The 106,905-nt window shown below is 46.1% G+C and carries 89 protein-coding genes and 6 tRNA genes (1 of these 95 cut by a window edge); 23 read left to right on the top strand and 72 right to left on the bottom strand.

Features of this window, described 5'->3' with window-relative positions:
• Nucleotides 1-67 precede the first annotated feature (67 nt).
• The 3 genes from clpB to rluD form a co-directional block, all read right to left on the bottom strand.
• Nucleotides 68-2,653, bottom strand: coding sequence for an ATP-dependent chaperone ClpB (clpB, locus tag EMM73_RS08680; RefSeq protein ID WP_127686039.1), 2,586 nt, complete (start codon nucleotides 2,651-2,653; stop codon nucleotides 68-70).
• A gap of 97 nt (nucleotides 2,654-2,750) precedes the next feature.
• Nucleotides 2,751-3,485 (bottom strand): peptidoglycan editing factor PgeF, encoded by a 735-nt coding sequence (pgeF, locus tag EMM73_RS08675; protein ID WP_127686038.1) that lies wholly within the window; start codon nucleotides 3,483-3,485, stop codon nucleotides 2,751-2,753.
• Entirely contained in the window at nucleotides 3,485-4,459 is a 975-nt protein-coding gene (gene rluD, locus EMM73_RS08670) for a 23S rRNA pseudouridine(1911/1915/1917) synthase RluD (RefSeq protein WP_127686037.1), read from the bottom strand. Before rluD ends, pgeF begins: the two co-directional genes overlap by 1 nt.
• 126 nt (nucleotides 4,460-4,585) lie before the next feature.
• On the opposite strand from rluD, the gene EMM73_RS08665 reads away from it, so the two are divergent.
• A complete protein-coding gene (locus EMM73_RS08665) occupies nucleotides 4,586-5,338 on the top strand; it encodes an outer membrane protein assembly factor BamD (protein ID WP_127686036.1) in 753 nt (250 codons plus the stop codon).
• A 154-nt stretch (nucleotides 5,339-5,492) separates the two neighbouring features.
• On the opposite strand, the gene radA is transcribed toward EMM73_RS08665, so the two are convergent.
• Entirely contained in the window at nucleotides 5,493-6,851 is a 1,359-nt protein-coding gene (gene radA / locus EMM73_RS08660; RefSeq protein ID WP_127686035.1) for a DNA repair protein RadA, read from the bottom strand.
• 115 nt (nucleotides 6,852-6,966) lie between these two features.
• Between radA and EMM73_RS08655 the strand changes: the two genes are divergently transcribed.
• Nucleotides 6,967-9,516: a PilZ domain-containing protein gene (locus EMM73_RS08655; protein WP_127686034.1), complete on the top strand. Its 2,550-nt coding sequence runs from the start codon at nucleotides 6,967-6,969 to the stop codon at nucleotides 9,514-9,516.
• Nucleotides 9,517-9,529: 13 nt separating this feature from the next.
• Here EMM73_RS08655 and EMM73_RS08650 read toward each other — a convergent pair whose 3' ends face one another.
• Nucleotides 9,530-10,426, bottom strand: a complete 897-nt coding sequence (locus EMM73_RS08650) for an alpha/beta fold hydrolase (protein WP_127686033.1) — start codon at nucleotides 10,424-10,426, stop codon at nucleotides 9,530-9,532.
• Nucleotides 10,426-11,487 (bottom strand): phosphoserine phosphatase SerB, encoded by a 1,062-nt coding sequence (gene serB, locus EMM73_RS08645; protein WP_127686032.1) that lies wholly within the window; start codon nucleotides 11,485-11,487, stop codon nucleotides 10,426-10,428. Before serB ends, EMM73_RS08650 begins: the two co-directional genes overlap by 1 nt.
• Nucleotides 11,488-11,570: 83 nt before the next feature.
• Between serB and EMM73_RS08640 the strand changes: the two genes are divergently transcribed.
• Nucleotides 11,571-12,185 carry a hypothetical protein gene (locus EMM73_RS08640; protein WP_127686031.1) on the top strand — a complete coding sequence of 205 codons (615 nt, stop codon included), beginning with the start codon at nucleotides 11,571-11,573 and terminating at the stop codon, nucleotides 12,183-12,185.
• 24 nt (nucleotides 12,186-12,209) lie between these two features.
• Complete coding sequence (locus EMM73_RS08635; protein WP_127686030.1) at nucleotides 12,210-13,067, top strand: DUF2971 domain-containing protein; 858 nt, start codon at nucleotides 12,210-12,212, stop codon at nucleotides 13,065-13,067.
• Here EMM73_RS08635 and EMM73_RS08630 read toward each other — a convergent pair.
• The 7 genes from EMM73_RS08630 to EMM73_RS08600 form a co-directional block, all read right to left on the bottom strand.
• Nucleotides 13,062-13,868 (bottom strand): TatD family hydrolase, encoded by an 807-nt coding sequence (locus EMM73_RS08630; RefSeq protein ID WP_127686029.1) that lies wholly within the window; start codon nucleotides 13,866-13,868, stop codon nucleotides 13,062-13,064. The genes EMM73_RS08635 and EMM73_RS08630 overlap by 6 nt on opposite strands.
• Nucleotides 13,859-14,497, bottom strand: coding sequence for a pyridoxamine 5'-phosphate oxidase (gene pdxH, locus EMM73_RS08625; RefSeq protein ID WP_127686028.1), 639 nt, complete (start codon nucleotides 14,495-14,497; stop codon nucleotides 13,859-13,861). The genes EMM73_RS08630 and pdxH overlap by 10 nt, the downstream gene beginning before the upstream one ends.
• Nucleotides 14,498-14,550: 53 nt before the next feature.
• On the bottom strand, nucleotides 14,551-16,290 hold the full coding sequence (gene argS / locus EMM73_RS08620; protein WP_127686027.1) for an arginine--tRNA ligase: 1,740 nt from the start codon (nucleotides 16,288-16,290) through the stop codon (nucleotides 14,551-14,553).
• Nucleotides 16,291-16,311: 21 nt separating this feature from the next.
• On the bottom strand, nucleotides 16,312-17,898 hold the full coding sequence (prfC, locus tag EMM73_RS08615; RefSeq protein ID WP_127686026.1) for a peptide chain release factor 3: 1,587 nt from the start codon (nucleotides 17,896-17,898) through the stop codon (nucleotides 16,312-16,314).
• A gap of 164 nt (nucleotides 17,899-18,062) precedes the next feature.
• Nucleotides 18,063-18,509 (bottom strand): ribosomal protein S18-alanine N-acetyltransferase, encoded by a 447-nt coding sequence (rimI, locus tag EMM73_RS08610; protein ID WP_127686025.1) that lies wholly within the window; start codon nucleotides 18,507-18,509, stop codon nucleotides 18,063-18,065.
• A 3-nt stretch (nucleotides 18,510-18,512) separates the two neighbouring features.
• Nucleotides 18,513-18,920 carry a hypothetical protein gene (locus tag EMM73_RS08605; protein ID WP_127686024.1) on the bottom strand — a complete coding sequence of 136 codons (408 nt, stop codon included), beginning with the start codon at nucleotides 18,918-18,920 and terminating at the stop codon, nucleotides 18,513-18,515.
• 12 nt (nucleotides 18,921-18,932) lie between these two features.
• Nucleotides 18,933-19,009, bottom strand: a tRNA-Trp gene (locus EMM73_RS08600).
• 227 nt (nucleotides 19,010-19,236) lie between these two features.
• Here EMM73_RS08600 and EMM73_RS08595 point away from each other — a divergent pair.
• Together EMM73_RS08595 and EMM73_RS20040 are read left to right on the top strand one after the other, a co-directional pair.
• Nucleotides 19,237-19,653: a CBS domain-containing protein gene (locus EMM73_RS08595; RefSeq protein ID WP_127686023.1), complete on the top strand. Its 417-nt coding sequence runs from the start codon at nucleotides 19,237-19,239 to the stop codon at nucleotides 19,651-19,653.
• Nucleotides 19,631-19,906, top strand: coding sequence for a hypothetical protein (locus tag EMM73_RS20040; RefSeq protein WP_186435168.1), 276 nt, complete (start codon nucleotides 19,631-19,633; stop codon nucleotides 19,904-19,906). Before EMM73_RS08595 ends, EMM73_RS20040 begins: the two co-directional genes overlap by 23 nt.
• A gap of 119 nt (nucleotides 19,907-20,025) precedes the next feature.
• On the opposite strand, the gene EMM73_RS08585 is transcribed toward EMM73_RS20040, so the two are convergent.
• The 10 genes from EMM73_RS08585 to EMM73_RS08545 form a co-directional block, all read right to left on the bottom strand.
• Nucleotides 20,026-20,102, bottom strand: a tRNA-Arg gene (locus EMM73_RS08585).
• A gap of 39 nt (nucleotides 20,103-20,141) precedes the next feature.
• Nucleotides 20,142-20,276 (bottom strand) — tRNA-Arg (locus EMM73_RS20035).
• 63 nt (nucleotides 20,277-20,339) lie between these two features.
• Nucleotides 20,340-20,416, bottom strand: a tRNA-Arg gene (locus EMM73_RS08580).
• A gap of 39 nt (nucleotides 20,417-20,455) precedes the next feature.
• Nucleotides 20,456-20,532, bottom strand: a tRNA-Arg gene (locus EMM73_RS08575).
• Between the two features lie 17 nt (nucleotides 20,533-20,549).
• Nucleotides 20,550-20,639, bottom strand: a tRNA-Ser gene (locus EMM73_RS08570).
• Between the two features lie 158 nt (nucleotides 20,640-20,797).
• Nucleotides 20,798-21,001 carry a carbon storage regulator CsrA gene (gene csrA / locus EMM73_RS08565; RefSeq protein WP_127686022.1) on the bottom strand — a complete coding sequence of 68 codons (204 nt, stop codon included), beginning with the start codon at nucleotides 20,999-21,001 and terminating at the stop codon, nucleotides 20,798-20,800.
• Nucleotides 21,002-21,116: 115 nt separating this feature from the next.
• A complete protein-coding gene (locus EMM73_RS08560) occupies nucleotides 21,117-22,325 on the bottom strand; it encodes an aspartate kinase (RefSeq protein ID WP_127686021.1) in 1,209 nt (402 codons plus the stop codon).
• 6 nt (nucleotides 22,326-22,331) lie between these two features.
• Entirely contained in the window at nucleotides 22,332-24,950 is a 2,619-nt protein-coding gene (gene alaS / locus EMM73_RS08555) for an alanine--tRNA ligase (RefSeq protein ID WP_409994303.1), read from the bottom strand.
• A gap of 9 nt (nucleotides 24,951-24,959) precedes the next feature.
• Nucleotides 24,960-25,445 (bottom strand): regulatory protein RecX, encoded by a 486-nt coding sequence (locus tag EMM73_RS08550; RefSeq protein ID WP_127686019.1) that lies wholly within the window; start codon nucleotides 25,443-25,445, stop codon nucleotides 24,960-24,962.
• Nucleotides 25,446-25,447: 2 nt separating this feature from the next.
• Complete coding sequence (locus EMM73_RS08545) at nucleotides 25,448-26,170, bottom strand: hypothetical protein (protein ID WP_127686018.1); 723 nt, start codon at nucleotides 26,168-26,170, stop codon at nucleotides 25,448-25,450.
• A 255-nt stretch (nucleotides 26,171-26,425) separates the two neighbouring features.
• Between EMM73_RS08545 and EMM73_RS08540 the strand changes: the two genes are divergently transcribed.
• A complete protein-coding gene (locus tag EMM73_RS08540; protein ID WP_127686017.1) occupies nucleotides 26,426-27,436 on the top strand; it encodes a DUF5924 family protein in 1,011 nt (336 codons plus the stop codon).
• A 151-nt stretch (nucleotides 27,437-27,587) separates the two neighbouring features.
• Here EMM73_RS08540 and EMM73_RS08535 read toward each other — a convergent pair whose 3' ends face one another.
• On the bottom strand, nucleotides 27,588-29,747 hold the full coding sequence (locus EMM73_RS08535) for a S46 family peptidase (RefSeq protein WP_127686016.1): 2,160 nt from the start codon (nucleotides 29,745-29,747) through the stop codon (nucleotides 27,588-27,590).
• A gap of 178 nt (nucleotides 29,748-29,925) precedes the next feature.
• Here EMM73_RS08535 and EMM73_RS08530 point away from each other — a divergent pair, with 178 nt between their 5' ends.
• Together EMM73_RS08530 and EMM73_RS08525 are read left to right on the top strand one after the other, a co-directional pair.
• Entirely contained in the window at nucleotides 29,926-30,435 is a 510-nt protein-coding gene (locus tag EMM73_RS08530) for a TIGR00645 family protein (protein ID WP_127686015.1), read from the top strand.
• 160 nt (nucleotides 30,436-30,595) lie between these two features.
• A complete protein-coding gene (locus EMM73_RS08525) occupies nucleotides 30,596-31,066 on the top strand; it encodes a helix-turn-helix domain-containing protein (protein WP_261373363.1) in 471 nt (156 codons plus the stop codon).
• 60 nt (nucleotides 31,067-31,126) lie between these two features.
• On the opposite strand, the gene pelA is transcribed toward EMM73_RS08525, so the two are convergent.
• The 17 genes from pelA to EMM73_RS08440 form a co-directional block, all read right to left on the bottom strand.
• Nucleotides 31,127-32,335: a pectate lyase gene (gene pelA / locus EMM73_RS08520; RefSeq protein ID WP_127686014.1), complete on the bottom strand. Its 1,209-nt coding sequence runs from the start codon at nucleotides 32,333-32,335 to the stop codon at nucleotides 31,127-31,129.
• A 65-nt stretch (nucleotides 32,336-32,400) separates the two neighbouring features.
• Complete coding sequence (locus EMM73_RS08515; RefSeq protein WP_222422634.1) at nucleotides 32,401-35,481, bottom strand: TonB-dependent receptor; 3,081 nt, start codon at nucleotides 35,479-35,481, stop codon at nucleotides 32,401-32,403.
• Between the two features lie 312 nt (nucleotides 35,482-35,793).
• The gene (locus EMM73_RS08510) at nucleotides 35,794-37,416 is read right to left on the bottom strand and encodes an NADP-dependent glyceraldehyde-3-phosphate dehydrogenase (protein ID WP_127686013.1); all 1,623 of its coding nucleotides are present in this window, start codon (nucleotides 37,414-37,416) and stop codon (nucleotides 35,794-35,796) included.
• A gap of 13 nt (nucleotides 37,417-37,429) precedes the next feature.
• The gene (locus EMM73_RS08505) at nucleotides 37,430-38,380 is read right to left on the bottom strand and encodes a sugar kinase (RefSeq protein WP_127686012.1); all 951 of its coding nucleotides are present in this window, start codon (nucleotides 38,378-38,380) and stop codon (nucleotides 37,430-37,432) included.
• Nucleotides 38,381-38,390: 10 nt separating this feature from the next.
• On the bottom strand, nucleotides 38,391-39,047 hold the full coding sequence (gene eda, locus EMM73_RS08500) for a bifunctional 4-hydroxy-2-oxoglutarate aldolase/2-dehydro-3-deoxy-phosphogluconate aldolase (protein WP_127686011.1): 657 nt from the start codon (nucleotides 39,045-39,047) through the stop codon (nucleotides 38,391-38,393).
• Nucleotides 39,047-40,540 (bottom strand): mannitol dehydrogenase family protein, encoded by a 1,494-nt coding sequence (locus EMM73_RS08495; protein WP_127686010.1) that lies wholly within the window; start codon nucleotides 40,538-40,540, stop codon nucleotides 39,047-39,049. The genes eda and EMM73_RS08495 overlap by 1 nt, the downstream gene beginning before the upstream one ends.
• 10 nt (nucleotides 40,541-40,550) lie before the next feature.
• On the bottom strand, nucleotides 40,551-41,975 hold the full coding sequence (gene uxaC, locus EMM73_RS08490; protein WP_127686009.1) for a glucuronate isomerase: 1,425 nt from the start codon (nucleotides 41,973-41,975) through the stop codon (nucleotides 40,551-40,553).
• Between the two features lie 9 nt (nucleotides 41,976-41,984).
• On the bottom strand, nucleotides 41,985-43,532 hold the full coding sequence (locus EMM73_RS08485; protein ID WP_127686008.1) for a UxaA family hydrolase: 1,548 nt from the start codon (nucleotides 43,530-43,532) through the stop codon (nucleotides 41,985-41,987).
• A 54-nt stretch (nucleotides 43,533-43,586) separates the two neighbouring features.
• A complete protein-coding gene (locus EMM73_RS08480; protein ID WP_186435167.1) occupies nucleotides 43,587-45,026 on the bottom strand; it encodes a glycoside hydrolase family 28 protein in 1,440 nt (479 codons plus the stop codon).
• A 191-nt stretch (nucleotides 45,027-45,217) separates the two neighbouring features.
• A complete protein-coding gene (locus tag EMM73_RS08475; RefSeq protein ID WP_186435166.1) occupies nucleotides 45,218-48,181 on the bottom strand; it encodes a ligand-binding sensor domain-containing diguanylate cyclase in 2,964 nt (987 codons plus the stop codon).
• A 102-nt stretch (nucleotides 48,182-48,283) separates the two neighbouring features.
• Nucleotides 48,284-49,324 (bottom strand): LacI family DNA-binding transcriptional regulator, encoded by a 1,041-nt coding sequence (locus EMM73_RS08470; RefSeq protein ID WP_127686006.1) that lies wholly within the window; start codon nucleotides 49,322-49,324, stop codon nucleotides 48,284-48,286.
• A 12-nt stretch (nucleotides 49,325-49,336) separates the two neighbouring features.
• On the bottom strand, nucleotides 49,337-50,113 hold the full coding sequence (locus EMM73_RS08465) for an IclR family transcriptional regulator (RefSeq protein WP_127686005.1): 777 nt from the start codon (nucleotides 50,111-50,113) through the stop codon (nucleotides 49,337-49,339).
• An 8-nt stretch (nucleotides 50,114-50,121) separates the two neighbouring features.
• Nucleotides 50,122-51,417, bottom strand: coding sequence for a TRAP transporter large permease (locus tag EMM73_RS08460; RefSeq protein WP_127686004.1), 1,296 nt, complete (start codon nucleotides 51,415-51,417; stop codon nucleotides 50,122-50,124).
• On the bottom strand, nucleotides 51,417-51,917 hold the full coding sequence (locus EMM73_RS08455) for a TRAP transporter small permease (RefSeq protein WP_127686003.1): 501 nt from the start codon (nucleotides 51,915-51,917) through the stop codon (nucleotides 51,417-51,419). Before EMM73_RS08455 ends, EMM73_RS08460 begins: the two co-directional genes overlap by 1 nt.
• The gene (locus EMM73_RS08450; protein ID WP_127686002.1) at nucleotides 51,910-52,926 is read right to left on the bottom strand and encodes a TRAP transporter substrate-binding protein; all 1,017 of its coding nucleotides are present in this window, start codon (nucleotides 52,924-52,926) and stop codon (nucleotides 51,910-51,912) included. The genes EMM73_RS08455 and EMM73_RS08450 overlap by 8 nt, the downstream gene beginning before the upstream one ends.
• A 273-nt stretch (nucleotides 52,927-53,199) precedes the next feature.
• Nucleotides 53,200-54,042 carry a 5-dehydro-4-deoxy-D-glucuronate isomerase gene (gene kduI, locus EMM73_RS08445; RefSeq protein ID WP_127686001.1) on the bottom strand — a complete coding sequence of 281 codons (843 nt, stop codon included), beginning with the start codon at nucleotides 54,040-54,042 and terminating at the stop codon, nucleotides 53,200-53,202.
• 34 nt (nucleotides 54,043-54,076) lie between these two features.
• The gene (locus EMM73_RS08440; RefSeq protein WP_127686000.1) at nucleotides 54,077-54,835 is read right to left on the bottom strand and encodes an SDR family oxidoreductase; all 759 of its coding nucleotides are present in this window, start codon (nucleotides 54,833-54,835) and stop codon (nucleotides 54,077-54,079) included.
• A gap of 423 nt (nucleotides 54,836-55,258) precedes the next feature.
• Here EMM73_RS08440 and EMM73_RS08435 point away from each other — a divergent pair, with 423 nt between their 5' ends.
• The 3 genes from EMM73_RS08435 to EMM73_RS20190 all read left to right on the top strand — a co-directional run bounded on the left by EMM73_RS08435 (nucleotide 55,259) and on the right by EMM73_RS20190 (nucleotide 62,296).
• A complete protein-coding gene (locus tag EMM73_RS08435; RefSeq protein WP_127685999.1) occupies nucleotides 55,259-58,030 on the top strand; it encodes a TonB-dependent receptor in 2,772 nt (923 codons plus the stop codon).
• A 98-nt stretch (nucleotides 58,031-58,128) separates the two neighbouring features.
• Entirely contained in the window at nucleotides 58,129-60,597 is a 2,469-nt protein-coding gene (locus tag EMM73_RS08430) for a glycoside hydrolase family 88 protein (protein WP_127685998.1), read from the top strand.
• 4 nt (nucleotides 60,598-60,601) lie between these two features.
• Entirely contained in the window at nucleotides 60,602-62,296 is a 1,695-nt protein-coding gene (locus EMM73_RS20190) for a pectinesterase family protein (RefSeq protein ID WP_222422633.1), read from the top strand.
• On the opposite strand, the gene EMM73_RS08415 is transcribed toward EMM73_RS20190, so the two are convergent.
• Entirely contained in the window at nucleotides 62,293-63,480 is a 1,188-nt protein-coding gene (locus EMM73_RS08415) for a winged helix-turn-helix domain-containing protein (RefSeq protein WP_127685997.1), read from the bottom strand. The two genes, EMM73_RS20190 and EMM73_RS08415, sit on opposite strands and share 4 nt — an antisense overlap.
• 3 nt (nucleotides 63,481-63,483) lie before the next feature.
• Nucleotides 63,484-64,212 (bottom strand): tRNA1(Val) (adenine(37)-N6)-methyltransferase, encoded by a 729-nt coding sequence (locus tag EMM73_RS08410; protein ID WP_261373362.1) that lies wholly within the window; start codon nucleotides 64,210-64,212, stop codon nucleotides 63,484-63,486.
• A 112-nt stretch (nucleotides 64,213-64,324) separates the two neighbouring features.
• Here EMM73_RS08410 and srmB point away from each other — a divergent pair, with 112 nt between their 5' ends.
• On the top strand, nucleotides 64,325-65,584 hold the full coding sequence (srmB, locus tag EMM73_RS08405) for an ATP-dependent RNA helicase SrmB (protein WP_261373361.1): 1,260 nt from the start codon (nucleotides 64,325-64,327) through the stop codon (nucleotides 65,582-65,584).
• A gap of 91 nt (nucleotides 65,585-65,675) precedes the next feature.
• Here the strand turns inward: srmB and EMM73_RS08400 are convergent, their stop codons facing one another.
• From EMM73_RS08400 to yaaA, 3 genes are all read right to left on the bottom strand, one after another.
• Complete coding sequence (locus tag EMM73_RS08400) at nucleotides 65,676-67,928, bottom strand: carbohydrate binding family 9 domain-containing protein (protein WP_127685995.1); 2,253 nt, start codon at nucleotides 67,926-67,928, stop codon at nucleotides 65,676-65,678.
• Between the two features lie 109 nt (nucleotides 67,929-68,037).
• Nucleotides 68,038-69,336 carry an inosine/guanosine kinase gene (locus tag EMM73_RS08395; protein WP_127685994.1) on the bottom strand — a complete coding sequence of 433 codons (1,299 nt, stop codon included), beginning with the start codon at nucleotides 69,334-69,336 and terminating at the stop codon, nucleotides 68,038-68,040.
• A 120-nt stretch (nucleotides 69,337-69,456) separates the two neighbouring features.
• Nucleotides 69,457-70,236 carry a peroxide stress protein YaaA gene (gene yaaA, locus EMM73_RS08390; protein WP_127685993.1) on the bottom strand — a complete coding sequence of 260 codons (780 nt, stop codon included), beginning with the start codon at nucleotides 70,234-70,236 and terminating at the stop codon, nucleotides 69,457-69,459.
• 295 nt (nucleotides 70,237-70,531) lie between these two features.
• Between yaaA and tal the strand changes: the two genes are divergently transcribed.
• The 3 genes from tal to EMM73_RS08375 all read left to right on the top strand — a co-directional run bounded on the left by tal (nucleotide 70,532) and on the right by EMM73_RS08375 (nucleotide 73,496).
• On the top strand, nucleotides 70,532-71,488 hold the full coding sequence (tal, locus tag EMM73_RS08385; RefSeq protein ID WP_127685992.1) for a transaldolase: 957 nt from the start codon (nucleotides 70,532-70,534) through the stop codon (nucleotides 71,486-71,488).
• A gap of 82 nt (nucleotides 71,489-71,570) precedes the next feature.
• A complete protein-coding gene (pgi, locus tag EMM73_RS08380; protein WP_222422632.1) occupies nucleotides 71,571-73,199 on the top strand; it encodes a glucose-6-phosphate isomerase in 1,629 nt (542 codons plus the stop codon).
• A gap of 120 nt (nucleotides 73,200-73,319) precedes the next feature.
• Complete coding sequence (locus tag EMM73_RS08375) at nucleotides 73,320-73,496, top strand: DUF3545 family protein (RefSeq protein WP_008897291.1); 177 nt, start codon at nucleotides 73,320-73,322, stop codon at nucleotides 73,494-73,496.
• A gap of 101 nt (nucleotides 73,497-73,597) precedes the next feature.
• Here EMM73_RS08375 and ung read toward each other — a convergent pair whose 3' ends face one another.
• The 7 genes from ung to EMM73_RS08340 form a co-directional block, all read right to left on the bottom strand.
• Entirely contained in the window at nucleotides 73,598-74,260 is a 663-nt protein-coding gene (ung, locus tag EMM73_RS08370) for a uracil-DNA glycosylase (protein ID WP_127685991.1), read from the bottom strand.
• 3 nt (nucleotides 74,261-74,263) lie between these two features.
• Nucleotides 74,264-75,553, bottom strand: a complete 1,290-nt coding sequence (gene thrC, locus EMM73_RS08365; RefSeq protein ID WP_127685990.1) for a threonine synthase — start codon at nucleotides 75,551-75,553, stop codon at nucleotides 74,264-74,266.
• A 9-nt stretch (nucleotides 75,554-75,562) separates the two neighbouring features.
• Entirely contained in the window at nucleotides 75,563-76,495 is a 933-nt protein-coding gene (gene thrB / locus EMM73_RS08360; protein WP_127685989.1) for a homoserine kinase, read from the bottom strand.
• 1 nt (nucleotide 76,496) lies between these two features.
• Nucleotides 76,497-78,956, bottom strand: a complete 2,460-nt coding sequence (gene thrA / locus EMM73_RS08355) for a bifunctional aspartate kinase/homoserine dehydrogenase I (RefSeq protein WP_127685988.1) — start codon at nucleotides 78,954-78,956, stop codon at nucleotides 76,497-76,499.
• A gap of 208 nt (nucleotides 78,957-79,164) precedes the next feature.
• Nucleotides 79,165-80,139 carry a sensor domain-containing diguanylate cyclase gene (locus tag EMM73_RS08350; protein ID WP_127685987.1) on the bottom strand — a complete coding sequence of 325 codons (975 nt, stop codon included), beginning with the start codon at nucleotides 80,137-80,139 and terminating at the stop codon, nucleotides 79,165-79,167.
• Nucleotides 80,139-80,750 (bottom strand): chemotaxis protein, encoded by a 612-nt coding sequence (locus EMM73_RS08345; RefSeq protein WP_127685986.1) that lies wholly within the window; start codon nucleotides 80,748-80,750, stop codon nucleotides 80,139-80,141. The genes EMM73_RS08350 and EMM73_RS08345 overlap by 1 nt, the downstream gene beginning before the upstream one ends.
• Nucleotides 80,747-81,112 carry a response regulator gene (locus EMM73_RS08340; protein WP_127685985.1) on the bottom strand — a complete coding sequence of 122 codons (366 nt, stop codon included), beginning with the start codon at nucleotides 81,110-81,112 and terminating at the stop codon, nucleotides 80,747-80,749. The genes EMM73_RS08345 and EMM73_RS08340 overlap by 4 nt, the downstream gene beginning before the upstream one ends.
• A gap of 279 nt (nucleotides 81,113-81,391) precedes the next feature.
• Here EMM73_RS08340 and EMM73_RS08335 point away from each other — a divergent pair, with 279 nt between their 5' ends.
• On the top strand, nucleotides 81,392-83,140 hold the full coding sequence (locus tag EMM73_RS08335; RefSeq protein WP_127685984.1) for a sensor histidine kinase: 1,749 nt from the start codon (nucleotides 81,392-81,394) through the stop codon (nucleotides 83,138-83,140).
• 128 nt (nucleotides 83,141-83,268) lie between these two features.
• On the top strand, nucleotides 83,269-84,165 hold the full coding sequence (rdgC, locus tag EMM73_RS08330; RefSeq protein WP_127685983.1) for a recombination-associated protein RdgC: 897 nt from the start codon (nucleotides 83,269-83,271) through the stop codon (nucleotides 84,163-84,165).
• 124 nt (nucleotides 84,166-84,289) lie between these two features.
• On the opposite strand, the gene EMM73_RS08325 is transcribed toward rdgC, so the two are convergent.
• The 16 genes from EMM73_RS08325 to EMM73_RS08250 all read right to left on the bottom strand — a co-directional run bounded on the left by EMM73_RS08325 (nucleotide 84,290) and on the right by EMM73_RS08250 (nucleotide 101,315).
• On the bottom strand, nucleotides 84,290-85,129 hold the full coding sequence (locus tag EMM73_RS08325) for an HDOD domain-containing protein (protein WP_127685982.1): 840 nt from the start codon (nucleotides 85,127-85,129) through the stop codon (nucleotides 84,290-84,292).
• 102 nt (nucleotides 85,130-85,231) lie between these two features.
• Nucleotides 85,232-85,672, bottom strand: a complete 441-nt coding sequence (locus EMM73_RS08320; RefSeq protein WP_127685981.1) for an HIT domain-containing protein — start codon at nucleotides 85,670-85,672, stop codon at nucleotides 85,232-85,234.
• Nucleotides 85,659-88,304, bottom strand: a complete 2,646-nt coding sequence (locus EMM73_RS08315) for an ATP-binding protein (RefSeq protein WP_127685980.1) — start codon at nucleotides 88,302-88,304, stop codon at nucleotides 85,659-85,661. The genes EMM73_RS08320 and EMM73_RS08315 overlap by 14 nt, the downstream gene beginning before the upstream one ends.
• A gap of 75 nt (nucleotides 88,305-88,379) precedes the next feature.
• Nucleotides 88,380-89,216: an MBL fold metallo-hydrolase gene (locus tag EMM73_RS08310; RefSeq protein WP_127685979.1), complete on the bottom strand. Its 837-nt coding sequence runs from the start codon at nucleotides 89,214-89,216 to the stop codon at nucleotides 88,380-88,382.
• Nucleotides 89,217-89,224: 8 nt separating this feature from the next.
• Entirely contained in the window at nucleotides 89,225-90,520 is a 1,296-nt protein-coding gene (locus EMM73_RS08305; RefSeq protein WP_127685978.1) for an NCS2 family permease, read from the bottom strand.
• A gap of 84 nt (nucleotides 90,521-90,604) precedes the next feature.
• Nucleotides 90,605-92,143, bottom strand: coding sequence for a M17 family metallopeptidase (locus EMM73_RS08300; RefSeq protein WP_127685977.1), 1,539 nt, complete (start codon nucleotides 92,141-92,143; stop codon nucleotides 90,605-90,607).
• Nucleotides 92,144-92,299: 156 nt separating this feature from the next.
• Nucleotides 92,300-92,512 carry a (Na+)-NQR maturation NqrM gene (nqrM, locus tag EMM73_RS08295; protein WP_127685976.1) on the bottom strand — a complete coding sequence of 71 codons (213 nt, stop codon included), beginning with the start codon at nucleotides 92,510-92,512 and terminating at the stop codon, nucleotides 92,300-92,302.
• 160 nt (nucleotides 92,513-92,672) lie between these two features.
• Nucleotides 92,673-93,899, bottom strand: coding sequence for an NADH:ubiquinone reductase (Na(+)-transporting) subunit F (gene nqrF / locus EMM73_RS08290; RefSeq protein ID WP_008897274.1), 1,227 nt, complete (start codon nucleotides 93,897-93,899; stop codon nucleotides 92,673-92,675).
• 25 nt (nucleotides 93,900-93,924) lie between these two features.
• Nucleotides 93,925-94,533, bottom strand: coding sequence for an NADH:ubiquinone reductase (Na(+)-transporting) subunit E (nqrE, locus tag EMM73_RS08285; protein ID WP_008897273.1), 609 nt, complete (start codon nucleotides 94,531-94,533; stop codon nucleotides 93,925-93,927).
• A gap of 10 nt (nucleotides 94,534-94,543) precedes the next feature.
• A complete protein-coding gene (locus EMM73_RS08280; RefSeq protein ID WP_127685975.1) occupies nucleotides 94,544-95,173 on the bottom strand; it encodes an NADH:ubiquinone reductase (Na(+)-transporting) subunit D in 630 nt (209 codons plus the stop codon).
• Nucleotides 95,166-95,954, bottom strand: coding sequence for a Na(+)-translocating NADH-quinone reductase subunit C (locus tag EMM73_RS08275; protein WP_127685974.1), 789 nt, complete (start codon nucleotides 95,952-95,954; stop codon nucleotides 95,166-95,168). The genes EMM73_RS08280 and EMM73_RS08275 overlap by 8 nt, the downstream gene beginning before the upstream one ends.
• On the bottom strand, nucleotides 95,947-97,152 hold the full coding sequence (locus EMM73_RS08270) for an NADH:ubiquinone reductase (Na(+)-transporting) subunit B (RefSeq protein WP_127685973.1): 1,206 nt from the start codon (nucleotides 97,150-97,152) through the stop codon (nucleotides 95,947-95,949). Before EMM73_RS08270 ends, EMM73_RS08275 begins: the two co-directional genes overlap by 8 nt.
• 2 nt (nucleotides 97,153-97,154) lie before the next feature.
• Complete coding sequence (locus tag EMM73_RS08265; RefSeq protein ID WP_127685972.1) at nucleotides 97,155-98,489, bottom strand: Na(+)-translocating NADH-quinone reductase subunit A; 1,335 nt, start codon at nucleotides 98,487-98,489, stop codon at nucleotides 97,155-97,157.
• A 325-nt stretch (nucleotides 98,490-98,814) separates the two neighbouring features.
• On the bottom strand, nucleotides 98,815-100,005 hold the full coding sequence (fabV, locus tag EMM73_RS08260) for an enoyl-ACP reductase FabV (protein WP_127685971.1): 1,191 nt from the start codon (nucleotides 100,003-100,005) through the stop codon (nucleotides 98,815-98,817).
• Between the two features lie 221 nt (nucleotides 100,006-100,226).
• Nucleotides 100,227-100,568, bottom strand: a complete 342-nt coding sequence (locus EMM73_RS08255) for a BolA family protein (RefSeq protein WP_127685970.1) — start codon at nucleotides 100,566-100,568, stop codon at nucleotides 100,227-100,229.
• Nucleotides 100,569-100,691: 123 nt separating this feature from the next.
• Entirely contained in the window at nucleotides 100,692-101,315 is a 624-nt protein-coding gene (locus tag EMM73_RS08250; RefSeq protein ID WP_127685969.1) for an alpha-ketoglutarate-dependent dioxygenase AlkB family protein, read from the bottom strand.
• Nucleotides 101,316-101,347: 32 nt separating this feature from the next.
• On the opposite strand from EMM73_RS08250, the gene EMM73_RS08245 reads away from it, so the two are divergent.
• The 5 genes from EMM73_RS08245 (at nucleotide 101,348) to EMM73_RS08225 (ending at nucleotide 105,431) form a co-directional block, all read left to right on the top strand.
• Nucleotides 101,348-102,487 carry a methyltransferase gene (locus EMM73_RS08245; protein ID WP_127685968.1) on the top strand — a complete coding sequence of 380 codons (1,140 nt, stop codon included), beginning with the start codon at nucleotides 101,348-101,350 and terminating at the stop codon, nucleotides 102,485-102,487.
• 2 nt (nucleotides 102,488-102,489) lie between these two features.
• On the top strand, nucleotides 102,490-103,056 hold the full coding sequence (locus EMM73_RS08240; protein ID WP_261373358.1) for a YajG family lipoprotein: 567 nt from the start codon (nucleotides 102,490-102,492) through the stop codon (nucleotides 103,054-103,056).
• 60 nt (nucleotides 103,057-103,116) lie between these two features.
• The gene (locus EMM73_RS08235; protein WP_261373357.1) at nucleotides 103,117-103,665 is read left to right on the top strand and encodes a peptidylprolyl isomerase; all 549 of its coding nucleotides are present in this window, start codon (nucleotides 103,117-103,119) and stop codon (nucleotides 103,663-103,665) included.
• Nucleotides 103,666-103,732: 67 nt separating this feature from the next.
• On the top strand, nucleotides 103,733-104,053 hold the full coding sequence (locus EMM73_RS08230) for a hypothetical protein (RefSeq protein ID WP_127685967.1): 321 nt from the start codon (nucleotides 103,733-103,735) through the stop codon (nucleotides 104,051-104,053).
• Nucleotides 104,054-104,108: 55 nt separating this feature from the next.
• Nucleotides 104,109-105,431, top strand: coding sequence for an AmpG family muropeptide MFS transporter (locus EMM73_RS08225; RefSeq protein ID WP_127685966.1), 1,323 nt, complete (start codon nucleotides 104,109-104,111; stop codon nucleotides 105,429-105,431).
• Between the two features lie 29 nt (nucleotides 105,432-105,460).
• Here the strand turns inward: EMM73_RS08225 and EMM73_RS08220 are convergent, their stop codons facing one another.
• From EMM73_RS08220 to EMM73_RS08210, 3 genes are all read right to left on the bottom strand, one after another.
• The gene (locus tag EMM73_RS08220) at nucleotides 105,461-105,706 is read right to left on the bottom strand and encodes a helix-turn-helix domain-containing protein (protein ID WP_127685965.1); all 246 of its coding nucleotides are present in this window, start codon (nucleotides 105,704-105,706) and stop codon (nucleotides 105,461-105,463) included.
• Between the two features lie 366 nt (nucleotides 105,707-106,072).
• Complete coding sequence (erpA, locus tag EMM73_RS08215) at nucleotides 106,073-106,414, bottom strand: iron-sulfur cluster insertion protein ErpA (RefSeq protein ID WP_127685964.1); 342 nt, start codon at nucleotides 106,412-106,414, stop codon at nucleotides 106,073-106,075.
• Between the two features lie 47 nt (nucleotides 106,415-106,461).
• Nucleotides 106,462-106,905, bottom strand: partial view of a DUF6776 family protein gene (locus EMM73_RS08210; protein ID WP_127685963.1) — the 3' portion only. It continues 303 nt past the right edge of the window; only the last 444 of its 747 coding nucleotides appear in the window; its start codon lies off the right edge, out of view; it ends in the stop codon at nucleotides 106,462-106,464.

Genomic DNA, 106,905 nt, shown 5'->3' with positions numbered 1-106,905 from the left:
GAAGTAGGTGGTTTAGGGCCGAAAATAAAAAAGCCCGCTTCCGCGGGCTTTTTAGTGACTGGAGGTTTTACTGAACAGATCCGGATTCAATGACAAATTGCCCTGCTTTGGCATCGACTGACACTATTGCATTCGGTTTAATCTGGCCTTTCAGTAAGGTTTGAGCCAATGGGTTTTCAATATAGTGCTGAATAGCCCTTTTTAATGGCCGCGCCCCAAAGACAGCATCAAAACCAGCAGCGGCCAACAGATCCAAAGCAGCGTCTGTGACAGACAATCCAAAGCCTTTGTCCTGCAAACGCAAACGCAAGCGCTGCAACTGAATAGAGGCAATATGACGGATATGGGCATTGTCCAGCGGGTGGAACACCACAGTTTCATCCAGTCGGTTTAAAAACTCTGGTCTGAACTGTTTAGTCAGCACTACCATCAGCATATCTTTCATTTGCTGATAATCCTGATGTTGGTAATGCTCCTGAATAAGGTCTGAGCCTAAGTTCGAAGTCATAATAATCACTGTGTTTTTAAAATCGACAGTGCGGCCCTGTCCGTCAGTTAAACGACCATCATCCAACACCTGCAGCAGAATATTAAACACATCAGGATGGGCTTTTTCTACTTCATCCAGCAGCACCACTGAATATGGTTTGCGTCTTACCGCCTCAGTTAAATAACCGCCCTCTTCATAGCCGACATAGCCAGGAGGAGCGCCGACTAAACGCGATACTGTGTGTTTTTCCATAAACTCCGACATATCTATGCGAATTAACGCATCTTCAGTGTCGAACAGAAACTGAGCCAAAGCTTTGGTCAGTTCTGTTTTACCTACCCCTGTTGGACCTAAAAACAAGAAAGAACCTATAGGTTTATTAGGGTCAGCCAAACCAGCACGGGAACGACGAATAGAGTTAGACACAGCCTCCAAAGCTTCAGCCTGGCCGACTACCCGTTTTTGCAGCTCTTGCTCCATTCGCAGTAATTTATCGCGCTCACCTTCCAGCATTTTGCTGACAGGAATACCGGTAGCTTTGGATAGCACATCGGCAATCTCCTGCTCAGTGACTTTGTTTCTAAGCAGCGTCATTTCCTGCATTTCAGCTTGTGACGCTAAATCCAACCGCTTTTCCAAAGCAGGGATACGCTCGTATTTCAGCTGCGACATCCGGTTTAAATCGCCGGCACGACGTGCAACCTCCATATCCAGCCGGGCTTGCTCTAAGTCCGCTTTTATATTTTGTGTGCCCTGCAAAGCGGCTTTTTCTGAGGTCCAGACTTCGTCCAGCTCGTTGTATTTCAACTCAAGTTCGCGAATTTGTTCCAGGATCATGTCACGACGTTTTTTGGTGGCTTCATCTGTCTCTTTCGCCAGTGCATTGTCTTCCAACTTCAGCTGAATAATACGCCGCTCTAATCTGTCCAGCTCTTCAGGCTTCGAATCCATCTGCATCCTGATACTTGACGCAGCTTCGTCAATTAAATCTATAGCTTTATCCGGCAGTTGCCGGTCGCTGACATAACGGTGTGACAAAGTAGCAGCCGCTACTATGGCTGGATCGGTAATCTCTACCGCGTGGTGCAGCTCATAGCGCTCTTTTAAGCCACGCAAAATGGCGATAGTGTCTTCCACTGAAGGCTCATCCACTATGACTTTTTGGAAACGACGCTCTAATGCTGCATCTTTTTCAATGTATTTGCGGTATTCATCTAAGGTAGTAGCCCCTAAACAATGCAACTCACCCCGTGCTAACGCAGGCTTGAGCATATTGCCTGCGTCCATAGCACCGTCAGCTTTACCTGCACCTACCATGGTATGAATTTCGTCAATAAAGAGAATGACCCGGCCTTCTTCTTTTGATAGCTCGTTCAGTACTGCTTTTAAACGCTCTTCAAATTCACCACGATACTTAGCGCCAGCCAATAAAGACCCCATATCCAAAGACAGGACACGTTTGTCTTTCAAGCCTTCAGGTACTTCTTTGTTAATAATACGCAGCGCTAAACCTTCGACTATGGCAGTTTTACCTACACCAGGTTCACCAATCAGTACAGGATTGTTTTTAGTGCGGCGCTGTAGCACCTGAATACAACGACGGATTTCTTCATCGCGGCCTATCACAGGATCTAACTTACCAGCTTCCGCCCGCGCCGTTAAATCGACTGTGTATTTGTTCAGTGCCTGACGGCTGTCTTCCGCATTAGGATCATCCACATTCTGGCCGCCACGAATTTGTTCTATGGCTTTTTCAACTACAGCTTTATCCACACCCAGAAGACGCAATAAATGCCCTAATTCAGATTTGTCTTCACAGGCGGCCAACACAAATAATTCGCTGGAAATATATTGGTCTTTACGTTTTTGCGCGTATTTATCACACAAATTCAGCAGGCTAATAGTGGCAGCTGATAGCTGCACATTGGCGTCTACGCCATCGACTTTCGGCAGTCGCTCTAAGGCTTGGGAAAGCTTGGAGCGCAATTCGTTAGTATTCACACCAATTTTGCTGAACATATCTTTGGTGGATCCACCTTCTTGATTCAGCAAAGCGTGCATTAAATGAATGGGTTCAATAAACTGATGGTCACGGCCTAAAGCCATAGACTGAGCTTCGGCTATTGCCAATTGGAATTTACTGGTAAATCTGTCGAGTCTCATACTATTTATCTCCACGCACATCAAACTGCTGTTGGCATTAAGATGGGGGAGAGCCGACTAATTATCAAGCAATAAAACGTCAAAAATTTGACTTAGATCAGTCAATCCAGATACAAGACGCCATACGGCCTGTTTCGCCATCACGACGATAGGAATAAAAATCATCTGAGTCGGTGTAAGTGCAAAAACCGCCACCGTAAATCTGTGAAACTCCGGCCGCATTCAAACGCAAACGCGCCAGTTGATATAAATCAGCCAGCCATTTACCTGGTTTATTCGGAACAGCCGTAAAAGCTGCGTCAGCTTTAGCTTCTTTTTCGATAAAAGCCAGCCGTACTTCATCACCGACTTCAAACGCAGTGGGGCCAATAGCAGGACCTAGCCAAGCCATCACCTGGCTTGGATCAGTAAACTGTGTCAGGGTTTGTTCCAGCACGCCATCGACTAAACCACGCCAACCCGCATGAGCTGCCGCAACCTGAGTACCAGCTAGATCACAAAACAACACCGGCAGGCAATCCGCGGTCAGTACCACCGACACCAGACCTTTAGTTTTGGTGGTACTGGCATCGGCGGTAAAAGGACCCGTTGAAAAATCAGTCTGCTCAAGCAGCACGCAGTCTGTGCCATGCACCTGATTTAGCCACAAAGGTTCAGCAGGCATATTTATCTGTTGTCTGAAAAGCTGACGATTCTGCGCCACAGCTTCAGGCCTGTCATTGACATGACTGCCTAAATTCAACCCATCGTAAGGAGGCAAAGAGACACCTCCCTCGCGTGTACTGATCGCTGTTTTGACATTAAATGGCGCAGGCCAGTCAGCTTTGAACATCAGGCAAAGTCCAGACCATGAATATCCGTATCGACACGTAAGGCTAATGTCAGCTCAACCATGTCGTCAGGAATTGGCGCATGCCATTCCATAATCTCACTGGTAATAGGATGAGCTAAACGCAACATAGCCGCATGCAGCGCCTGACGTTTAAAGCCACGTAATACCGTTAACAGCGCTTCATCCGCTTTACGCGGAGGGCGTGGACGGCCTGCGTAAACAGGATCACCGACCAGCGGATAGTTAATATAGGTCATATGCACACGGATTTGGTGAGTACGGCCAGACTCCAGACGTAAACGCAAACGGGTGTGAGCACGGAACTTTTCCATCACTCGATAGTGGGTCACCGCAGGACGACCTGAGCTGGTCACTGCCATATGCGTGCGTTTAGTAGGGTGACGGCCTATTGGCTCATCCACTGTACCGCCCGCTGTCATAGTTCCGTGGCAAATCGCTTCATATTCACGGGTAATTTCCCGCTCCTGCATAGCTTCAACTAAATGGGTCTGAGCCGGAATAGTTTTGGCAATCACCATTAAACCTGTAGTGTCTTTATCCAGACGATGCACTATGCCAGCCCGTGGCACTTCGGCAATAGAAGGACAGTGGTGTAACAAAGCGTTTAACAAAGTACCATCGGCATTGCCTGCACCAGGATGCACCACTAAACCTGCAGGTTTATTGATCACCATAATGTGCTCGTCTTCATAAACGATATTTAGGTCTATAGGCTCAGCTTCAAAGCGCTCATCATCTGGTAACTCGGCCTGGATCAATACAGACTCCCCACCCAGCAATTTCTCTCTGGGGGTGTTACAGAGCTGACCATTGATTTGAACCCAATCGGCTAAAATCCATTCTTTTATTCTGGAACGCGAATAGTCCGGGAACATTTCGGCCAAGACCTGATCTAAGCGCTTACCAAATAGGTGATCAGGTACAATTTCTGCAAGTTTTATCTGTTTTGTCATGTCGGAACCAGTTATCCTGTGTGCATACCCGAACAGTCTGGGTTAGAATCGGGCCATAAAAGGCTATTTTAACGGTTTTACTCCAGACTAAATAGCCAATAGGTTTAAGTAGTAGCGGATTTTTAAATGAAAGTGAATTTTTTAGCCATAATCGCCCTAGCTTTAACACTAACCGCCTGCGCGGGGAACAAAAAAGCCGAAGAAGAACTGGTCAATACCAACCAGTCTGCTCAGCAAATGTATGAAGAAGCCAAAGATGTTCTGGATTCAGGGCTCTACAACAGAGCTATTGAACTGTTAAGAGCTATGGAAAGTCGTTACCCATTTGGACCTTTGTCCCGTCAGGTGCAATTGGATCTGATATACGCTTATTACCAAAGCGGTAATACAACTCAGTCTTTAGCCAGCATAGATCGTTTTATTCGTCTGAACCCAAACCACCCGGATTTAGACTATGCCTATTATATGCGCGGCTTGAGCAATCTGAAAGTTGACGAAAATGCGTTTCAGGAGTTTGTAGGCATTGACCGTGCTGACCGTGATATGTCCAGCACCAAACAAGGTTTCGACGACTTTAAAATTTTAGTCAGCACTTATCCAAACAGTAAGTATGCTGACGACGCCAAAAAACGCATGTTTGCTATTAAAGAAAAACTTGTGCGTTACGAACTGCTGGTTGCCGACTACTACACCCGCCGTGGCGCTCACTTAGCCGCAGCAAACCGCTGTAAGTACATTGTTGAGTATTACCGTGATTCACCTGCGGTAGAGCAAGCCTTGGTTATTATGGTCGAAAGCTATGACAAATTAGGTTTAGTGAAATTACGTGATGACGCCAAAGCTGTGTTGTTGCTGAACTTCCCTAACGCTCTGAATTAAGACTTAGGGTCAGGCCTTGAATATTGAATCTAGATTCAACATTCAAGGCCTGACCCCTTTGCTCCCTTGCCCAACATCAATTAGGTCGGATATAAAAACGGCAAAAACGGCTCTTCGGCCGTTTTTTTATGTCTGACCGTACCTAAATTTAGGTTTACAACGCATCCAAAGCTTCGGATAACTTACTGACTGCTACTACTGTCATACCAGGAATTGGTTCTTTAGGTGCATTGGCAACTGGCACTATAGCGCGTTTAAAGCCATGTTTAGCTGCTTCTTTTAAGCGCTCCTGACCACTGGGTACAGGGCGGATTTCTCCAGACAATCCCACTTCACCAAAGACAACCAGCTCGTTAGACAAGGCTTTATTCTTAAAACTCGATACTAATGCCAGTAAGGTGGCTAAGTCAGCACTGGTTTCATTCACTTTAACGCCACCAACCACGTTAACGAATACATCCTGATCAGCCATTTGAATACCAGCATGACGATGCAATACAGCAAGCAACATCGAAATACGGTTCTGTTCCATGCCCAAAGTAACCCGGCGTGGATTATTTAATGGCGAATAATCGACTAAGCCCTGAATTTCAACCAGCAAAGGTCGGGTCCCTTCCCACAGCACCATGACAATAGAGCCTGGGGTATCTTCTTTGCCGCGGCTTAAAAATATAGCTGATGGGTTTTTCACCTCCCGCATGCCCTGCCCTGTCATCGCAAAGACGCCCAGTTCATTGACAGCACCAAAGCGGTTTTTGTTGCCGCGCAAAGTACGGAATCTGTTGTCTGTATCGCCGTCCAGCAAAATAGAGCAGTCGATACAATGCTCCAGAACTTTAGGCCCAGCCAAAGAGCCGTCTTTGGTGACATGCCCCACCATAATGACAGCTACATTGTGCTGCTTAGCAAAACGGGTTAAATAGGCAGCACTTTCACGGACTTGGGATACACTACCAGGCGCAGACTGAATATCGGTCATTTGCATCACCTGAATAGAGTCAATGACCATTATGCGCGGCTTTTCTTGTTGAGCCAGCTGGCAGATGGTCTCGACATTGGTCTCAGCCAGCATCATCAGATTCTGAGTAGGTAAGCCTAGTCTGTGGGCTCGCAGCGCGACTTGTTGCAGAGATTCTTCACCCGTGACATACAAAGCTTTATCTGTTGTGGCTAAACCACACATAATCTGCAGCAACAAGGTACTTTTGCCAGCACCAGGGCTACCACCGATCAAAATAGCTGAACCCGGCACTATACCGCCGCCTAAGACCCGGTCAAACTCGGCAAAACCAGAGCTAAAACGTGGCACATCCTGCAAGTCAACCTGATCTAAACGAATCACTTTCGCTGCAGTAGCGCCGGCATAACCGTCAAAACGTTGTTGTTTTGTCACGCTGGGTAAACGCACTTCGCTGATACTATTCCAGGTACCACACTCAGTACATTGACCCTGCCAGCGGACAAAGTCGGCGCCACAGTCGTTACAGACGTATGCGCTCTTAGTTTTAGCCATGTTTTATCTCATTTTATTAAAAGGCACGATTATTGCTTTTACGTCCTACTGGTTTTACTCTAACCCAAATTAATCATTCAGGGATAACCTCTGCCCTGTTAGTGTTTAAGCGAGCATGACAACAAACGACTTACAAGCTTACAGCGGCGTCCTGCAGCGCCTCAAACCCCTTATCAACACCCCGCTGTTTGATGAGGAGTTTCGGCTATTGACCGGAGACTTAGCCAAATCGCAACAGTTTCTGATCAAAATGGAATTAAAACGTCTGGGGCAGCCATGCACCTATTATATCGATTTACGTGGCAGGGTCGACGGAGAAGTTCGCGCTTTTGTGCACAAAGGCCAAACTCACTATCTTGATGAGGTAGCCATTCGAACTTTTGAAAAAGGCATTCAGCAGTATGGCCACTATACCATTGGCATCTTCGAAGAAGTGACCAATACCGATAACAACTTCAGAGTCAGGCATAAGCAAGAAACGAATAAGAGGCTGCAGGTTGTTTTATCCGGCGAAACCTCTGACGTTTTAACTGGCTCAGTAGTGCCTACTTCAGACATAGATGCCACGGCTAACGACTATAAAGCGGCTCAGTTACTCCGTTTTGCTGGCTATAATATTCGCAGTGAAGAGCGAATGAATTTTTCAATTGATATTGAAGTCGTATTGCAAGACGAAGATCGTTTTCCAGCCAGCACTAGTGATCTCTCCGTATCAGGTTGTAAAATCAAGATCCCACTGGCAATAGAAATGACTGCAGGGCAAAAAATTGCCATTTTTTTCCGCGGTTTAGAGCAGGAATTTGCCTTTGGTATGAACAATGGCATCCCTTATCAGGTGATTGACGTTGAATCCGCCGACAAAAGTTATTATGTTCGACTGAAACGTTTACCTTTGGCTGACGAAAAAGGCTTTTCTGAATTCCTGCAGCACTTTATACATGGCAATAAAAGACGTTACAAAGTAAACCTGGATAATACTTACGAAGCTGTCTTTATTAAGGGCTATGAACAATTTTATTTACCTCGGATCAGCTCGTTGCCAGTGTTTTTAGCGGTAAAAGAAGGAAAGGCCTTACCCAGCTGTGTCTTGACGACAGAAAACAGCAGACATCTGATGCACTACTTCCAGGATGAGCGTCAACAAAATGTGTTACCTCAACTTCTGCATGTACGGCGGATAAAACAATGCCTTGCAAAAGAGGCCAATGAAAACAGTACCGTACTTTACACTTTTACCCACGCAGCTAAAGGCAGATTGTTTTTTTATTCGGCCACCACAGAAGAATTACAACAATATGCCGAACTAAAAGCCGTTTTTTTTGGTTTTGGTGCAGCAAAAGCCAGCTTCCGTGCATTTCGCATGTCAGTTTTACGCACTGTCCCTGCTCACGCTCATATTTTGCTGTCATTACCTAATACAGTAGACCAAGAAGTACAAAAGCTGAATCAACCTCCAAACCCATTAATTGCAAATTTTATCCGGGACTTACGCTATATAGTCTCTCTGACAGATATCAGCACAACCCAAAGCAACAATTTGTACAAGGCAATGACTTACGATGCTGCTTTAGTTAACCAGTTGAAAGTATTTGGGCATGCCAAACTTGAGCAGGTTCCACCTATTGAAAGTGCTTCGGTACAGTATGTAAATTTGCGTTCTGAAAGTCGATTTTTGTACAAAACCACAGTGCTTTTGGAACGCGACAAAAGTGGCGACATTACAGCTTTTAGTCGTGACTTCTCGAGTAAAGGTCTCCAACTGGAGTGTTCTGAGCCTATTGAATTTGTTAAAGGCGACAAAGTACGCATCAGTTTGCCTGAATTACAAAAGATCACTACTAAACATCAACTTTCAGCTTTGCCCTACGAGGTGATGGCTGTCAGTAAAAATAAGTTGATTATAAATATGAGGGTTATAGATCCAACCAACGATCATCCGGGAAAAATATTTTTCCAGCAGTTGATCAATAACAACAGAAGTAAATTGACCATGGCGGAAGAGACACCGAAGTTTCCCGGCCTTGGCCCTGCATTACGCAATATGTATGTAAAAGCCTTGGATACCTTTGCCTTTTATGTGCATCGTCAGGGGGTTCGCTACAACCTTGATGTAGTGGCTATGGGTGCCAAACCCAGCGCTTTACACAAGTTACTGGCTCATTTCAGTGAGGACTCTGCTTCGATCACCATGTTACCTTTGCTGAAAAACAATGCGACCAATTTGCAATTTGCTAATCAGCTAAAAAAAATGAAACGTCAAGAAGTGCCTTTCAGTTATGAGGTCTTTCTGCGCTTCACGCCTGATCAGCAAAGTATCGAACAAAGTTTTGAAACCCGGTTTGATTTTGATTTCCAGCAGCAAAATGCAAAGAAAGAATTTGTTGATGATGTAGTTAGCAGTGGATTGTTGTTTGCGTTTAAGATCTTTTTATCTCGTACCGGCCGTCCTGATACTGAGCATATTGCCAAAGAGCTTGGCTATGTCAGTACTTATGCTATCCACAAGGCCAAAGTGCTGGAAGAGGAACTTTGGAGTGTAGTCGGTGTGGGGGATGTAATTGATATCACTGACGAGGTTTTATTGCGTTTTAACCTGAGTCATGAGCAGATCGTTACACAACAACAAAAACGACTTGCACTCTTAGCTACACTAAAATCGCCATAGTACCAGCTACTGGCTAAAGCAGTTTCAGCCACTGCTCAAGTCTGGCAAAGTGATCAGTTAAAGCCCTTGCATCCGTCAGCATAGAAATGTGGTCATAATCTTGCTGATGACCAGGCTCTTTACCAAGAAGGCTGTAAACTCCAGAATTCAAACCTGTTTCTACCAAAAACGCTTGTACATCAATAGGATTCCCTAATAGCTTGTCTCCAGTAGCTGCAAAGTGCCAACTGCGCGGCCAACAGATAGCAGCGCAAGCGGCAGCATAATCAAAGCCATCTGTAGGATCAATAAAGGCTCCGCCACAGATCCAGTCAATAGTATCCAGCACATACTGAGCGGGTTCATTGTCAGCACCAAAACGCCATTGCTTAGCCGGTAAATAACCATACAAAAGACACAGCAGCGGCGACAGCCTGTTCCAGACTAAATCAATATGCAGACGTTTTTTAAAGCCTCCCACGCTAATCACTCGTTTTGTGCCGAAGGTAACGATTGCTTTCACCTTAGGTAGCAGCTCTGGAAAACGCGCTAAACTTGCCGCCAACACCACGCCAGCCCAGGAATGCGCCATCACTACGACAGGCTGCTGATGCTGTTGGTACAGATGAGTGATTAATGCTGGAATATCCTGACAAATCAGTTGCTGCTGACTGTGATTAAAACGCCTGCTGGCTTTAGGGCTGGATAAACCACGGCCGGCAAAATCAGCACAAGTGACAACAAAACCACGGTCTGCCAAAAAACAGCCTAAACCCCGGCCTTTTTCATTATAAAAAATCCGGCTGTTTTCAATAGCGCCATGCAGCATCAGCACTGGGTAGGCAGATCCTGCTTTATCAGGCGTCAACTGCCGCAAATGCAGCTGATAATCAGCGACATGAAGCCAGGCTGAGCTTTGCAGGTGTTGCATCAGCTTTCCAGTAAATACAGCAGTTGCAATAACGAGCCTTGCCGTATCGCCGCTTTGGCCTGAGCCTGCACCTTAGGTTTGGCATGAAAAGCCACACCAAGGGCTGCGACAGCCAGCATAGGTAAATCGTTCGCCCCATCACCAATAGCCACAGTCTGACTGGCGGGGATCTGGTATTGACTGGCAATCTGCTGTACTACATCTGCTTTAGTCTGAGCATCAACCACTGCACCCAGCACCTGCCCTGTTAGTTTGCCATCGATGATTTCGAGCTGATTGGCAAAAGTCGCGGTCAGTTGTAAACGTTGTTTTAACGCTTCAGTAAAGTAAGTAAAGCCACCGGATGCAATCACCACTTGCCATTGATGCTGCTGTAAAAACGCCACTAAGGCTTCTAAACCAGGCATTAGTGGTACTACATCCAGCACTTGTTTCAATATGCTCTCTGGTGCGTCTTTCAATGTAGCAACCCGTTGGCGTAAGCTTTGAGCAAAATCCAATTCGCCATTCATAGCCCGGGCAGTCACTGCAGCCACTTGCTCTCCAACACCTGCTAGCTTGGCTATCTCATCAATGCACTCAATCTGGATGGCAGTGGAATCCATATCCATCACCAGTACACCAGGTTGCTTTAACAGCACCGGAGCTGGCAGATAGACCAATTCAGCTGCCCAGGGCTCACTCAACTGGCGCAAAGCCTGGATATGCTCTGTGCTTAAGGCAAAAGGTAAATCGATACGCACAGCTAAAGCTAAATCAGCGTGAGGACGATACAAACTTAAATGATAAGCCGCATCAGCAGGCAATAACTGCAGCACAGCAAAGAGTTGCTGTAACGTGACGCTGCCGGAAAAAATCCGCAGGCTGGCAGCGCTCTGGGCTGTGACTAATCCAGACCAAAATTCTGGAGCTGAAACAGCGTCTGCCGCTTCACGTTCGCTTTGATAGAAACCGGAAGCATGCATCTGCACTGCGTCTTGTGTTGCGCCATGCGCTGTTAACCATTGAATTAAACTGTTGTCAGCAAAGGAGTTTGGGTCAATCTTATAATAAAAGCTCAAAGGGCCACCTGTACTTCATTCTGTTGCCGTGGCATTCTACCGACATTTTTAAGCCATTGTCAGTGTAAAAATCAGGCAAATTGATGCAATCAAGCGGATATCAGCACAACAAAAACTCAAAATACTTCCGAGTGGTCCAGCTATTATTGGCTTTACTGGGAATTTGGGTGCTATCGCAATGGTGGTGGAACAGTAACCAGCAAGGTGAACTGTTGTTTCAGCAACAGAGCACAGAATTGATGCGTTCGACTCTAATAGCTTTATCTCATACTGCAGCTTATTTGATAGACAACGACCAGTTAGAAAGTTTAAACCAACTGACTACACATATTGCCGCTACACCTTATTTGCAGGATGTGGTGGTCTATGATGCCAACGGCGTGAAGTTGTCTGCTTCAGAAGGCACAGCAGCGGCTCAGCTGTTGTACGCGCCTCAGCATGAACAAGCTCTGCTGGCTATGGTGCAGGAAATCACTCAGCAAGGCCGGGTCATAGGCTATATCAAAATCAGTATGAAAATGGATGCTAGCTTATTGCCTGTGACTCAAGCCTGGCAGCAGTTAATGCGGCAGGTGTTCTGGATGTTATTACTTGCAGGAGTTGTGGCTTTTATGTTGCGCGGCACCTGGAGCAAAATCACTCATCAGTGGCAAAAATGGCGTCGCAGCAAACAGGCAGATGCTGCGAATTTGCTTTAGGCAAGATAAGGAGTATTGCTATTTATGAGACTGTTTAAATTCAGGCAGGGAAATAGCGATGATTTAAAAGCTCTTGAAAACAGCCAGCTATGGTTTGCCAGAATAGACACTCTAAATGACGAAGAAGAATTTAGCTGGATGCTCGATAAGAACGTGTCAAATGCTGAATGGGTAAACCTGCTTTGTGAATTTTATCAACGACGTCTCGCCAGATCCAATACGCCAGTGCAGCTTGACGATATGATCAAGACTGTTATTCGTATGCAACAGCCAAGAGCAGAAATAAAAGACATACCTCAAATTTTCCTAAAAGGTATCGACTCGTTTTTGAATGATATAAAAAACTCCATAGGGATCTGTTCTATGGCAATGGCTTGCGAAGATCATATGTATCCCTACCCTTTAACAAACCCAAATTTTTGGAAAGAATACGCGAAGCATACTGAAGGCACCGCGAGTTCTAAATGTTATTGTCTAGAATATGACAGCACAGTTTTGGAGAGTTTTTTTGATTCTGGGGAAGATGGCAAATTTACCCACGGTAGGGTTCAATACTCAGATAACAATACAGTCGTCATCACCGTATCAGATTATGCGGCATACTTGAAAAATGAGCTTAGTTCGGATTTATTGCGCAAAACCAGTACAGCCGCATTTACAAAAAAATCTAAATGGATGGATGAAATAGAATACCGTTTTATTTCAGGGCGTATAGGACTGCAATCAATCCCTGTTGAGGCTCTAAAGGCTATTTATGTGCCTAACACGCTTGAAGAAAAAATAAGAGACAAACTATTCGGCATAGTAGACCGCCAGTACCCTAGTACGGAAAAAATCGAGTTCAATTTGGAAACTCCTTCCGTTGGATTTAGAAAGTTATAAACGGTATTGGAACAGCTGAACAGTGTTGTTATAAAGCACTTGTGCAATATGCTGAGGATCTTCACCTCTTAATTCTGCCAACTCTTTCAGTACCAAAGGTAACATAGCTGGTGTATTGATTTGGCCCTGAAAACCATTTAGTGGCATCGAAGGAGAATCAGTTTCCAGTACTAAAGCATCGAGTGGAAATTGCTTGACGGCCTTGCGGGTTTTCTCAGCGCGATCGTAAGTAATAGTACCGCCAATGCCGAGCTTAAAACCCCTGTCAATAAAGGCTTTGCCTTGTGCAAAGCTGCCCGAAAACGCATGCAAAATGCCGCCTTGATTAAACTGCTGCTGTTTAAGGACCTGCAGTAATTCATTCTGTGATTTGCGGTGGTGTAAAATCACTGGCTTTTTCAGCTTAGCTGCCAGCTGCAGCTGCAGCTCAAAACACTGCCGTTGCAAAACAAAACTTTGTTCATCCAGGGCAAAATCCAGCCCTATTTCACCTATAGCACACACTTCTGGCAGAGCTGCTAAAGCCTCAAGTTCGGTTAAAGCCGCAACTTCAGTCTGACTGGCCCACCAGGGATGTACGCCCAGTGCAATATAAAAACCATAACATCGCTTTAATTCCAGCAAAGGCAACCAGGCCGAGGATTGCACTGCAGGCACTAAAAAGCTTTCAACACCCACAGCTTTGGCGTTCGCAAGATGCAACTCAAGTTGTGGCAATAACTCGGGTAAATCCAGATGACAGTGACTATCAAATAATACAGGCCGCGTATCGGCGGCCTGTGAAGAAAGGGTTATGGGCATAAACGCTCTATGGCCCAACTTTGATCGGCTTGCTGCTTGTACATAAAGCGGTCATGCAGCCTGTGCTCTCCACCTTGCCAGAATTCAATCTGATGAGGTTTGACTAAAAAGCCGCCCCAGAACGAAGGTACTGGCACTTCGCCATGCTCAAATTTATGTTTAATTTCAGCAAACTTTTGCATCAACACCTGACGGGTCGACACAGGACGACTTTGCTCCGAAGCCCAGGCCGCCAGTTGACTCTCTTTTGGTCTGGACAAGAAATAACTCATCACCTGACTGGTCGGAACCCGCTCTGCGGTGCCATAAACAATCACCTGACGCTCCAGTGGATGCCATGGAAAATGCAGACTCACCTTTGGGTTGTGCTCCAGCTCAGAGGCCTTACGGCTGCCTAAGTTGGTATAAAACACAAAACCTTTACTGCTGAAATCTTTAAGCAACACCAGACGTTGTGATGGCTGGCCTGATGCATCTACTGTAGCGACACACATAGCTGTAGGATCTGGTAACTCAGCCGCTACCGCATCTTTCAGCCAGGCTTCAAACTGCAGGAAAGGATCGGCATCAAGCTTATCCATATCCAGTTTATCCATAGTGTAGCTGCGGCGAATATCAGCAATTTTCATCAGTTTGTCCTTGAACAACGAATAGCCAGAGGGGATATCTGGTGTGAAGCGGATTACATCCGCTCCATGACCTCAATACCTAATAAGTCTAAGCCCTGTTTTAAGGTTCGGGCCACCAGAATACTCAGCATTAAACGGCTGTTTTTCAGTTCTGGTTCAATGCCTTCTTTTAAAATAGGGCAAGCTTCGTAGAAACTCATAAACTGGCTGGATAACTCGTATAAGTAGTTACACAACAGGTTAGGCACCGCATCTTTCATCACAGCCTGTAAGGTTTCTTCTAAGCGTAACAGTTTGACGGCTAACTGCTTTTCCTGATCTTCTAAAAGTTGCAACGGAGCTAGAAAGCTCTCGTCGATACCAGCACGGCGCAAAATACCGCTGACACGGGTATAAGCATATTGCAGATAAGGGGCTGTCGCACCTTCAAAACTTAACATGGCGTCCCAGCTAAAGACGTAATCACTGGTACGGTTTTTCGATAAGTCGGCAAACTTCACTGCACCTATACCTACTTTACGTGCCACTTCAGCCATTTCTTCGGCGCTTAAATCAGAGGATTTTTGCTCTACCACAGCCTGAGCACGCACTACGGCTTCTTCTAACAACTCAGCCAGTTTCACAGTGCCACCGGTACGGGTTTTAAACGGCTTACCGTCTTCACCCATCATGGTGCCAAAGGGGCAATGATCATAAGCCACGTGATCTTTTAACAAGCCGGCTTTGCGGGCCACTAACTCTACCTGTTTAAAGTGCAGCGCCTGACGGGCATCGGTAAAAATCACGATGCGATCGGCAGCTAAATCAAAACTACGGTACTGACAGGCAGCTAAATCTGTAGTGGCGTACAGGAAGCCACCACCGGTTTTTTGCACTATAAATGGCGAAGGGTTGCCCTCTTTATCTGCCAGTTCTTGCAAAAACACCACTAAAGCGCCTTCACTTTCTACTGCTAAACCCTGCTGCTTTAAGCCATCGACTATAGGCTGCAGCATAGCGTTATAGGCGCTTTCTGGCTTGATATGCTCATGGCCTAAAGTCACTTTTAAAGTTCTATAGACATCATCGCTGTGCTTTATTGAAGTATCGATAAACAGCTGCCATAACTTCTGGCAGTGCGCGTCGCCGCTTTGTAATTTCACTACATAGTCACGAGATTTATCGGCAAAACCTGCTTCATCGTCAAAACGTTTTTTCGCTTCGCGGTAGAAGTCTTCCAAATCAGCGAGAGCCACTTGCTCTAAGTCGATGCCAGCCGCCAGCTTGTCTTCCAGATGCGCAATCAACATACCAAACTGCGTACCCCAGTCGCCCATATGGTTCTGGCGAATGACTTTATCACCCCAGAACTCCAGACAGCGCACCACGGCATCGCCAATAATGGTGGAGCGCAAATGACCAACATGCATCTCTTTGGCGAGGTTTGGCGCTGAGTAATCTACGACTACAGTTTGCGGTGCCTGATTTGCGCTTAAGGTTAAACGTGGGTTTTGTGAAGCACCAACCAACTGAGCAGCTAACCAGTCTTTACGTAAGGTGACGTTAATAAAACCAGGGCCTGCAATTTCAACCTTTTCAGCCATATCGGCTAAATCCAGTTGTTGCACCAGCTGCTGCGCCAAAGCACGGGGATTGGTTTTTAATAACTTGGCAGCCGCCATAGCACCGTTAATTTGGTAATCACCAAATTCAACTTTAGTACTGATGGTGACAGCCGTATTGGTGTCAGCAGGCAAACCCAGAGCTATCATAGCGGCCTGAGTTTTTGCAGATAATAATTCTTTGATATTCATAAAAAACCTTTAGTGCCTGAATTAATGTTCACGGGTCTTATGGAATTTGATCTTCGGATAACGCTCCATCGACAAATTCAGGTTAACCATAGTAGGTGCCAGATAGGTCAGGTTATCACCACCGTCCAGCGCCAGGTTCATACTGGCTTTGCTCTTTAATTCAGTCATAGCTTTATGATCGTCGCTATAAACCCAACGCGCAGTCGTGACGTTGACGCTTTCATAAATGGCATCGACGCTGTATTCAGATTTTAAGCGATGCACTACCACGTCAAACTGCAGCACACCCACGGCGCCAACAATTAAATCGTTGTTATCCAGCGGACGGAATACCTGCACAGCACCCTCTTCCGACAGTTGCACTAAACCTTTGAGTAACTGCTTTTGCTTTAACGGGTCGCGCAGACGAATACGGCGGAATAATTCAGGCGCAAAGTTTGGAATACCTGTGAAGTTAAACTTTTCACCAGAGGAAAAGGTATCACCAATCTGAATAGTACCGTGGTTATGCAAGCCGATGATATCGCCAGGGAAAGCTTCTTCCACGTGTTCACGATCGCCCGCTAAAAAGGTTAAAGCCTGTGGCACCAGCATATCTTTGCCAATGCGCACATGGTGCATTTTCATGCCCTTCTCATATTTACCTGAACAGATGCGCAAAAAGGCCACGCGGTCACGGTGTTTCGGGTCCATATTGGCCTGAATTTTAAAGACAAAACCGGTAAAGGCTGGTTCTGACGGCTCAATCACACGAGTGGTGGTAGCACGGTGCTGAGGCGCAGGAGCCCATTCAGTTAGACCGTCCAGCATATGATCGACACCAAAGTTACCTAAAGCAGTACCAAAAAATACTGGGGTTAATTCACCTTTACGGAACATCTCTAAATCAAACTCATGGCTTGCACCTTTGACCAGTTCCATTTCTTCACGTAACTGATCGGCGTAATAACCCACACGTTTGTCCAGTTCAGGATTGTTGATGCCTTTAATCACATCCAGTTCCTGAATGGTATGGCCCATACCTGATTTGTATAAAATAATTTCGTCACGATAAATGTGATAGACACCTTTAAACTCCTTACCAGAGGCGATTGGCCAGGTGATAGGAGCACAGGCGATTTTTAATACACTTTCCACTTCATCTAATAAATCAACAGGATCACGAATATCGCGGTCCATTTTGTTCATAAAAGTAATGATGGGGGTGTCACGTAAACGGGTGACTTCCATCAGTTTAATGGTCCGGTCTTCAACACCTTTGGCGCCATCGATCACCATTAAACAAGAGTCTACTGCCGTTAAAGTACGGTAGGTATCTTCCGAGAAGTCTTCGTGACCCGGCGTATCCAGCAGATTGACCAAACAGTCAGCGTAAGGGAACTGCATCACCGAAGTCGTGACCGAGATGCCCCGCTCTTTTTCCATTTCCATCCAGTCAGACGTCGCATACTGGCCCGACTTTTTACCTTTGACCGTACCAGCCTTTTGAATAAGCTGTCCAAACAACAACACTTTTTCAGTGATAGTAGTTTTACCAGCATCCGGGTGAGAGATGATCGCAAAAGTGCGGCGTTTGTTAATTTCTTCTAAAAACAGTTCGGTAGTCATGCCATCCAACTTGATCAATAAACGAAGCCCACAACATAGCCAAGAAGCAGAGTGGGCTTGTGTTCGATAGGAAATTTCGCGCGATTATAACAGCAAGCAGAGCGCAGGCACAGAATTTAGCCACTTTGGTCGGGAAATTATCGTTCTGGAGAGACGATTTAACCTTAGCCTAGGGGCAAAGCCATTAAAATCGCATCTTCCCGGCCTGTCGCTGTTGGGTAATAACTGGGGCGTAAACCGGTTTGAATAAAACCACATTTCTCATACAGCTTAATGGCATTGGCATTGGATTGACGCACTTCCAGCCAGCAGTCCAGTGCTTCTAAATCCTGAGCCTGTGCAATAAAGTGCTGCATCAGTTGCTGGCCATAACCTTGGCCCTGAGCTTTTGGCGCCACACCAATATTAAATAAACTGGCTTCTACTGCGACTTTTTCACCTATGTAAAAACCCAGGATGGCGTCGTTATCACTCACTAGCACGGCATTAAAATAACGCTCACCAAAGCAGGTGCTAAAGGTGCCTACCGACCAGGGATGGCTATTGGCGCTTTGTTCTATCTGCAACATCGCAGGGATGTCGGCAGGGGTGGCACTACGTATTAACGGCATACATCAGCTCTCTTGCTGGAGGCACAACCAGAGCAGCTTTTTCTGCTGGGCTGACTGTAATAATTCAATCGAAGGTGTTACTAAGAGTCCGTTTTGCAACATAGGTTCAGTACTGGCCGGGTTTAACCGCCACTGCAGATCTGGTTGATACTCGTTGAGCGCCACGAAGACGTCTTTGCAGAAGGTCAGTTCCGGGTCTGGTTCATGGTCCTGTTCAGTGTATGCTTCAGAGTAAACAGGCACTGCTGGTTCGACAGCTTCAACTACAGCTTTGATATCAGCAACAGCTTCTGCCAGCACATCAATTTCAGCTTCAGGCGTTTTGGCCATAGCAGAAAACTCTTGATGTAATTCAAGTGGTTGTATCTGGAGTAAGTGCAGCAGTTGCTGCTTAGACGATAAAGAATTCATATCAGAATGAAGTGGCAGGGGCAGAGGGATTCGAACCCCCAACCATCGGTTTTGGAGACCGCTGTTCTACCAATTGGAACTATGCCCCTAGCGTTGGAGGCGCCATTATACAAAACAGAGTTCAAAGGTAAAGCAAAAATCTGTTTGCACTGATTTAACTGCACATAAAACATACGTTTCATTCCTTTTGGCCAACTTCTTTGTTTGCCTCCCAGCATTTTAATCACAAATTACGATACTAGTAAGCGTATTAATTCGTTTTCATCGAGGTATTTACCAAGTTTATGCTGTGTTCATTCACTCAAGGAGACTGACGATGAACATGGTACAAGATATATTTCAGCGAGAATTTCCGCGCCTGCAACAAGACGATACGATAGTTCAGGCTGTACAGCAACTGCGGCAGTTTAACCTGACTGGTGCGCCTGTTTTTAATAAAGATAATAATTTGGTCGGTTATTTATCTGAGCAGGACTGTTTGGCCGCTATGTTACATGCCAGCTACTTCTGCAGCCTGCACAATACGATAGCCCAGGTGATGAGTAAAAAGGTGGTCACAGTGCTTGCATCCGACAGTGTGGTTGATACTGCCGTGATCTTTAGCAGCCTGCATTTGCATCAGCTGCCTGTGCTTGAGAATGGCGTGGTGGTTGGGGTGCTAAACAGAGGTCAGGTGGTTAGAGCGCTGGAGGCTACGCTTGGGGAATGCTATGGCGGGGAACGGGCGGCTTAGTTGGTTTGGTGGTTTGGTGGTTTGGTGGTTTGGTGGTTTGGTGGTTTGGTGGTTTGGTGGTTTGAGTTTAACTCTGCAGGAACTCGAAAGAGCAAAAGAGAAACTGTTGAAGCGAATAGTTCGCGGCAGGAGGATTGCAAGTGGCGTCCTGCCACTTGCCCTGCGGGCCGAGCTTCGCTCGTCCACAAAACGACAGGATGTCGTTTTGCACAGCTTCGCTGCCGAAGGCGAGTATCAGGGATGGTACGAGTGAAAATCGCTCCCGGCGATTTTGTCGAACCTGACGGAGGATCTCACCTCCTCACGTCCACTCTGAGCTTTATTTTGTTGAATTCTAAAAACAAAAAAACCTGCACTTAGCAGGTTTAGTTGTGGTGGACGCAGGAGGATTCGAACCTCCGACCGCTCGGTTCGTAGCCGAGTACTCTATCCAGCTGAGCTATGCATCCATCTGGTACTTTCTTTTTCACATCGTCGTTGCAGTTAAGTGGTGGACGCAGGAGGATTCGAACCTCCGACCGCTCGGTTCGTAGCCNCGAAGGCGAGTATCAGGGATGGTACGAGTGAAAATCGCTCCCGGCGATTTTGTCGAACCTGACGGAGGATCTCACCTCCTCACGTCCACTCTGAGCTTTATTTTGTTGAATTCTAAAAACAAAAAAACCTGCACTTAGCAGGTTTAGTTGTGGTGGACGCAGGAGGATTCGAACCTCCGACCGCTCGGTTCGTAGCCGAGTACTCTATCCAGCTGAGCTATGCATCCATCTGGTACTTTCTTTTTCACATCGTCGTTGCAGTTAAGTGGTGGACGCAGGAGGATTCGAACCTCCGACCGCTCGGTTCGTAGCCGAGTACTCTATCCAGCTGAGCTATGCATCCAATCTTAACAGTACAACTGGCGGAGAAGGAGGGATTCGAACCCTCGATAGAGTTTCCCCTATACACCCTTAGCAGGGGTGCGCCTTCAGCCACTCGGCCACTTCTCCGCGCTACGTTGCGGCGTGTATATTAATGTCTCAGGAAAATAAGTCAAACAATTTTTGGAGCTGGAAAGCGCGTTTGCTGACCTTTTAAACAATTCGACTAATTATTCGCTACAAAGGCTTAAAAATATACAACTTCTACTAAAGGTAAAACGTAAGACTTATTGATCATCATCACTGCTGAAGTCACCCGGGGTGCCTTTTTCAGCTTGTATCCGCATGTAAATCTCTTCTCTGTGTACTGAAACTTCTTTTGGCGCATTGACACCGATACGAACCTGATTTCCTTTCACACCCAAAACTGTGACCGTGACTTCATCACCGATCATCAGTGTCTCACCAACACGACGCGTTAAAATAAGCATTCTTTGCTCCTTTTGTATGATCCCAGCTTCCAATGGTAACGCTTGTTTTAATTACATCGCGTGTACCTGTCGGCTTTATGATAACTCAGCTGACAAATTTATGAAAACCTTGAAATTAATTAACTTGTTCCAATAAAACTGAGTGTAAAGCGACCGCTACTTTATTCAGTTGTGCTTCTGGTACTATGATAGATAATTTAATTTCGGCACAACTGACAGCAACAACCTGTACGGCTAATAACTGCAATTGTTCAAATACTGTCGCTAAAATGGCAGGATTTGATTTCAGCCCTATTCCTACTATAGATAACTTGCCCAAAGACTTCCTGCTTTGTACTGTAAAATTTTGCTTCTTTTTCAGTTCATTACATATATCTTCTACAGCTGTTAGATCATTTTGGTTCAAACTGAACTGCATCTGTACTAAACCAAACTCTGTATAGCCCACCTTTAACATATCGGTCTCAATCGCTAAACGGGCAAACTCCTTTAGCAGGGCTATATGCAACTCACTACTGAGATCGTCTAGCTGAAGCCAGACCTCTCCGGTCTGGCATGCCAGTCCTGTAACTGCTGGCACACTCATATTCTGATCCTCATAACAGACTAAAGTTCCCTGGTCGGGCCTGAAGCTGGATAACACTCGCACAGGCACCCTATGCATTGCGGCGTATTCAACAGAGCGGGAATGCAATACTTTGGCCCCTAGGCTGGCTAGCTCGAGCATACTGGACGCATCGACATAAGGCAGCCGGAATGCATCTGCACATACTCGCGGGTCCATACTGTAAATACCGTCGACATCAGTAAATATCTGACACTCGTCGGCTTTTAAAGCCGCCGCCAGAGCAACAGCAGTGGTATCAGAACCGCCACGGCCTAAAGTCGTGATATTGTCTTCGATATCCCTGCCCTGAAAACCTGCGGCAATCACAATATGGCCCTGCTCCAGCTCCTGCCATAAACGTTCTGTGCCTACAGATAAAATACGGGCACGACTGAATTTATTGTCAGTCAGAATACCAATCTGGTCAGCCAGTAGTGATACAGCAGGATGACCCCGTTTAATCAGCGCCATCGCCAGCAAAGCTATACTGACCTGTTCACCGCTGGCGGCGAGCATATCCAGTTCCCGAGTAGCAGGACGGCTGTCAATCTGATGCGCCAGCCCAAGCAGCCTATTGGTTTCTCCTGCCATAGCAGACACTACCACTACTACTTTATGACCGGCATGCACAGTTTGAATCACCTGTTCTGCCACAGCTTCGATACGTTCGGGGGTACCCACGCAAGTACCCCCGAATTTTTGTACATATAAAGCCACTGAGCTTTACAGCTTAGCCGCAATATAGTCGGCAGCAGCTTTCAGTACGCCAGGTAAAGCGGCCACATCAGTGCCACCTGCCTGAGCTAAATCAGGCTTACCACCGCCTTTGCCCCCTACTTGCTCTGCAGCCCAGCCAATCAGCTGACCCGCTTGTACTTTAGCTGTTAAATCAGAGGTGACGCCTGCAATTAAACTAACTTTGCCATCAGCTGCTGTGGCCAGTAACAAAATGCCTGAACCTAATTTATTCTTCAGCTCATCGACCATAGTACGGAAAGCTTTTGGATCAGCGCCCTTCAGCTCTGCAATCAGCACTTTCACGCCATTGATCAGCTGCACCTGCTCCAGTAAGGAAGCACCGGCAGCGCTGGCCAGCTTAGCTTTTAATTGCTCCAGCTCTTTCTCTAAGGCTTTGCGGCTGTCCATCGCTTGCTGCACTTTTTCAGCAATAGAAAATACATCGCCTTTGAGCATTGAAGCCACAGTTTGAGCTTGTTGTTCCAGCTTATGCACAAAAGCTAAAGCGCCTTCGCCAGTCACAGCCTCAATACGGCGAATACCTGCAGCTATGCCGCTTTCGACCACAATTTTAAATAAACCTATATCGCCAGTGCGGGACACGTGAGTACCACCACAGAGTTCAATTGAGAAGTCGCCCATGCTCAGCACACGCACTTCGTCATCGTATTTTTCGCCAAACAGCGCCATAGCGCCCGCTGCTTTAGCATCATCAACATTCATCAGACGGGTCAGCACTTCGTGGTTTTGCTGTACTTGCTCGTTAACCAGTTGTTCGATACGGCGAATTTCGTCCGCTTTGACCGCTTCAAAATGGGAGAAGTCAAAACGTAAACGCTCTGAACCTACTAAAGAACCTTTTTGCGTCACATGCTCACCCAGCACAGTACGCAGCGCTGCGTGTAATAAGTGAGTGGCAGAGTGGTTTTTACGAATAGCTTCACGACGGGCATTATCAATGGCCGCATCGACTAAATCGCCAATTGCCAAAGCACCTTTTAAACTGCCTTTATGGGCAAAAGCTTTGCCCAGTTTGATGGTGTCAGCCACGGTAAATACAGCACCATTGGCCAGCGTTAACACACCAGCATCACCTGCCTGACCACCGGACTCGGCGTAAAACGGCGTTTGGTCCAGGATCACCAGCGCTTGCTGTCCATCTGTCAAAGAGTTAACAGCATTGCCTTCCAGCAGAATTTCGACCACTTTGGCTTTGCCCTGAATCTGGGTGTAGCCGGTAAAGTCGGTGCACTGGGCCGAAGTTAATGCCTGGTTGTAATCAGCTCCAAAGTTAGAAGCTTGTTGAGCGCGTTTACGCTGCGCTTCCATCGAAGCTTCAAAGCCTGCCTGATCCACAGTTAAACCGCGCTCACGCGCCACATCGCTGGTTAAATCCAGTGGGAAGCCGTAGGTGTCATACAGCTTAAAGGCGACTTCGCCAGGGATCACAGTACTGCCATTCAGTCCTGCTAAAGCCTCTTCCAGAATACCCAGACCACGCTCTAAAGTTTTACCAAATTGCTCTTCTTCAAGCGCCAGCACTTTTTCAATTACGGCCTGTTTTTCAATCAGTTCAGGGTAAGCTTCACCCATTTGTTCAGCCAAAGCGCCGACCAGTTTGCTAAAGAATACGCCTTTGGCACCCAGCTTGTTACCGTGACGGATAGCGCGGCGAATAATACGGCGCAGCACATAACCGCGGCCCTCGTTGGATGGCATGACGCCATCAGCTACTAAAAACGAGCAGCTGCGGATATGGTCAGCGACGACCCGTAACGACTTGTCGTTTAAGTCTTTCGCACCAGTAATTTCCGCTGTGGCTTTAATCAGCGCGGCAAAGGTGTCGATTTCGTAGTTGCTGTGGACGTTTTGCAAAATTGCTGCAATACGTTCCAAGCCCATGCCTGTATCCACGCTTGGTTTTGGCAGTGGTTCCATCCGGCCATCGGCGTGACGGTTAAACTGCATAAAGACGTTGTTCCAGATCTCAATAAAACGATCGCCATCTTCTTCTGGTGAACCCGGTGGGCCACCCCAGATGTGATCGCCGTGATCATAGAAAATTTCAGTACAAGGACCACAAGGGCCTGTATCACCCATAGCCCAGAAGTTATCCGAAGCATAAGGTGCACCTTTGTTATCACCAATACGGATAGCGCGCTCAGCTGGCACACCAATCTCTTTGGTCCAGATATCAAAAGCTTCATCGTCTGTCGCGTAGACAGTGATCCAGAGTTTTTCTTTTGGCAGCATCACTACTTCAGTTAAAAATTCCCAGGCGTATTTAATAGCGTCCTGTTTGAAGTAATCGCCAAAGCTGAAGTTACCCAGCATCTCAAAGAAGGTATGGTGACGGGCTGTATAGCCTACGTTTTCTAAATCGTTGTGCTTACCGCCTGCGCGCAAACAACGTTGTGCTGTCACAGCGCGGTTGTAGCTGCGCTTGTCCTGGCCTAAAAACACATCTTTAAACTGCACCATACCTGCGTTGGTGAAAAGTAAAGTGGGGTCATTACCTGGGATCAGTGAACTACTGCTAACGATTTGGTGGCCTTTACTGGCAAAAAAGTCCAGGAAAGCGCGGCGAAGTTGTGCCGAAGTCATATACATATCTTACTCTTCTTTAAGCTCTGCAAATACAAGTTGGATGATGTCACTGCCAAAGCCACGGCTTTGTAAGTAACGCATCCGTTTAAGTTTGTCCTGATAATCCGCTATGGGTTTATCCGCATATTTTTTCCGGTACGCCTCTGTAGCGACCTCAAACCAATCGATGTCTAATTCTTCCAGCAGTTGCTGTTGTAGTTCTTTTTTAATGCCCTGCTGCGCACAAAACTGGCTAATGTAAAACCATCCATAGCCTTTATGCAACTTTGCATTGACCTGCATACGGGCATAACGTAACTCATTTTGATAATCCCGTTGCTGCGCCCATTCGAGCAATTGGCCAGTTTGTTCCGCCGAAGCGCCTTTTTGCTTTAACTTTTGTTTTAGCTCCTGCGCGCTGTATTCACGGCGTGATAACAAGCCCAATAGCCATTGCCGCAATTCCTGCTCTGTTGGAAGCTTTGGCTCTTGCGAGGGCTGAGGCTCTGCCATGCTTATACTTCCAACACAGCAGGTGCTGAGTCATCCAGTTGCAGGGCAAAAAAAGCACTGAAAGACAAAAAGAATGCGATTTGAAGTACAGGGATGATCACAATAAAAGCGAAACCAAAGGTAACAATACCAAACATGCCTAGTGCTACAGCCATAATGCCAAATAAGGTTAGGGCACCCACATTACGCCAACAGGCTGTCAGGCTGGCCGTTAAAATAGCCTGCAAACGTTGTTCATTCAGAAAATAAGCAATAGCGACTGCATAAGCAAATAGCATAAAAACCAGACTCAATACCACAGCTAATAAAAACATCGTCATTGGGTCAACCACGCCAGTTTTGGTTTGCTCCATCAACCTGGCAGCCAATAGCATCAAAGGGATATTCGCCAGTAAGTTAGCACCAGCTAATCTTATAAAAGTACGACGATAGCGGGTCTCACTGAACACACTAAAAAGCAGTTGGAAATTCACTTCCTTTTGCTGTTGCAACAGCACTATGGCTTTGTAAAAGCCTGCAGTTAAAAATGGATTTGCCAGCACCAGGAATACTGCCAGCACTGGGTGCAATTGGGCCACTAAACTCAGCACCGTCATAAAAGCAACCATAGCTATCATTGTGGAAGGTGCTTGCCGAAATAATTCCCAGGCTTTGGTCAGCCATGACATGGCAGCCTGGATTGGCACCCGACGAATAATAAGTTTTACCTGCACGTTCTGATCCACAAACTTTAACCCTTTTATCACTACTCTAGTCGCAACCCTCATGGCAACGAACTGCCGACTATCTTACTGCAAAAGCAGGGTTACTAAGAATAGCTGACGCAGAAAAAGGCAGTTTTAGCCATAGATTATGCAAACTAGCAGAAATCAGCGGCAATCTAAAACCAAAACGTCACTCCCAAATCATTAGAGCCTATAGTACAAACATATGAATTCAACCCTCTACCACTGGGCAGAAATCAAAACTATGGGGGTTTGATGAACGAAATACGCAGTGTTTTTACCTGGGTTATTGAATTAACAAAAAAGTACTCAGGTTTGATGGCTTTATTTGGCTTTTGTACTGGCTTATTCAGCTTATGGCAGGTAGAGCAACGTGAGCAGTTTGCCCAGTTTTTTGCCATCTTAATGGTCATTGGCTGGGTATGGCTTACTGGCGAATATTGGCTGCGTAAAGGCTTATTGAACACATTTGGCGTGAGTTTATCCAAAGACTTAACCAGCTTTGTGACTCAGTTATTGCATCAGGAAAGTTTGTTTTTTGCCTTACCTTTCTTTCTGGCGGCCACCGACTGGGATCAACCTCAGGCGCTTTTTACCTCATTACTGTTGATCTGCGCTTTAGTGGCGGTGATTGACCCGGTTTACAACAAACTACTGACCAGACGACGTGCTTTGTTTCTGGTGTATCACTGCTTCTCATTGTTCGCAGTGATGATGGTAGTGTTACCACTGTTATTTTTTATGACCACCACCCAAAGCCTGGGTCTGGCTTTGATTATTTCTACTTTGCTCAGCATTCCCAGCATCCGTCCTTTATTGGCACAACCAGGCCGCTGGCGTTTACCTGTATTATCCTTGTTGTTAGTTGTACTTGTCACAGGCATCTGGTTTGGCCGCAGTTTGATCCCCGCCCCAGTCTTGCGCTTAAACGACATTCAATTGAGCCAGCAACTGGATTACGAGCAACGTTTACCTGGTTCAACTTTTACAGAGCTTACACTGTCACAATTGCAACAAGGTGTGTATGCCTATACTTCAGTACGGGCACCACGAGGCCTGAAAGAACAGATTTATCATGAATGGGTTCATAACGGTGAGTCCGTAGAACGCATTCGACTGGATATTTCCGGCGGACGGGAACAAGGCTACAGAGCCTGGACACGAAAACAGCAGTTTCCACAGGATGCTGCGGGTAAATGGAAGATTCGGGTAGTGACAGACTCGGGGCAATTGCTTGGGGCTATTAGTTTTACTGTAACGCCTTAAAGCAACTATCCCCGGTTGTGATTTGAATTTGAGACGGACGCCCCTAAAGCCTAAACAGCATTTGATTTGAATTTTAGACGGGCGGGGACAAGCCCTTATAAAGATTTGTTTGGAATTTGAGACGGACGGGGACAAGCCCCGCCCCTACAGGCTATTTAACTATTGTCATTTCTTTCAGAAGGTTATTGGCGCCATCAACTTTCTCCATCTGCCAAAGCATATAACGGCTGTCGACGTGAATAGAGCGGTTGGTGGCCGGATCATAGTCCCAGTTGCCGATAATACCTTCAATCACCCCATCAAATAACAAACCCACTAACTCAGCTTTACCGTTTAGCGTTGGCGAGCCTGAATTACCGCCTGTAGTATCTACAGTACTTAAAAAGTTTACTGGCAGATTGTTATAAACCGCATCTTTGTAGATACCGAAATCAGCCTTTTTCAGGGCTTCTACCTGAGCTGGTGGTGCATCAAAAGGATCTATACCTGTTTGTTTCTGTAAAATACCAGCAGCTGTTGTAAATGGCTGATAAGACACTGCATCTCTTGGTTGGTAGCCTTTGATAGAACCATAAGTCACACGCAGTGTGCTGTTGGCATCGGCATATACCGCCTTACCATTGGCTTTGTTAAACGCAATGATAGCTTCCATCACCTGCGGACGAGCAACAGCCAGCTTGCCTTTGTGTTCTTTATCTGCAATTTCCAGCGCCATATCAGTGTCGTACATAGCAACAGCGTATTGGATCAATGGATCTTCGCTCGCTTTAAAATCTTCCACAGATTTACCCATCCAGGCTAAACGTTCCACTTCATCAGACAGGGTTGTAACCTGATACAAAGCTTCAAGTTTGCTGCGAAGTGTCGCCACGTCCAATTCACCAGAACCTATACCAAAATAACCATCCAGCGCTTTTAACCGCTGATCTTTAGGTAATTTTGCGTAATGTTGCAGGAAATGCAGCATCAGCTCTTGCTCCACTTTGGCATCGAAGCTACGGGATAACCGTTTCATGCTGGCAGAAAAACGCCCTAAATCGCGCTCTTGATACCCCATTTCACGCTCTGTATCTGGTTTTTGCTGTTCATGAGCTAAGCGGTATAAACGTTTAGCAGTAGTAAATAGCTGACCATAACTCAAATAGCCCAGAATCAGATCGCGCTGTTGATACTCCTGCTCCTCCTCTAATAATTGTTGCAAGCTGCGAACTGCCGGAGCATATTTCGCCTGGCGAGCCGGACTGGACTTAATCCACAAATTCAGGCCTTTATCAAACTGATCTTTACGCTGCTGAATATCACCTGTTTTGTAACTGTGGATCATGCCTTCGAAGTTTTTTGCATAGTTTGCCAATGACGCCAGAATGCTTTCGTATTTGATTCGGGCCTCAGACCCCTCGGCAGAATGCAGCTTAATCACCTGTATAGCTTCTTCGCGGTAAGCTTTGGATAAAGGCAAAACTTGCGTGAACTGATTTTCCACTTCGGCGGCCGTATTGTATCTGTTGGTTCGGCCCGGATAACCAATCACCATGACAAAATCGTTTTCCTGAAGAGGCTTCGCAGATACCTTTAGGTAGGAAGGAGGGTTAAAAGGAATGTTCTCAGCGCTAAAATCTGCTGGCTGACCATCTTTACCTACATATGCACGATAAAAGGCATAATCTCCGGTGTGACGGGGCCACATCCAATTGTCGATATCACCACCAAATTTGCCCACACCAGAAGCTGGCGCATGCACTAAACGCACATCACGAATTTCCATTTGCTTGATCAAGTAATACTCTAAACCACCGTGAAAACTGTAGACATCACAGCGGTAACCCGGCGTTTCGCACGCAGCTATCTGATCTTTGCGCAACTCGCTAATACGGTCAAAACGAGCCTTGCCTTTGAGTTGTGGAGTTAATTCCTGATTGATCTGAGCTGTGATATTTGTCACTTCTTGGGTAACAAATACCTTAGAACCTGGTGCTGCCGGTAATTCCTCGTCGAAATCTTCGGCTAAAAAGCCCTTAGCTAACAAGTTATTAGCCGCGGTGCTGTTGTGCTGGATACTGCCATAAGCGCAGTGATGGTTAGTGACCACAAGGCCTTTGTCAGAGACAAAAGAGGCAGTACATCCACCCAAGCTAATAACAGCATTCATTGGAAATGCTGTCAGCTGAGCAATACTTTTGGCATCAATTTCTAAACCTTTGTCTTTGAGGAGTTGTTCAAGTTCAGGTAACTGATGAGGTTGCCACATACCTTCATCGGCATGAGCAAAAGTGGCGATGGACAAAGCCAGCGCGAGCAGAGATTTTTTCATTTGGAATTCCTTGGCATTGAGGCCCAGATAAACTAACAGCATCAAAGCTCGCTGCTGAGGCTGTTGCGGGTAACGGCCGCTATTGTGCGATATTTTGCAACAAAGTAAAACGGACAGCCGCTTGAATTTCTGTAGTATTTCCCCCATAAAGCAAAGTGTTAAACAGACTGGAGCAAAAATGGAACAGCTAATAGAAAAAACGATGTACGCCACCCGTTGGTTAATGGCTCCTATCTACCTTGGACTGAGTTTGGCTTTGCTTGCGCTTGGCATCAAATTTTTTCAGGAAGTGCTACATATAGTGCCTGTCATTTTCAGCATGAAAGAAGTGGACCTGATTTTAGTGGTATTGTCTTTAATCGATATATCGCTGGTTGGCGGTTTACTGGTGATGGTGATGTTTTCCGGCTACGAAAACTTCGTATCACGTATGGATATTAATGATGATGGCGATAAATTAGGCTGGTTAGGTAAGCTTGATTCCAACTCACTGAAAAATAAAGTGGCAGCTTCTATTGTCGCTATTTCTTCTATTCATCTGCTTAAAGTGTTTATGGACACCCAAAACATACCTAATGACAAAATTATGTGGTACCTGTTAATTCACCTAACCTTTGTAGCATCCGCTTTTGCTATGGGTTATCTCGATAAAATTACCAAAGACACAGTTAAAAAAGATAATTTTTGATTGCAGTCTGAGCCCGGCTTGAAGGCCGGGCTTTTTGTCTCCAGCCTCAGCTGCCGAGTATTTTTCACCATTCATCATTCATCATTCATCATGAGTTTTTATCCTTGTCGGTCTGTAGTCGGGTTCAATTCGTTGCCGACACTGCTATGGTGGAGCCAGTATGGACATTCACAGCAATGCAGAGGCAATCATGATCCTGAAAAAACTACGTTATCAAAAACGCTGGTCGCAAGAGCAACTGGCGGAAATAGCAGGCCTCAGTGTACGCACTGTACAAAGGCTGGAAGCTGGTGGCAAAGCCAGTATGGAATCATTAAAGTCGCTCGCTGCCGTGTTCGAAGTGAATGTTAGCCAACTTGAACAGGAGATCAGCGTGATTGATAAAAGCACAGAAGACTGGGAAAAAGTACCGTATTGGCTTAGAGGTTACTTTTTTGGTTCGGGCTTGTTAAAAATGCCAGAACGAACACTTAATATACGCATAGAGCAAGGTACTGTAGTCTTAGGTTTTGGATTTTTAATGCTCAGCCCCTTCCAACCCAATGCCTTTTTCGCCAGCTTTGTTTTATTTACCGCCGCTTATGTAGTTTCGATATTTACCAGAGCAGGAGATAAATATTCAATTTGGTAAAAGGTCAGCAGCGACCCTGCATGTATCAGGCAGAGTCGTTGCTTTTTACCGTTGACGTAATCAATGAGGTGAAAAAAGCCCAGCTTTCCATTGAGGATAAGCCTTCAGAACGGCTTCAGCATTTGACTGATACCAGCCGTAACCATTTTGTCGTTCAATTGAAAGCTCTGCCATGCTGCTGACTATGCGTCCGTCACGGTCAACAAAAAGTGGCTGCTGATTTTGTAAATCATAAAACCTGGCCCAAAGCGGCTTAGCTCCGTTTTTTTGTAAAAAACGTACTCCCTGGTCACTGCGCTGCATAACAGTATGACTAATTTGTTTAGCTGAAAACCAGGCAACGGCGGCTTCAACACTTTGAATAATAGCTTGTGAAGGCTTGGGGAGTTGCATTAACAGTAACACTATTTCAGCACTTTCACTGCTGACCAAAGCAGGCAATTCATACGATCGGGCTTTTATAGCCTGCAATGTTAAGGGATGATGCTGAGCAGCCCACACAGTTAGCTCTCCATTGAGTCTGATCTGAGCTCTAAGTAATAGTTCTATACCTTGAAAAAACTGCCGCTCTGCTTGCTGTCGGATAGCGGGCGCTATAAAAGAAAATTGTGGATCTGTTGCTACTTTTTGCAATAATTTTAAAAGTTGCACCATTACATGATCATTGAAGGTAATAGCATCATGATAACCACCACGTAACGGATAAGTCTGCGCAAAACCACCATTTGGATACTGAGCTTGTAATACAAAACCTATGGCGCGTTCTATTCCTTGTTGCAGCAGAGGACGCAACTTATCACTGGCATAAGGCATAAAGGAGCTGAGCCAGAGGATCTGAGTGCTGGTTGCTGCATTGTCAAAGGTTGGAATATAGTCTTTTTCCACACCAAACTGCTGACCAGCCTCTCTGCGCTGAGTCGCCATATCCGTTCTTTTACTCCAGCCACCGGATGGCGTTTGAAAAGACAAAATAACCAAAGCCATTCTCTCGGCCTCTGGCGAAGCCCAAAAAGCCGGATCCGGCTGCTCAGGAAAACCAAAATTTTTGTGTTTCATAGGTTTGCTGGCTTTGGTTTGGTTTAGTAGCCTTAACTCCTCTGCCAGAAAGTGCTGATCGAGCTGCTTTAATAGCTCTGAGTGCGCAAAATACTGTTGCCATACCTGCTGTGTTTCAACCTGTCTGCGCCAATCAGGCGTAAGTTCGGATTCAACGGCAGCAAGCAATTGAGTTGTCAGGCATAACATTAAAAAAAGCAAAAGTGTTTTCATCACAACCCCAGAATGAAGTAAGGCCAACCTCAGGTTGGCCTTAGATTGAACGCCCTGATCCTAACTTAGAATGAACCTCTGACACCTACCAGATACTGCCGGCCGGTCAATAGATACTCTGCAGGCCTTGGCGTGTAGACATCATTCCACTGCTCTGTTGCGGCATTCGTCAAGTTTATCGCTTCAAAGGATAAAGACAGATTGTCATTTATTTTATAGCGAGACGAGAAGTTCAACTGGCCTTTATCACCGTAACCACGCCCAAAGCTAGACTCATCCTTGTACTTATTCAGGTACTCTTTGGTGTAGTTTTCCCTGAAGTTATATGAGATACGGGCACTCCACTGATCTTGCTCATAATACAAGGTCGCGTTGTAACTTAATCTGGATGTCTCTTCCGCCATCATACTGCTGACAATTTCAGTAAAAGGGTCTTTAATATCTCTTTTGTAGTCAATCCAAGTCAGGTTAGATTGCCAGCCAAAGGCATTAAAAGGTGCTGGTAAAAAACTGAAAGGTTGCTGATAAATAAACTCAGCACCTAATACACCTTCTGCCGGCGTATTTTGCAATTGAGTAACATCCCAGGTAACAGTTGCAGGATCAACGTCTCCCAAATCTATGCCCATAGACTGTAACTGGGCAGCATTAAAGACCTCTTGCGACGAGCCTTTGCTTAAGCCGGTAATATTTTTATGGAATAGCGCCAGCGCCAGCAAAGATTCATCAGTAAAATACCACTCCAATGCCAGATCGATCTGATTCGACTCATACGGCTTTAAAGTGGGGCCTGCCCCCAATTCAATGGTGGCGGTCGGATCTTTTGCATCCGGCGTGTTTACTTTGATGGCTGACGCCAGGTCCGCTATAGCGGGTCTGGTAATGGCTTGAGATAAACTTAAGCGAGCGACCAGATCGTCAGTCAAATCATAAGCCAGGTTCAGTGAAGGCAACAGGTCCTTACTTTCACTGATAGTTTCACGAAAGCCATAACCTGCAGCCAGTGCAGCACCTTCACCCCGTCCCGCTGTATAACCATCGGCGTAGATATGATCTAAATTAACAATACGTGAGGTATTGGTGTTATCCAGTGCCCTCACCCCAATATTGCCTCGCAGTTCCCGACTCCACAGTTGTTTCACGAAATCAAGCTGAAGATAAGCACCACTGACCTTTTCCTCGACATCATAAGTTGAGGCATAACGCTCTTTGGCTTGAAATATGGCTTCATCTGCAAAAGCGGCCAGAACTTTGCCGTAATCTGCTGTCAGCCAGCTACCCGCATTTAGCGTCGATGTGCCAGGTACTGAAGCAGCATTACCAAAGTGTTGACCGGCTTGGCTCAGCGACAAGGCATACAGAGCACCAGCAGTTTTATCGGCGCCCATTTTCTGAACCAAAACTTCCGCGCTGTCACCACTGGTTTTGTTCGTACTGGTATTGAGGGCTTTCCAGGCGTTGTCCCCCTGCACGTTGGCAGTGTTAAACACCCTGTGATTAAGGCCAAACTTCAGGCTGTAATCATCGTTCAATACGTAGGTAAAACTCAAAGATAGGTTACTGTTCTCGCTATTAATCGCCTGAGTTTTTTTCCGTACTAATCCCAGACTATACAAATCCGGATCCATCATCAGTTGCTGCAACTCAGCTGAAGTGAAGCTTTGGCCGGGAGCCTGAGCTGGCGCAAAGGCAAAAGACGGCATATCCATATTCATCACACCACGACCAATGGCGGTACCGGTTTGGCCCAAAAGTGCGACAGGATCAACACTCTGATCGTAACTCCAGGCAAAAGTTGAGTTGAATGAGTCCAAGCCAAAGGTGTGCTGGAATGGAATATCCAGCTTGGACTCACCATAACCAGCCAAAGCTACCAGACTAAGCTGATCGGTCAACTGCCAGTCGGCACTGAGAGTCACTTGGTTAAAATCAGACTCAGAAACATCTTTGCGAGCCTCAGAGCGAATGGGAACGCCGGATAAGACCCCTGCAACTACGGAGTTATTTGCATCAACTATCAGGTTTTCGGCATACAACTTGGTTTTACTGCTGACATTACCCCTTAGCAATGCTGAGTATTGAAATTCGTCCATGGTACTGTCGAGCTCAGCATGCAACAGATCCAGATTAAACTTCAGTGCATCCGTAGCCTGATATTGTAAAGCTCCGGTCAGACCAAGCCTTTCCTGCTGCTTGTTAAAGATGGAATAACGCGGGATACGCGGCACATACAAGCCTTCCATATTTGCATTGGTATAGGCGCCTTTTGGTGATAACTGAAACACTGGGGCAGCAGTTAATTTATTAGTAGGAGAATCCTTGGCCCAGGATGGGTTGTTAATGTTCCAGCGACCAGTGGTTGAACCTTCACTTTGCACCAAACCCTCAGAATAAGCTGCAGAGAACAATACACCAAACTTATTGTCCCAGTTCTGGCTGAACATAAAGGAGCCGCGTGGCGTGACCTCTTCTGCAACGTCGTTGTAACGGCCGTTGAGGTTGTAAGCAAGTTTACGGCCCTGATACTGAAAAGGTCTGGCCGTTTGTAAATTCACATTACCGGAAATGCCACCATCTTCCAATTCAGCAGAAGTGGTTTTGTTTACATCGATTTGAGTAAATAATTCAGAGGCAAAAACGTTAAAGTCAAAGGCTCGGCTTTTGTTTGAGCCACCAGCCGCATCAGTGGCAGCACCGGCGGACGCGGATTCCATGCCGTTGATTGTTGTTTTAACGAAAGTAGCTCCAAGACCCCTTAAACTAATTTGTCTACCCTCGCCTGCGTCCTGCTCTATGGCAATACCAGGCACTCTGGCTAGTGAATCAGCAATATTCAGATCCGGGAACTTGCCCAAATCTTCAGCCAGAATAGTTTCTTTTGAGCCTACAGCTTCTCGTTTTGACATTAGGGCTACATTTAAACTGCCACGAAAACCCGAGATTTCAATACGCTCAATCTCTTCATTTTTTTGCGAAGTTTTACTGGCGGATTCAGCCTGAGTTTCTTGCTGTTGTTCTGCTTGCTGCTGAGCTGCAGCTTGCGCTGAGGAAAGCGATAACCCCAAAGCGCCGCTGAGCAGCATAGCTTTAAATAAAGGCGTAAAGGTATAGCGGTGCAAAGACGCACTTAGATCTGTTACTTGCATTGGTATTTCCCTGTCTTTAGAGTTTTTAACTACTGGCTCTGACTGCGGCCAGCTTTTTGGGTCGAAACTTCTATAAAATCGTCTTCTCCAACACCAGCCACCGGTGGCATTTTAGAAAAAATAACAAATGTGTTGATATGACACAGCACAGCACTCAGGCAACTAAGCTGCAGAGCCTCTCCCCAGGGGCAACGCAACCACCAAAAACAATGTGCTAAATTCATATCATTCACCCACTTTGCGCCAGACTTTTTCAGGTTGTCCTTTTGGCCGCATGCAGGTCTATAGGCTCAGATCATCCGTTATTCTTTGCTAAAACAGAAAATCTGTAGCTAAAAATTGTGATGAGCCTTGTTTAATCATCTCTTTCATCAGCGCTATTTGTTCAGGGTTGTATTTACAGGCCACTAAAGTTGGAATGGAAAACTGCAGCAACGCATCTTCTACCGACAAGGTGCCTTCCGCTGAGTTTTTCCGTCCGGTAAAAGGGAAACTGTCCGGGCTGCGCTGACATTGGCTGTTGATGTTAATACGGCCTACCTGATTGGCGAAGATATCGACCAGTTCACCAATTTGCTGTGCGTCCTGGCCAAAAATACTCAATTGCTGACCAAAGTCAGAGTGGATCACATAATGAATCACTTCACTGATATCGTCATAAGGCACTACTGGTACTAAAGGCCCAAACTGCTCTTCCTGAAACAGGCGCATCAGGTGATTGACCGGATACAACAAAGCAGGACGCATCAAAGATCCGGCGCTTTGACCACCTTGAGGATTGATCACTGTGGCACCCTGAGCCACAGCATCCGCAATCAGACCTTGCAAAAACTCGACTTTGCCAGGTTCAGGCAAAGGCGTAATCTGCACTTTGTCAGTCCAGGGCAAGCCTAACTGTAAAGCACTGATAGCCTCCGACAGCTGCTGTACAAAAGCATCAGCCACAGCACGATGGACAAAAAACAGTTTTAACGCCGTACAGCGCTGACCGTTAAAGGACAAAGCACCAGCCACGGCTTCTTTGACTGTTAAATTCAAATCGGCATCGGGTAGCACTATGGCCGGATTTTTTGCGTCCAACCCCAATACAGCGCGCAGACGATGTGGTCGTGGATGCAGTTTTTTTAAGTCGCTGGCGCCTTTATTTGTACCGATAAAAGCAAATAAATCGACACTGCCACTTTCCATCAAAGCACCAACGGTTTCACGGCCACGACCATAAATCACGTTAATCACGCCAGGCGGAAAGGATTCAGCAAAGGCCTGCAATAATGGCTGTATTAATAACACCCCATATTTAGCAGGTTTAAAAATAACAGTATTTCCCATAATCAAGGCTGGGATCAGGGTGGTAAAGGTTTCATTCAGCGGGTAGTTAAAAGGCCCCATACAAAGTGCAACACCTACGGCGACACGGCGTATTTTGCCTAAAGTGCCCTGCTCTATGACAAAGTGGCTGGCACTGCGGTCTTGCTGTTTTAACGCCTGTATAGTGTCGCGGATATAATCACAGGTACGGTCAAACTCTTTGGCAGCATCCGGCAGAGGTTTGCCAATTTCCCACATCAATAAGCGGATCACCGCATCCCTTTGTTGCAACATAGCAGCGAGGAATTTCTCCACTGCCGCCACTCGTTCCATCACCGCCATAGAGGGCCAAAGGCCACGGCCTAAATCATAAGCCTTAAGCGCAGCTTCCAAAGCGGCTTTGGCAGCAGTTTCATCCATTAAAGGCGTAGCGCCTAATAAAGTGGGGGTTAATTCACCCGAACTGTTACGAAGCGCAACAGGACTATAGACAGGAGCTAAATCGCCCTGCCACTGACACAACTTACCATTGAGTAAATAGTCACGCTGCTCTATTGGCCCTCCGAGTTGCCACTGGGCCGGGATTTCAGCCTGGGTTGGAAAATACAAAGACAGATCAGCAGACATGACAAACTTCCTTTTAGCTAAATGAATTCAGATTAAAACGGCCGGAAAAACTACGGAATTGCTCTTTGGTGACAATAGCGCCTGTATGCTCTACGACAAAACTGGCTAAAGCAGCAGCATACTGACAGGAGGCAAGCGCAGATAAACCATTCAGACGCCCGGCCAGATAACCCCCGTTAAAAGAGTCTCCTGCTGCTGTGGTATCTATTACTTTTTTCACAGGCACTGCAGGGCATTGGAAACTCTTGCCATCGCTGACCCCAAGCACACCTGAGGAGCCATTTTTGACGATAATTTCTTTGACGCCCAACTGCTGCAGTTGGGCCAAAACATCAGCTGCGCTGCTGCTTCCGTACAATACTTTATGATCATCCAGACCAGGCAAAGCAAGATCTGACAGCGCATAAGCCTGATCAAAATTGGCGCGGCAAATTTCAGCGTCAGGCCAAAGCGCAGGTCTGTAGTTCGGATCAAACACAATCTGTACACCCTGAGCTTTCAGCTCCTTGATCAGCGAAAACAGATAAGTGCGATCCTCCAGCGATAAAATAGCAAGGCTGATGCCGGAGAAATAAAACACATCGGCAGGTAATAAATGAGCCACTGTGCTGTGCTGGCGAAATAAAGCCAGACTTTGCTTAGCTGCTGAGCTGTCACGCCAGTAGACAAAACTGCGCTCACCAAAACAGTCGGTATTGATCATATACAAACCAGGCCGTGCCGTTTTAGTACGAAGCACCAAGGTACTGTCGAGTTTTTCCTGCTCCAGTTGGGCTATCAGTTTGTCGCTAACTAAATCTGTGCCCACTGCAGATAAAAATTTCAGGTTGAGCTGTGCAGGTGCGCTGCGTTTGCAATACACAGCTGTGTTATACACATCACCGGCAAAGGCCTGATGGTAGACGTTATCCACCAGTTGGAATAACTCCACCATGCATTCGCCAAAAATAATGATTTGTTTCATTGCTTGGCCCTCAGGCTACCTTGTGCTGTTGGATCCGGCTTTGTTCGGCCTGCTGCACAGACAAAAGCGCCAGTTCGGTAATAGCGGCCCAGTTCTGCTGTTGCACCAGATCTTTTGGCGAGATCCATGAACCGCCAACCACAAAGACGTTAGGCAAAGCTAAAAACTGCGCCATATTGTTCAGTTGAACCCCACCGGTAGGACAGAATTTTACTTTCTGGAAAATACCGGAAAGTGCTTTGAGCATCTCGACGCCGCCCGATAAATGTGCCGGGAAAAACTTCAGTTCAGTCAGGCCCATTTCAATAGCCATCGCCATTTCAGACGGCGTAGCAACACCTGGCGCTAACGCCAACTCTGTCGCCAGCATGGCTTTTAACAGATCCGGTGTACTGGCTGGACTGACTAAAAACTGCGAGCCAGCTGCTTTGGCATTACGGGCGTCTGCAGCAGACAAAATAGTGCCTGCGCCTGTTAACAGTTCTGGAACTTCAGAGCGTATCGCACTGATACAATCCAAAGCTGCCGAGGTGCGCAGCACCACTTCCACTGCAGTCACACCACCTTGCTGCATAGCTTTGGCAATAGCCACGGCTTGTTGTGGCTGTTCGGCCTGAATAATAGGCAATAACAAGCCACCTTTAAGCAATGAAGATAACGAAGTCATCAGAACAAATCCTGTAAAAAGGAGGCTGAACTAGCCCCGGTTGGAGTAAGCACTGGGGAAAGGCGCTGATAGGCAGCACTCAGTTCCAGCTGAAACTGTTCCGACTGCTGTAAGGCAGGCGGAAATACCGCAGATAACGCCAAAAACAACGCGGTATCTGCCACAGCTTCACCGCTACAGCCCGCTGCGGTGTCGAGCAATACCTTGGCCAGAGGATCGACCAAAGCAACATCAGGTTGCTGTCTGGCACGCAGCCGGATAAACAGCATCCAACTGGCCACCACCAGGCAAAGCAAACGAATAGATCGACCTGCGGCCAGGTTATCGAGGATCACCGGAAACACCCGCATAGGTAATTTCTGCGAGCCATCCCAGGCAATTTGCGCCAGCAAATGCCGTATAGCAGGATTATCAAACCGCTGGAAAATATCCTGGCTGTACTGCGCTACATCCAACTCTGCTGGTGCGTGAAAAGAGCCAATTATTTCGTCCTGTGCCAGCTGAGTGACAAAGGCACGTAATGCGCTCTGCTGCATGGCATCAAATACAGTGTCCAGTCCAAACAAAGTACCTAAATACGCCAATGCCGAGTGAGGAGCATTTAATAAGCGCAGCTTGGCTTTTTCAAAGGCTTTCACGTCCTGAGTGTAAGTAACTCCGACCTGATGCCAGGCCGGTCTGTGCGCTGGCAGAATATCTTCAATCACCCACTGGCAGAATTTTTCGCGCTTAATAGGCCAGCTGTCCTGATAGCCCAATTCAGACGCCAGTTGTTTTGGCAGCTCAACATCAGTGGCAGGGGTAATGCTGTCGACCATGGTACAAGGGCATAACAGCTGCTGTTCCAGCCAATTCGCCAAAGCAGGTTGTTTTTGCCGGGCAAAAGTGATCAGTGCATTTTTTAGCTTATGGCCATTGTCAGTCAGATTGTCGCAACTGACGACGACAAAAGGCGGAACGTTAGCTGCGAATCTGAGCTCAAGTGCCTGTATTAACAAACCAATAGCAGATCGGGCTTTCACATTAGGCTCTAAGTCATGCTGAATGTCGGCATGGCTCAAATCCAGTTCACCCAGCGCATTTAGGCAGTAGCCTTTTTCAGTGATAGTCAGGGTTACATAATGACTAGTGGGCGCTGCTAAACGCTGCAGCACCTGCTCGTACTGCTCTGCAGCCACTAATAACTCGCGAATAGAGCCAACCACCTGATAGCTGGTTTCGTTATCCAGCAGCGCCAGACTGTACAATCCTTGCTGCGGTATTAGGGCTTTGGCTAAATCAGAGGATCGCATCGACACCACTGAAATGCCCCAGTCACCACCGTATTTCAGCGCTAAATCTGTGTACCAGGCCTGATGCGCCCGAAAAAATGCGCCAGGGCCAATATGTACTATGCCTATACCTACAGCAGATGGATCATAGGCAGGCAGTTTTAGTTTGCCTTGCAACTGCTTTAACAAAGCCGGCTCTAAACGAGGAATATCAATGCTCATGGGTTGTCCTTTAATCCAGCTGATAGGCTTGTTTCACCAGCTGATAGGTCAGCTGCTGCGCCAGTTCATGGGCTTCGTCTTCGTTTAAGCGATGTTCAGCCACCAAGCCAGCTAAAAAGCGGCAGTCAATACGACGCGCCACATCATGGCGGGCCGGAATAGACAAGAAAGCTCTGGTATCGTCGTTAAAACCTACTGTGTTGTAGAATCCTGCGGTTTCAGTCACCTGATGACGGAAGCGCAACATACCTTCAGGACTGTCATGGAACCACCAGGCAGGACCCAGTTTTAATGACGGATAATGACCAGCCAAAGGCGCCAGTTCACGGGCATAAGTGGTTTCATCCAGGGTAAACAGAATGATTTTCAAAGCGGCATTGTTGCCGTATTTATCCAGCAAAGGTTTTAAGTTACTGACAAATTCAGTCGGGCTTGGAATATCCGCGCCTTTGTCTGCACCAAAACGTTCGAAAATCGACGGGTTATGGTTACGAAAGGCACCAGGGTGAATTTGCATTGTCATACCATCTTCAATGCTCATCCCGGCCATTTCCGTCAGCATCTGGCCACGGAATAGCTCGGTTTGCTCTTTACTGGCCTTACCGGATAAACAAAGCTGAAATAGTTTACTGGCTTCATCTGCCGATAAATTGGCCGTTTTCGCTGTGGGATGACCGTGATCGGTGGCAGTAGCACCATGGTCGCGGAAAAACTGGCGACGAATACGCAAGGCCTGCAAATAACCTTGCCAGCTATGCGTATCCTGACCGGTTTGTTCGGCCAGTTTTTTGATATTACTCAGGAAATCAGCACGGTCAGCATCTATCACATCATCTGGTCTGAAGGTGGTGATCACGCGTTTTTCGTAGCCTGTACCTTTTAACGCCGCATGATGTTTCAGCGAATTCACCGCACCTTCGGTGGTGGCAATCAATTCGATATTAAATTTATCCAGCAAAGCGCGGGGTTTAAATTCAGGTTTGACTAGCTGCTCATTGATACTGTCGTAGTACAAATCGGCTGTTTCCGAACTTAATCCATACTCTAAACCAAAGACGTCATGGAATACGCTGTCCAGCCAAATACGGGATGGCGTGCCACGGAACAAATGATAATTTTGGGCAAAGGTATGGAAAATTTTGCGGTAATCCGTTTCAACCGGCGTGCCGTCTTTAGTGCGAATACCCAAAGACTCCAGTGAAATGCCCTGGCTGTACAGCATGCGGAATACATAGTGATCCGGCAGCAACAGCAAGCTGGTGGCATTGTCGAAATTGGCATTGCTGGCAAACCAGCTTGGGTCTGTATGACCATGCGGGCTGACAATAGGTAAGTCCTTAATACCGGCATATAAACGTCTGGCTATGGCGCGAACTGTTGGATCGGCCGGAAATAATCGGTCTTGATCAAGTACTAAAGCTTTAAAATTGGCCATATAAATTCCTTACAGGGTCACGCCATTTTTCCAAATGGCGATTTCTTTGTTGTCTGATAATTCGTTTTGAGTGCGTTTGCCGGAGGCGATATCTATTAGCTCTCGGAAAAACTGGTAGGAAAAATCCTGAGCATTCTGGCCTTGTTGCAACAAAGCGCCGGCGTCAAAATCTATCCACTGCGGTTTGCGTCTGGCTAAATCGCTGTTGGACGAAATTTTTACTGTAGGGACAGGGAAACCAAGCGGGGTGCCCCGGCCTGTGGTAAACAGCAGCATGGTCGCGCCGCTGGCGGCTAAGGCCGTAGACGACACCGCATCATTGCCAGGTCCTTGCAGCAAAGTTAAGCCCTGCTGTTGCACCAAAGCACCATAAGGGATCACTTGGGTCACTTTGGCTGAGCCGCCTTTTTGAATAGCGCCTAAGGACTTTTCTTCCAGAGTGGTCAAGCCACCTGCTTTGTTGCCAGGGCTTGGGTTTTCATACACAGGCTGTTTGTTATCGATAAAGTACTGCTTAAAGTCGTTGACCAAAGTGACTATGTCGGAAAACACGGTTTCGTTGACAGCACGGCTCATCAGCACTTGTTCAGCGCCAAACATCTCAGGAGTTTCAGTCAGCACCACTTTGCCGCCAGCTGCACAGACTAAATCGGCAATACGGCCCACCAGCGGATTGGCCGTTAAACCACTTAAACCATCAGAGCCGCCACATTTCATACCTACCACTAAATCAGACACAGGACAGGCTGTACGTTGATCTTGCTGCATCAGTTGAATAAGTTCTGCTGCTGCCTCCAAACCTTGATCTAATTCATCTTCCACTTGCTGGGCATTAAAAGAGCGTAAACGGCTTTGATCCAGTTCAGGGCAAGCTTTAAGCAAAGCCGCCAGCTGATTATTTTCACAGCCCAAACCCAGCACCAGCACAGCGCCGGCATTGGGGTTTTGCATCAGGCCAGCCAATACAGCGCGGGTATGGTTTAAATCATCACCTAACTGAGAACAGCCAAAAGGATGGGTGTAAGCAAAAACACCATCTGTTAAACCAGCAAATTGTTGATTGGCTTTCTCGGCTATTTTCATTGCTGCGCGGTTAACACAGCCTACTGTATTTAAGATCCATAGCTCGTTGCGGGTACCGACCCTGCCATTGGCACGGCGATAACCCATAAAATGGCTTGGTAATTCGGTTGGGAAGGCTAAATCGTCAGCCGCACAGCCCTGATACTGGTACTCAATCTGATCAGACAATAAGGTTTTCAGGTTATGTGAATGCACCCAGCTACCAGCCGGAATATCCTGCTGCGCGACGCCTATGGCGTAGCCATATTTGATGACTGCTTCGCCCTGTTTTATCAGCTTCAGTGCTACTTTATGGCCTGGCTGAATATCCTCTTTTGCCTGTACTTCGTGCCAGGGTGCAATTAATGACTGGCCTGACGCCAAAGGTTGCAATACGACCAGCACATTGTCGCGCGGATGCACCTGCAACAGGCTCAACTGAATGGCAGCCGGATCGGCAATATGTGGGCTACAACCTTTTGTTTGCTCTGTCATTTTTTACCTGCTACATAACTTGTCTATCGGTGGCAAAATCAATCTAAAAAAACACTAGCTGCTCTGCTTTAACAGAGCTGCAGTGAGTGCTTTACCGTTCAGACTGACGTTTTCCAGTTTAAAACCACTGCTATGCTCTAAAACACCTAAGCTTGCTTGCTCAAAACTGACATCTGTCATCTGAATGCCGCTGATACCAGCACGGGGTAAGCCACGAATTTCAAAAGCACGTTGGGCTTTTTTCACTCTGAAGTTACTGATTTTCAGATCTTTGACTTCAGGTAAAAAGTTGCCCGCATCGCCTTCTTCGTAATAGAAATTGATCACAATGGCGTCTTTGACTTCACCAATCTCAATATCATCTACCGCAATTTGTTCAATTAAACCGCCGCGTACTGAGTTGGTTTTAATACGTAAACCGCGCTCCAGATTTGGGCTGCTCATGCGGCAACGGCGGGCAAAAATTTGCTTAGCGCCACCCGAGATTTCACTGCCGATCACTACACCGCCGTGACCGGATTTCATCAGACAATCCTGAATAACCACTTGCTGTATAGGAGTGGCTAAACGGCGGCCTTCCGCATTGCGGCCAGATTTCAAGGCGATGCAGTCATCCCCTGTATCAAACAAGCAGTTTTCAATCAAAACACGCTGACAGGATTCAGGGTCGCAACCATCAGAATTTGGGCCAAAACTGACACAGTTCACACCACGGATCACCACATCTTTACACAGTACAGGGTTGATCAACCAAAACGGCGAGTTGCGGATAGTGACGCCTTCAATCAATACCCTTTCACAGCCATAGGGCTGAATAAAAGGGGGTCTTAATCTGTTGTTGTCCAGAACACGTTTTTCGACTGGCACACCAGCTTCGGCCATAGCAAATAGTTGATCACGGCTCGGTTTTTGATCTGTTGCCGGATCCAGCTTCCATGGCGTATGTTTCCATACCCCTTTCCAGGGCCACCAATTGTCACCACTGGCATTACCTTCCAGAATACCTTCACCTGTCACCGCTATATTCTGTTGCTGATACGCATAAATGAGCGGAGAAAACCCCATCAGCTCCACGCCTTCCCAGCGGGTAAATACTGCAGGTAAATAAGCTTGTGGGTCTGTAACAAAGGACAAGACTGCATTTTTTTGCAGATGTAAATTCACATTGGATTTTAAATGCACAGGACCAGTGGACCAGACCCCTTCAGGCACCACCACACGACCACCACCGGCTTGATGACAAGCCGCTATAGCTTGCGCTATGGCCTTATCACACCGCTGATTTTGTTTGGCACCAAAGGCAGTGATGACAAAATCGCGCTGTGGAAAGGATGTAAGCTTTATATCCCGCAGTATTTGTTCAGCCACAGCCCAAACAGGATCCACAACTTTAGCCGCAGCAGCCGTCACTTTAAAACTTAGCAAAGGTTGTAGTACCGCAGAAGCAGCACAAGCTTTGAGTAAAAAACGTTTTTTCAGATCAGGTATCAGCATGAGTTTTCCCTTTTTCTGCATAAAGCTATGGCTTATCTTCTGCTTTATGCTTATTTAAAAAGCATAATAACGCATTTGCCACCGGTAGCAATAGATAGACAAAAAATTTTGCCACCGATGGCAACTGGTCAGAGAACTTCAGAAAAAAGATTCCATTATTGAAATCACAACCACAGAGAATTGAATACAACTCAGGCTGCGCAGACCTGATTTCGACCTTGTTGTTTGGCCTGGTATAAGGCCTGGTCCGCTAAAAACAGCAATTGTTTAGCGTCAGATAACTCATCACTGATCGCAAGGCCGATACTAACAGTAATGCTGATGTCATCCGCTATATCCTGCCATTCCAACGCCATAATCTCGAGTCTTAAACGCTCGCACACCATATGCGCCTGCTCAAGACTGGTAGAGGGCATCAAAAGTGCAAATTCTTCCCCACCCCAGCGTGCAGCGCAGTCCACAGAGCGGGAATGCTGGCGAATTTTTTCTGCAATGGCGACTAAAGCTAAATCTCCAGCATGATGCGACCAGGTATCATTGATTTTTTTAAAGTGATCTATGTCGATGAAAGCCAGCACCAAAGGGTGTTTCAGTCGCTGAGAACGACTGAATTCTTTGATTAATACTTCATCAAAAGCACGGCGATTGGCAAGACCTGTCAAACCATCCTGTCTGGCTTGTAATGCCAAAGCCAGGGTTTGTTGGTGTAACTGAGCCAATAATGTTGATTTTTCTTGGTCTGCGGCCTGCAAACTATTGGCTTTTTGCTGCAACTCTGCAGTTTTTTCCGCAACCTGAAGCTTTAAACGCTGCTCTGAATGGCGCAGGCTTGACACACGCCAGTACCCCAGTATCGACAGAAGCGCCATCAAAGATATTGCGCTTAGCCACTGAAAATTACGGGTTTGCCACCAATGCGGATGCTTAATCAGTTCAATACGCGCCGCTTCACTCCATTGGCCGCCAGAGTTGGCCGCTTGCACCAGAAATTCATAGCTTCCCGGTGCCAGGTTGGTATATTCAGCGAAGTTTTGCTTCCCTTTGTTCAGCCAATTTTCATCGAAGCCAACCAAGCGACTTCTGTACTGGATACGCTCGGGCATGACATAACCTAAACCAGCAAAATGCAACTCGACTCTGTCGCTGTCCGGTGGTAAATCGATACTCCCACTAATTGTTTTCTCCACACCATTGACCAGTAACTCTTCCAGAACCACAGGAGGTATGGCATCTGAAAATGTGGTTAAACGGCTGGGCTGCACTCTGCTGATACCTGAAGCAGTGGCAAACCATAAAACACCATCATTGGCCATTATAGCAGCCGGGTTAGAACCACCATTCGCCTGGGCACTCAGCATACCGTCACTTTCACCAAACAACTCAAAGGGAATTGCAGCCAAAGTGCCATCAGCTACCGCATTGGCTTCCAACTGATCAATCCGCAAAATACCCCTGTTGCTGCTGAGCCAAAAATTGCCATGCGAATCAGGCTGAACCTGAAAAATTTTGTCGAATGGCATACCAGCTTTGCGCCCAATCAAAGACAACTCACCGCTACCCAATCTGTAACGTACCAAACCTCGGTCTGTGGCAAGCCAAAGCAAATTTTTTTCTGGTTGTTCATAAAAATCAAAAGCGTATTCAGCCTGATCGAGCTGAGTTAACACTAAAGCCTCAAACTGGTCATTCACCAGCCGGGTTACGCCCGCACCAGTACCAATCCATAGCACATCTGCTGTTTTGTGTAGCGCTATTACAAAATCTGCAGGCAAACCATCTCGCGTGGTGTAACTACTTAGTTTGTTATCTTGATAATGATTCAGTCCTTGCGCAGTACCCAACCAAATATCGGCTTCGGATAAGGCTAAAATGGCCCTGACTTCGTTGGATAATAAACCTGAATTACGGTCCAGTAGCTTTGCCACTTTCCCCTGACTGTAGTGAAATACACCGGATGAGTAGGTTCCAATCAGCACATCCCCTTGTGGCGTTTCAGCCAGACTTAACACCGACTGGTCCGTCAGCAGATGATTGGCCGTGAGCAGTTGTCCATCTTTGTACCTTGCCACTCCCCTTGCAGTACCAATCCAGATAGTGCCATCCGAATGCTGTAACACTGTGCGCACGAAATTATCGGGTAGACCATGTTCTGCACTTAAAGTAGTAAAAGGCGCATCACGTAAACGAAACAGCCCACCGTTGGTGCCCAACCAGATGCTATGTTCACTGTCCTGATAAATCGCCAGGACTCTGTTATTCGGCATACCATGCCGGGCACTCAGTTGCTCTAAGCCATAATTACTCAGACGAAATACACCTTCCTCTATTGTCCCTATCCATAAATCGCCCTGATGGTCCACTAATAATCTGGAAATAGCAGTTTGATGCAGTTCAGGTCGCACTAAAACAAAGTCCTCTCCCTGCTGTTGATACAAACCCCGTTCAGTTCCTAAATAAAGCTGATCCTGGTAATAAGCCAATGCAAAGACAGGAAGTTTGGGGCTATTCGCTACTGTCTGTACTTTCCCCTGTTGCAAATAGGCTAAACCTTCAGCAGTTCCCAGCCAAAGCCCATCCTGATCGTCATGCAACAGACTGTATAACGTATTACTGGGTAAGCCATGATGCCGGGTCCATTGCTGGCGAGAACCATCGGGGTGCAGACAAAACAAACCGCCACCTTCTGTGCCAACCCACAACTGACCCTTTGCATCTCCGCGGACTTCATTAACCAGAGCAGACACGGCATCCACAGGCCGCCATTGTTGATCTTGCAATAGCGCCAAACCACCGCGGGATCCGCCCACCAGTAAACGCCCTTTCGGATCCAGATGCAAAGCGCGGATACCAGAATCAGGCAAGCCGGTTTGCTGTTCACGGCCAAAGACTTTAAATTCACGGCCATTGTATCTGGCTACACCTTCCCAGGTCGCAAACCAAAGATAACCGTCTGGAGTCTGACTGATACTGTTAATAGTGTTATGAGGCAAGCCTTGGCGGGTGTTCCAGCTTTCACGAAAATAATCCGTCAAAGCAGCGGTAGCAGCAGTTGCGGAAAAAGGCAGAGTTGAAAAAAGCTGTAGCAAAAGTACAGTGAAAACTACTCTGGACTTTTTACTGCTTAACAATTTGATAAATACTGCAAAAATTAACATCAGTGCCATCCCAGTCAACAGATGGTTTCATTTTTTCTAATAAAACCACATTACTCTATTTTACTGACTGGGAAAACTAAAAAAATATAAATTCAATCAAGCTTATGAAGGCAGACTGACAGAAACCTTGGCTGTGGATTCCCTTACAACCAAAGTGGGAGCAACTTTCGCTGCGACTTGTTGTGCGGCTTTGTCGTTTTGCTCAATCACCATAATCATTTTGGTGGTCGCTAACTGCGCCATTTGTCGTACAGGCCGTCTTATCGTAGTCAACGCCGGAATCACTCTGGATGCCAGCAAGTTATCATCAAAACCAGCAACAGATAGCAGCTCTGGAATAGCTATACCCATTTGATGCGCTACTTTTAGTACACCTGCGGCCATCTGATCGTTATTGGCGAAAATTGCTGTAGGTAAAGGACTTTGACTCAGCAGGCTGCGGGCACATTCAATGCCTGTCTCATAGGTATTATTACCTTCCATAATACGTTCAGCTTTGAGGGCTATACCATAAGCTGACAAACCCAATTTAAAGCCTTCCATCCGTTCCGTAGAGGATTTATAACGCTGAGGGCCACTGATAAAAGCTATATCCTGATGACCCAACTGAGCAAAATAACGCGCCATTTCTGCCGCAGCAGAGCGATCGTCAGATACCACTATATGTTTGGCTTCATCAATAGCCACAGAGGTTAGCCGCACATAAGGTCGTCCTGCATCTTTCAAGGCTTCAGCCAGAGACTCCAGTTCAGAAACCGGCGGCAGAACAATAACGCCATCAAGTTTTGACCTATTAATAAAATTCAGGCAGTCCTGCACCAGCGTCTCGCTACGATAGCGACAAGGGTGCACCACCAACTCGTAGCCCAATCTGGAGCAAATCTCCAACACACCCCGTTGTACATCATCCAAATACAAGGCATCAGGGTTGTCGTAGATTAAACCCAATAAATAAGAACGGCTGGAGGCTAGACCTCGCGCTTGTGTGTTTGGCGAATAATTCAGTTCAGCGATAATTTTTTCGACCCGGACTCTGGTGCTGTCACCCACACTCATAGAGCCATTGATTACCCGCGACACAGTGCGCTTGGACACGCCAGCCAGACGGGCCACATCGTTAATGGTCGAACTTTTTTGTATCATCCACTTATCCTGTTATTTATCATTAGCCAATAAAGCAGGCCTGTAGCACGCCAGACTAATATCGATAGCCGCTTGTTTTACGGCAGCAACCACAAGCGGCAAACGTTGTTTGCACAAAATACTACTTAACCCCGTGACTCCAACAGCAGCAACCACAGTACCCTGAGCGTTTCGGATAGGCACAGCAATGCATCTGATATTGGCTTGATACTCTTGATCGTCCAGCGCATAACCCCGACCTAAAACGCTATGCAATTCTACTCGCAAGCGGGCTAGATCGGTAATACTTTGCGGTGTTCTTGCACTCATATGCTGTAAACCTGGCAAAGTTGCTAATTGGTCGAAGTAATTAAATGCCAAAAACACTTTACCACCAGCAGAGCAATGCAAATCAGCCAAAAAGCCTGGCCTGGCCGCCAGATGGCTGGGATTGGGACTATCACAAACTTCAGCTATCAAAGCCCCATCGGGCCTTGGTAATGCCAGATGGCTGGTGAGCCCGGTGCTGATTGTGAGCTTGTGCAGCACAGGCACAGCGAGCTGATGCAGGTGATGATGCTGCAGCAAGTCCAGCCCCATCTTGTATAAACTGCTACCCACCCGGTACTTTTTGCCTTCTTTGTATAACATTTGCTGCTGGCAAAGCGTTTGTAAAATACGAAAAGCACTGGTTCGAGGTACCGCCAGTTGTTGTTCCAACTGGGATAAAGTTAAACCAGAACCTGATGCCGCCACTAACTCCATCATGCGGCAGGCATTGGCAAGATTTGGGATCAAATAACTGGTCATGACAGCTCCTAAAGCCCAAACAAATTAGGCAAAAATTCACTGATCGCTGGCACATAAGTGACCAGCAATAACACCGCCACCATAGCCAGATACATAGGCAGCAGCGGTTTGATCAAAGCTTCCAGTTTGGTTTTGGCCACAGCGCAAGCGACAAACAACACACTGCCAACAGGAGGTGAAACTAAACCAATAGATAAATTCAAAATCAGCATAATGCCAAAATGTAACGGACTCATGCCAAGCTCCACCGCTACAGGCAGGAAGATAGGCGTGAAAATCAGCACTGCGGGTGTCATATCCATAAAAGCCCCCACCACCAACAGAATGATATTAATGAGTAGCAAAATCAGCAGTGGATTTTCGCTCAAGGTTAATAAGCCTTGACTGACAGTTTGTGGGATATTCTCGTAGGATAAAATCCAGGACATGGCGGCAGAAGTAGCAATGAGCGCCATCACTATGGCAGTAGTCTCTGCCGATTTAAGCAAAATAGCAGGCAGCTCTTTAACTTTTACCTCACGATACACACAAACCGCAAGAATAAACGAATAAACCACTGCTATTGCACCAGCTTCTGTTGCAGTAAAAGCACCACTGATAATGCCGCCTATCACCAGCACTATCATCAACAAACTGGGAACTGCAGCAGCCAGCTTTTTGCAGGTTAAAGACAAAGGCAAGCGGGCCGCCAGTGGATAACCTTTCATTTTGGCATAGCCTGCACAGACCAGCATTAAAGCAGTACCCAACAAAATTCCCGGCAAATAGCCGGCGACAAATAAAGCGGCAATAGACACTCCACCACTGGCGATGGCGTAAACGATCATTATATTGCTTGGTGGGATCAGCATACCTGTGGTTGCAGCAGCCGCAGTGACAGCAGCACTGTAGTTCACATCATAGCCCTGCTTTTTCATCTCAGGCACCATAAAGCTGCCTATAGCCGAAGTTGCGGCAACAGCTGAGCCTGAAATAGCGCCAAACAACATACAAGACAACACATTCACCAATGCCAGGCCACCTGGCAAGCTGCCGACCAAAGCCATAGCGGCTTCAATCAATCGTTTGGCGATACCGCCCCGCCCCATTAAGAGTCCTGATAATACAAAAAATGGAATAGCCAGCAAGGCAAAACTATTCAGGCCACCCGCCATTCTCTGCGCCAGAGTGATAACAGCAGGCAGCAAATCCATCGACAGCAACATGGTGCATAAAGTGGCTAAACCAATACAAAAGGAAATAGGTACATTCAATAACAACAAGGTAAAAAACACAGAGATTAAAACAAGTACAGACCATTCCATTATTCAGCCTCCTCTGCCGGGACCAATTGAATTTTAGCCGCCAGACAACGCAGCTGACATACCCCATAAAAAGCGATCAATAGCCCGGCTAAAGGCAAGACCAGATAAATCCAGGCGATACGAATGCCTAAAGCTGCCGACATTTGATTTAACTCGTAGGTTAACCACACTAGTTCACCGCCGCCCCATACCATCACAATGGACGCAAAAACCACTACAGCGGCGGTTAGTACAAAAGCAATACGGTGCTGCCACAAAGGCGGCATTCGGCTGGTGACAATATCAAGGCCCAAATGCTGTCCGGTACGATAGGCGTAAGCTGCACCCAACATGGCAATCCATAACAATAAACAACGGGCAATTTCTTCTGTCATTGAACTGGGATTGGTCAGCACAAAACGGGATAACACCTGCCAGCACACCACCAATACTATGCTGGCCATTAACAGCATTAGACAGCGCTTTAACATCCAATCGACGAACAGTACTAATTTAGTCATTAGACCCTCCGGTGGTTTCAGCCTGAACTAACGCAATTTCAGCCATCAAATCGCCCACAGCAGTGCCCTGCAGCGATTGATGCAGTGGCTGTACTGCTGCGACAAAGGAGGCTTTGTCCGGATAAATCACTTCCACACCAGCAGCTTTGACTTTCGCTAAAGCATCATCACTGGCCTCTTGCCATAAATCGCGCTGATAACGCACTGAATCATTCATGGCTTGTTGCACCCAGCCTTGCTGCTGAGTATTCAGGCTTTTCCAGACAGGTAAACTGATTAAAATCACGTCCGGCACTGAAGTGTGTTCGTCCAGACTGTAGTATTTGGATAATTCGTAATGACGGGATAAATAAAAACTAGGCGGATTGTTTTCAGCACCATCCACTACCCCTTGCTGTAAGGCAGTGTAGAGCTCGCCCCAGTCGACTGGGGTCGCAGCGCCTCCTAAGGTTTGTACCATCTGCACTGCGGTCTGACTGTTGGGCACCCGAAACTTTAAACCTTTTAAATCAGAAGGCTGATGCACAGCTTTGTTGGTGGTATAAAAACTGCGGCTACCCGCATCGTAATACCCTAAACCATGCAAACGGGCGTTTTGCATCGAATGGAGTAAATCCTGGCCTATTGGACCGTTCAGTACAGCCCATAAATGCGCACTGTCTCTGAACACATAAGGCACACTGAATACTTGCATCTTAGGCACAAAACCTTCCAGTGGGCTGGCCGACACTTTCGTCAAAGCCAGGCTGCCAATCTGCAACAATTCAATCAGCTCACGTTCCGAACCAAGCTGCCCACCACTGTAAATCTGAATATGCATTTGGCCTTTGGAGTAGTATTCCAGCCGTTCTGCCATATAAACCATAGCTTTGTGGACTACATGCTCCTGGTCCAGTGAATGGCCCATGCGCAAGGTGATCTGCTCTTGCTGACGCTGACAGCCTGTATTGAATAGCAGAGTCGCCAAACCGCAGCACAGCAAGATGCTGCGCAGTGTAGAAATGTTCATCGTCTAACCTACCTGTTGCTTTCCCCGTCGTACTAGAAGCTGCAGCTTTGTTGACGAAGTTCTCTCGCCCCAATCACATAGGACACTATGTATGTTGGGGACTCAAGCCCTCGTCGCCTCCCTGCAACTCCAATTACTTAGGGGATGTCTTTTATAAGTCAGCGCTCGTACGGCTGGCGCTGTCGAAGGGCACACTGTCTGTTGCAGTGATTGCAGCCCTGTTTTACTAAGCTATTACTGATAAACGAAGCCCTCCCCAGGGCTTCGTGGTCCTTATCTCAATTGGTCAGGGCCAAATTTATCCATATCGTGATAATCCAGATTTTCACCAGCCATACCCCAGATAAAGGCGTAGCTGCCTGTGCCCACACCACTGTGAATAGACCAGGGTGGAGAGACCACAGCTTGCTCATTGCCCATCCACAAATGACGGGTTTCTGTTGGCTCGCCCATAAAGTGGCACACAGCCTGGCCTGGGGTCAGATCAAAATAGAAATAGGCTTCCATCCGTCTGTCATGCTGATGCGCAGGCATGGTGTTCCAGACACTTCCCTGACTCAGTACTGTTAAGCCCATTTGCAACTGACAGCTTTGCACTACGTCTTTAATCATCAACTGATAAATAATGCGCTCGTTACTGGTGGCTAAAGCGCCCATCTCCAGTTTTTTACAATCGGCCATCCGCACATGCTGTACTGGATAAGCGTGATGTGCAGGAGTGGAATTCAAATAGAATTTAGCCGGAGTTTCGCTGTTCAAACTATGGAAACTGACGTTTTTACAGCCCATACCGACATACAAGGCCTCTTTGTTCGCCAGCTCGTATTTGTTGCCATCGACTTCAACAAAACCAGTGCCACCAACATTAATCACACCCAGTTCACGGCGTTGCAGAAAAAACTCGGCTTTCAGCGCGTCCACTGTTTGCAACAGCACGGGAGCCTGAACAGGCACAGCACTGCCAACAATCAGACGTTCGTAGTGGGTGTAACACAACACCAGTTGATCGGCCTGCATCAGGTTATCGATCAGAAAATTCTGTCGCAGCTTGTCGGTGTCGTAGTGTTTGACATCCAAGGGCGCTGTAGCAAAACGGTTCTCAAAAATTACGTTCATTTTATTCTCCTGCAAACACTGGCGTTAATTAGCCTTATCGGGCCAGCCAGCCTCCATCCACAGCCAGTACATGGCCATTGACATAATTACTGGCGCTGCTCGCTAAAAACACAGCAGCACCTGCTAAATCTTCAGGTTCTCCCCAGCGTCCGGATGGGATCCGCGCCAGAATAGCCTGATTGCGAACCTGATCTTGCTGTAAGGCGAAAGTGTTGTCCGTTCGGAAATAGCCAGGTGCTATCGCATTGATATTTAAACCTGAAGCGGCCCATTCGTTCGCCAAAGCTTTGGTCAAGCCTGTAATGGCATGTTTACTGGCAGTGTAAGCCGGCACGGTAATTCCACCGCTGTAGGACAACATAGAAGCAATGTTGATAATTTTGCCCTGGCCACGTTTAAGCATTTCAGCGCCAAGCAACTGACTGAGCAAAAATGCCGAATCCAGATTCACCCGCATCACCTTCTGCCACTCTTCCATCGGGTAATCCACAGCAGGTGCCCGGAAAATAGTACCACCACAGTTCACCAGAATATGTACTTCACCCAATGCCAAAGCACTGTCTGCCAGAGCACGAACCTGTTCCATATCCGCTAAGTCTGCAGCCAGTACAGCAGCCTCCCCCCCTTTAGCCCGGATCAGACTTGCTGTGGCGCTGGCCCCTTCTAATGTGGAACTGCAACAAAGGACACAAGCACCAGCTTCTGCCAATGCCACCGCAATAGCTTTACCCAGGCCACGGCTTGCACCTGTGACTAAAGCCTTTTGCCCTTTTAACGAAAATAAAGCCGACATGCTTGCCTCCTCTTTTTGCCCGGAACAGGACACTTTGGTTATGCACTGTTATCGCCTCTGTCACCCTAGACCGGATAGCTAAAATACAGCTGAAAATCAGTCCGATCTGAATTAATTCCATATCTGGAACAAAATCTATTTTAACAAGCGTAAAAACATGCAATATTATCAATACAAAACAACAACTTAACCATCAGAACCAACTAAAACCCAATGACAGGACTGATTTTTTTTTGTGCGACGTTTGACAGTGATCTAAGCTTGGTGTTAGCTTTTTGCCATCGGTGGCACAAAATTGCAAGCACTTTTTGCCACCGGTAGACAAAATCAACAGGGAGTCGCACAAAGCGCCTTCCATTATTAAAAAAACAGCTGGCATGTACTGGCTGAACGCTTTGAACCAGACAGGACGAGGTAGAGATCATGGCCAAAACCAACACGCCATTTCACCCGAATAAAGTTGCCTTAGCTCTAGCTATCGCAGGTTGTACTTCACTATTTTCTGTATCAGCACAAGAAACAACTGAAACTAAGCAAGCAGAAGAAAGAATCGAAGTGATCGAGGTAAAAGGTAGTTTCCGCGATTCGTTATCCAATGCTTTAAATCAAAAACGCCAGTCCGATGGTGCCATCGATGCCATTCTGGCTGAAGATATTGCCGACTTTCCGGACTTAAACCTAGCCGAATCTTTACAGCGTATTCCTGGTATTGCTATTTCTCGTGCAGCAGGTGAAGGCCGACAAATTTCAGTTAGGGGCTTAGGCCCTGAATTTACCCGTGTTCGTATAAACGGTATGGAAGCAGTATCCACCAGTGGTGGTACAGACCAGATTGGCGGCGCCAACCGTGGCCGTGGTTTTGACTTCAACACCTTCTCTTCAGACTTATTCAGCTCTTTGACTGTTCGTAAAACCGCATCAGCTGACGTCGAAGAAGGCTCTTTAGGTGCCACTGTTGATTTAAGAGCAGCTCAGCCTTTTGACTACGACGGTTTTACTTTCGCAGCCTCAGGCCAGATGGGCTACAACGACTTATCAGAAAAAACCGATCCTAAAACTTCATTTTTAGTCAGTAACATTTTTGCCGACGGTAAAATTGGCGCTTTATTTTCCGCTTCTTATTCTGAACGTCAGATCAAAGATCAGGGTGCCAGTACAGTACGCTGGAACAGTGTCAATGACTTTGGTTTTTATCAGGGCAATGCGACTGCGCCTGAATTAACTGAAATCAATAATGCATTCCGTCCACGTTTACCACGTTATGACTCCTACACCCACGATCTGGATCGTTTAGGCTTAAGTTCATCTTTTCAGTTCAGACCAAATGAAGATACCAAAATTGATTTAGATATTTTGTATGCCAAAACAGATGCGACCCGTAATGAAGTTTTTTTACAGGGTATTTTAAATGGCGGTGCAGCAGCATCAAACAGTGCTCCAGCAAGCGGCACATACGTCATGGATGTCGTAGATTATTTTATCGATGATACCAACACCATGACCTATGGTAGTTTTAAAAATGCCACAATTCGTGCTGAAAACCGTTTTGATGAACTCGGCACTGAATTTCTGCAATACAATCTGTCCCTAAAACAGCATTTAACCGATAATCTGAGTATGGATGCCATGATAGGCACAGCAAGCTCCGAGTTTGATAACCCGGTGCAAACTACGCTTGTAGCAGAAAAACGGGGGGTCGATTTCTCTTATGACTATCGTGGTGAAAAACGCCAGGATCCATTGCTGACTTTTGACGCAGGCGTGTTTGAACCTAATGGCTGGACTTCCAATAGCGTAAGGTTACGGCCACTTGGGGCTGAAAATACCTTTGATACTGCAGAAGTAAATTTCGCCTATCTGCTCACCGACAATATGACGTTAAAAGCAGGTTTGCATTACAAAGACTTTAGTTTTGAAACTTATGAAGCCCGTCGTCAAAATGAATTGGGAGCAGGTATTGTTTATACGCCGGATCTACTGATGCAATATAACTCTGGGTTAGGCACTCAGCCTGTTTGGTTAGTACCTGATTTTGCAGCTATTGATGCGCAATACAATATCTATAGTAACACTGGTGTTTTTACCGTCAGTCCAGACTTCCGTCGTACTGATAACTATTCAGCAAACGAAAAAAGTTTAGGTTCTTACCTGCACTTAAGTTTTGATACAGATATTGTGAATATGCCATTAAGAGGCAATATAGGTGTGCGTCATGTTAAAACTGAGCAAAGCTCTACAGCCTGGGCTACCTTTGCTGCTACGCCAACACAAATAACAGCTGATCATGATTATAACGAAGTATTACCTTCACTGAACCTGGCATTAGAGCCATGGGACGATGTGATTATACGTTTTGGTGCGGCAGAAGTGATGGCTCGCGCCGGTCTGGCCGCTATTCGTCCTAACGTCTCTGTTTCTGCATCAGGTGGCAGTCGTACTGTAGGTGGCGGTAATCCGCAACTTGAACCCACTAAAGCTCAAACCTATGACTTAGGTTTTGAGTTTTACTTCTCTGATGAGTCGATGCTAGGTGTGGCGTTTTTCTTTAAAGATATCGATAGTCACGTACAAACCTTACGAGAAACCAAAGCTTTTACTGAAACAGGTTTACCTATCCAGGCCGCTATCGACGCCTGTACCGCAGGCCCCGGTTACAATGCAGATTGTAATGAAAATGTAGACTGGCAAGTCACTACACCACTGAATGGCCCTGGTGGTGATTTAAAAGGGATGGAAGTCAGCTATCAGTTGCCTTTCACCTTCTTGCCAGAGTTCTGGAACAGATTTGGTTTTATTGGCAACTACACTTATGTCGATGCACAGATGGACTATATCAGCGCTGCCGGTGTAGTGCAGGCAACCCGTGATTTAAATGGTTTATCTAAAAACACTTCTGCCGCCACTATTTATTACGAACATGAGGATTTAAACGCCCGTGTCTCCATGGCAAAACGTGGTAAATACCTGACGACAGCTATAGGCCGCGACAACAACGATATGGAAGGCACTAACGCCACAACTAACGTCGATGCATCTGTTTCCTATGCATTAAACGACAACTGGAAAGTCAGCTTTGAAGCTTTAAACCTGACTGACGAAGTAGATGATCAATGGGTAGATTCAGCGGGTAATCGTCTGACTTACTACCATGAAACAGGTCGCCAATACTACTTAGGTGCTCAATACAAATTTTAATTTCTCTCATAGCTTAGCCTGAGAAGGCGCCTTTGGTGTGACTTGCGGTGCCGCACTGCAAGTCACGATTTTTTTTACTTTTTCAACAGGTATTAGCCGTGACTTCGATCTTTAAAAACCCACTGCTGCTCTCCAGCCTCAGCTTAAGTTTTTTAGCCGCCTGTGGCCAACCAGCACCAGCACCGGAACAACAGGCAGTGCTTGCTCAGCCAGCCACCACCACAGCTGTCGCCAGCTTAAGCATTCATAACCCTTCTGATTTCGCCAGAGTGCAAGAGGCCATCTATGTTTCTGCTGCAGATTTAGGTTTAACCGAAAGCTCGGTACAGAATTCAGCTTTTATTGCCACAGGTCCAAAAGGCCAAACGCCATCACAGTGGATTGACCTTAATGCCGATGGTCAAAAAGATACCTTACTCATCAGCCCTACTCTGAATGCAGGTGAAACCTTAGCACTGCAGATCACGGCAGGCACAGCCACAGAGCTGCCGAAACAAACGCAAGCCGAAATTTCGCAAAAAACCGGCGGACAGTGGCAAGAGAAAAAATATGTGGGTGGTCATTTTGAGAATGTCAGTAGTCTGACACCTCCACCTCAGTACACAGATCACAGTGAATTTATTCGTTACGAAGGCCCCGGTATTGAATCCGATAAAGTAGCGTACCGAATTTATCTCGACTGGCGTAATGGCTTTGATATTTTTGGCAATAAAACAGGTAAACCAGTATTAGATCAAATAGGGGTAGACGGTTACCAGTCTTACCACGAACCAGCGGACTGGGGCATGGACGTGCTTAAAGTTGGTAAAGCTGTGGGTGCCGGTGGTTTTGGCTATTGGGACGGCAGTCAAGTAGAGCGAGTCTCCAAGTTAGACGGTCATACTGTTAATATTATCGAAAATGGGCCTTTGTATTCAGCTTTAACCATAGACTATAAAAACTGGCAAATTGCCGGGAAAACTCTGGATATCAGAGCACATTTGTCGATGACAGCGGGCAGCCGTTTGCTGCAAAATCGCCTGACTTTAAGCCAGCCACTGGATAATCTGGCGCTTGGCATAGTAAAACTTCCAGATACTAAGTTGTTAACAGGCACGCTGGAAAGTAGTGGCCATACCTATACTTACCTCGCTACTTATGGCAAACAAAGTCTGGATGGCGCCAATTTGGGCATGGCGATTTTATTTAAACGCGGCAAGCTCAAAGAGTTAACCACAGACGAACATAACCACGTGGCCGTAATGAGTGTGTCAGGCCAGTATCTGGACTACTACCTGTTAGGTGCCTGGCAACATGAACTGAATGGCATCAGCAACGAACAGCAGTTTGTAGAATATTTGCAGCAGGAAGTGGAACGTTTAACTTTAACCCCACGCTTAAGATTAAAAACAGAATTCACCAACACACAAGTCAATCAGCCTCTGACCAGCGAACGGGCTTTATACTGGACCCGACAATTAGCCAACTCCGATCTAAATCGTCAGGCAGGCCAATACTATTGGGGGGGGTGGGATACCGAGCGTGACCGACCTGTCAGCTTTGAATACACCACAGGCTTATTGGTGCAGGCTTTTGATGATTTAAATAAATACGCCGCAGATCCGGCCTATCAGGCCGTTGTCAGTAAAATGGCAGATACCTTTGTCACCGAAGACGGCAGCATTCACAGCTATAACGCCAGCAAATTCAATATCGATAGCATCAATAGTGGCAACGTACTACTGCGCGTATTTGAACAAACCAAAGAGCCTAAATACCAACTGGCTGTTCAAGCCTTGCGCGAACAATTAAAACATCACCCCAAAACCTCAAATGGCGCTTTCTGGCATAAAAAAATTTACCCGCATCAGTTGTGGTTAGATGGAGTTTATATGGGCATGCCGTTTTTGGCCTATTACAGCAGTCTGTTTGAACAAGGCGCCAGCTTGGAGCAGGTGGTGCACGAGTTTGAAGTCACCCGTGAGCAGTTGCGTGACGACAAAACCGGCCTGTATTTCCATGCCTGGGATGAATCCAAACAAATGGACTGGGCCGATAAAGAAACAGGTCGTTCCGCTTACTTCTGGGGCCGAGCTGTGGGTTGGCTGAGTATGGCGCTGGTGGACGTGCTGGATTATATACCAGCGGATAACACCGAATTACGTCAGCCGTTGCTGACTATGGTGACTGAGCTGGCCGCTGATTTAGCAAGGTTTCAGGATGCTGAAACAGGCGTTTGGTACCATATTATGGATAAAGCCGGTGAACGTGGTAACTATCTGGAGTCGAGCGGCAGCAGCATGTTCGTGTATTTTTATGCCAAAGCCATCAATAAAGGCTATTTACCGAAAGAGCAGTATCTGGATATTAGTAAAAAAGCCTGGCAAGGCCTGCTCAATGAATTTGTGCTGGTGCATCCGGATGGCAGTGTCAGCCTGACCAACATGGTACAAGTTGCAGGTTTAGGTGCTGGCCGTGATGGCAGCTATCACTATTACATGAGTGAACCTATCTACCGCAACGACAGCAAGGGCACAGGGCCTTTTATTATGGCTGGTGTGCAAATGTCTCAGCTATTAAAAGACTAAAGCTATGACAGCTCTATTCAAACTGCTGAGCGCACTGGCGCTCAGCGTTTTATGCCTGAACCTGCATGCCAGTGAGCAACCACTGCGCTTGCAGGTTGCTTTAGATGGCTCAGCGCCTTTTCGCTCTGTGCAGCAGGCGCTGGATGCTTTACCCGCCACCAAGCAATGGGCCTTAATTGAAATTGGCCCAGGTATTTATAAAGAAAAACTCTATCTGACACGCGACAAAGTAGTGCTGGCGGGTAGCGGCAAAGCCAGTACCACTATTGAATTCGCCGAACTTCGTAAAAACCATTTAAAACAGCAACCGGATGACTGGGGTTCTGCTGTGGTGAATATCAAAGCCTCAGATATAGTGCTGTTAGATTTAACCGTATTTAACAGCTACGGCGCTTTGCATGGCGATCATGACCATCAGTTTGCTATTCGGGGTTTTGAGCAGGCCAGTCGCATTATCACCGACCAATGTCGTGTCATTGCAGGTGGCGCCGACAGCTTGAGCCTGTGGCACAAGCAAGGCCTGTATTACCATAGCAACTGTTACTTTGAAGGCCATGTCGATTATGTCTGTCCACGCGGCACAGCCTGGATCACCCAGAGTCAGTTTTATAGCCAGGCCACATCAGCGTCACTCTGGCATGATGGCGAACTGGACAAAAATGCGAAGTTAGTGGTCACAGACTCTGGTTTCTCTGGTATTCAGGGGTTTTTACTCGGCCGCCGTCATTATGATGCTCAGTTTTACCTAAAGAATAATAACTACTCCCCCCTGATGGCAGACCAGCCGATATTCCGCAAAACCTATCCGGATGAACCCAGCCGCGACAGAGCTAACTTATGGGGTGAACGCAGCTACTTTGACGGTTCCAGCGGTGCCAATTACGGCTGGTTGCAAAACAATTGGCCCAAAGGTACTCCAGGCATAAGCGCTGATTGGGTTTATCAGGGCCAGTGGCAACCAGAACAGCTGTTAAAAACAATCCGCAGCTGGTTAAAAGCCAAAACCCATACTCCGCCAGCCAGACTCTATCTGGTGGGCGATTCCACTATGTCGGATAAAACCAATCTGGCCTATCCGGAGCGCGGTTGGGGCCAGTTACTGCCTGACTTTCTGTTGCCACAATTGCAAGTGATTAACTTAGCAGCCAATGGCCGCAGCACCTTACGCTTTTTAAACGAAGGCCGCTGGCAAATGCTGCTCGATGAATTACAAGCTGGTGATTATGTGCTGATCCAATTTGGTCATAACGATCAAAAGCAAGACGACCCGAAACGATACGCTGAAGTGAATACGCGTTACCCGGAGCTGCTGCAGCAGTTTATCCGCGAGGTCAAAGCCAAAGCTGCAATTCCACTACTTGCTAGTTCTATCTGCAGACGGAATTTTAAAGGTAACACTTTAGAGCGGGATTTAGCCGCTTATGCAGCTCAGGCCAAACAGCAAGCCGAATTAGCTCAGATCGACTTCTTTGATTTGCAGCAGCAAAGCTGTGATTTATGGCAAGACTTAGGCCCTGCTGGCAGTCAGCCGTATTTTATTCAGGTGCCTGCTGGCTTGTATCAGAAGTTTCCTGATGGAAAAACCGATAACACCCATTTGTCGGTGCAAGGGGCTTCGAGAGTTGCTCAGCTATTTGTACTTGAGCTTCAGAGACAACAGCATCCGCTAGCGACCTATGTTTACCGAACTAAGCTTTAACACATAAACCAGTCACGGTTTCTGGCACTGGTTTTTACCAGTTGCCAGCTTTCGCAGCTATTAAAACGGGCATAGCCAACTACAGCTTTGGTCAAAGCCGCTTTTAATGCGTCCGTCAGTTTTATCTGCTCATCCAGCACTAAATGCTGCAGCAATAAGGTTTTGCTGGCTCTGTCAGCTTTGACATCCACCTGGCCGATAAACAGGTCTTTATACAAGATGGGCAAGCTGTAATAGCCAATCTGGCGCTTGGCCGCTGGTACATAAACTTCAATCTGGTAATCAAAGTTAAACAGCTGCTTTAATCGGTCACGCTGGATCACTAAGTTATCAAAAGGCGACAGCAACCAGACTTTATTCGGCACTTTTGCGGCTAATTTGTCAGTAAGCACTAACTGGGGCCTGTAATACCAGACTTTCCCATTCAACATAAAACTCTGCAGCCTGCCCTGCTCCAGTTGCTGTTGTAATTGGCTCTTCAGAACGGCTTGCATATTTTTCCGCAAATAACCTATCTGCTGTACTGTGGCCACAGCCTGACTTCGTAGACAACTATCTATTAAATAATCGGCAAACTCGGCCTCTGTAGGCGGCACCTGCGCGCCATGATCAGGCCAAACCCGTTCTGCCAGATCATAGACCTTCTGGAATTTATCTCTTTTGGCCACCATTAGCTTGCCTTGCATAAACAACTGCTCCAGTGCCTGCTTGGCCGGTTGCCAGTCCCACCAGGCCCCATTTTTTTGGCCTGACTTGATTGAATCAGTGACAAAGTCACTGGCTTTCAGTGGCCCTTCGGCTGCCACCCGCGCCAGTACTTCGTTCATCAGTTGTTGCTCGGGGTTAAACCAGTGGTTGTTGCCGTTTTGCAGCAACAGCTTACGCTGCAAACTAAAGCGATAATCTTCGGCGGGTAAAAATGCCGCGGCATGTGACCAGTATTCAAAACTTTGTTTTTGCTCCAGCGCTTTATCCAACATGGACGGCTGATAGTTTTTCACTCTGTTGTAGAGCACATGATGGTGGGCTCGTTCCACTACGTAGATCGAATCAAGCTGTACATAACTAATTTGCTGTAACACCTCAGCTACAGCAGATTTTCCCTGGGCTGGCTTGAGCAAGCCTTGCTGTTGCAATAGCCACTGACGCAACTCTTTGGGGCTAAAAGGACAAGCAGCGGACATGGCTTAAAACCTCAGGTAAAAATCTGCCAGCAAAGTCTGGTAAGCTTCACTGTAATGGCCCGGGCTTTGCTGGATCAAGAGTTCTGTCTGCTCAACCTGGCAGGATACGGCACTGGTACTAAATTCAAGCAGCTGCAATTTAGCCTTTTTATCTGCTGTAGTTCTCACCAAACAACGTCGTTGCAAAGCCCAGCCTGCCTGTTCTGCTACAGAGATAAAATCTGCTTCAGCAGGCAACACTAAACAAAAATGTGCATCAGCTGTAGCAAGCTTTTTGGCAACAAAGGCCAAATCAGTAAAAGCCAAGCTATCGGTATGGCGGGCCTGGTGCCGCTTCGGATCTGAAGCGGCTAAACTCTGCTGAAAATAAGGTGGATTGCTGATAATCAGCTCAAATCCATGCTCTGGTTGGTTATCCGTCGCTGCATAGGTTAGAATATCGGCCTGAATGACGTGGATTTGTGCTGCCCAACGACTGGCCGCTACATTATCCTGTGCCTGTAAGGCCGCATCCTGGTCCAGCTCGACTGCATATACCAATGGGTTCAGCCCTGATTTTTGCATTCGCTGCGCCAGCATCAGAGACAAAATGCCACTGCCTGCGCCTATATCCAGTGCTGTGCCAGCCTTGGGTAAAGTTGCCCAGGCGCCCAACAGGAAGGCGTCCGTGCCGACTTTCATCGCACAGCGGTCGTGGCCAACAAAAAACTCTTTACACCGAAAGCCGCTCACCACTGTCCTTACTTACTAAGGTCAAAAGAGTGGCAGTGTATAAGAAGCTGTTTTGTGTGTCAGTACAGAACATCATCTTATTTAATGTGATCTAATAGAAGGTACTAACAGCGTGAGCGAAATTAACACTGCACAGGAAAAAATGACCTTTGCTGAGTTTCAACTGGATGAAAGCTTAGAAAAAACCCTGAGTAAAGCTGGTTTTAAAGAAGCGACCAGCATTCAGAAACTGGCTATTCCTGTGGCTTTGGAAGGCCGCGACATACTGGCCAGTGCGCCTACGGGCACAGGCAAAACACTAGCGTTTTTATTGCCAGCTATTCAGTACCTGCTGGATTTTCCGCGCCGTGACCCGGGTTTTGCCCGTGTCTTGATCATGACGCCGACCCGTGAGCTGGCCTATCAGATTTTTGAACAGGTGCAACAGCTGATTATGCTGACCGACCTGCACGCTGGTGTAATTACTGGCGGTATCAACTACGGTAGCCATAAAGAAACTTTAGAAAAAAACAACGATATTCTAGTGGCGACACCAGGTCGTTTAATTGAGTATCTGGATAACGAAAGTTTCCATGCCGACGAAGTGGAAGTACTGATCCTCGACGAAGCCGACCGTATGCTGGATATGGGTTTTGTCGGTGAAATGAACCGCATTATTCTGGAAGCTAAACGTCGTCGTCAGACCATGCTGTTTTCCGCTACTTTGGATGGTAATGGCGTCAACAAGTTTTCAGAGCGCGCTTTACGTGAGCCAGTGCTGGTTGAAGCTACGCCGCCACGTCGTGAAAAAGCCAAAATTCTGCAGTGGATGCACGCAGCTGACGATGCCGAACATAAGCTAGCGCTGCTGATTCATATTCTGAAACAAGAAGATGTCAGCAAAGTCATCGTCTTTGTGAAGACCCGTGAGCGTTTAGCCACCCTAACAGGCCAGCTTGAAGCAGCAGGTTTAAAATGCTGCTGGTTGCAGGGCGAAATGGCGCAGGACAAACGTCAGTTGGCTTTAGCCCGCTTCAGTAACAACCAGGTGCGTATTCTGGTGGCGACCGACATAGCAGCCCGTGGTCTGGATATCGACGATATCACTCATGTAATTAACTACGATATGCCGCGTACTGCCGATGTCTATGTACACCGTATTGGCCGTACCGGCCGCGCTGGTAAAAAAGGTACTGCCATTTCGTTAGTGGAAGCTCATGATATTGGCGTAGTAGGGAAAGTAGAGCGTTATACAGAGCAGCCGTTAAAGCGTCGCTTTATTGAAGGTATGCGCCCTAAACACAAAGAAGCCAAAGCGCCGACTAAACAGAAAAAACCTAAAACAGCAGCCAAGAAAAAGGCGCTGAAAAAAGCAGCAAGGGCCAAAGGTTAATTCTTCATTCTGACACTACAGATTTCGCTGTGCTTTACAGTAGTTCAAGCACGGCGAAATCTGCTTAGGTCCCTAACACTCTGCTCAGCTATTACAGCAACCAGGCATAGCTAAATTTCATAAAGACTGAACGTTGATCGCGTTCAAGGCTATTTAGTTCATCATCCTGATACGCATTGTCACTGTAGCCTGCAAAAAACAAAGTCTGTGGATTTAGCTTATAGGAATACAGTAACTGACTGCCCAAGCTACGTTCTAGCTGCTGTTCAAGCCCCGGATTATTCAGCGGGTTTTGCACAATGTCGCTGTAGATCAGCGTCAGGCGTAACATACTGCGCACAGAAAACTGATAGCTAAAGCGCAGGTCGGTCAGATTGGCGGTAAAAACTTCAGCACCATCGGCCTCTAAATATCTGTAGGTATGACGCACTTCAATATGCAAATGAGTACTGGCATTCCAGCTGACTTCAGGCGATACCTGCAGTAAATCCCCCAGCCTGTTATTGCGGTAATCTATGGCATCACCCAGCTCGATTTCCGTATTGGCATAAAGTGCTGGCAAAGGCCTGAATTCAGCAAAAGTACTAAAACGCTTTTCATGAAACATCAGCGTATTACCATCAATAGCCAGGGAGTTGTTATTCAAGCGTGGGCCTGTTTTATCTCTGTCGGTCAGACCAAAAGAGAAGAAACTTTGTTGTGGTCCCCATAACTCTAAAAATAGCTCTGCTTCTTTTTCCAATAGCTCGTTATTGGCGTTATGACTGATATCCCAGTCGCCGCTTAAGATAGCCCTGTTCCACCAGCTGCTGTCAGAAAACCATTGATAGCCCAAACCCTGCACTAACTTAGTAAAGTCGGTTTGTGGCATATACCCCATATCAGCCCGAAAGTCTTTTTCCAGCGCCAGATATTCGGTATTCCAAAACCAGGCACCATCATCATGTTCATACATCAAAAAATAAGCCGGGGCTGATAAATCATCCGCTAAACGCAAACCAGCTTCGGACTCACCAAAGCGTTGGCGTAATGGCTCCGAATAAGCAGAGTCAGAATATAAATACTGCAGTACCAGCTCATCTTGCTCAGTGATTTTATACTTCAGATCCAGACCTGATAAGTTATTGTGATAGCTGTCACTCTGCCGCAAGCTGCTGATCCAGCCCAAAGATACATCTGCATTTAGATCGTAACGATATCGAAGCACGGCGTTGGTACTTTCCTCGTCCAATACGGCGACGTCAGAACCAAGATTGCCAGGTACGATAAAAGTGGTTTTTTCATCATTGGCGGCAAAAAAAGCAAAGGAGTGTTGCTGTTGTTTGCCCGTCAACTTAGCACCAATATCAGGTGCACCAATATTACGGGTGTAAACTAAATCCAGCGGTGAGCTGAAGTAGTCCTGGTTATCAAGGAAAAAAGCCCGTTTTTCGTCAAAAAATAACGAGAAGGTATCATTCATCGACACTTGCGCTACATCGGCTTCGACCTGAGAAAAGTCAGGATTGATGGTCGCATTGAGGTTAATATCCGGTGTAATACCCCATTTTAAATCCAGACTGGCTTCGGTATTAGGCTCTGTTTGCCAGGCTGTTTTTGCATCTGCTGTTACATCCCGCTGCTGGCTTGCGCCAGTGACTAAAGACGGCACTACACTAAAATGGCTACCTTGTTTGACGCCGGAAAAGCCTGTGGCGACGCGCATTTGGCAGATCCAGCAGGGATTAGCCCGCTCTATTTTATTGCTGGATAAACGGTGCCTGATATCTCTTGGGTAAAACCGCAACAGTTCAATACGCCACTGCTGCACAGCTAGCTTATCGTTGAAGTTTAAGATCCGCAGCGGGATAGCAATCTCCACCTGATAGCCATCAGGGGTAAGCTTGCCAACGCTTTGCCAAATACCGTCCCATGCATCACTTTCGCTGCCTGTCACTTCATTTTCAATAGAGTCTTGCTGCACACCCAAAGGGTTACTAAAGAACTGATAAGCCAGTTTTTGATCATTGTAACTATCAATTTTGATACCAACCAAATCATCATCCCAAACACTGTCTCTGTCTTTTAAAAAGGCGCGGATTTGAGACGGATCAGGATCTTTGGCTTTAAAAGCCAGATAGAAATACTCGCCGTTTTCCATCAGCAACACTTCAGTTGCTACCGGAGCCGGGGTGTTTTCAGAGGGCCAGCTGTTGATCGTTATCTGTACTTTATTGGCTTGCGCCCAGGCAGCGTCAGATAAATCGCCATCAATACTAATACTGGCGGTGGTTTTAGGAATGTGAATATCAGCCAGAGCACTCACAGAAAACAGGGCAACCAACAGAAGAAACCAACGCAGCATTTACATTCCTTGTACAGCAAGAGAAAAAGTCCAGGGCACTATATAGAAAGACGCTGAAAATAAGAAGGCCGGGAATACCGGCCTTCAGTGCTGAATTTGTAACTGGCTGTTACCTGTCCCAGTAGCTCTCTTCCAGGGAGTCTTCTTTTTCCGGTAAGCCTTTAGACAAGCGTGGCGCATTTTGCACCAGAATGGCGTAACTAACGCGGTTAGCGTATTTACAGATCTGAGCAAAAGACGAATACGCCAGATAAGGCTGTTCGTGTTTACTGGACAGCGGCAATGTTTGACGATGGAAATGATTCGCCGCTATATCATGCAAAATAGCAGCTAAAGCACCATCGCCTGCACCATTGGTATTTTTAATCCGCTCAGGCCCACCTAAATAAGGGTCTATATGCGAGTAGACTTTCACTGGCTGCTGGCAGTCTTTTTTCTGCATAGGACGGCTGAACTCAAACTCGTTGTAATCCGCTAAAGCACCGGATTTAATCGGATTCGTAGTTTCACGTTTGGCAGATGAGTCTGTGTAACCACATAAATACAAGCCCTCTGGGCCTGCAGTTAATAGCACCATATCAACATAATCCAAAGCTGCTTCTGCTGCGAGCAATGGATCGGAAAAACCAGTTAAAGCTTCAGCTTCCAGTTCATTCATCGCCAGCACATTGACATACTGCGCCAGAGTTTGCTGAATCAGCTCCCTGTGCTCTTCAACTAAATGTTTAGTGCCTAAGCTCATCACGACAGGCACATCCGCAGCTTTAGCATCGGACAACATTTTCACCATGGCCTGCTGGATCGGCTGATCGGTGGCGCGCAGCGGATAAGCGCTGACCACAATGGCTGCGGCTTTAGAAATAATATCCGTAGGAATATAAGCTGCTGTCAGCTCGTCCATGTCGCCCGGATCTATCACAAAAGTACGTTCGCCATCAGGCGTAATCATGGTAATACCACGGCCTATATCACCAGCTACGCCTTGCAGATGGTTCATATCCACTTTGCTGCTGGTATGGCATAAGTAGTGATAGGCTGGAGAACCTAGTTGAATATTGGCTGACATCACACCCAATAACACGGATTTATCATCAGCCAGTACAGAGTAGTTATGCACTGTATTGCCGATAGTGCCGCCAGCAAAGTGATCAGAAATAGCATTGGAGCCAACCAGTTCCTGATAAATCAGGTCAGCTTTGCCATGCTCCACTAAGTTGGATAACCCTTTGCCTATGCCGTACTTTTCCAGGAATTCATCACTGACGTTGGCAATCACATCCACTATGGTTTGGTCCAAACCCACAATATAAGTATCCAGCTCAGGCCGTACTTCGTAGCTGGGTAAAGTCAGCTTAGGCTGAGACACAGGAAAATAATGTTTAAGTTTACGACGACCAGGGAATTTCATAGGGCAACACTCGGATCAATAGAGCCGCGCATTTTAGCAAAAGCCAATTAAAAAAGCGCAACAAAAAGCCGCAGTTTTCTGCGGCTTTTCTGGCTTACTTCGCCTAAAAACGGCGAAGTATTAATTTTGTTGTTGCATCCGTGTAAAAACTAAGGTATCAGCGTTGGATTCGGAGCTGCTGAACTGGTAACCGGCACTGCTAAATTGCTTTAAGCCATCCACCTGATCTATCTGGTGCTCAATGACATAACGCGCCATCAGACCACGGGCTTTTTTAGCAAAAAAGCTGATGATTTTATACTGACCATTTTTGAAGTCTTTGAATTCCACATTCAGTACTTTGGCGTTCAGCGCTTTTTTATCCACGGCTTTAAAGTATTCCTGCGAGGCTAAGTTCAGTAGCATCTGTGAATTTAACTGTTCCAGCTGTTGATTCAGTTCAGTACTGATACGATCACCCCAGAACTGATATAAATTTTTACCACGGCCATTTTCTAACGAAGTGCCCATTTCCAGACGGTAAGGCTGCATCAGATCCAAAGGCCGTAATACTCCATACAAACCACTTAAAATACGTAAGTGTTGTTGGGCATAATCGATCTCCTGCTGTTTCAGACTGGACGCTTGTAAGCCCTGATACACATCGCCATTAAAAGCAAACAACGCCTGCCGGGCATTTTCCGGTGTAAAAGGTGTGGACCACTCTGCAAACCGTGCTGCATTCAGGCCAGCCAGTTTGTCACTGATATGCATCAGACTGGATAACTGAGCTGGAGTCAGATCGCGACAATAAGTCATCAATTCAAGGCTTTGATCAAGCAAAGCAGGCTGGCTAAAAGCAGTGACTGATAACGGGCTCTGGTAATCTAAATCTTTGGCGGGTGATATCACCATCAACATGGGTTTTAGTTTCCTGTACAACGAATTGATACAACTATATCAAATTAAATGCTTTAGCTCGACAACAACACTCAATACGGACGCGGCTTTGACATGGTTTTTACTTTTTTTCATGCTAAGCTCGGGTTAACATAAAAGCTTTATGCTGTATGAGAAAGAACCGCAAAATAAACAGAATTCCGGATGCTGGAAACTTGCCACAAAAGCCTGTTTTTGTGTTGTAATTTTCCTACATTTATTTAGTATTAAGCCCCACATCACTGACTTGTGATCAAAAAAATGGTAATAAAACAATATGAGCACTTTACTTGAACAGCTAAAAGCAGTGACTACGGTTGTGGTCGACAGTGGTGACTTAGGCGCCATTGAACAATTCCGCCCTGTAGACGCGACAACAAACCCCTCTTTATTACTAAACGCCAGTCAGCTGGAATTTTCTAAGCCATTATTAGCTCAGGCCGTAGCTTATGCTAAAAGCAAAAGCTCAGATCTGGCGACTCAGGTTAGCATAGCCAGCGATAAATTTGCGGTCGATATCGGCTCTCAGATCAGTAAGTTAGTACCAGGTCGCGTGTCGACTGAAGTGGATGCCCGGTTATCTTTTGATACTCAAGCCAGCATTGATAAAGCGCTGCAGTTGGTGGCTTTATATGAAGAAAATGGTATCAGCAAAGATCGTATTTTGATCAAGATAGCCTCCACCTGGGAAGGTATTCAGGCAGCACGCCATCTTGAGCAACAAGGTATTCAGTGTAACCTGACTCTGCTGTTCCATATGGCACAAGCACGTGCTTGCGCTGAAGCCGGCATCTTCTTAATTTCTCCTTTTGTTGGCCGTATTCTGGACTGGTACAAAGCCAACACCAAACAAGACTACACAGCAGAAACCGATCCAGGTGTTGTGTCAGTGCGTGAGATTTATCGTTACTTTAAAACTTATGGCCATAAAACCGTAGTGATGGGTGCAAGCTTCCGCAATATCGGCGAAGTTTTAGCTTTAGCAGGTTGTGACCGTTTAACCATCAGCCCAGGCTTATTGGAAGAACTTAGTCAGCAACAAGGCACTTTGACTGTGCATCTGCAGGATACTGGCGCTACCGCCAAAGAAACTGCGGCTTTAACTGAAGCAGAATTCCGCTGGGCGCTGAACGAAGATGCAATGGCTACCGAAAAATTGTCGGAAGGTATTCGTAAATTTGCCGTTGACCAACGCAAGCTGGAAACTTTAATTCAGGCGCAGTTACAGGCTTAATTACCAGCCCAATCAAAGGCTTAATTAAAGATCTAAATACAGGCTTAACTTTAATCACCATCGGATCACTACAGGAGTTTATATGATGTCGTCTGCACTCTGGGCAGAGTTAAAACAGCTCGCGCAACAGCCTTTATCCTTGCGTCAAGAGTTTGCTGCAGATCCAACACGGGCTGAGAAACTCCAGGTCAATGCCTGTGGTATTCACCTGGATTTTTCCAAAAACCTGATCACAGATGGCATCTGGCAAAAGCTGTTGGAGCTGGCAAAACAAAGCCAGATCCACAGCAAAACTCAGCAGATGCTAAGTGGCGACAAAATAAACAATACTGAACAACGTGCCGTTTGGCATATGGCGTTACGTGCAGATGCAACAACTCCGCTAGTGCTAGATGGTGTTGATTTACAACCTGAAATTCAGGCCTGCCACGCACAGATGGCAGAACTGATTGGCCAGTTGCATCAAGGCAGCTACAAAGGCTATCAGGGCGATGCTATTACCGATCTGATCTGGATTGGTATTGGTGGCTCTTTGCTTGGCCCACAAATGGCCTGTGAAGCTTTAGCACCTTTTAACCAAAGCCCGGTGCGTATTCACTTTGCCGGTAATATAGATGGTGCAGTCGTCTCTGATGTGGTGAAAGCTTTGAACCCAGCAACAACCTTGGTGTTCGTTGCCTCTAAATCTTTTGGCACTGAAGAAACCAAACAAAACGCTTTGGCTGTGCGTCAGTGGTTCATTGACAAAGGCGCAGATAAAGCCGCCATAGCTCAGCATTTTTGGGCGACCTCGTCCAATATCAAAGCTGCAGCGGAGTTTGGCATAGTGGCTGAACATATTCTGCCGATGTGGGATTGGGTAGGTGGTCGATATTCGTTATGGTCTGCCATCGGCTTCCCGGTCGCATTGCAGTTGGGTATGGAGCAATTCCAACAACTGCTCAAGGGCGCGCGCGACATGGATCAGCATTTTATCAATGCGCCACTTGAGCAAAATATGCCTGTCATTTTAGCTTTGCTTGGTGTCTGGTATATCAATGCCAAAGGTTGTCAGGCGCAAGCCTTACTGCCGTACAGCCATTATTTACGTTTCCTGCCCTCTTACGTACAGCAGCTGGATATGGAAAGTAATGGTAAAGGGGTGGATCTTGATGGCAAGCCATTAACAGATGCGACAGCTCCTGTCATTTGGGGAGATGCAGGCACCAATGGCCAGCATGCCTACCACCAGTTATTGCATCAAAGTGTATTAGCTGTGCCTTCAGATTTTATTCTGCCGGCCAAAGTCAGTCATGAGCTCAAAGATCATCACCACAGGTTAGCGGCACACTGTTTTGCTCAAACCCAGGCATTGATGCAAGGCAAAACCTTTGAAGAAGCTAAAGCAGAAGTACTGGCAAGCGGAGCTTCTGAAGCTGAAGCCAGTGCTTTGGCACCACACAAAGTATCCCCGGGCAATAAACCAAGTAATACCTTACTACTGCCAGAATTGTCGCCTTATTACCTGGGAGCCCTGATCGCACTCTATGAGCAGAAAGTGTTTTGCCAAGGCGTGCTTTGGAATATCAACTCTTTTGATCAATGGGGCGTAGAGCTGGGTAAACAGCTATCTACGCCGATTTATCAGGTGTTGTCGGAGCAAAAGCTTAATAGCTTCGATGGCTCGACAGAAGCTTTGATTGCACACTTTAAACAGTTAACCTCGAACTAGCCCAGAGACTGAACGAAAAACATTCATTTTTCGTTCATATTTGTGTCAAAGAGTTATTTTATTTTTAGACAAAGTGTGGTACTAATTTGTTGAAAATAACAACAACTCAGAGGGGCAACCATGGAAAGCTTCGAAGATTTACTGAATATGTTGGAGCGACCTGCTACAAAGAGCCGCGCAGTAAAACGTAAGTGGCGGGAAATTGAAGCAGTGAAAGAACGCCAGCGCTTAAAACGAGAACTAGAAGACATAGATTGGACCATAGAACCTGAGTTAGTTGATATAGAATTAAGTTAAATGAAGCCCCGACAGCAATGTCGGGGCTTTTTATTTGGCTGTAATTCAGGCTCTGAAGAAACCGTCGAGGCGGGGTTTATCCCAGCCCGCACTATCGCTATTTATACTTGCCAACAGATTGGTGTTTTACCCTGCTGCTGCAATAACTCATTTGCCTTTGCAAAGTGACCACAGCCTAAAAAGCCGCGGTGCGCTGACAAAGGTGATGGATGAGGTGCAGTCAGAATATGGTGTTTCGTTTTATCGATTAGCTGTGATTTTTTAATCGCATGACTACCCCATAACAGAAATACTATACCTTCTGCATGAGCACTGATAGCTCGTATCACCTGATCAGTAAACTGCTCCCAACCTAAGTGACGGTGTGAGTTGGCTTCATTCGCCACCACAGTTAATGCGGTATTGAGTAATAACACGCCCTGCTGTGCCCAGCTTTCCAGGCAGCCATGCTTTGGGGTCTGAAAATCAACATATTCCTGCGCCAGCTCTTTGTAGATATTGCGCAGCGAAGGCGGGATAGCCACTCCTGCAGGCACTGAGAAACTTAAACCATGCGCCTGATTCGGGCCATGATAAGGGTCCTGCCCTATCACTACTACTTTCATCTCTGCAAAAGGCGTTAACTTAAAAGCATTAAAGACCAGGGATTCAGGTGGATAAATCACCTGGCCTGCAGCGCGTTGTTGCTTTAAGTAATCCATAGTTTGCAGAAAATAGGGCTGATTTTTTTCAGCCCCAATCACGTCTTGCCAGTTTAAAGACACAGTTTATTGATCCAGAGTCAGTAAGAATTGGCGTAATTGTACAAAATCCGGCGCCATATCTGCACTTAAACTTGTCTCTGATGCCACAGCAGCTAACTCAGGTGGCAAAGCTATAGGACTACCAAGGATATTTTCGACCTGCTCCTTAAATTTAGCCGGATGAGCAGTGCCTAAGAAAATACCAAATTCGCCATGCTGCAAGCTGCGCTTTAAGGCTTTATAAGCAATAGCAGCATGAGGCTCACTGACATAACCTAAATGTGCCAGTTGACGCATCGATACCTGAGTATCCTCCTCATCCACCATCACAGCTTCTAAGTCGTCGCGGGAAATCTTGCCTTGCGCCAATAAAGCTTCGACTCGTGGCCAGTTATTCGGCGCACTCACATCCATCGCATTGGATAAAGTCGGAATAGTTTTATGTGGCGTCCACTGACCGTCTTTCCAGTAACGTGGCACTGTGTCATTTAAGTTGGTGGCAGCTATCATGCGCTTGATAGGCAAACCTAATACTTTGGCAATTAGACCAGCGGTCAGGTTACCGAAGTTACCACTAGGCACAGCAATGACGATTTGATCTCTTTTGTCTTTAGGTACCTGAGCTACAGCTTCGAAGTAGTAACAGATTTGTGCAAATAAACGACTGATATTAATAGAGTTCGCTGAATTGATATTCAACTGTTTCACTAAGTCTCTATCGTTAAAGACCTCTTTGACCAGCGCCTGACAATGATCAAAGTCTGCTTCTACGGCTAAGGTATGAATGTTATGACCTAAAGTGGTAAACAGCTTTTCCTGCAAGGGGCTGATTTTGCCTTTAGGAAATAAAATCACCACATCCACACCAGCCTGCTGATAAAAAGCATGGGCGACAGCTGCACCAGTATCACCGGAAGTTGCTGTGACAATGGTGGTTTTGCTGACGTTTTGTAGCTTCTGCGCCTGAATTAACGCCTGCGCCATAAAACGGCCACCAAAATCTTTAAAGGCTAAAGTGGGGCCGTGGAACAACTCTAAACAGGCCACATCTTCTGTCACTTGAGCTAAAGGGGCCGGAAACTGAAAAGCATTGCTCACCATCTGATGAATTTGGGAAGCCGACAGCTCGTCACCTATCAAAGCGTGCAGCACTTTGGCGCTGCGCTCAACAAAAGGCAGTTCCAACAGAGCATCAATATCCAGACTTGGCCATTGGGTAGGGAAAAATAGGCCCTGCTGTTCACCCAGACCAATACGTACCGCATCTAAAAAACTCACTTGCTGTGAAGCTACTTTGGTATTAGTTAATTGCATCTTTACATCCTACAGCGCTCGTGCGCCTTGTCTCGACAGACGACACACAGTAGTGATGGCATCTGAGTTTTTAGCATAATGCTGTTGTAAATAATCAGCGGCAAATTTGGCCTGAACATCGTTTTGACAGACCGCAAAAATAGTAGGGCCAGCGCCAGAGATACCGACATGCCCTATACCCTGAGCCGTTAACTGTTCGCGTATAGGCAAAAGTTCAGGCATCAGATGCTGACGGGCCGGTTCAGCGACCAGATCCTGCAAAGCAGCAAAAGCTTCAGCTTCATCCCAGGCATACAAAGCACTGATAAAACGGCTCAACATGCCGGCAAAAGCTATGCTGTGCTTCAGCGTCAGTTGTTGCGGCAACACTGCTCTTGCTTCTTTGGTCGACAGTACAGTGCCTGGGTAACAAAGCACCACCTGCCAATGCTCAAACCAGGGCAAAGTGCGGCATAACAATGGGCTGTCAGGCAACATCAACAATAAACCACCGTAGAATGAAGGAGCTACGTTATCGTAATGCACAGAACCGCTGACCCCACCTTCCAGCTGCGCCATCAGCTGCAGCAACTGGTAGTCATCCAAAGGTTTACCGAAATAGTCATTAAAGGCATAACAGGCAACTACTATTGAACAGGCGCTGGAACCTAAGCCACTGCCTACAGGCAGATTCTTTACCAGCTCCAGCTGCAATCGGGGCAAAGTACGACCGATTTTTTGTTCAAAAGCGTAAAAGCACTTCAGCACTAAATTATCGTCAGTCTGTTGCGGTAACTGATGCACATAACGGCCAGACAGCGTTAAGCTGTTTTCTGCCTGTTCGCCATGAATACGCAAAACGTCACCAAACAAAGAGCCATCTACAGGCTCAAAAGCCGCACCTAATAAATCAAATCCAACAGAAAAATTCCCTGTGGACGCAGGCGCAAAATACGACTTCATATTACATCTCCTGCTGCCAGGACAAAGTCCGCATTACATCACTGAACACACCAGCTGCGGTAACAGCAGCACCGGCGCCATAACCACGCAATACAAAAGGAATAGGCTGGTAATAACGGGTATGAATTGCCAGCGCATTTTCACCGTCTTTCACTTTCGCCAGCGGATGATCCAAATCCAGTGCTTTGATAGCCACTTTGCAACGGCCTTCGCTGATTTCGCCTATATAACGCAGCACCTGACCTTTAGTTTTGGCCTCTGCAATACGCAAAGCAAAAGCTTGATCAAGCTGCGGTAATTGCTGCATAAAACTTGGCACATCTGTGCCGGGCGCAAAATCAGCTGGCAGCACACCTTCGACTTCAACATCAGCTAAATCCAACATCAAACCAGATTCACGCGCCATAATCAGTAACTTACGGGCTACATCCATACCGGATAAATCATCCCGAGGGTCAGGCTCAGTAAAACCCAATTCACGGGCTTTAGTTGTGACTTCAGACAGAGACTGCCCCTGCTCCAGTAAGCCAAAAATGTAGGATAAAGAACCGGATAAAATCCCTTCAAATGCCATCAGTTCGTCACCGGCATTAAACAAGCCCTGCAAGGTATCAATGACGGGTAAACCAGCACCAACAGTGGTCTCATACAAGAAACGACGCCTGTGCTGCTGTGCAACCTGACGCAGTTGGTGGTAATAATCCAGCGAACCTGTATTGGCCTTTTTGTTTGGCGTGACTACATGGAAACCGGCTTTTAAGAAATCGACATATAAATTCGCTACAGGCTCTGCGCTACTGCAGTCAATCAATACCGGGTTAGTCAAATGCTGCTCTTGTACAAAACGACTTAAATCCGCTACTGAAAACTGGCCTTTTGCCTGCTGCATTTGCTGCTGCCACTGACTTAACTCTATGCCCTTTTCATCCAGCAATAAAGTTTTGGAATTGGCAATACCATAGACCTTCAGCTTGACGTTGCGCTGCTGCAAAAACTCTTGCTGACGCTGGAACTGAGCCAGCAACTCGCTACCGACTACACCGCAACCGACCAGAAACACATCTATGCTGGGGATATGACTAAAGAAGTTCTCATGGCATACCTTCACAGCGTTCTGACAGGCTTTTTGTTCAACCACAGCTGAGATAGAACGTTCACTGCTGTCCTGCGCTATAGCCACCACGTTGACCCTGGCTTGTGCCAAGGACGCAAAAAACTTAGCTGCCACACCACGGTGCTGGCGCATGCCATCCCCCACCAGACTGACTATCGCCATATCGGATAAAATTTGCAGCGGACGTAATAACTTACCTTGCAGCTCCAGTTCAAATTCAGCCTCAAGTGCTTTTTTCGCTGCAGCTAAATCCAGCTGCGCCACGCAGAAGCTGATGCTGAATTCTGAAGAGGACTGAGTGATTAAACTAACAGACACCTGTTCACGCGCCATAGTGGCAAAAACACGGGAGGCCATACCAACCACACCTTTGAGGCCTGGGCCAGAGACAGTGATCAGCGCCAGATGTTCGAGGCTGGAAATGCCTTTAACCAACGAATCACCGTTATTATTTGCATCAATACAAGTGCCAGGCGCAGACGGATTTAAGGTATTTTTGATGTAACAAGGAATTTGAAAACGAGCTAAAGGACCAATAGTTTTTGGATGCAGCACTTTGGCACCAAAGTAGGACAACTCCATAGCTTCGTCATAGGATAAATGATCAATCAGTTTGGCTTGTTTCACCTGGCGTGGATCAGCACTGTAGACACCATCCACATCAGTCCATATTTCACAAACCGAAGCTCTGACTGCAGCAGCGACAATGGCAGCTGAATAGTCAGAACCATTGCGGCCTAATAAGCACAGCTCGCCCTGCGCATTACTCGAGACAAAACCGGCCATCACGTAAACCTGCGCCGATTGCTTAGCTAAAGCTGCGGCAAAACTTTGTTCAGAAGCTGGAATATCAGCCACAGCATTTAAGTAATCGCCCTGACTTTTGACTAAAGCCACAGAATCCAGCAGCACCACATTGACCTGACGGGATTTAAACAAAGCCGTCATCAGACAGACGCTAAACTGCTCACCCATACCAAGGATCTGCGCTTTGATATGATCAGGGCAATAGCTCAATAAACTAATACCGTGTAAACGTTCAACCAGTTTGTGTTCCTGCTCTTCTGCAAGCAGTTGCACAGCTTTTAACTGCTCGGCATTTACCCTAAGCGCCGCCTCCGCTACCAACTGCGCCAGACGCTGCTTCCACTGCTGTAACAACGGCTGATAATCAGAGCCTAAAAAAGCTAAATCTGTTAACTCTACCAACAAGTTAGTGACTCCTTGTGGGGCGGATAACACCAGACCCACAGGCTGACTGCCAATTTGTTGCTGCACTATATCCGCTACCTCGAGGAAGCGGGTTACCGACGCCAGAGACGAACCACCAAACTTAAGCACCCTCATGTTTTACTCCTTGCTAAACGAAAAAGGCCCGTGACGGGGAGGTCACGGGCCTTTTTAAAAACAATACGCCGCCGACCTCCTACCCCGCAGGGTTGGTGGTAATAATAATGGTGAGTGTATTGCGGATTTGTGTCTTTTTCATACTGTCTATATGCTCAAAGTTTTAGACGTCTGTCAATCTAAATGTTTAGATTATTCTAAAATTTACTCAGGCTTGCTGTGTCCTGAGCAGAAATTCCGTTTCACCTTCGCTAAAAGCAACCACCCTGTTGCGTCCTTCTCGTTTGGCGTTATAAAGCGCTATATCAGCCTGCCCAATCAGAACTTCATGTGCCCTGTCACCCTCAATATATAATTGCGCAGCGCCAATACTGACCGATGTTGGTATAGATTGCTCATGGAAAGTGACAGCAGTGTTGCTTACAGCCAAACGAATTCTCTCTGCGACTTCGATAGCACCAGCCAGTCCAGTATTGGTTAACACTATACCAAACTCCTCGCCGCCATAACGCCCAAACCAGTCGGTATCACGCAACAGAGCACGCACCCGAGCCGTTAATTCAATCAAGACCGAATCACCACCCAAATGACCATATTGATCATTGAGCTGCTTAAATTTATCTAAATCAAAAAGTAACAACGATAAAGGCTGTTTATAACGCTGAGCTCGCTGCACTTCCAGCTTTAATTGCTCCTCCCAATAACGCCGGTTTAAGGCTTGAGTCAAACCATCAATACGGTTGCTCAATTCAAGTTTTTGCAAGGTGCTCTGCAAATGTTGCTGATAGACAAAAGCGTCAGTGGCGTCTTCGATTAGTAAACATACATAAAGACGACCACCAGGGTCTTTCAGCGGCAACATAGTGCAATTTTGCGCCATATACTGACTAGAGCTGGTCGCAGGCCTTAAATGCGGTAGTTTAATAATATATTGGCGCTGCTCCCAACTGCTAAACGAAGGGCTCTGCAACTCAAGTACAGATGCAAATTTGCGTCTGAGCCAGGCTTCCGGTAAATCATTAAACACTTGGAACAGGCTTTTCCCTTTCACTTCAGACAGCTGAACACAGCTATGCCGCTGCAAAAAACTATTCAAATAGACCAACTGAAATTGCTCATCCACCACCAGCACACCACTGTTGAGTTGCTCCAACACAGGGCCGGTTAACCAGTCTTCAGACATCAGTACTCTTCCAAAATACGATCCAAAATTTGCTGAATATTCAGTACAGCTTCTCCTGGTATTAACAACAACATATCGCAATTAAATGAATGATCGACGAGCTGATAACTGATATCTACCTTTAACGCCAGCTCCCAATGCACAGCAGTTTCCTGCAAAGCCTCAGGCACATTATTCTGTCGCGATGACAATACTCTGGGCGCACTATAAGACAAACTATTGTCAATTTGGTCCGCCAGCCCGTTTAAAAAAGTGGTTGTCAGAATAGAGCTGATATCTGTAAGCATCTCAAGTTCTGATGCACTGTCCGTGTCGTAACCTAACAAAGCGGCAATCCGATGCGCGTTGTCCAGCTGATATAAAACGATAGCCTCCCCTCTCAAACCATCATTACCCAAAAAACCTTGACTGATTAAAGCAGCTTCGGTGTGGCTATAACGGGCTTCAAATTGAGCAGGGATTTGTACTGAGTTGACCAGCTCAATAGCCGGTACTTGTAAGTGGACAAAGGTATTCAAAAAGCGGGCAAGTTTGTCGCTGGCCAAGCCCATAGCGACATTAATAAGCTCCTGCAAACAATCCCTTTGTTCTTCAGAGAATGCTGTACTCATATCAATCCATATTGTTTCAAAATAACCACAAGTTTCTCAGGATTCACCGGCTTATGGATAAAAGCCAAAGCTCCCAGCTCCGTGACCCGCTTTTGCATCTCAGGCTGAATATCAGCAGAAATAACAATTACGAAACAATCCAGACCGTCTTGTTTAATAGCCTCCAGCACACCTATACCATCCAACTCAGGCATAGTCAGATCCAGAAACACCAGACCAATTTCCTGGCTACGCAGAATAGCGAGAGCTTCTACGCCATTGCCAGCGGTCAGAAATTCGGCATCAAAAGACTCAGGTAGAGATTTACGCACTTGTTTTCGTGCCAGCAGAGAGTCGTCACAAATTAATACAGGTAACGCCATTAACACAGCCTCATTATTATCGTTTTATTTGTTGTCGCTTCTTAATGTCCAGCTTAACTATTGGACTGCGATACCATACTGAATGCGACTGCAATTGAACACCATTAAATGCGTGTTTTGCTTTAATCTAACAATTTACTGCAACATATTGCTAAAGCAGCTCCAGTTGCCTAGTTTCTAAGTAATTTATTACATATAGTATTTTCATTTAAACAGATCTTCTATAAGTTAGTATCCCAATGCTATTGATCATTAAGCCGAATCAAACAAGGTAGTTCCATGCAGCAGAAAAGTTTATCGCGTAAGCTGCTGACTAAAGTTTTGTCAGTCTATTTTATCCTGACTTTTGTTGTGACTTTAGGCCAGATTGTTGCTGAATACTTCAACACCAAAGATCATATCAATGGTGAACTAGCAACATTACAACAGACATTTTCCGGCAGTCTGACCAGAGCGATTTGGGAATTAAATACGCAACAGGCACTGATTATTGCTGACGGACTACTGGCGATCCCCGCCATTGAAGGCATCATAGTAAGGGACGATAGTGGCGCCGTTATTACACAACTAGGCCGGTACATAGATATTAATGAGCGCTACAGCAATCAGTTGGTGCAGGAGGGGGTTCGATTAACCGAACAAAACTCGGGTTTGTTTGGTTATACCTTCCCGTTGATTTTTGAGTTTTCCGGCCGAGCTACTCAAGTCGGTGACGTCACGCTGTTTTCTAGCCGGGCAGTGGTGTTGGATCGGATTAAAATTGGCATTTACTTTTTGGTCGGCAATGCAATGTTAAAGACCACCTTTTTAATACTGTTATTTTTGCTGGCATTTCGCAGCCAACTTACCTTGCCTCTGAGTGAACTCACCCAACAAATTGAAGACTTAGAGCTTGATCATCTGGAAGGTACAAAGGTGGAAGTAAGGCATGATGAAGCCAATGAACTAACTGTCATGGCAGATGCCTTTAACCGTCTGATTGCCAGAGTGCAAGATTATAAAGTCCAGCTAGAAAGCACCCAGAAGCAATTACTGCATTCCAATGAAAAACTCGATCAGCACAATTTATTGTTAGAGCAGGAAGTTGCCAGAAAGACCTCAGGTTTAAGTCAAGCGATGATGGATTTACAACAGCAAAAACAAGAACTTGAAGTAAAGCAACAAGCGTTGCGGGAAGAGATTGAACGCCGTCGGCATAGCGAAGAAGCTTTACGTGGAAAACAAAGCGAACTAGAAAAAACCGTTGATGATTTAAAGCAGGCTCAGGATCGTTTAGTACAGTCAGAAAAAATGGCTGCTTTAGGTGGCTTTGTTGCAGGTATTACCCACGAGGTAAATACCCCTGTAGGTATTGGCGTCACAGCAACCAGCTTTCTGGCCGAAAAACTGGAAGCACTGGACTATGCCTACAGAGACAAAACGTTATCGCCCAAAGTGCTTGAGCATTTTATCGAAGAAGCCAAACAAAGCACTTCGTTACTGCAATCCAACCTAACCAGGGCGTCCGAGTTGATTGCCAGTTTCAAACAAATTGCAGTAGACCAAACCAGTGATGCTATTCGAACTATCAATCTGGCCGAATACCTGCACGAGGTGATCCGCTCTTTGCAGCCTAACTTTAAAAAGACCAGACATCATATAGACGTCAACTGTCCGGAAAGTTTGATGCTGAGCTGCCCTGCTGGTGCTATTTCACAGATTTTCACTAACCTACTGATGAACTCGTTAATTCACGGTTTTGAAGAATTAGAAGAAGGTTATATCCGCATTACAGTGCTGGATGAGGGGCAGATGGTTGATATTACCTACTCTGACAATGGTCGTGGCTTAACCCAAGAGCAGTTGGAAAAACTGTTCCATCCGTTTTTCACTACAAAACGTGACCAGGGCGGCAGCGGTTTAGGCACTCATATTACCTATAATCTGGTACGTCAGACGCTGGGCGGCTCGATTCAGGTCAGCAGCGAACCAGGCCATGGTCTGAGTTACCATATTCGTTTTCCGAAAAACTTAAAACGTAACTCCTGAACCTGCCCAAGTATAATAGAGCCCGGTCGAAAGCACCGGGCTTTGTTATTTTTTACCCGAAAAACTCTAAATCCCGTAGTTGAACTCTGTATACTAAGCCGCATTTCTTATATCAAGAGTACTTCCTTATGTGGTTTAAAAATTTACGTTTATATCAGGTCACTGAAAACCTAAACACTGATCAGGATCAATTAGAGCAGGCCTTAGCTGCATTCAAATTTACCCCTTGCACCTCTCAGGAAGCCATTAAAATGGGCTTCACCAGCCCTTTGCATCCAAGTCTGAAACAGTACTGCCACCAAACCAATGATGTAATGTTATTTGCGGTGAAACGTCAGGAAAAGGTACTGCCGGGTTCAGTGGTCAATGAAGAGCTGGCCCCCAAAATTGATGCAATGGAGCAGGAAAAAGGTCGTCCTTTAAGCCGCAAAGAAAAGCAGGCGTTAAAAGAAGAACTGATCCAGACCCTATTGCCCCGTGCTTTCAGCAAATCCAGCGTCACTACAGCTTTGTATGACAAACAACAAGGCTGGTTGCTAGTGGATACTAGCAGCGCTAGCAGAGCAGAAGAATTACTGGCTTTGCTGCGTAAAGCTTTTGGTTCCTTGCCTGCGATGCCACTTTTAGACAATCATCAGTTGAATCAGCAACTGCATTTCTGGTTACAAGGCAAAGAATTACCACAAGGATTCCAACTAGGTGCTGAAGCTGAATTAAAAGCGCCGGATGAAGAAGGTGCTAAAGTACGTTTTATCAATCACTTGCTGAGTGCCGATGAAGTACAAAGTCACTTACAGGATAAACTTGTCACTAAGCTGGCCTTAGAACAAGACGAAAAGGTCACCTTTTTGATCTGTGAAGATGGCAGTATTAAACGTCTAAAATTCCACGACTTGCTGTCGGGTTCCAATGAAGAAATGGGTTGGGATGATGTAATAGGTCGCTTAGACGCAGATTTATTACTGATGACAGACGCTTTGCGTCAGGCTTTGCTGCCGCTAAAAGCGAATATCGCAGCACAGTAAACTAGCGCTACAGCCAAGCAGCCCTGTCTTCTGTCGGGCTGCTTATTTTGAATATGTCAAAATTAATCCACTGATTTTATTGATTAAATAAGCAGAGGCCGACATTTGTTATCCCCAGTTCAGCTTAACTAAATAGCGCTTTCACTTCTTGAGAAATAACACGAATCTCTTCTATGTCCATAAAATTAGCATCTGGTACCACATGTCGCTCTATATAAGGTTGTAAAGCCTGTACACGAACAGTGTCGTCCAAAGTACTCTGTACCAAAGCTCCAAGCCGGATAAAATCGATGTAACTGACCTGATCGTCCTGATAAGAGGGATCGCTCCAGTTCTGCACTATCTGCACATAAACCTCGGCAAAGTCCCAGGCACGCATAATGCCTGAACCAATTTGACCTGATAAGGTCTTGATAGCATTTTCTAAAAACTGCGGATCTCCAAACACAGTCTGATAACGCTCGGCCTCAGTTAATATAGGTAAAGCACCAATTAAGTGCATCAAACCAGCGAGTGTCATGACATCCAGATTTAAATTGCAGTGCTTATTCTCTGCAATATAGCGCTTTAAACAAGCCAGAGCTATGCTGGTGACGTTCACGCTATCACGCCAGATTTGCGCCATCCTTTCTTTGATTTGCTCATGCTGGGAGACAAATAATTGCTCCATCGCCATGGCGGTCGCTATATTTTTTACCTGACTTAAACCGATACGAGTGATTGCCTGATTGAGCGAGTTGACTTTAATAGAGCGCCCCATAAAAGCACTATTGGCAACTTTAATCATACGAGCAGCCAGCGCAGGATCCTGAGCTATAACATCGGTCATCATCAATAAGTTACTATCAGGATCGTCTGCTGTTCTCCGGACCCTAATAGCCATTTCAGGTAAAGTGGGCAGCACCAGCATATCTGTGCGGATCTTCTCAACCAAGATGGTCAATAAGGCATTTTCGGCCGACATAACAAGGTTCCTTACAACAAATTTTTCAGACAATGAAGTTTAATAGCGAATCCAGTCTAACCACAAAAGTGGTGATGCTACCAGTGTAGGTCGGAACCATCTTCAAGGGAGGTTTAAAAACGTTAACTTTTGTTTTAACTGCTGCAAAGCGATTTCACTGTAAGCTTGAGCTGGTAGTTTTCCCCAAACGGGGGCGGGCCAAGCCAGATCATTTTCGTAACGCACTATATGATGCAGGTGCAATTGCGAAACCATATTACCAAGTGCAGCCACGTTTAGTTTTTTAGCCTGAAACTCTGACTTTAAAAACCTCGACAAATAAGCACTTTCTTGCCACAACTGTCGCTGTTCTTCTTCGGATAAATCAATAATTTCAATCATAGCCGCTCGCCTTGGTATCAAAATAAACCAAGGATAATTAGCATCATTTTGCAACCTTAACTGGCACAAGGGCCAATCTGCTAACCAAAGACTGTCGCGCTCTATCTCTGGTGCTAGCTCAAATCCAGTCTGTGCCACTTTAGATCTCCTATTTTGTTCCATGTTCGGCAGACAACAAAGCTTCAAATTCAGCAATTAACTGACTGATCTGCTCAAGATCAGCAAGTTGTGCAGCTAACTCTATTTTTGACATCAATGCAGTTAACTGCGGATACCCCATACTGCCCGCACTACCTTTAACACTATGAGCCTCATACTGTAAACGCTGCCAATTCTTACAAGAGAGCCATAAACGGAAGTCTTTTAACATGTCAGGAAGTGCAAGCTTAAAGTCTTTTTTAAGTTGAATAATCACAGGATCAGCAGCCAACTGACGCTCTAGTTGCTCATCAAGCGAGCTGGCGGTATGACAATATTTACGAATCACAGCTAAGAAATCTTTTTGTACTATAGGCTTAGATAAAACAGCTTGGCAGCCAGCCTTCAGATAACGGTTTTGATCTTCACTCATCACATTGGCTGTCAGAGCAACGATAGGTAAATCTATACCCGCGTGTCGGATCAAAGCTGTTGCCTCTTCTCCTCCCATTTCCGGCATCTGCATATCCATCAACACCAGATCAAAACTTTCCAGCAGAACTCGTTCTACCGCCTTGTGACCATTTTCCACCACAACGGCCTGAATACCCAACTTCTTCAACAGCACTTGGATCAATAGCTGATTGTCTGGATTATCTTCAGCTACAAGTATTTTAAGCTTCTGATAATTAGCAGGAACTTCTACTTTTGTACTTTCTGCGACAGGACACTGATAGCTATGAACAAGACTAATATGCTGATGCTCACAAGACATTACAATCTCAAAACAACTACCTATACCTTTGACACTCTCTACTCTAATATCTCCCTGCATTTGCTCCATCAGCTTTTTTGAAATACAAAGTCCAAGCCCGGAACCACCGAAATTTCGAGTAACTGCTGCATCGGCTTGTACAAAAGGCTGGAACAGCTTACTCAGTTCAGCAGAGGTAACGCCAATACCAGTGTCTTTAATTTTGATCCTCAAAAGTTCTTCAGGAGTCTGATAGGAAACGCTGATAACCACTTTGCCTTTCTGAGTAAATTTAACAGCGTTAGAGGTCAGATTCAGCAGCACCTGACGAAATCTTAAAGTATCAGTGTAGATATAGTGGGGTAAAGGATAATTCAGCTCGAGGAAACATTGCAGACCTTTGTGCTCGGCTTGCTGTTTAGTTAATTGATAAATATCGTCCAGAACAGCTGGTAGGTTCACACGCTCAGTCAGTAACTCCAACTTGTCGGCTTCAATTTTAGATAAGTCGAGAATATCATTGATCAAGGCTAATAAGTGGTCGCCACTGCGCAATACCCGACTCAAATAATCCAGTTGTCGGTGAGGATCGTTTTCATGAATAGCTTGTTCACTAAAACCAATAATAGCGGTTAAAGGTGTACGAATTTCATGGCTCATATTCGCCAAAAATACACTTTTGAGTCTATTGGCCTGCTCTGCGACCTCACGAGCGAAAGTCAATTGCTGATTCGCGTCTTCAAGCTGCTGATTAGCATTGGCCAGATCCTGTGTTCTGGCTGCGACTTTGTCTTCTAACTGCAACTGGTAGGCACGCTCACGCTCTCTGTATACTCTGAGCTGTCGCACCATGACATTAAAAGCAGCAAACAGATCACCTAATTCATCCTGCTTTTTTACTTTCAATACTGTTGATAAATCTCCACGACCTACCGCAGTTTTAGCTGTGGTCAACTCCCGGATCGGTGAAAATACAAAACGCGCCAATACCCGATAAATCAGCAGAGGCAAACCTATGCAACACAACACACAAAACAATGCAATTAACGAAGGCTTAAGTGTCATGCTGTTATCTAGTAAAGCAGGCTGCACTCCTATAAGTAGCTGATAGGGTCCAGCTAAAGATACAGCAGTGACCAGCATGGGCTGACCAAGTAATAGGGTTGAAACAAATTGCTCCTGGTCAACACTGGCCTGAATTTCAGCGAAATGCACAGGTGTGAATGCACTCCCCATCAGCAGCGTATTTTCGGAAAAAGCTATGGTAGCGGCCTGACTCACCACCAAAGGCGCTCGCCACTCGCCAGCTAACTTACTGATAGCGTACTCAAAAAGTTGCGGTTTCATGACCAAAACTATATAACCCCAAAGACGTTTGATATCGCCTTGAGACTGGCCGGACGAATACAGTTTCTGAGCAACATACAAATTGATTTGGCCAGAACCTTGTTCACTGGACAGGAAAAATCCACTGTCGTCCATCATGGACTGCAACACAGAAAAATACTGGTTTCTGAATCTACTTGGACCACTTTCCTTTTGCTCTGAAGGCACAGTCAACTGATAGTCGCCATTTAAACGAATAAACTTCACAGCACTGATGTCCTGATGAGCAGTGCGGTAACGTTCAAAAATCTGGAATAATTCAGGTGCAAGCTGCTGTTCACCTGCAATAAAACGATCGACCAAAGGCTGATTAGATAAAGTGTGCAAGCTTTGTTGGTAAGAAGACAAGGTTAAGCGTATCTGCTGTTGTTGTTTTACAAGCTCTCCCTTAATTTGTAAAAACAGCTTTTGTTCGTAGTAGCGATCGCTGAAATGGTAGGATAAGTAACCCAAAATTAACAAAGGCAAAACCAGCATAGGTAGCATGTAGACTACTAAAGTTTCACGTAACCTCATGAAGATCCTGGTTTATGCCCTAAAAGCGCTCTGATATTTGCCAAAGCATACCCAGAGCGCTAACGAACTACAAGACTAAGCTTTAAATAGCGTGCGGATCCACCGTTCTTCAGTGATAAAATTCCAGCTCCAGCTTTTCCATTGTGCGGATAAACCTTGCACCACTATTTGCTCTTCGGTTTTGCCTTCAGCTTTTAACACCTTCACTTCAGCAAGCGTCTGTTCCATCATAACTAAAAAACGCTGTAAGCCAGCCTTATCCATTAAATCACCATGACCTGGTATCAGCCGCGTTTTATCATCAATCTGGCCCAGCAGAGTTTTAACGTTATTGATATAGCCTTGCACTGAGCCGCCACTGTTCAGATCGATAAAGGGGAAACGGTCAGCAAAAAACAGATCACCCATATGCAATACATTGGCCTCTTTAAACCAAACAACCAAATCGCCATCAGTATGACTGACAGGCATAGTCACTAGCTGCAAATCAACCCCATTCAGCGACAGCTGTTTTTCACCGACAAAAGTTTCAGTTGGCAAGCCGGCCATCGGGAATTTGCTGTCCGCCTTTAACCGCGTTAATACATTGGTATGTGCAATAATCTCAGCGCCAGCAGCTAAAGCCGCATTGCCATTGACGTGATCACCATGAAAATGGGTATTGATCAGAGTCTTGATCTGCACTCCGGCTTGTTTGCTTTCAAGCTCAGCCTTAATTTGAGGCGCCACATGCTCGTACTGTGAATCCACCACCAGCGCCCCTTGTGGCCCTACAACAGCAGCAATATTACCGCCAGCCCCTTTAATCATATATAAATGTGGTGCTAATTCTGTGCTTGTGACCTGTACTTTATCCTGCGCTATTGCCGCGGCAGACAACAACAGAGCGAATAACACTGTAACTTTTTTCATATTCATCCTTAGGCAAAGAAAAATTTAGCCGCAAAGACCGCGGTTAATACCCAAACACTCAAGGTCGTTTTTGACAAACGGCCAGTGACCAAACAAAGCACCGCATAAGTAATAAAGCCCATACCTATACCATCAGCAATAGAAAACGTCAGCGGCATCATCATCAGAATTACGACCACAGGTACAGATTCGATCAGATCGTCCCACTCTACATGCTGCAAACTACTTAGCATCAGGGTCGCTACATAGAGTAAAGCTCCCGCCGTTGCATAGGCTGGGACCATAGCAGCCAAAGGGGAGAACCAAAGTGCAGCTAAAAAGGCCAGCCCCACCACTACAGCAGTTAAACCTGTTCGTCCACCCGCACTGACACCCGCTATGCTTTCAACATAACTGGTGGTGGTAGAAGTGCCAAATAAAGAGCCCGCTATAGTGGCAGAACTATCGGCCAATAAAGCATCTTTTAAACGCGGTATATCACCATTAGGTTTCATCAATCCAGCCCTTTGGCTGACAGCGACTAAAGTGCCTGAGGTGTCAAATAAATCTAAAAACAGCAAACTTAAAACAACCGGAATCATCACCCATTGCAGCACAGAAGCGAAATCCAACTGTAAAAAAGTTGGAGCTAAGGAAGGTGGCATAGAGACGAAACCTGTAAAACTGGTATCACCACGCCAGCAGCCAATAGCTGTGATCACTAAAATACTGATAAACACAGCTGCATGCTGCTTACGATGAGCCAGCGCAAAAATAAGGAAGAAACCTGCAATAGCCAGCAGTACTTTAGGGTCATGTAAATCACCCAGTGTCACTAAAGTGGCTGGGCTGGCCACTATAATATTGGCGGTTTTTAATGCAATCAGTGCCAAAAACATGCCTATACCAGCAGCTATGCCCATTTTTAATGCGAAAGGAATACTTTGAATAATCCACTCGCGAATTCTAAAAATGCTCAGCAATAAAAACAAAACACCTGAACAAAATACTGCGGCTAAAGCCGTCTGCCAGCTATGGCCTTGTTCCAGCACTATGATATAAGTAAAAAAAGCGTTCAGGCCCATGCCCGGAGCCAAAGCTACAGGCAGGTTCGCCAGCATGCCCATAGCGATAGAACCAAAAGCTGCAGCCAGACAAGTGGCAACAAAAACAGCACCATGATCCATACCGGTTTGCGCCAGCATACTGGGGTTCACAAAGAGGATATAACTCATCGCCATAAAAGTGGTTAAACCTGCGATCAGCTCTTGTTTGATATTGGTTTGGCGCGCTGTCAGCTCAAAATAACGATCAATAAAATTCATCAGGTCAGATCCGTTTGTCAGATACAGAAATGCAAAAACCCGAAGCATAGCCTCGGGTTTTTCAATAGCCAAGTGAATTCTGGTTTATAAACAGTAGTAAGCGGCCAAAGCAGCCACTGGTGCGGCTGATGGTTTGCCATGTTGCCAGTCGCCGCCGTCAACACCACTGCCCGCTATATCCATATGACAATAAGGCAGTGGTTGTTCTGTATTTAATCCATGTTGATCTAAACCAGCAGCAGCCACTAAAAATGCCATTGGGAACTGATGGCCACGAGGAGTAACAGAAGACGGAGCATTATTGCAACTTAACAAATCGTCGGCTGAAGTACGGCCTTTGATAAAGCTGAAATCTTCACGGCGACTGCGGGATATTTCGCTTGGGTCGGCCCATAAATCACCAATCATTGCTAAATCGGCAGACAAACCTATACGACGGGCAGCCCCGTTTTCAACCAGAGCACTGTATGGCCCAACTGCACGGGCCGCATGGCCTGTTAAAGTAGCAATAGAATACAAGGTAGGATTCACAGCTGTTTTGGCATCTTCACGCAGATGGGATAACAAATCAGCCAGCACCAAGCGGCCCTCTGCATCCGTATTACCAATGCGTACCCGCACTCCGGCATGACTGGTAATAATTTCGTCCGGCACAAAAGCATCAGCACCAATGCTATTACGCACTGCGCCAATTTCTGCAATGATTTTTAAGCCTTTAGGCTTTAGCAAAGCCACAGTTTTCAAGAATCCCGCTACAGCTGCAGCACCGCCCTTGTCGCGGCTCATGCCAGCCATACCGCCGCCGATTTTTAAATCAGCGCCGCCTGTGTCATAGACCAGTCCTTTACCGGCAAACAACAGAGTTTGTTCAATTTCGCCTTCGCCCTGATACTCAAGCCTTATTACTGCAGGTTTGTGACGATCCACTTGCAAAGAGCAGCGTGCCACGGCCATCAGTAATGGATAATCTTTTTGCAGCACATCGACTTTAGTTTCTACCGAAACCAGAACATCAGTGCCCGCAAAAGTTTCAACACAATAATCGGCAAAGCGACGCGGAGCCATACGCTCAGGTTCGGTGCCGCATAAGTCACGGGCGACACGCTTCCCGGCTTCCACAGCACTGATGTAACTGGCTTGCTGTTCCGATACTCCAATCACACCAATCTGGCTAACAGGTTCAAGCACTGCTTCGCCACGGGCTTCACGGCCCTCTAATGGCTGCCATAGAGCCTGACAAGCCCCTAAATAAGCCACCTCTGCGGCATACTGGTAAGCATCAGAGTCTGGCACTATCGTATACAAGGCTGGCGCCTTAGCACCTGCGGCTTTGGCCTGGGCTATCCCCTGTTTGGCTGCATCATAAAAACTACGGACATCATCATAATCTCTGTCCAGCGGGCCTGTAGGCGAAAGCACCAGACGTTGTCCCGGAGCTTTTTCAGATAACAGCAAGACTGTTTCTTTACCAATACGGCTATCTATAGCCGCAGCAGCATGAATTGCAGCTTGTAATTCAGTCACTGCAGTGAAATCAGACGCAACAATAATCAGTGCATCCCATTGGGCGTCATTCAGTGCAGCCTGAACAGAAGAAACAGCGATAGCAATAGGACAAGACATAAAAATGATCTCTGGAAAAAATATGCTGCATTATTGAATAGGTCGCGCCTTGAGGCAATAGAACGAAATGAAGTGAGTTACAGAGCCTGTAGCTAAAAACTGACAAGCCAGCTTTAGCTGGCTTGACGGACATTCAACAGATAAATATCAACAGCATCAGATAATTTTATTCTGCTGCCATTCCTGCTCTTTTTTCAGCCGCTCTTTGCGTTTCTCACAAGGCGTATCGCAATCACAAGCTTTTTCTATCCCTAAAGCACCTAAACCACCACAGCTGCCTGCTATGGTTTTACGTTGCACCATATAGCCGATAGCCATAGCAGCAACTACAACTATCAGGATGACAAAAGTAAAAATAAAAACTTCCATAGCAACCTCATCAAACTTAGAAGCATTGAACAAAGAGTCTGCCTGCTTGCTCAATAAAGGTGACTATTGTAACAAGTTTCGATAACAATCCCTATCCAAAAAATAGATAAAAAGAAGCCAGCACTCAGGCTGGCTTCTTTTATCAATCTATAGCTTTGGCTTAACCGCCGAAGTCGTCCAACAGTATATTGTCGTCTTCTACGCCTAAGTCTTTCAGCATGTTGATCACCGCTTTGTTCATCATCGGTGGACCACACATATAGAACTCACAGTCTTCCGGAGCTTTGTGGTTTTTCAGGTAATTTTCAAACAATACGTTGTGAATAAAACCTGTGTAACCAGTCCAATTATCTTCCGGCTGTGGATCAGACAAGGCGGTATGCCAGACAAAGTTTTCATTCTCTGCTGCCAACATGTCGAAATCTTCAACATAAAACATTTCACGCTTGGAACGGGCTCCGTACCAGAAGCTCATCTTACGTTTGGATTTCAAACGGCGTAACTGGTCAAAAATGTGCGAACGCATTGGGGCCATACCAGCACCACCACCTACGAATACCATTTCTGCTTCAGTTTGCTTCGCGAAGAATTCACCAAATGGACCAGAAATCGTTACTTTATCGCCGGCTTTCAAGCTCCAGATATACGAAGACATTTTACCGCAAGGTAAGCTCAGGTTATTTGGCGGCGGAGATGCGATCCGCACGTTTAACATGATAATACCTTCTTCTTCCGGGTAGTTCGCCATAGAGTAAGCACGAATAGTTTCTTCGTCTACTTTGGACTCCAGCGTAAAGAACTTAAAGCGTTCCCAGTCACCACGGTATTCAGCCGGAATATCAAAATCGGCATACTTTACATGGTGCGCAGGGGCTTCAATCTGAATGTAACCACCAGCGCGGAAAGGTACCGATTCGCCATCAGGAATAGCCAGCTTCAATTCTTTGATAAAGGTTGCTTTGTTATCATTAGAGATAACTGAGCATTCCCATTTTTTGATACCAAAGATTTCTGGTTCAACTTCGATTTCCATGTCAGTTTTTACACTAACCTGACAAGCTAAACGACAACCTTCACGACGATCACCTTTAGTCAGATGGCCCATTTCCACAGGTAAAACGTCGCCGCCACCTGCATGAACATGAACACGACACTGACCGCAAGAACCACCGCCACCACAAGCTGACGACAGGAAAATACCTCTATCAGCTAAAGCGTTCAGTAGTTTGCCGCCAGCTTTTGTCTGAATAGCTAACTTAGGGTCGCCATTCACTCCAATGGTAATGTCACCTGAAGACACCAGTTTGGCTTTAGCAGCTAAAATCATAACAACTAAAGCTACAACCAGCAGGGTGAACATCCCAACGCCAAGATATATCTCTTGCATTGTTCTTTCCTTTTACAGCAATTGCTTACAGTGAAACGCCTGAGAAGGACATAAAGCCCAAGCCCATTAAACCAACCATGATAAAACGTGAACCTAGACCACGCACGCCTGCTGGCATGTCGGCATATTTCAGTTTCTCACTGACGGCGGCCATTAATGTGATAGCCAGAGTCCAGCCAACACCACTACCTAAACCAAACACTACGCTTTCACCGAAGTTATAATCGCGCTCAACCATAAAGGCTACAGCACCAAAAATCGCGCAGTTTACTGTGATCAGAGGCAAGAAAATACCTAAGGCGTTGTACAAAGCAGGTACGTACTTGTCTAAGAACATTTCTACGATTTGGACCAAAGCCGCGATCACACCAATGTAGGTGATAAAGCCAAGGAAGCTTAAATCTGTATCAGGAAAACCAGCCCAGGCCAAAGCACCAGGTGCTAACAGGTTATGGAAAACCAGATTGTTCACTGGTACAGATAAACCCAAAACGAAAGTCACAGCAATACCTAAGCTGAACGCCGTTTTGACTTGTTTAGACACTGCAATAAAAGTACACATACCGAGGAAAAAGGCCAAAGCCAGGTTCTCGATAAAGACAGCACGGACAAATAAACTAATGTAATGTTCCATTGATAGCCCCTTATGCCTTCTCAACTTGTTCTGGACGGAAAGTACGAAGTATCCAGATCAACAAGCCGATAATGATAAACGCACTAGGTGCAATCAACATCATGCCCATAGGCTGATACCAGCCGCCGGCGCTGACTAAAGGCAGAATTTCTACACCAAACAGAGTACCTGAACCAAAAAGCTCACGGATAAATGCCACAATCAGTAACAGTACTGAGTAGCCCAGACCATTACCAATACCGTCCAGGAAACTCATACCTGGACCAGTTTTCATCGCATAAGCTTCAGCACGGCCCATCACGATACAGTTGGTAATAATCAAGCCTACGAATACCGACAGCTCTTTTGCCACGTTATAAGCAAAAGCTTTGAGCACCTGGTCCACCACTATGACCAGAGACGCAATAATAGTCATCTGAACTATGATACGAACGCTAGATGGTATATGGTTTCGGATCAAAGAGATAAATAGGTTAGAGAATGCAGTTACCACAGTAAGTGCAATACCCATTACCAAGGCTTTTTCCATTTTGGTGGTTACTGCCAAAGCAGAACAAATACCCAAAACCTGTAAAGCTATAGGGTTGTTGGCAAATATAGGGCCAAACAGAACTGTTTTAATTTCTTTTGCACTAGCCATTGTTTAATGCTCCGTCACGAACTTTGGTCAGGAAAGGTGCAAAACCTTTGGCTCCTGCCCAGAAATCGAAAGTATTCTGCACACCATTGCTGGTTAAAGTAGCACCTGACAAACCATCTACTTCATGAGCTGAACTAGGGGCCGCATTACCAGGCTTCATCACTTTAATAGCAGGAGCACCAGATTCATCCAACAACTTTTTGCCAACAAATTGAGCAGTCCATTTCGGGTTTTGTACTTCACCACCTAAACCAGCTGTTTCGCCTTGCTCATAATAGTTAATACCTTTGATGGTATTACCGTCATTATCCAAAGCCAAAAAGGCATGCATAGTAGACCATAAACCATAACCATGAACAGGCAGCACTATCGCAGATAACTGGCCTGACTCAACGCCATCGTTATAAGCAAAGTAGACAGGAGCAATATTGGCGCGGCTTTTAATGGAGGCCATATCGTCCGCACCTTCCAGTTTTATGCTGCTCTCAGGCGCTTTCATTGCACGGCGGTAGTCGTAGCTTTCGGGAGCCATATCAACGAACTCACCTGTATTCAGGTCGACTAAACGCTCCTGGATATGTTTGGTGTATAGCTCTTTGATATTGCCATCAGCTAACAAACCTGTCACAGCCAGAACGTTTTTCTGGCTGTCCAACAGCTTGTTTTCAACTTGTTTTGGCCGCAACTGAACTGCAGCAGTCGACACCAAAATAGCGCAGACTAAACATAAAGCAATCACCACAAAGAAGGTTTTGCCAATACTATCGTTATTACTAAACATTACGAGCAAGCCTCCGATTGATATTCGCCTGAGCCACCATGTAGTCAAACAATGGGGAGAATAAGTTAGCAAACAAAATGGCTAACATCATACCTTCAGGGTAAGCAGGGTTGACCACACGGATCATCACCACCATAAAGCCAATCAGGAAACCGTAAGCCCATTTGCCTGTGTTGGTAAATGAAGCCGATACCGGGTCAGTCGCCATAAAGAACATACCAATAGCGAAACCACCCAGAACTATGTGCCAGTACCATGGCATAGCAAACATAGCGTTCGTCTCTGAACCTATCACATTCAGTATAGTAGCAAACACAGCAGTACCAGCTAATACGCCGAGCACAATACGCCATGAAGCAATACGGAAATAGATTAGGGCTAAACCACCAATCATCAGCGCTAAGAAGGAGGTTTCACCTACTGAACCAGGGATAAAACCGAAGAACGCATCCCACCACTGAGCATTGATTGACCAGTCAGACACTTCACCGTTAGCTGCTTTAGACAACCAGGTCGCGCCAGAAAAACCGTCCGCTACTGTCCATACTTTGTCGCCTGAAATCTGTGCCGGGTAAGCAAAGAACAGGAAAGCACGGCCAGCTAAAGCTGGGTTTAAGAAATTACGGCCTGTACCGCCAAAAACTTCCTTCGCAACAACTACACCAAAAGTGATACCCAAAGCGGCTTGCCACAGCGGGATAGAGGCTGGGAGAATTAAGGAGAACAGAATAGAGGTTACAAAGAAGCCTTCATTCACCTCATGCTTGCGCACTGACGCAAATAAAACTTCCCAGAAACCGCCAACAACAAAAACAGTGGCGTAAATAGGCAGGAACCAAACAGCACCGTACCACATTTTACTACCCCAGCCTGATTCAGCAGTCAATTCACCACCGAGCAACTGGAACAAAGCAACCTGCCAGGTATCAGGCGTGCCAAACCCAGCCTGCAGTGCGATAACCGCCTGATGACCGATATTGAACATACCAAAAAATAACGCAGGGAATAACATTAACCAGACAAAAATCATAATACGTTTCAGATCGATACTGTCACGCACATGAGTACCCTTTTTGGTCACCAGACCAGGGGTGTATAGAACTGTAGCTACGGCTTCGTATAAAGCGTACCACTTTTCGTACTTACCGCCTTTTTCGAACTGCGGCTCAATACTTTCTAAAAAATGCTTCAAACCCATTTTTAGCCTTCCTTCTGGATCGTCGTCAGGCAGTCACGCAATGCTACGCCATAGTCATACTTACCAGGGCAAACAAAGGTACATAACGCCAAATCTTCTTCATCCAGCTCTAAACAACCTAAAGAGACTGCACCATCTGAATCGCTGACTAACAGGTCGCGTAACAACAGAGTAGGCAGAATGTCCAATGGCATTACACGCTCGTAATTGCCGATAGGCACCATAGCGCGTGACGATCCATTGGTCGTAGTGGTCATATTAAACAGACGCTTTGGATTTAGATGAGATAAATAAGCACGAGTCACAGAGAATTTATCAGAACCAGGCATCACCCAGCCTAAAAACTGTTTATCGTAGCCTTCAGCCAGTACAGATACCTGATTGTGGAAACGGCCTAAATAACCGTGCACACCACTAGCTGCCGCACCTGCTAATACAGAACCAGAAATGATACGGTTCTGGCCGTCTTGTAGCTCACCAGCTGTCAGTTCAGCCAATGAAGCACCCAGTACAGTTTTTAGCAAACGTGGATTTTTCACTACAGGACCGGCTAAAGAGATCACGCGTTCAGCATTCAGTTGACCTGAAGTGAAGAGCGCACCGATAGCTATAACGTCCTGATAGTTAATGTGCCATACCACTTTTTTGATACTGACTGGATCCAGGAAGTGAATATGAGTGCCTGGTAAACCAGCAGGATGTGGGCCATCAAACTCTTCAACTTGTACTGTCGGAACTGAAGGGATGGACGCGCCTGCTTTTTTACACAGATAGACTTTGTCAGACAAACGGGATAACACAGTTAAACCATTGCTGAAGTCTTCGCTGCGCTGCGCTATCACTATGGTCGGATCAGCCGCTAATGGATTGGTATCCATAGCAGTGACGAAAATAGCTCTTGGCATGCTATCAACAGCTGGCGAAGTGCTGAATGGTCTGGTGCGTAAAGCAGTCCACAAACCTGAACCAGTTAAGTTCTTCTTCACTTGTTCAACAGTTAACGAGGCTAGTTCTGCAGCGGTAAAGGAATCAAAAGCAACGGACTCGTCACCTTCAGCTTCAATTACAACAGACTGCAACACACGCTTAGCACCGCGGTTGATTTCTTTGACTGTACCGGCAACAGACGCCGTGAAAAATACGCCAGGATTCTTTTTGTCTTCAAAAAGAGCCTGACCTTTTTTCACACGATCCCCAACCTCTACCAGCATTGTAGGACGCATACCGACGTACTCTTCGCCTAGTACAGCAACGTGTTTGATGGACGGGCCATCATGTATGTCTTGTTTGGGACTGCCCGAGAGGGGAATGTCCAATCCTTTTTTGATTTTTATCATACGTACTTGCACTTTTTAACGGGAAGAAACAGGGCCTGGTTTATCGGCTGCTCGCCGCGCGTAGCATCCGGAACCTCAACAGCCTAACCTCTGTTGCAGGTGGCGGACACAGATACCAAAGTCGCGGATTCTAGCACTAAACATAAGTGCTATCTATGTTAATCAACAAAATTATCCGGCATTTCAGCCGACTGAAGCTCAGTGTAGTCAAGTTTTCTAACTTTGCCTTTTGTCTGCGGCTGTAACGCTTTCAAATTCAGTGAAATTAACCAAAAACCAAAGATTCTATGAAAAAAAAGCCGCATTAAACGGCTTTTCAAAGTTACTAAACCAGATTTTTCAGCGCCAACAAGGCAGGTACATCGGCATTGTAATCGACATGGCTGTAGCCAAAACCGAATAAGCGCAAGAATTCATTGTGGTAGCCTTTGTAGTCGGTCAACTCATCAATGTTTTCTGTGGTCACCTGACCCCATAAATCTTTTACTGCAGACTGGATATGGTCAGACAATTCTTTGCCATCCATACGCAGACGACCGCCTTCATCTAAAGTACGGTTGTTGTTGTAAAGCGCTTGCTGGAACAAACCATAAATCTGTTCGATACAACCTTCATGAGTGCCTTCGGCTTTCATCACACGGTACAACAACGAAATGTACAGCGGCATAATAGGAATAGCTGAACTGGCCTGAGTGACTAAAGCTTTTAATGAAGCCACATAGGCATGACCGGCAACCGAGTTCAGTTTTTGTGTAATAGCAGTAGCAGCGCGATCTAAGTCTTCTTTAGCTTTGCCGATAGTGGCTTTGCCATAGATTGGCCAGGTCAGCTCTTTACCAATATAGGTGTAAGCAACGGTCTGGCAACCTTCAGCTAAAACACCAGCAGCGTGCAGCTGATCCAGCCAGCGCTCCCAGTCTTCCCCACCCATGACTTTAACCGTATTGAAGATTTCCTCTTCGGAGGCAGGTTCAACAGAGACGCTTTCAATTTCACGTTTGCTGGTGTTTAAAGTCTTGGCTGTATATGCCTGAGCTATTGGCTTTAATACTGAGCTGTACACTTCACCTGTCACAGGGTCTTTACGACGCGGCGCAGCCAGGCTGTACACTACTAAATCGATTTTGCCCATTTCACTGCGGATCAAATCAATAGCCTGAGATTTTAATTCGTCGGTAAAGGCGTCACCATTAAGGTGCTTATTCCATAAACCTGCGGCAGTTGCAGCCTGTTCAAAAGCGACAGTGTTGTACCAACCAGCCGAAGCTGTTTTGCCTTCTGTTGGTTCTTTTTCAAAGAAGATACCTAAAGTGTTCGCACCTGAAGCAAACGCAGAAGTAATACGCGAAGCCAGCCCATACCCGGTTGAAGCACCTATAACTAATACATTTTTAGGGCCACCGGCAACAGGGCCCTGCGCTTTGACATAATCAATTTGTTCTTGCACATGAGCAGCACAACCGACTGGATGAGCATTAGTGCAGATAAAACCACGAATTTTAGGTTGGATAACCATAACAAAACCTATTGTTGGTTGAAAATTGTCAGCTAGTTTAAGCCGTTAGCTTAAAAAACAGGTCTGATCAGCAAAAATAGCAGTATTGTGGATTAAAAAACAAGAACTTAGTCAGGCAGAAAGCGCAGCTCACTAAGGTAAATAGCCTGAGTAGAAAAGATAAAAGCGCCTTGCGGCGCTTTTATCTACTAACTCGTTCAGCAAGTCTGCCTGCAAATCGATCAAGACTCAGGCAAGGCAGTTTTTTCTCTTTTACTGCCACCAAAACATTTAGGCGAAGCCGGTGGTTTTTCGGCGTAATACTCGTACCATTCACCAGGCGTATAAGTATGCAAGGCTAAAGCATGAATTTTTTCGGCTAGCTCCTCTGCCACTATGGCATTGACTGCCCTGTGGCGGTTTAACAACCTCATGCCATCAAAGGCATTTGTCACTATCACAACTTTAAAATGTGATTGTGAACCCGGTGCCACATTGTGCATATGACTTTCATTGACGACGTCAAGAAACACAGGATCAAATGCGCTTAATAACTTCTGTTCTATTGCGGTATGAACCAACATAGCTAAACCCTTTTGTTGCTCCGTCATCTCTACTTTAGTTAAGCCGATACACCTTGTCAGCCCATATTTTTGCAAAAGCGCAGGAAAACTTACTAAGCGACTGCTGCCATAGAGAAAATATAATTAAGTTAGTTTTTTCTTGATTTCACGGAAAGTCAGGTTTATACGCCCCTCTGTGGCTGAGGCCATTTTAGGAACTCTATGCTGCCAAAATGCCTGGCATTGCCCCGCCATCAGCAGTAAAGCACCATGACCCAATTCTAGTTTAATCTGTGTTCCTAAGCTTTTGTGTTTTAAATCAAAAAAGCGTTGCTGCCCTAAACTTAATGAGGCGATCTGAGGGTTATCGCCCAATTCAGGCTCATCATCACTATGCCAACCCATATGCTGCTGACCATCGGCGTACCAATTCAGCAATACCGAATTAAAACCAGTCTGACAGAGTTGATTCACCCTGTCTGTTAATTGCTTTACCAGAGGATGCCAGGGTTCAGGTTCAAACAACACACCTGAATATTTGTAACTACAGTGCGGGTCGCCCATCCATACCTGCTGCCTTGGAATAAGCACTGCTTTGCCAAAAATTTTTATTGCTGGCTGCTGCCAGTTTAATTGCTGCGCTAACTGCTGATAGCAGCGCTCTGCCTGCTCTGACGAGAGCCAGTTTGGCCAAAACAACAACTCTGCTTGCGGTAATACAAAGTGTTGCGACGATCCATGGTTGTCGCTCTGGTGTGCTCGTGTCAAAATACAACCTTCTCTTCTTTAAGTTGAATGGCATGAATACTATTTTTACCGTCGCTGACAAGCAGCTGCAGCTGGACAGATTACCACTGGGGCAAAGCAATCGTAGCTTACAAGCCTGGGATGCAGCCGATGAATTACTGCTACAGCAAGCCTTGCCTTTGCTTGCTGAACGCGCCGATTTAAAAGTCCTGGTGATGCACGACTTGTTTGGGGCTTTGTCTTGTGCTTTGGGTGACTACCCACATAGTCAGCAAAACGATTCTGTATTAAGCCAGCAAGCCACTGTGCACAACAGACAACAAAACGGTTTATCTGCAGACAGCGTCAGTTTTATCGACAGTGTTACGGCCTTACCTGCTGATGTGGATCTGGTACTGCTGAAAGTTCCTAATAATCATGGTTATCTGCGTTTTATGTTACAGCAGTTAAGCCAGGTGGTTCGGCCTGATACAGTGGTCATAGCTGCGGCGAAAGCCAAAGACATTCATAAGAATTTGCTGGCTATTTTTGAGCAGGAATTAGGAGCAACACAAGCTTCGCTGGCACAGAAAAAATGCCGGACTATTCATTGTACGCCTCGCGGTACAGCCCGTGCTTTTACTTACCCTATTCAATGGGAGTTGCCTGATTATCAGCTAACACTGGTTAATCACGCTAATGTATTTGCGAAAGAACAACTGGATATAGGTGCACGATTCCTGCTCGAGCATTTACCAGTGCTGGATGCAGGCGCTTTAGTGGCGGATTTAGGCTGCGGTAATGGTGTACTTGGCGTAGCTTTATTAAAACAACAGCCTGAAGCCAGAGTTATTTTTACCGATGACTCCTATATGGCCGTGGCATCATCAAAAGCCTCAGTCGAAGCGAATGTACCTGAACTAATAGCTCAGGCCGAGTTCAGAACAGACGACTGTTTAGCCAGCCAGGCCGATCAGAGTCTGGATTATGTGATTTGTAATCCACCTTTCCATCAGCAGCAGGCCGTAACAGAACATATTGCATGGCAGATGTTTAACGATGCTAAACGTTGTTTAAAGGCTGGTGGTAAATTACGTATTGTGGCCAACCGACACTTGCCTTATTACGAAAAAATGACGGTACTGCTGGGTGGATGTCGCCATATTGCCAGCAACAATAAATTTGTGATCCTCGAATCAACCAAAAGGAAATAACCATGGCTTCTTTTATGCGTCCGGTTTTAGTGGCTTTCAGTTTGGCTCTTGCCGCCTGTAGCAGCACTTCATCTTCTTTTTTAGTCACGCCTCAAGTGTTCTGGAATCAAAGCAAAGCGCTGTCTGGCGCCGAATTTGTGTTAACAGTGGTGGATCAACGCCCATCTGATCAAACCCTGTTTTTACGCAAAGGCACGGCTGTCACCAGCATGCCAACCAGTAATAACCTGGCTCAACAGCTCGAGTCTACATTGACAGACGCAATGACGGCCCAAGGCGCTAAATTAACGTCCAGCAGCGTCACCACCATGACCATTCAAATTCTGAAACTATCCGCTGACGCAGACCAACGTACAGTAGAGCACGTGGTGAAAAACGATGTGGAACTGCGTATCGCTATTCAAAACCACAGTGGTTCTTTTGATAAGGTCTATGCTGGAAAAAGCAGCTTCTCAGGTCCATTTAAACTGGATAATGCCGTAGCAGAAGGAAAATTACGTGTCTTAACAGAACAAGTACTGGCTGAGTTGTTGAATGACAACAGCTGGCATTCTTATGTGAAGGGCTAATTTATGCGTTTTCTTACTTTTACATTATTTACTCTTTTTTCTCTGTCTACTTTAGCTGCAGTGGATTTGAAAAAACCAACAGGTAAGTATGTGCAGCAAGACAACTTGTTTCCCAAAGTTACACTAGTAACATCTGTAGGCGATATCACTGTTGAGCTCGATAGAACAAGAGCTCCTTTGGCTGTTAATAATTTTCTGAGTTACGTCAATACAAAAGCTTATGACAATACGGTTTTTCATCGTCTTGAGCCAGAGTTTGTGCTTCAGGGCGGCGGTTATAAGCCTGATCTGGCCCCTGTAGACGAATTCCCCGCTGTCTTTAATGAATCGGGCAATGGTGCGAAAAATCAGTTCGGAAGCATCGCAATGGCGAGAAACAACGATCCCCATAGTGCGACTAGCCAGTTCTTTTTTAACCTTAATGATAATTCAAGTCTGGATCCAGGCCGGAACTGGGGCTACACCGTTTTTGGTCAGGTCCAGGATGGCTTTGAAGTGCTGGAAAAAATCAAGCTGCAGGAAACACATACCGACGAGAATACCGGCTGGCAAAATGTGCCTAAACAGCCCATTGTCTTAAAACAAGTGATTTTACAGCCAGAACAATAAAGCCTGACTATACTAAGTTTGAGTTTACAGAGCTGGCATGGTGCCAGCTCTGACAGGGATCAGACCTATGTTAGAGCCCTTTATTGAACAAAAATCTCGTCAGTTGATTTATTATCTTTCTCGTTTCCTGCGCGGCCGTTTGCCTTACAGAGAATTGCATTTATTCGTCTGGGATACGCTGGAAGAATGGTCGCATTTTCGGGTCAGAAGCTGGCGGCCTGAAACTTTACGCGAGCAAGTATTTTGGCATTTGCTTTACCAAATTGAATACTGGTCAGAACCTGAACTGAAACAAAACCTCAAAGTACGACGCGAGCTGCGATACTGTTTGCGCTTTTTGCATGGATACGGCCAAATCCCGAGCTATTGTGTTGGCGTAAGGCCTTGATCTAATTTGTTGAAGCTGTAAGCTAATCTCATTTATTTCCGCACGGACTGCTGTCTTGTCTGCTATTGCTGTGTTTTTTTCTTCATTAAAACTATATTGTCAGCGCCGGGTGCTGACGATTTTTATTATGGGCTTTTCCAGTGGCTTGCCCTTGATGCTGGTGTTTGGCGTTTTATCATTTTGGCTTAGAGAGGCTGGCGTCTCTCGCGAACAGATTGGTTATTTCAGCTGGGTCATTATGGTATATGCCATCAAGTTTATCTGGTCACCTCTGATAGACCATTTAAGCCTGCCTGGCCTAAAACAGTGGCTTGGCCGCAGACGAAGCTGGCTGATATTTTCACAAAGCCTCATTATTCTGGCAGTTTTTCTGATGGCCAGCATGGACCCTCAAACCGAACTAAAATGGATGGCATTTTGCGCCGTCATGCTGGCAATAGCATCAGCTACACAAGACATCACCATAGATGCCTACCGTATCGAAGCTGCTCCAGAGCATTTACAGGCAGTGCTGGCAGCTGCTTCTCTGGCGGGTTATCGGCTGGCGATGATTTTCTCTTCCGCAGGTACTTTATGGATAGCTGCCCTCTTTAGCAGTTCTGCAACAGGCTATGATCTCGCGGCGTGGCAATCTACCTATCTGGTGATGGCGGGTTTTATGGCTTTAGGTTTATTAACTACCTTGCTCTCCCCAGAACCTTTGGTAGAACAGCAAACCATCATAAGCTCAAGCCATGGCTCAGTTAGTCACAAGCTCTTGAACTGGCTCAAAGTCGCAGTAGTAGGTCCATTTGTTGATTTTTTTGCTCGTCATGGCCTGAATGCGTTATTGATCCTCAGCTTAATTGCCTGTTACCGGGTATCAGATGTAGTCATGGGGGTGATGGCTAATGTGTTTTATGTCGATATGGGTTTTACTAAAGAGGAAGTCGCCAGCGTATCCAAGATATTCGGTGTCTTGATGACCTTACTTGGCGCTGCACTGGGAGGTATGCTGATCAACAGCTTTGGTACCTTGAGGATACTGTTGCTTGGCGCATTACTTAGCGCATGTACCAATTTGCTTTATTGTTACCTAAGCACTCAGGGCCACAACATACCATTGTTAATCGCTGTGATCTCTGCTGATAATTTAAGCGCGGGTATTGCGACCAGTGCTTTTATTGCTTACTTGTCTTCTCTGGTGAATCTCGCTTTTACTGCCACTCAATATGCTTTATTTAGTTCCCTGATGTTATTGTTACCAAAGTTTCTTGGTGGTTTTTCGGGTGGCTGGGTTGAAGTAATGGACTATCAATCCTTTTTTGTGATGACTGCATTAATGGGAATACCAGCTATAGTGCTTTGCATGCTACTGATCAAAAAAACGCCGCATTAATGCGGCGTTTTTTTTCAGATACAAGCAGATTAAGCTTCAATCAGAACTTGCTTCAACCCATCCATAGGATCTATGGAAAGAGCCTGACAATAACGAACGTATTCAATTACATCAAGACGACGTTCCTGATTTTCTACCTTGCCGATAAAAGAATGCGGAGTGCCTAAAATTTCAGACAAACTGCGCATAGTATGACCTTTTTCCTGACGCTGACGTTTCAGCCATACACACAATCTTTTATTCTCATCTGAAATAACGCTTTTAGTACCTTTCATTTGTTGTTCTCCCGGCGCCCAGGCGCCTTCTGTTTACGACTTAAACTTCCTGCCAAAAAAAATCCAAAAGCCTATGGGAATGTCCCAATAAGCAAAAAAAGCGTTTCATTAAACCATAGGTTGTTCAGAGCGTACAGTTAGAAGGCTGAAAAAATAGCAGCTTATCTCTGATTTTTGTCGATCAATCGTTCTGTTCATAGAGAAGGAACGATCAGTTTTGCTTACACCACAGATACAAATGAAAGCGACTATCAGCTATGTTTCCGCTACGGATCCAAGTGCTGACTGAGTGCTGTTTTTGTGACATAAAACTAAAAGGGCCTCCACACTGTGGAAGCCCTTTTTAATGAGATCTGAATGACGGAACTAAACGGAAAAACTGGATCCACAACCACAAGTAGTTGTTGCATTTGGGTTCTGTACAGTAAAACGGCTACCTTGCAAACCGTCAGTGTAATCCACCACACCGCCTGCCAAGTACTGCAGACTCATTGGGTCTACCACCATAACCACACCATTTTTTTCAACTACCAAATCACCTTCATTTACTTTCTCATCAAAAGTAAAACCGTATTGGAAGCCGGAACAACCACCACCTGTAATATAAACCCGAAGTTTTAACTCAGGGTTTTCCTCTTCGGTGACTAAAGCCAATACTTTATTGGCAGCTGCGTCGGTAAACTGAATAGGAAGTTGTAACTCTGACATATGTCCTCCGGTATAACTGGGCGCGGATTATCTAATACCTGACTAATTTATTCAAGTATTTCGCCGGACTGTTCACTTGGCCAGAAAAAGCTCTTATCAACCTTAGCGGACTTCACTGAACGCGCCGCAGCAACCTTTAGTGCAACATCTACTTTTTCTGGCTTGAATCCCTCCGGCAGCGAAAACTCACCTTCGATAATCTGGAAATATTTAAAACTAAAGGCCTTATCACTTTTACTAAAGCCTGCAAGCTGCAACAAATCGAGACTGGCTCTTTTATCACCGGCAAAGCCTTGTAGCTTCAAATCCACAGTACCTTTGGCAAAATTACGTTGCTTATCTTGCTGGATCAACACCAAATTAAACCTGTACTTAGTGGCAGAGGCCCCCGGGCTTATACTAAAGCTATCAACGATAAGGCTATCTGCCTGCAGTTCAGGAGAGATAATACGCTGGTAAAACGCCAACTCTTTGCGGGTGTCAAACAGCTT

It is taken from the genome of Rheinheimera sediminis (assembly GCF_004005375.1).
Taxonomy (GTDB): domain Bacteria; phylum Pseudomonadota; class Gammaproteobacteria; order Enterobacterales; family Alteromonadaceae; genus Pararheinheimera.
The sequence above is the reverse complement of the archived record's forward strand: the minus strand, read 5'-3'. Positions and strand labels throughout refer to the sequence as shown.

What these genes read in the sequence shown, in the direction of transcription:
- EMM73_RS08505 (WP_127686012.1), bottom strand. Translation starts at nt 38,380, where the DNA reads ATGAAACAAATCATTATTTTTGGCGAATGCATGGTGGAGTTATTCCAA.
- EMM73_RS08300 (WP_127685977.1), bottom strand. Translation starts at nt 92,143, where the DNA reads ATGTCTTGTCCTATTGCTATCGCTGTTTCTTCTGTTCAGGCTGCACTG.
- csrA (WP_127686022.1), bottom strand. Translation starts at nt 21,001, where the DNA reads ATGCTTATTTTAACGCGTCGTGTTGGTGAGACACTGATGATCGGTGAT.
- EMM73_RS08630 (WP_127686029.1), bottom strand. Translation starts at nt 13,868, where the DNA reads ATGCCCATAACCCTTTCTTCACAGGCCGCCGATACGCGGCCTGTATTA.
- EMM73_RS08345 (WP_127685986.1), bottom strand. Translation starts at nt 80,750, where the DNA reads ATGAGTACAGCATTCTCTGAAGAACAAAGGGATTGTTTGCAGGAGCTT.
- EMM73_RS08275 (WP_127685974.1), bottom strand. Translation starts at nt 95,954, where the DNA reads ATGTTTAGTAATAACGATAGTATTGGCAAAACCTTCTTTGTGGTGATT.
- thrA (WP_127685988.1), bottom strand. Translation starts at nt 78,956, where the DNA reads ATGAGGGTGCTTAAGTTTGGTGGTTCGTCTCTGGCGTCGGTAACCCGC.
- EMM73_RS08655 (WP_127686034.1), top strand. Translation starts at nt 6,967, where the DNA reads ATGACAACAAACGACTTACAAGCTTACAGCGGCGTCCTGCAGCGCCTC.
- alaS (WP_409994303.1), bottom strand. Translation starts at nt 24,950, where the DNA reads ATGACTTCGGCACAACTTCGCCGCGCTTTCCTGGACTTTTTTGCCAGT.
- clpB (WP_127686039.1), bottom strand. Translation starts at nt 2,653, where the DNA reads ATGAGACTCGACAGATTTACCAGTAAATTCCAATTGGCAATAGCCGAA.
- uxaC (WP_127686009.1), bottom strand. Translation starts at nt 41,975, where the DNA reads ATGGCCAATTTTAAAGCTTTAGTACTTGATCAAGACCGATTATTTCCG.
- EMM73_RS08230 (WP_127685967.1), top strand. Translation starts at nt 103,733, where the DNA reads ATGTTAGAGCCCTTTATTGAACAAAAATCTCGTCAGTTGATTTATTAT.
- EMM73_RS08605 (WP_127686024.1), bottom strand. Translation starts at nt 18,920, where the DNA reads ATGAATTCTTTATCGTCTAAGCAGCAACTGCTGCACTTACTCCAGATA.
- EMM73_RS08455 (WP_127686003.1), bottom strand. Translation starts at nt 51,917, where the DNA reads ATGACTAAATTAGTACTGTTCGTCGATTGGATGTTAAAGCGCTGTCTA.
- rimI (WP_127686025.1), bottom strand. Translation starts at nt 18,509, where the DNA reads ATGCCGTTAATACGTAGTGCCACCCCTGCCGACATCCCTGCGATGTTG.
- pelA (WP_127686014.1), bottom strand. Translation starts at nt 32,335, where the DNA reads ATGAAAACACTTTTGCTTTTTTTAATGTTATGCCTGACAACTCAATTG.
- pgeF (WP_127686038.1), bottom strand. Translation starts at nt 3,485, where the DNA reads ATGTTCAAAGCTGACTGGCCTGCGCCATTTAATGTCAAAACAGCGATC.
- fabV (WP_127685971.1), bottom strand. Translation starts at nt 100,005, where the DNA reads ATGGTTATCCAACCTAAAATTCGTGGTTTTATCTGCACTAATGCTCAT.
- erpA (WP_127685964.1), bottom strand. Translation starts at nt 106,414, where the DNA reads ATGTCAGAGTTACAACTTCCTATTCAGTTTACCGACGCAGCTGCCAAT.
- EMM73_RS08530 (WP_127686015.1), top strand. Translation starts at nt 29,926, where the DNA reads ATGGAACAGCTAATAGAAAAAACGATGTACGCCACCCGTTGGTTAATG.
- EMM73_RS08350 (WP_127685987.1), bottom strand. Translation starts at nt 80,139, where the DNA reads ATGTCTGAAGACTGGTTAACCGGCCCTGTGTTGGAGCAACTCAACAGT.
- EMM73_RS08495 (WP_127686010.1), bottom strand. Translation starts at nt 40,540, where the DNA reads ATGAGCATTGATATTCCTCGTTTAGAGCCGGCTTTGTTAAAGCAGTTG.
- thrC (WP_127685990.1), bottom strand. Translation starts at nt 75,553, where the DNA reads ATGCAATTAACTAATACCAAAGTAGCTTCACAGCAAGTGAGTTTTTTA.
- EMM73_RS08465 (WP_127686005.1), bottom strand. Translation starts at nt 50,113, where the DNA reads ATGACCAGTTATTTGATCCCAAATCTTGCCAATGCCTGCCGCATGATG.
- EMM73_RS08435 (WP_127685999.1), top strand. Translation starts at nt 55,259, where the DNA reads ATGGCCAAAACCAACACGCCATTTCACCCGAATAAAGTTGCCTTAGCT.
- EMM73_RS08540 (WP_127686017.1), top strand. Translation starts at nt 26,426, where the DNA reads ATGAACGAAATACGCAGTGTTTTTACCTGGGTTATTGAATTAACAAAA.
- EMM73_RS08310 (WP_127685979.1), bottom strand. Translation starts at nt 89,216, where the DNA reads ATGAAAAAAGTTACAGTGTTATTCGCTCTGTTGTTGTCTGCCGCGGCA.
- EMM73_RS20190 (WP_222422633.1), top strand. Translation starts at nt 60,602, where the DNA reads ATGACAGCTCTATTCAAACTGCTGAGCGCACTGGCGCTCAGCGTTTTA.
- EMM73_RS08415 (WP_127685997.1), bottom strand. Translation starts at nt 63,480, where the DNA reads ATGTCCGCTGCTTGTCCTTTTAGCCCCAAAGAGTTGCGTCAGTGGCTA.
- EMM73_RS08395 (WP_127685994.1), bottom strand. Translation starts at nt 69,336, where the DNA reads ATGAAATTCCCTGGTCGTCGTAAACTTAAACATTATTTTCCTGTGTCT.
- EMM73_RS08535 (WP_127686016.1), bottom strand. Translation starts at nt 29,747, where the DNA reads ATGAAAAAATCTCTGCTCGCGCTGGCTTTGTCCATCGCCACTTTTGCT.
- EMM73_RS08245 (WP_127685968.1), top strand. Translation starts at nt 101,348, where the DNA reads ATGAATACTATTTTTACCGTCGCTGACAAGCAGCTGCAGCTGGACAGA.
- prfC (WP_127686026.1), bottom strand. Translation starts at nt 17,898, where the DNA reads ATGACTACCGAACTGTTTTTAGAAGAAATTAACAAACGCCGCACTTTT.
- EMM73_RS08640 (WP_127686031.1), top strand. Translation starts at nt 11,571, where the DNA reads ATGCAATCAAGCGGATATCAGCACAACAAAAACTCAAAATACTTCCGA.
- nqrM (WP_127685976.1), bottom strand. Translation starts at nt 92,512, where the DNA reads ATGGAAGTTTTTATTTTTACTTTTGTCATCCTGATAGTTGTAGTTGCT.
- EMM73_RS08595 (WP_127686023.1), top strand. Translation starts at nt 19,237, where the DNA reads ATGAACATGGTACAAGATATATTTCAGCGAGAATTTCCGCGCCTGCAA.
- EMM73_RS08270 (WP_127685973.1), bottom strand. Translation starts at nt 97,152, where the DNA reads ATGGGTTTGAAGCATTTTTTAGAAAGTATTGAGCCGCAGTTCGAAAAA.
- radA (WP_127686035.1), bottom strand. Translation starts at nt 6,851, where the DNA reads ATGGCTAAAACTAAGAGCGCATACGTCTGTAACGACTGTGGCGCCGAC.
- EMM73_RS08650 (WP_127686033.1), bottom strand. Translation starts at nt 10,426, where the DNA reads ATGCAACACCTGCAAAGCTCAGCCTGGCTTCATGTCGCTGATTATCAG.
- EMM73_RS08305 (WP_127685978.1), bottom strand. Translation starts at nt 90,520, where the DNA reads ATGAATTTTATTGATCGTTATTTTGAGCTGACAGCGCGCCAAACCAAT.
- EMM73_RS08440 (WP_127686000.1), bottom strand. Translation starts at nt 54,835, where the DNA reads ATGTCGGCTTTATTTTCGTTAAAAGGGCAAAAGGCTTTAGTCACAGGT.
- EMM73_RS08515 (WP_222422634.1), bottom strand. Translation starts at nt 35,481, where the DNA reads ATGCAAGTAACAGATCTAAGTGCGTCTTTGCACCGCTATACCTTTACG.
- EMM73_RS08480 (WP_186435167.1), bottom strand. Translation starts at nt 45,026, where the DNA reads ATGCTGATACCTGATCTGAAAAAACGTTTTTTACTCAAAGCTTGTGCT.
- EMM73_RS08510 (WP_127686013.1), bottom strand. Translation starts at nt 37,416, where the DNA reads ATGTCTGCTGATCTGTCTTTGTATTTTCCAACCCAGGCTGAAATCCCG.
- EMM73_RS08280 (WP_127685975.1), bottom strand. Translation starts at nt 95,173, where the DNA reads ATGGCTAGTGCAAAAGAAATTAAAACAGTTCTGTTTGGCCCTATATTT.
- eda (WP_127686011.1), bottom strand. Translation starts at nt 39,047, where the DNA reads ATGACTTCGTTATCTTCATTGCTTAAAGGTGGCTTGTTATTGCCTATT.
- argS (WP_127686027.1), bottom strand. Translation starts at nt 16,290, where the DNA reads ATGAATATCAAAGAATTATTATCTGCAAAAACTCAGGCCGCTATGATA.
- thrB (WP_127685989.1), bottom strand. Translation starts at nt 76,495, where the DNA reads ATGAAGTCGTATTTTGCGCCTGCGTCCACAGGGAATTTTTCTGTTGGA.
- EMM73_RS08400 (WP_127685995.1), bottom strand. Translation starts at nt 67,928, where the DNA reads ATGCTGCGTTGGTTTCTTCTGTTGGTTGCCCTGTTTTCTGTGAGTGCT.
- EMM73_RS20040 (WP_186435168.1), top strand. Translation starts at nt 19,631, where the DNA reads ATGGCGGGGAACGGGCGGCTTAGTTGGTTTGGTGGTTTGGTGGTTTGG.
- nqrE (WP_008897273.1), bottom strand. Translation starts at nt 94,533, where the DNA reads ATGGAACATTACATTAGTTTATTTGTCCGTGCTGTCTTTATCGAGAAC.
- EMM73_RS08665 (WP_127686036.1), top strand. Translation starts at nt 4,586, where the DNA reads ATGAAAGTGAATTTTTTAGCCATAATCGCCCTAGCTTTAACACTAACC.
- EMM73_RS08335 (WP_127685984.1), top strand. Translation starts at nt 81,392, where the DNA reads ATGCAGCAGAAAAGTTTATCGCGTAAGCTGCTGACTAAAGTTTTGTCA.
- rluD (WP_127686037.1), bottom strand. Translation starts at nt 4,459, where the DNA reads ATGACAAAACAGATAAAACTTGCAGAAATTGTACCTGATCACCTATTT.
- EMM73_RS08550 (WP_127686019.1), bottom strand. Translation starts at nt 25,445, where the DNA reads ATGGCAGAGCCTCAGCCCTCGCAAGAGCCAAAGCTTCCAACAGAGCAG.
- EMM73_RS08255 (WP_127685970.1), bottom strand. Translation starts at nt 100,568, where the DNA reads ATGTTGGTTCATACCGCAATAGAACAGAAGTTATTAAGCGCATTTGAT.
- EMM73_RS08325 (WP_127685982.1), bottom strand. Translation starts at nt 85,129, where the DNA reads ATGTCGGCCGAAAATGCCTTATTGACCATCTTGGTTGAGAAGATCCGC.
- EMM73_RS08240 (WP_261373358.1), top strand. Translation starts at nt 102,490, where the DNA reads ATGGCTTCTTTTATGCGTCCGGTTTTAGTGGCTTTCAGTTTGGCTCTT.
- EMM73_RS08220 (WP_127685965.1), bottom strand. Translation starts at nt 105,706, where the DNA reads ATGAAAGGTACTAAAAGCGTTATTTCAGATGAGAATAAAAGATTGTGT.
- EMM73_RS08460 (WP_127686004.1), bottom strand. Translation starts at nt 51,417, where the DNA reads ATGGAATGGTCTGTACTTGTTTTAATCTCTGTGTTTTTTACCTTGTTG.
- EMM73_RS08450 (WP_127686002.1), bottom strand. Translation starts at nt 52,926, where the DNA reads ATGAACATTTCTACACTGCGCAGCATCTTGCTGTGCTGCGGTTTGGCG.
- EMM73_RS08475 (WP_186435166.1), bottom strand. Translation starts at nt 48,181, where the DNA reads ATGTTAATTTTTGCAGTATTTATCAAATTGTTAAGCAGTAAAAAGTCC.
- EMM73_RS08265 (WP_127685972.1), bottom strand. Translation starts at nt 98,489, where the DNA reads ATGATAAAAATCAAAAAAGGATTGGACATTCCCCTCTCGGGCAGTCCC.
- EMM73_RS08315 (WP_127685980.1), bottom strand. Translation starts at nt 88,304, where the DNA reads ATGAGGTTACGTGAAACTTTAGTAGTCTACATGCTACCTATGCTGGTT.
- EMM73_RS08525 (WP_261373363.1), top strand. Translation starts at nt 30,596, where the DNA reads ATGGACATTCACAGCAATGCAGAGGCAATCATGATCCTGAAAAAACTA.
- EMM73_RS08485 (WP_127686008.1), bottom strand. Translation starts at nt 43,532, where the DNA reads ATGACAGAGCAAACAAAAGGTTGTAGCCCACATATTGCCGATCCGGCT.
- pdxH (WP_127686028.1), bottom strand. Translation starts at nt 14,497, where the DNA reads ATGAAAATTGCTGATATTCGCCGCAGCTACACTATGGATAAACTGGAT.
- EMM73_RS08470 (WP_127686006.1), bottom strand. Translation starts at nt 49,324, where the DNA reads ATGATACAAAAAAGTTCGACCATTAACGATGTGGCCCGTCTGGCTGGC.
- tal (WP_127685992.1), top strand. Translation starts at nt 70,532, where the DNA reads ATGAGCACTTTACTTGAACAGCTAAAAGCAGTGACTACGGTTGTGGTC.
- yaaA (WP_127685993.1), bottom strand. Translation starts at nt 70,236, where the DNA reads ATGTTGATGGTGATATCACCCGCCAAAGATTTAGATTACCAGAGCCCG.
- EMM73_RS08375 (WP_008897291.1), top strand. Translation starts at nt 73,320, where the DNA reads ATGGAAAGCTTCGAAGATTTACTGAATATGTTGGAGCGACCTGCTACA.
- EMM73_RS08635 (WP_127686030.1), top strand. Translation starts at nt 12,210, where the DNA reads ATGAGACTGTTTAAATTCAGGCAGGGAAATAGCGATGATTTAAAAGCT.
- kduI (WP_127686001.1), bottom strand. Translation starts at nt 54,042, where the DNA reads ATGAACGTAATTTTTGAGAACCGTTTTGCTACAGCGCCCTTGGATGTC.
- pgi (WP_222422632.1), top strand. Translation starts at nt 71,571, where the DNA reads ATGATGTCGTCTGCACTCTGGGCAGAGTTAAAACAGCTCGCGCAACAG.
- EMM73_RS08320 (WP_127685981.1), bottom strand. Translation starts at nt 85,672, where the DNA reads ATGGAACAAAATAGGAGATCTAAAGTGGCACAGACTGGATTTGAGCTA.
- nqrF (WP_008897274.1), bottom strand. Translation starts at nt 93,899, where the DNA reads ATGCAAGAGATATATCTTGGCGTTGGGATGTTCACCCTGCTGGTTGTA.
- rdgC (WP_127685983.1), top strand. Translation starts at nt 83,269, where the DNA reads ATGTGGTTTAAAAATTTACGTTTATATCAGGTCACTGAAAACCTAAAC.
- EMM73_RS08340 (WP_127685985.1), bottom strand. Translation starts at nt 81,112, where the DNA reads ATGGCGTTACCTGTATTAATTTGTGACGACTCTCTGCTGGCACGAAAA.